We start from the raw sequence: 98,070 nt of genomic DNA on the forward strand, positions 1-98,070 counted from the left end.
GTATGGTCCATCGCCCAAAGCACTCAAAACTATTTCCGAAGCGGCTCCCGATGGGTACCTGTACGCCATGGAATATGCCAAGCAGTTCCGGAAGCTGGTTGCCGATACGGAAGGTGTTCCCGAAGAGTATGTGCTGTTGGGGGCGGGTTCCGGCGAGCTGTTGACCGCTGCGGCTCTCTGGGCCGCTTACCGTCCCAATGCAGGTCGCGCCATCGTAGCACCCGATCCAACCTTCGACGCGCTGCCTCGCTCGGTGATTAAACATGGCGTGACAATGGACCGCGTTCCGCTGGTCGCTGCCGATGGGTATGACATTAACCTGAACAAACTGAACGAGCGCGTGGGTAGCCAAACGGGTATGGTGTACCTCTGTAACCCCAATAACCCAACGGCCATCACGGTTGATCCGTCCAAACTGCGCGCTTTCTGTGAAGCGGTAGGAGCGAAGACGCCCATTCTGGTCGACGAAGCTTACATTGACTACACGCCCGATCCGAAAGCCTACACGATGGTGGATATGGTGAAGAAGGGCAGCAATGTGATCATCACCAAGACATTCTCGAAAGTACACGGATTCGCTGGACTTCGGGCTGGCTACATGATTGCCAAGCCGGAATTGCTGGAGCAAATTGCCAAGTTTGCCACGGGCGGCAGCTCCATGAGCATGACGACCTTGCGGGCCGCAATTGTAAGCTTGCAGGATAAGGATTTCGTTAAGTTCTCGCTTGGGAAAACCCAGGAGTCGAAAGATTTCCTGTACAAAGTACTGAAGCAGACCAACTATGAGCCGCTGCCCTCGGGTGCCAACTTCGTCATGTTCCCCATCCGGATGAAGGGCGAAGATTTCGTAACCCGGATGATGGATCAGGGTGTAAGCATCCGTCAATGGAAATTCGACGGTCAATATTGGTGCCGCGTTAGCCTGGGCACCATGCCGCAGATGCAGGCTTTTGCGGATGGGTTGAAACTGATTTCGTAGAGTCAATATAACTTCCCGAATTAGGTGGTGACAGCGTCTGTCACCACCTATTTTTTTATTACGTTTTTACTCATTTTGCTGACTGGGCGACAATAACAACCTCTTGTGAGCAGGATGGGCTGAAGGTACCTGTTGACCCATCAAAGGGTATTAATAGACCATCTTCCGCCCGCTCGTAGAAGAAGCCGGAGAATCGGCCAACACGTCCTTCATAGGTGGGTGAAGCATTAATTTTGAGTGGAAAAAATTGGTAATCTGAATTGGTGAGTTTCACGGCTACTTCCTTAGTGATCGTCGATCGTAAGCCGTTGCGCCAATAATCAGTTCGCATCGTTAACTGATCCGCGCCTAGTACCTCCATAGCTATGGTGAAGTTATTTACCCCAATCTTGTTAATCCCGGGCGTATACCCTGCCGAGCCTGGCCGTAATGAGAATAGGGTATCACATGATACGATGTAAGCTGTTACGATATACCGGCCTGCGGCCCCGGCAGCTACCCCCGTGAGTCGGTCACTGGACTGGCAGCCAAGTAAGACCGTGAGAGAAAAAAGGAGGAACAGTGTGCGGATTGGGTTGGCGTGTAGTGCTGTAAGCTTCATAAAAAATAGAGATAACTTGCAGTAGTACAGTATTTTAGAAACAAGTGCTTTTCTATAACTTAATGCAGCATGATAAAGAATCTGATGGATACTGCCAATATGAGTATCATCTCTCAGTTCTTTTTTATTCCTTTATAGCCACTGGCTTTGTCGGGTCAATACGCAGCCAGAGTAAGGCACTCACCAGCAAACACCCGGCAATCATGAACAGCGGGTAGCTGAAGTTGTGGGTCTGTTCAACGATGATGCCGAAAAGAATGGTGATGAAAAAACCGCCCAGTTGCCCGGCAAAATTCATGGCCCCCGTTACGGACCCCGCATTCCGCTGGCCGATATCCACACAAACCGCAAAGGCAACTGGTAGGGCCAGATCTTTCATCAACACACAAGTGGCCAGCAAATAACCGGCCAGCTCTTTGTCGGTCGTTAGACCCGCTAACAGGAAGAATAAGCTCGACAATCCCAGGCCACCCACGCCTACCGCCCGACGGCCAATTTTGAGCCCGTACCGCTTCGTGAGTGCATCGCTCAAAACACCGCCCACCAGACAGCCAACGGCTCCCAGAAAGTAGGAGAGCGAAATGAAGTTCTTCGTCTGGTCTTCGGTCATGCCGCGCCCTTCCTGAAAATACACCGACGACCAGTTGGTGAAAAAGTACGATCCGTAAAAAAACAAGTGACACATCAGCATCAGCGCCCATAAGTCGGGGTTGCTGATAATCGTTTTCCAGGGAATCAGGTGGTCAGAAGATTTTATGTTCCGGCCTCGTTCAATTTCCCGGGCTTCTTCCAGACTGATACCCGGTTGTGCAGCAGGCTCGTCTCGGAAGGAGAGGTACCAGCCTATTGCCCACAAAACGCCCAGCAAACCTAAAATGGCGAAGGCCCACCGCCAGCCAGCCCAGTGTACCAGCGGAATGACCAGCAATGGGGTTAACGCACCGCCCAATCGCCCGGCGGCCCAGATGACGGATTGCGCCCGGCCCACCTCAACAGCCGGGAACCAGCGGGCAATAACGATAGATGAGTTAGGGTAAGCACCAGCTTCGCCCGCGCCGAACAGAAAACGAACGACCAGCAGATACAGGAAATTGAAAGCGGTTCCCGTGAGCATGGTAAAGCCAGACCACCACAACACCACCCGTGTCAGCACGCGCCGTGGACCTATTTTATCGCCCAGGGAACCGGTTGGAATTTCGAACAGGGCGTAGGCAAGGGAGAAAGCACCCAGTATATAGCCGAATTGTTGATTGTCGAGGTTTAGATCAGCTTTAACATACTTGCTCACCACGTTCATACAAACGCGGTCGAGATAGGTGATGGTCGAGAGTAGGAATAAACCGGCCAGCACGCGGTAGCGAACCTTCATAAATTGTTGATGAGGAAATGAAGAAAAAGGAGTAAGGTAAAGATAGGCGAGATGATTGAAAAAACAACGTATGTCATTACTAGACAGATATAAGGTACTTCGCTCAGCGAGTCTACTCGCAACAGGCTGATTAGTCGCTTTCTATAATTATGTCAAAAATTATTGACATTCTTAAGCCATCTCAACCGTTGCCTGCCGTACTTTTACAGTATGTCGACCGTAACCATTGCCCCACTTGCCGAAAGCCTGCCTGCTTTCCTCGAATCCTACGATTTTTCGGCCATTGCCGTCATTGCCGATAACCATACATTTCGTTTCTGTTATCCCGAGTTAAAAACGTTACTGCCTAAACATACGCTCGTCCGCATCAAATCCGGGGAGGAGCAGAAACACATTGCCACCTGCGAGTTAATTTGGGATGCGCTCACCCGCGCCAACTTTGACCGTCATGCGCTGGTGATTAACCTTGGTGGGGGTGTTATTGGCGATATGGGTGGCTTTTGCGCGGCTACCTACAAACGGGGTATTGCCTTTGTTCAGGTGCCCACTACCTTACTTTCTCAGGTAGACGCCAGCGTGGGCGGGAAGCTCGGCATCGATTTTCGGGGCTTCAAAAACCACATCGGCGTCTTTCAGCAACCCAACACGGTGTTGATCGACCCAACTTTTTTGTCGACGCTACCCGAGCGCGAACTCCGGTCTGGTTTTGCGGAAGTGATCAAGCATTGCCTTATTGCTGATGCCAACATGTGGGACAACATTCGTCGGCGGGATTTGGAGGAGCAGGACTGGTCGGCGTTGGTGACTCATTCGGTAGGGGTAAAGCAGCATGTTGTGGCGCAGGACCCAACGGAAAAGGGACTGCGGAAGATTTTGAACTTCGGTCACACATTAGGCCACGCTGTTGAAACACACTTTCTGACCCAGCCCCGCAAACGTCTGTTGCACGGCGAAGCCATTGCCGTTGGTATGGTGGCCGAAGCCTACATCGCCTATCATAAAAAGATGATTGATGAATTGCTGCTCACGCAAATCGAAGAATACATCTTTGCCGTATATGGAAATGTGCGCCTGACCGATGAGGATACGGAGCCGATTCTGGCGTTGACCCTGCAGGACAAGAAAAACAGAGGCCGCGAAGTGCGGATGTCCCTGCTGGATGGGCCGGGCAGTTGCGCCTTCGATATTCTGGTGTCAAATGCCGACATGCGGAAGGGGCTGGAATTCTACCGGGGCCTAAATAAATAATGGATAATTTGGTCCTAGCCTATTGTTTGCCAAACATTTACGATTATATTTGAGTTCGACCCTTGTTATCACTACTTTCTTAACATCTAGTATCTATTGAAAACTCTTTACAAGCTTTAGTATGAAAAAGTGCATCGGATTTCTATTTGCATTGGCTGTCATGGCTGTGGCGGGTTGTTCGCCGAGTCGGTTGTTTGTGGAGCATGATTATAGCTACGAGGGCCATTTTAAAAATTACGAATCCTTCAATTTCCTGGAGTGCGAGTTTGTCGATTCAACCCTGTTGTGCTCCGACATTCAGGACGCTATCCGTCACCAGATGGAAGCTCGGGGCTACCGGGTCAGTAACCGGAATCCCAACCTGCTGATCTCGTACAATATCTTCCGGTCAGACCTGCGCTTCCGGGGCTATCAGCAGCCAGTCATCAAAGACTGGGTCGTTCGGGAAGACGACGATGCGACCTACAAACGGATCGACTATAACCTCGACGAAGGTACGCTGATGATTTCGCTCATCGACGCCGAGTCGTATCAGGTGATCTGGAAGGGATATGCCTCCAAAATGATGCGAAACCAGAACTTCAAGAATAACTATTTCAAAGGGATAGTCCGGTCAATTTTCGACCAGTACCCCCTCATGGCTACTGCCAGATAGACGTAGGTCAAAATAGTGAAAGCCGCTATGGGTACAGATTGAATCTGTACCCATAGCGGCTTTCACTATTTTGTTAGTTCCTTGAAAATGCCTTCCAGTGAGTTCTCCTGTTGCCGAAGGCCGACGAGTGTGAGGTTCTGGTCGGCGGCAAGGCGGAAGATGGCCCCGCGCAGATCAGCGTTAGGACCTGCTGTGATACGGTACTGGCCACTAGCCAGCGGCTCCACACGCTCTACACCGGGAACAGTAGCCAATATATCCATATCATCGAGTTCCCGTTCAAATTCAGCGACTACGACAATCCCTTCGCCCGCCGATGCCTGTCTGAGCTCACTAAGGGGCTGATCGATGACAATCTGGCCCCGATTAATAATAATCACCCGGTCGCAGATGGCTTCTACCTCCTGCATGATGTGCGTAGAGAACAAGACTGTTTTGTCGCGCCCGGCATCCCGAATGACCTGCCTGATTTCAGCTAGTTGATTCGGGTCGAGGCCCGTGGTGGGTTCGTCGAGAATTAACACCGGTGGATTGTGTAGTAAGGCCTGCGCCAGACCAACCCGTTGGCGGTAGCCTTTGGACAGCTGGCTAATGCGTTTGTGCTGCTCCCGGCCCAGACCTACAAGGTCGATCATACCGGCGATCCTGCGGCTTAAATCATTCCCGCCCATGCCATGCAGGGAGCCGGCAAAGCGCAGGTATTCCTTAACATACAAATCCAGATACAGCGGATTGTGCTCGGGTAGATACCCAACACTCCGCCGAACCTCCATGGGCTGTGTCCGTACATCGAATCCATTGACTTCAACCGTACCGCCCGTAGGAGGGAGGTAGCCCGTGGCAATCTTCATGGTCGTTGATTTACCCGCTCCATTAGGACCCAGAAAACCGACAATTTCACCCGGCTGTACCGAGAGTGATATTTGATTGACGGCCTTCTGCTGATTGTATTCTTTTGTGAGATTCAGGACCCGAATAGACATGGTAGACTTAGGATAACAAACAATAAACGACGAACTGCTCACAGTCGGCATAAACGCTATGTGCATGTAACGTACAAAAAACCGGAAAGAATTTCTATTTTTATCGGTTTAACAACAATAGACACCGTTTTTCTTCATCAGCCCATGTCGCTTTTTCGCAAAAAGACCGTAACCCAAATCCTGAGTGATGCCTCCGAAGGTGAGTCGAGTAAACTGGTAAAGACGCTGGGAGTCCGCGATTTAACGTCTTTTGGCATTGCGGCAATTATTGGGGCCGGTATTTTTAGCACCATAGGCCTGGCAAGTTATAATGGTGGGCCTGCGGTATCGCTGTTGTTTGTCTTTACGGCTATTGCCTGTGTGTTCACTGCTCTGAGTTACGCCCAGTTTGCCAGCACCGTGCCCGTAAGCGGCAGTGCGTACACGTACGCCTACGTTGCCTTCGGAGAAATTTTTGCCTGGGTGATCGGGTGGGCGCTGATTCTTGAATATGCCGTTAGCAACATGGTCGTAGCCATCTCCTGGTCGGAGTATTTTACATCCATGCTAAGCGGATTCGGAATCACGTTTCCAAAATATTTTGCGACAGATTATGGGTCTGCCTCCCGTGCGTTTGAGCTGGTGCAGCAAACCACACAGGCGGGCACAGCCCTGACGACCTTGCCCGAAAATACGCGGCTGCTGGCCGATGCCTACGCCAGTGCACCGATGCTGGGCGAACTGAAACTGATTGCCAATTTGCCCGCCGGAGCCATAACGGCGTTGATAACAGCCCTCGTCTATATTGGTATTAAGGAGTCCCGGACGGCGAGCAATATTTTAGTGGTACTCAAACTGGCTGTTATCGGGCTGGTTATTGGAGTGGGAGCTTTTTATGTCAAACCCGCGAACTGGTCGCCATTTGCGCCAAATGGCGTGTCGGGTGTGTTGAGTGGGGTAGCGTCGGTGTTCTTTGCCTTTATCGGTTTCGACTCCATTTCGACTACGGCCGAAGAATGTAAAAATCCCCAGCGCGACCTTCCGCGAGCCATGCTTTATTGCCTGGCGATTTGTACCGTGCTGTATGTATTGATCACGCTGGTTCTAACAGGCATGGTCAACTACAAAGAATTGGGGGTGAGTGATCCACTGGCCTATGTGTTTCAGAAAGTAAACCTTGATTTTGTTGCCGGCGTCATTTCGGTGAGTGCCGTAGTTGCCATCACAAGCGCGTTGCTGGTCTATCAACTGGGGCAGCCGCGCATCTGGATGACCATGAGCCGGGACGGCCTGCTCTGGAAACGCTTTTCCCGGATTCACCCGACCTATAAAACACCTTCCTTCGCTACAATTGTCACCGGTTTCCTGGTGGCTATTCCATCGCTGTTTATGGATCTTAAGTTCTTTGTAGACTTAACCAGCGTCGGCACTTTTTTCGCTTTTATCTTGGTGTGCGCGGGAATTTTGTACCTGGATGCTAAAGGGCTGACGGCCCAATCGAAGTTCAAAGTACCTTACATCAACGGAAAATACATTATCGGTGCCGTGCTGCTGGCCGTACTGGCGTTTGTGTTGACACGGGGAGATGTAAACGTGGTGGAAACACTCGAAAGCAAGCCCCTGTTGGTTGTTTTCTGGGGCGTGTGGGCCATACTCGCGGTACAGGGTTTTCGGTATAATTTCTCTCTGCTACCAGTCATCGGTGTACTGACCAACCTTTACCTCATGACCGAACTGGGTGCCAGCAACTGGCAGATATTCGGCATCTGGTTACTGATCGGGCTGGTTATCTATTTCTCGTACGGCTTCCGAAAGAGTAAGCTGGGACTGAAGGAGAACTCAGTGGGTGTGTAGAGGCACGGCATGAGCCAAGAGGGATCAGGCCGGAATCCATTAACACTACTTCCCAAAAAACATAATATGCTGTTGGGGAAGGCGATCATCGTTTTTTAATAACTTAAGCCCGGCGGCTTTCATTTCCTTAGTGGCCTGAGATACGCTTAGTTTGTGCAATGGTTTGATGGGTACATTGGGATCTTCGGCGCGGTATTCGACCAGAACGATGCGCCCGCCCGGTTTCAGAGCCGAAGCAATGAGGCCCATCATTTCGCGTGGGTAGGAAAACTCGTGATAAGCGTCAATTAAGATGGCCAGGTCAATGCTGTTGGCTGGAAGCTTTGGATCAGATTCAGTGCCGAGTACAGGTTGAACATTGGTCACTTTGCGTTTGACTTTTCCTTCGTTGAGGTATTCAATCATTTCGGGTTGAATGTCGACCGCCACTACCTTGCCCTTTGACACCTTAGGAGCCATCTGGAAAGTAAAAAATCCCGTTCCGGCCCCAATATCGGCGACGACGTCGGTTGGTTTCAGCGCGAGTGCTTTTAATAACAGGTCGGTGCGTTCTTCCTGCTCGCGTTCCGGCCGTTCGAGCCAGGAAGCACCGAGATGACCCATAACCTGGGCTATTTCTCGTCCCTGATATAACTTGCCCGTTCCGTCGCGGCTGGCATCCGTGAACTGGTAAATGGCGGTAGAATCAGTAGGGGAGGTGGTAGTCGGTGTCTGCTGAGAAGCTCCCCGGCAGCAGGCTAATAGTAGCACAAATAGTAAAACCGATACGTGGCGCATAATGAACGAGTTAATAGTACCTAAACCATCCTAACGTAAAACAGTTGTTTAAAAAACCAATTACACCCTGAATATGAATCTTATCTTACATTTACTACTCGATGCCGCCGTCATTTTCGGCTTGGCCTACCTGATGCCTCAGATTCACGTCAAAAGCTTTGGGACTGCCATTTTAATTGCTGTCCTGCTCGGATTGCTCAATTTTTTCCTCGGCTGGATCATCCGATTCCCGCTCAATTTAGTCACGTTTTTTCTGCTAACCGGTATTGTCCGGATCATTGTTACGGCCGTTATCCTTAAGCTCATCGACAGCTTTATGGACAGTTTTACCATTACTGGTTTCTGGCCTGCTCTGGTCATTGCGCTGGCTGTAGCTGTAGCGGGCACATTGATCGACCGCTCGGCTCCAACGCAGGAAATGGTCGACTCAGGTTATGTTGTGAGTGTAGTATCCAGTTTACGAATTGGATAGGGTTACAGAAACAATACGAATAAAAAAGCCGCTTCAGTTATGAAGCGGCTTTTTTGTTCCAAGAGAAGAGGGTCGGTCGGTTAGTTGTTCCGACGGCCCCCCATCAGTATGCTGCCGTAGTAGAGCAGGGTGGCCAATGAACCCAGAGCCGCTACCACGTAGGTCATGGCTGCCCACCAAAGCGCATCTTTAGCGAAACCATATTCGCGCTGATTTACCACACCACGCGTTTGAATCCAGGCCAGTGCCCGACGGCTGGCGTCGAACTCCACGGGCAGCGTCACAAAGCTAAAGAGTGTTGTCAGGGCAAAGAGCCCTACGCCAATAGCCAGCGGGATGGGCGTAGTACGGAGCAGTAAGATACCACCCAGTAATACCCATTGCATATACTGCGACGAAACGGTCAGTACCGGCACCATCGCCGAACGGAACTTCAGTGGGGCGTAGGCTTGCTGATGCTGCACCGCGTGACCACATTCGTGGGCGGCCACAGCAGCAGATGCCACACTACGGCCATAATACACGTCGGCACTCAGATTGACCGTTTTATCCTGTGGGTTGTAGTGGTCGGTGAGCATACCTTCTACCGATACGACCCGGACGTCATAAATGCCATTTTCACGCAGCATTTGCTGGGCCACTTCGGCACCACTCAGGCCATTGCTCAGGCCAACTTGTGCGTATTCATTAAACTTACTTCGTAACCGCCAGCTCACGAATGCGCTTGCGCCGAAGATGAGAATCATTATTAACCAGATCATCTCAATTAGTCAGGTTTTGGTTTTAATAAGACGGCCAATGTATGAGCCCGTCAATAGTAAAACAACGAATGAGGGTAAAAAGTATCCCCGTCTACTAACCTTTTATCAAGTTGGGGAGCCACTTAACCAGGTATAAGTGGGGAATTTTACGTTTCAACAAGGGTCAATGATGCCTGACCGCAACCATATGAGTTACGAATACCCCTCCTTTATGCGCTCGATAAGCTTCGTTGTGGAATAGCCCGGCACCAGCGCAACCGTTTCTACGCGTCCACCCCGAGCCAGCACAAAATCAGCACCCACAATGGTCGCTACTGTGTAGTCATCGCCTTTAACCAGTACGTCAGGTTTTACATCTTCGATGAGTTCAAGCGGAGTTGGCTCACCGAAGAGGGTAACCGCGTCGACAAACTCTAATGCCGCCATGAGCCGGGCGCGGGCGTATTCATTGACAACGGGGCGTAATGGGCCTTTGATACAGCTAACAGATGCATCCGTATTAAGACCCAGTATCAGTCGATGGCCAAGCTGGCGGGCTTTTTCGAGGTAGTCGATATGTCCCAGGTGAACAATGTCAAAGCAGCCATTCGTGAAAACAATCTGCTGCCCTTCGGCCCGCCACTTTTCTGCTTGCTGAACAGCCTGCTCGCGGGTAAGTATTTTGGATTCGGTCATAAGAATATTGCTGAACTACTGCTCTAGCTTTAACGCCTTTGGATCGTCCAACACATCAGCGGCATTGGTTGCTTTGTTCCGGCGCAATAGCACAACCAGTAAGGCAAAAATGCCCAGAATGATAATCATGATCGTCGACACGCCGTGGATGAATGTCGCCAGCACCTGTCCATCCTGACTGGTCAGGCCGTAGAGTAGGGCTACCTGGCCCACTAGCAGGTGGAAAGAACCAATGCCGCCCGGTGTCGGGGCCGCCATGCCAAGTGAGCCAACAACTAGTATGGTCAAACCCGCCAACGGACCCAGATTAGCTGTTGCGGGCATAGCATAAAACAAAGAGAAAGACATGAGGTAATACATCGCCCATATCAGCAGGGTATGGAAAACAAACGCCCCCGGCCGACGTATTTTTCGAACACTCAACAGCCCTTCCAGAAGGCCCTTTGCAAACGCACTTACTTTTTGGAATAGTGGATGGCGACCGAGTGCGTCGCGGTAGCGGTTGAATAAAAACCAGCTTAGTAGACCTATGCCCAGAAGCACGGCTACGGCCAGCAATAAAATGCCTGATCCACTAGAGCCTTTGGGTAATTTGCCGCCTAGGAATTCCATAAAGAACTGGCTAAGACGGTCAAATTCTAATATAAAAGTAGCTCCCAGCAGCAGAATCAGCATGAAAAGGTCGAACAGACGTTCGGCAACAACGGTACCAAAACTGACATTGACCGGCACCGCCGACAGGCGATACAGTGTACCGCAACGAGCTACTTCACCCGCGCGGGGTAACGCCAGGTTGGCCAGATAACCCGTCAATACGCTGGCGGTTGTGTCGAGGGAGGTCGTTCGTTGAGAAATTACCGGCTCCAGCAAAATACGCCAGCGTTCGGCCCGGCTCCAGTGCGCTACAATAGTAAACACCGCCGATAACAGCACCCAGCGGTAATCGGCCCCCTTAATCTTCTGCCACAGGTCGGCGGCATCAAGGTGGCTTTGCTGGAAGGTAAACCACAGTAGTCCACCGGCAATGGCCAATGAAACGAGGTATTTAATGACGTTTTTGATGTTCATAATAAACTCGGCCGGACAACCGTGCTGAAAAGGTAGTGATTGGGGCTGGTACGCTGTGGTACAAAAAACTCCGCCACAAAGTAACGGAGTTTCGTTGAAACCGATATGAAGGATTGATAAAAGGATTATCCGTTTACCAGCCTGTTGTTATTATCCGGAAAAACTACCGTGGGTTTATGCTGTTTAGCTTCTTCGGTTGTCATCATCGCATACGCGATAATAATGACAATGTCGCCAACCTGCGCTTTGCGGGCGGCTGCTCCGTTCAGGCAGATAATACCCGAGCCCCGCTCGCCTTTTATTACATACGTGATGAGTCGTTCGCCATTGTTATTATTAACAATATGAACCTGCTCATTCTCGACCAGATTGGCGGCATCCATCAGGTCTTCGTCAATTGTGATGCTACCAACGTAATTCAGTTCAGCCTGCGTGACTTTCACGCGGTGCAATTTTGATTTTAATAAGGTGACAAACATGTGAATCTGGGAATGCCATGCGGGTGCGGCAAAAGTGAATCCAGTGCCGACCGTCCCCAAAACAGTGGCATAACCGGGTTGGTTCCGGCAGTGTGAGGTCCTCAAACGCGAAACGAGCCAACGTTATGACCCTGAGGGTATAGCACTGGCTCGCTTGTCTGTAAACTTAATAGACTGGTATCTAATAGACCGCCATTTCGGGTTCGATGTCTCGCGCCCAGGCGTTAATGCCACCGTCGAGGTTGTACAGATTTGTCAGGCCGCCCTGGGCGTAGAGATACTGCACCACGTTGGCTGAGCGGATGCCGTGGTGGCAGTAGACAATAACCGGTCGGTCGGTGGGAATGCGCTTGCGATTGTTGGGAATCATGCCCACGGGAATCAGTACCGCCCCTTCGAGGTGGCAAAGGTCGTATTCCGGCCGTTCGCGTACATCGAGCAGGAACAGGTCTTCGCCCAGTGCCAGCCGGTCGGACAGTTCCTGAACGGATATTTTTTGTGGCCCCAGCGTTCCGGGAGCCGGACGGGAACCGGCCGACAAAAGCCCTTCCCGGGCCACTTCCAACGCATCGGCCCGGCGTTTGGTTTTGATTTTCTGCTGGTTCATCGAAAGCAGATCCAGCATGAGCAGGTGCTCATTCAGCGACTGGCCAATGCCCGTGATCAGCTTGATCACTTCGTTGGCCTGATACGTGCCAATAACGCCGGGCAGCACGCCCAATACGCCTGTGTCGTTGCAGTTCGGGATTTCGATCTCGTTCGGGTATTCAGGAAACAGGCATCGGTAAGTGGGTCCTCGTTTGCCGTCGCCGAGGTCGGCGTTTAGTACGGCAACCTGCCCCTCGAATCGATGAATAGCCCCGTAAACAAACGGTTTGTCAAGCGTTACACAAACGTCGTTGACTAAATAACGAACCTTAAAATTATCGGTGCAGTCGACGACAATGTCATACGCTTCAATGATGGAACGGGCATTGCTGATGTCCAATGCCATGGTATAGGTATCAAACGTCAACTCAGGATTAAGGCGATTGAGGTGACTTACGGCAACTTTGGCTTTGGGTTTGCCAACTTCATCAGTCGTGTAGAGAACCTGGCGCTGTAAGTTGCTGAGATCAACAACATCGGGGTCGATGACGCCAATAGTACCTACGCCAGCGGCTGTAAGGTATAGAAGGACCGGGCAGCCCAAGCCACCCGCGCCCACGACAAGGACCCGTGCGTTTTTGAGCTGTAACTGGCCTTTTGCACCAATTTCAGGTAGATTTAAGTGTTTCTGGTAACGTTGCTGTTCGGCCGGTACTAAGGTCGTTGCTTCCATAATCTTACAATAATAAGCAACCAGAGGCAGTGTTGCATTAATCCAACAGATTTAGACTCTCTAAAATTGCATGGAGATAAGTCAGTGCGTAAATATTTTCTAAACGTTAGGGATATGTGTTTTTTTAGTACTATTGCCCCGACAAAATCCAAATGTTTCTCAACTATGAACTATCTGCGTTCATCTGCACAAGTTCCTTCATTTCGGCCACAGCTAGCTGCTGGTCTTCTGGCAGTTACACTGACACTTACCCTTAGTCCGGTATCGGCCAGCCCTATGCCTGTGCCTGCCAAAACACTGGCTGTTCAACCCGACCATTCCGCCAAAAAGGGGAAATGGGTAAATCTGTTCGACGGTAAAACCTTAACGGGCTGGCATGTCTACCTGAAAGAGGGACAGCCTGTATCCGAAAAATGGACGGTAGACGATGGGGCTATTCACCTGACCGCCGGGGGGGTCGGTGACCTGGTGACGGATAAAGAATATGGTAATTTCGAGCTTGAAGTTGAATGGAAAATTGCCGAAGGCGGTAACAGCGGCATTATTTTCCACGTTCACGAAGATCCTAAATACAGGGCAACGTATCAGACGGGACCTGAGATGCAGGTATTGGACAACGAACGGCACCCCGATGCTAAACAGGGCCGAGATGGCAACCGCACTGCCGGTTCATTGTATGATCTGCAAAAGCCCGTTACGCCGGGTGCTGCCAAGCCAGCCGGTGAGTGGAACAAAGCCCGATTGGTGATCAACAACGGGAAAGCCGAGCAGTATCTGAACGGTAAGAAAACCGCTGAATATCCCACCAGTGGGCCTGAGTGGGATAAAATGGTTTCTGAGAGTAAATTTAAGGGGTGGGAGGGCTTTGGTAAATATATGACCGGCCATATTGCTCTGCAAGATCACGGCAATAAGGTTTGGTTCCGTAACATTCGGATACGCGAACTGTAATCAATGATAGAATGAGTGAATGGCAAATGGAAAGCTATTCGCTCATTCACCATTCACTCATTCTATCAATCACTCATTCACTTATTATGATACGCCGTACGGCCCTGAAAACCCTGACTGGTACCGCCCTAACGTTACCATCGCTGACTACTGCGTTAGCCAGCTCCATGACTCAATCTGAACAAGTAGCTCCTATGTTGAAGGGACACATCAATCACTCTGTTTGTAAGTGGTGTTACGGTAAAATACCCCTCGAAGATTTCTGTAAAGCCGCCAAAGAGATCGGTATCAAATCCATTGAACTACTGGGGCCCGATGAGTGGCCGGTTGTGCAAAAACATGGCTTAACGGTTGCTCTGCCACAGGGAGCCGGTAAAGGCATCAATGATGGCTTCAATAACCCTAAATTTCACGACGAACTGGTTGCCAGTTACGAAGCCATTTTTCCCAAGCTGAAAGCCGCTGGCTTAACAACCGTTATCTGTTTTTCGGGCAACCGCAAAGGCATGAGTAACGAAGAAGGACTGGAAAATTGCGCCGTTGGCCTGAAACGCCTGATGCCCAGTGCGCAAAAGTATGGCGTCACCATGATCATGGAATTGCTCAACAGCAAGGTGGATCATAAAGACTATATGTGCGATCATACAGCTTGGGGGGTAGAGCTATGCAAAAAAGTTGGCTCTGAAAACTTTAAGCTGCTGTATGATATCTATCACATGCAGATCATGGAGGGCGACATCATCCGGACCATCCGTGAGCATAACAAGTACATTGGTCATTACCATACCGGAGGCAATCCGGGCCGGAATGAAATCGACGAATCGCAGGAGTTGAACTACCCGGCAATCATGCGGGCCATTGTGGACACTGGATTTAAAGGTTTCGTGGCCCAGGAGTTCATTCCCAAGCGCGATCCGCTCACCAGCCTGAAGGAAGCAGTGTTGTTGTGCGACGTGTAATTATTGGAGTTAGAAGCGAGGAATTAGAAGTGAGGAGGGCTGACGCGAAAGAAATTGCTGGCGTCAGCCCTCCTCACTTCTAACTCCTCGCTTCTAACTCCTATAACTAATACTTATAATTCCTATACTCCCCAATGCGCCAGCCCGTGAGTTTCTCGATTAACGTCAGGAAGCGAACCCTTGGGGAGTAGCGTTTCTGGCTCACATCGAAGGTAAAAGGCCAGTTCAGGCGGTTGACGCGGGCCTGCATAACGGCCGGGTGTGTACCGGTGAAATGGGCCAGCGAGTCGATCTGGCTGTAGTCGAAGGCGTCAACACTGGCGTCGGCTTTGGCAATCGTTTCGCTGGTGTTCCAGAAATGATTAGCGTTGCGAAGGCGTTGTTTCTGCGTTTCAGGGGGCTTTACCCAGCCATAATGGTAAATAAAAGCGTCGATTAATTTCACTTTCAGTTTCTGATTGCTGCGTGTGCGGAACCCTTGTGCATCCTTATAGGAACGAACATTGCCGGAGTTTTTAATCACCCGTATTTCACGCCGATACCAGCGCCGGGAGTCACCTACGTAGCTGTACGAGCCATAGAAGTGCAGGTAATTGAAGAGTAACCCCTCCACGTTAGGATCAGCCAAATAGTGCTGCATAGCCGCTTTCACCACAGGGATATACTGCTCATGAAGCACTTCATCGCCCTGGATGTAAAAAGCCCAGTCCATATCGGGCGAAACGGCCGCCAATGCCTTATCCGTTTCCTGGGCCAGAACGCGTCCCCCCGCCAGTGCTGTCTGATCCCAGGTGGTATGAATAATTCGAATCTTATCAGACGCAATAGACTTGATCAAGCCGAGCGTGTCGTCATCCGAATCACCAACGGCAATCACGAATTCATCGCATAACGGCAGTACGGAGGTAATGGCTTCTACGATCGGGTAATCAAACTTAACGGCGTTTCGGATAAAACTAAATCCGGCTACTTTCATAGAAATGGAATGGGTTGGCTACAGATGCGCCAAAGATACGGCCGTTTGCCGATTCAGCGTTTTTAATCCAGTGCCCTAGTAGCGCAGCATTTTTCGGCTGAGCAGTTTCCCCGCTGTCTGAAGCTGTAAAAAGTAAACACCGGTTGCGGCCGGTAGGAGGTGAGCCGAAATGGTTTGCTGGTGATCGCCGGCTGCCTGATTGAGCCAGGTGGTTTCATGGACCAACTGTCCGGTCGCATCGGTAATAACGAGCTGTAAGTCGGAGCGGTGCTGCAAGGTATAACGCAGGATAACGTCTCCATTGGATGGGTTTGGCCCGACATTAAGGAAAGCCTCATCGGTAAGTTCGGTCGCCAGCACGTCGGTGCCAAAGGGTAAAATGGCGTTGTCCATCCATTCCAAACGGTTTTTAACCCAAGTTTTCAGGTAATCCACTTCCTGTTGGTAGGTCTGGCCAACAAATCCGTTAGGCCATACGTATACCCCAATGACGGGCCACCGTTGAAAGTTTCGTGTGCGGGCTTCCGTGAGTTGGTCTGCCACGGAGTCCACATACGCCTGGATACGCTCCGTTTTAAGTATATTTTTGCGAAGGGCCTGGTATTTAACGCGTACGTTGGTGGCAAACCGTTTATCGCTCAGCAGCCTATCCCACCAGAAAGGCATCTGATACGTGTCTGTCGGGCAGATGGTATTAAAGTTAAAGGACCATCCCTGATACGAATTGCCATCGCAATAATTTGCATTGCCATAAGTTAGGTTGTAGTCCCAGATGGGCCCCATCACTAACTTGCCGCCTTTACTATCCCGATCTTTATAGAAAAAACTGCTTAGTCGATATCCATCCACATTTTTGCATACCTCCGTCAGTAGCAGATAATCGATAAAGGAATTCTCATCACTATATTTTCGATAGCCTGTGGTCGAATCCTGATAGGTTGAGCCTTTCAGGGCATCCTCAAAGTTGGTAACAAACTGTCGGGCATATTGAAATTGTGCTTCGGGCAGGTCCTCAGGCTTGGGTCGCTCTATTTGAATGGGAATCGGCAAACCTCTGGAGCTTTTGTAGGGCGAGATCCACGTTCGTGAAGGTGACCCTTCCGTTTTGTCAATTTTAAAAATATACCCGCCTGTTAAAGCATCGCCCGACAGATCGGCTGGCTTTATACTCGTGATATTAATCCGATTTTTGTTACGTTTTATTTTTTCGAATAGAATATAAATTCCCTCATAATTACCATTTAAGATAACTTCGCAATAGCGGTAGCGAGGTGTATAATAAGTACTTAGCTGACGATTTAGATCGTAGGTTAACGTTTCGCGAATAAGGGTTTTGTCATTGTACGTTGCATTGAGGACCCAATCGGATTCAGAGGGCATACCCAAAACGGATGAATTGACGGAGTTTATGCCAGTGCTATCCCGTAATTCAAAACTATAGGGTTTTTTTGGGAACAATTGCTGGGAAGTCGCCCCTCTTTTTTCGATACCAATTTTACTTATGAAAGATGGTTTGTCAGTAACATTGTTACGTTTGCCGGTACCGTTATCAATAACACGAAGTTCGGCAATAATCTTTGGCTCATCAGGAATGGACTGCCCGTTCGTTTGTATAACAAGAAGCGGTAAGTTAGATGACGTGAGTGTCTGCGAAGAGGCACTGACAGCGACTATGCTGAACGTGAAAAAGGCAAGCCAACCAATGGCATTCATTATATGTTGTTTTTTTTATAAACATACATCTATTTTCTTTTGCTTTACACTCTTCAATCTATTTGTTGATACCTAGCTTGGAAAACTCCTTGTTTACTTATTAATAGAGTTCGTTTATTATAGATTGGTAAAATATACTTAGTTGGTTTTGAGTAGTAATTGTCGATTATTAGGTTTAATTAGCTGATATACATACTACAATGGCTCTTTTATTGCTTTCTTGCCGTATATAATATACTCAATATAGTGTTTCCTAATAAGTAAACTGTAGATGTAGTTTTTTTTGTTTTTCTATTTTACAGCTTGAAAACATCAGTGCTAATACCCATATTTGCGTTTGTAGTAAATATATCAACCATTTGATGGCATTTTTTCGATCAGAAAAATACATCCATTCCTCCTCTTAACAAAAAACACAACCAATCTATGAAAGTCGTCAAGCGTAGAAACCGCCAGATGACTATGGAACGTATACTACGGGCCATGGGCGAAGTAATGGCCGAACGAGGCACCGAAAAAGCGGGCATTAATGCCGTTGCAGACCGAGCAGGCGTTAATAAAGTTCTTATTTACCGTTATTTTGGTGGTTGGAATGGCTTATTGGAAGCTTACGTGCATCGTGGTTTCTTTCTCTCAATGTTCAATGAGAAATTTCTCGATTCGGTACCCGATAATGTTCCACCCGAAGCCAGAAGCAAGGCCTGGTCTGAATATACGATCCAGTTTATGCGTGAATTTCGGACGCGTAAATCATCGCAGGAACTGATTCGCTGGGAAATGTCGAACGGCGAAACCGAGTTAGCCCGTCGACTGGCTGATTTTCGGGATCAATCTTACAAAAATATGGTGGCTAAACTGGCTCCGTACGCTGATTTTGACCCACTGGCAATTACCAGCCTGATGGTAGCCGCTGTTACGAACATTGTACTAACCAGTACGCAGCGTGACCACATTGGCGATATCGACCTGCGTTCCGATGCGGGTTGGGAACGCCTTGAAATGGCTATCCGTCGTATCTACTCAAGCTTGAACATCGCTCTGGAACGCGAACAGGCCAAAACGAAATAGCTTATAAATAAGACGGTTCGCCGTTATGCAATGGACTTCGCTGGCATACTGCCAATTAATCGAAGTCCACTGCATAACGGCGAACCGTTTTTTTACTGGTTTACCGGTTCATCAACGCTTCAATTTCGTCCGCTTCTACCGGAATATTAGCCATCAGGTCAACGTTGCCCGACTCGGTGATCAGTATGTTGTTTTCAAGCCGTATGCCCAAATTTTCTTCCCGTATGTAAATACCCGGTTCAACGGTAAATACCATGCCGGGTTCCATTTTACGGTATTTGTTACCAACGTCGTGGACATCGAGGCCCAGAAAATGAGAAGTGCCGTGCATAAAGTATTTTTTGTACAACGGAGCGTCGGGGTCCTGATTCGCTACCTCCGCGCGGTCCAATAAACCAAGCCCGATCAGTTCTGACTCCATAACCTTGCCCACTTCACGGTGATATTCGTCCCATAGATTGCCGGTTCGCAACATCTGAGTGGCTTCTTTCATCACCCGCAGGACAGCTTCATAAACGGCCCGCTGACGAGCCGTGAAGCGACCATTGACGGGCACAGAGCGGGTCATGTCGGCGTTATAATTGGCGTATTCGGCACCAATGTCGAGCAGAATGACATCCCCATCCTGGCACTGCTGGCTGTTGTCGATGTAATGAAGCACGCAGGCATTCGCCCCCGATGCGATGATGGGCGTGTAAGCCGCTCCCCTCGACCGGTTTTTTAAAAATTCGTGCATCATCTCCGCTTCGATCTCGTACTCCCATACACCGGGTTTAATAAAGCCCAGCAGTCGGCGGAACATCTTATCCGTCGTGTCGATAGCAGTCTGGATGAGCGGAATCTCCTGCGGTTGTTTAATGGCCCGTAAGTAATGCATAAGCGGAGCGAGCCGCTCCAGCTGATGGAGGGGATACTTCTGCCGGAAGGAATCAATATAGCGGGCATCGCGCGTTTGAACCTCTACGCCAGCGCGGGTATGCTCGTTGGTATTGAGGTAGATGTGTTCCGCTTCGAAAACCATCTGGCCGAAAATCTGCTCGAACTGATGCGTCCAGTAAACTTGTTTCGACGAAAGGCCGGTAACCTGTTCCGCTTCGGCCTTCGTGAGCTTGTGGCCTTCCCAAATTTCAATCAGTTCGCTCGTTTCGCGCAGAAAAAGGACTTCCCGGAATTTCGGATCGGGATGGTCCGGAAACAGAACCAGACGGGTTTCTTCCTGATCGACTCCTGTCAGGTAAAACAGATCATTGTTCTGGCGAAAAACCATCGTGCCATCCGCATTGGTGGGCATGATGTCGTTGGCATTGACAACGACCAGCGATTTAGGCTTCAATAGGCTGACGAGCCGCTGACGATTTTGGACGAAAAGCTGGCTGTCAATGGGTAAATAACGCATAGCGTAGCTGTTGAGGGCACGTTTGTGATTAAGTTTGCAAAGAAACTCAAAAGCGGCAAGAGTTTCTGCGTGTTTTCGTGTTAAGCATTAATAAGGTTTTCGCTGCCTGTGTTATTGACCTCCTTGCCTAAACTAACCATGACATTCCGACTTACTGTGTTTTTATGCCTGGCAGCCCTGTTTGCGCAGGGGCAAGCCCGCCCAAGCGGTCCTGACACTGCCAAATACTGGCTTCTGCTGACTGATAAAGACGAAAACTCCGCCCCCGCGCTTTCGCCAACGGCTATGGCTCAGCGAAAAACACATAATCTGCCGCTCGATGAGACCGATCAGCCGGTGTCGGCAGCTTATCTTACACAACTCAAACAAGCTGGCATACAACCTATTTGTCAATCGCGCTGGCTCAATGCCGTATCGGTTCGTCTGACGTCTCAACAGTACGCATCTGTTGTTCGGTTGCCCTTCGTAAAAGCTGTTCAGGCTATTGATCCGGCCATCGTTATTACCTCAACGAACCTCCCGACGAATCCTCAACTGGCGCCGGTCATGTCGCAGATTCAGGCGCCGGATTTTGTAAAGGCCGGTCTGACGGGTCGGTTTGTGAACATCGGGGTGATCGACGCCGGGTTTTTCGGTGCCGATTCCGCCAACGCGTTGAAACATGTGTTTGCACGTGACGGCGTGAAACGAGTGCGCGATTATGTGAACGAGAAGAAGACGCACAATGAACTGCTCCGCACCCTCGAATCCAACGCCGATTTCCACGGGACCGAAGTGCTGGCGGCAATAGCGGGAAGTGACCCCATTGAAAACATTCAATTCGGACTGGCTACCGACGCCACGTTTTACCTGGCCCGCACTGATCAGGGAAACCGCGAATACCGGGGTGAAGAAGACAACTGGGTGGCCGCTATGGAATGGATGGACAGCCTCGGCGTTCGGCTCATCAACACCTCGCTTGGCTATGCCAAAGGGATGAGCAACCCAAAAGATAATTATGAGCCTGCCCAGATGGATGGCCACACCAGCCTGATCAGTAAAGCCGCTCAGATAGCCGCCGATAAGAAAGGGATATTAATTATTGTTTCGGCGGGTAACGAAGGTGAAGACCGTTCGTGGCGCATCATCAGCACCCCTGCCGATGCGCAGGGCGTACTGGCTATCGGAGCAACCAACTCCCGCCTTTGGAACCGCATCGGCTACAGCAGTATAGGACCGGAAAACCTGGCGTATCTAAAACCTAATGTGTCCTGTTTTTCGCTCTACGGCACGTCGTTATCGGCACCGGTCATTACCGGGTTTGCGGCTTGTATCATGCAGGCGAATCCAAAACTGACCAATAAAGAGGTGATGGCCATTATTGAAAAATCGGCTCATTTGTATCCGTACGGTAATAACTACGTTGGGTACGGGGTGCCGCAGGCGTCGCGGGCACTGGCCTTGCTGCGCAATCAGGAGTTGCCGGCTATGGCGCGGTCTGTAAAGGCCACCGGTAAAACGATCACGTTGCCTGTTACAGCCAGCGATGGGGCGGTGTCCGTTTTCCACAAGAAAGATGCTACGCACGTAGTCCAGCAGGAAGCCGCCAAAGTAAACGGCGGTAAACTGGTGTTGCGCCGTTCGGCGGATGAAAAACAAACGACGGTTGACCTGAAGACGGAAGTGATCGAAGTGATTTGGGAGTAAAGCTCCGTATGAAGAAAAATTAATGTCCAGTTCAGATGGGGCTTAAATGGCGACTATAGTTTTGCTTTCGTAATCAACAGTAAACAACATTTACTCATGGAAACCAAAGCAAAATTAATCGCCCTTGCTCTCGTCGTATCAACATTAGCATCGTCACTGGCAAACGCACAAAGATCGGTTGGACCAGATCCTGCACCGGGCGATCGGGATGTGTCGATGAGAGGGCCGGATGGCGATGGACCACGAATGGGCGGCCCCGGACGGAAACACCAACTACAAGGTCCCGGTCGGGATGGGCAGGGGCATCAGCGCGGACCCGGCAGAAATCACCGTCCTGGTGGTCTTACATCGCTTACCACGCTCTCCGGTACGGTTGGCCAACTGGTTGGTAATGACGACGCCATACTCGATGGCTTTACCCTTAATACTGGTACAGGGCCCGCAACAACGGTCAAATTCCCCCCTCATTTAGGTGAGCAGGTGCAGAAAGCCGTGAAAGCAGGGAGTACTGTCAGTGTTACCGGCTACGCCGATAAAAACCCAACCGGCGAAACAATTTTTCATCTTAATAGCCTGACCGCTGGAAAAACCACCGTCGACGATGCACCCCCGGTTCGGCCGGCCACACCGCCCACACCACCTGCCCTGACAACGGTAACGGGTAAGATCGTCGATTATCGGATTGGTCGGGGCGGTCGGGTCGATGCGCTGGTACTCGATAACAAAACCGTAGTCAGCATTCCGGCACATGTGGCTTACCAACTTACCGATCTGGCTAAAAAAGGAAGTACGATTACCGTGCAGGGCTATCCAAAGTCCGTTCGGGAAGGCCAGGTACAATTAGAAAAAGTGAACGTAATGCGGGCGTCTGTCCTAACCATAAACGGCCAGCAATATTTGGTACGATAACTAAAGAGCGAATGAGTGAAAGAGCGAAGTCTCTTGATACGCTTACCAACTCGATAGCGGCATACGCTCATTCACGCTTTCACTCATTCACTCTTTCGCTCTTTATAAAGTTGAAAATCCTGGTCATTGAAGATGAGCGCAAACTGGCCCGATTCATTAAACAGGGGCTGGAACAACATGGTCACGTAGCTGATCTGACGCATTCCGGCTCCGAAGGGCTCGATCACATTGCAGGTGGGCTGTATGATCTGGTCCTGCTCGATCTGATGCTGCCCGGCCAAACGGGGTTTGAAGTTCTCCAGAACCTTCGGGCATTTGGGCTAACGGTTCCCGTTATGATCCTCTCCGCGCTGAGCGATCCCGAGAAAGTGGTGCAGGGCCTCGATTTAGGGGCGGTGGATTACCTGCGTAAACCGTTCGATTTTAATGAACTACTGGCCCGTATTCGGGTTCTGCAACGCCGAAGCACAACGGGCGATAATGTCGTGTTGCGGGTGTCTGATATTGAAATGCGACTGGTATCGCATGACGTGGTCAAAAATGGAATAACCCTCGAACTGACCAATCGGGAGTTTTCCTTACTCGAACTGCTGATGCGGAAAGCGGGCCAATTAGTTACGAAAAATGAGATCGCTGAAAAGGTCTGGGCAATGGACTTCGACATGGGTAGTAATGTGATAGAAGTTCATATCTACCAACTGCGAAAAAAACTCGATTCAACCGGCATCACCGGGTTAATTGAGACACTTATTGGCCGGGGCTATCGGCTCAAAACGTCATGAGTCTGCGCAGCCGCATCGTTCTGGCAGTTACCGCCGTGTTTGCCGCAGTGAGCTTGTTTACGGGCTGGCTAATGCTTGACCATGCCGAAAAAAGCCTGCGTACCGCATTCGATCGGACAACCCAGACGAGAGCCGACTGGCTACTCTCGCAGGTCAGCGTTGATCCGGTTATATTACCCCTTCCCACCGAACGGGAACGTATGCAGGTGATGTACTACGGATATGGCCAAACCCGTGAACTCTTCCGAAGCCCTGGCTTCCCGGACAAGCCGGGGCCCGATCATCGTCGGCGTGTTCATGTGGATTCCGCGGCTTATTCGTATCGGGCCGTGACCAGCCAAATCACTACGGAACAGGCTACTGACGGGCGAGTTGTGCTGACGTTGTCTGTCCCGGACATGAGTCTGCGGCAGGATATAAACCAGCTCCGGCTCGTTTTCAGCATTGGATGGCTACTGAGTTTAGGGCTGGCGTTTATTGGCGGGTATGGCGTGGCAGGTTGGCTCTTGCGGCCCATTCAGACCATTGTCGATCAGGCCAACACCATCAGTAATGCTACGGATAGCAGCCGGATTGCCCTTCCCAAATCGAAGGATGAGCTTTACCAACTGACGGATACGCTGAACCGAATGCTGGGACGGATTCGGGAAAATGTTGATCTGCAGCGTAACTTTTTCGGAGCCGCAGCGCATGAGTTGCGAACACCGCTAACCATCATGAAAACCGGCCTCGAAGTAACTCTGGGTAATGATCAGGTTGGCGAAATGCTCAAGCCGTTTCTGTCCAGCCAACTGGACGAAGTGAGCCGGTTAGCCCGGCTGCTGGACGAATTTCTGACACTGAGCCGCCCGGAGGATTCCACGCAGCCGCTTAAGCTTAGTGAAGTCTATGTACCCGATCTCGTTAAAAAGTGCTTAAATCAATTAGCTGGTTTAGCCGATGAGTATGATGTGGAAACACAGCTTGAATGGCGCGAGTCGATTACGGAGCGGCTATTGACTGACGCTGTAAAACTGGAGCACATTCTACTTAATCTGACTGAAAATGCCATTAAATACGCCGTATCAGGCAGTTGTGTTCGGATACAGGTCGTCTGCTCGTCGAGCTGGACAATTCAGATTCAGAACCAGACAGTTCGGGAGGGGGGGGCAACGCTTGATCTGTTACAACCGTATTTTCAGGCTGATCCGCTGAAAGAAGGGCATGGTCTGGGGCTTTGGATCAGCCATCGGCTAACAATGTTGCTGGGCGGAAAGTTACACCTTAACTGGCATTCGTTTACATTCACCAGCGAACTGAACCTGACGGAAGCCAGCGATCAGGTCGTTTAATACAAATCATTTATTGACTACATGAAAGGGCTTTACTGCGTACTGCTGCTGGCATTATCAAATGTCTTTATGACTCTGGCCTGGTATGGCCATCTCCAGATCAAACAATACCCGATGCTGGCAAAACTATCTCTGTTCGGTATCATCATGCTGAGTTGGGGGCTGGCCTTCTTCGAATATATTTTTCAGGTACCTGCCAACCGGATCGGGTCGGATGAAACGGGCGGACCTTTCTCACTTTTTCAATTAAAGACCATACAGGAAGCTGTATCGCTTACGGTCTTTACCCTTATCACGGTTTACGTATTCAAAACAGATAAGCTGGCCTGGAATCACCTGGTGGGCTTTGTCTTCATCGTCATTGCGGTTTTCTTCATCTTTAAGAAATGGTGACTGAAGCGGATACGCATCAGCCAACGAAAACCAGTTTGAAGGCACTTGACTGGGCTAATTTTTTCCTGGCTGATGTTCGAGATGGCCTTGGTCCTTATCTGGCCATTTACCTGCTCACGTCACGCCACTGGAATGCCCAGAATATCGGGTTAGCTATGTCCGTCATGGGCGTAGCTACCGTTGTGGCTCAGACACCGGCCGGGGTACTCGTTGACCGTACTCAAAAAAAGCGATTGTTCTCAGTCATAGCTTCCTTATTGATCGCTGTGGCAGCTCTGGCCACGGTGGCGGCTCCTACATTTGGGGTTGTTATAGGTGGACAAGTCCTAATGGGCGTAGCTGCGGCCTGGTTTACTCCGGCTGTTGCGGCTATTACCCTTGGGTTGGTGGGCCATAATGCGCTCGACAGTCGGATAGGGCGTAATGAGACGTTCAACCATGCCGGCAATGTGTTTGCAGCTTTGTTGGCCGGAGCCATCGGGTACTATATCCGTAGTGAAGGCATCTTCGTGCTGCTGGCGGTCATGTCGCTCATCAGCAGTGCAGCTGTCTGGCGAATTCGCGAACAGGATATTGATCATGATCGGGCCAGAGGAGACGAAGGAGAGATGTCGGCCCACAAAACAGCATCGGGCTGGCAGGTGCTGCTAAGCAATCGCTCCATTCTTTTCTTCGCTCTGGCCTGTGTATTATTTCATTTTGCCAACGCAGCCATGCTGCCTTTGTTAGGACAACGGCTTGCGAAAGGGATCAATGCCGGCACCTCGTCGGCTTATATGTCGGCCTGCATAATTGTCGCTCAACTGATTATGATTCCCGTCAGCAACTTAACCGGTCGGTTAGCACCTAAGGGCCGCAAACGCCTGCTGTTGATTGGGTTCGCCGTTCTACCCGTACGGGGGCTGTTATACACATTAACTGGCGATCCCGTACTGCTGGTGGCTATTCAACTTCTGGATGGCGTTGGCGCGGGAATTTTTGGGGTATTGAGCATTCTGATTGTTTCTGACCTGACAAAAGGCAGCGGCTTATTCAATACGACGCAGGGAGCTATTGCAACAGCCGTTGGCCTGGGAGCCTCGTTGAGTAATGCCTTTGCCGGAGCCATTGTTCAACGCACCGGCTATAACACGGCTTTTCTAGCTTTGTCGGGTATTGCCCTTGTCGCGCTGGCTGTTTTGTGGCTGTTTGTTCCTGAAACGAAAGCCGAATAACGGGCCTGCTACATGTAATCGCTTTTGCTGAGGTAGTTTTTTACATAATCGGAAATGCCGTCTTCGAGCGTCGCAAAGGGCCGGTCGTAGCCGATGGAGCGAAGCTTAGCCATATTGGCCTGGGTAAAATACTGGTACTTGTCCCGGATATCGGCGGGGGTATCAACAAAGCTGATCTTGGGTTCGAGATCGAGGGCATAGAATGTATTCTTGGCTAAGTCGAGGAAAGTACGGGCTTTGCCGCTGCCCAGGTTGTAGATACCCGAATTGCGCCGGTGGTGCATCAGAAACGAACACACTTCCACGACATCTTTCACATAAACGAAGTCGCGCATTTGCTCGCCGTCGGCAAAGTCGGGATTGTGCGAGCGGAACAACTTCATTTCGCCTGATGCTTTTATCTGTTTGAACGTATGGAAAATTACTGAGGCCATCCGCCCTTTATGGTATTCGTTGGGACCGTATACATTGAAGAACTTTAGCCCTGCCCAGAAAAATGGCTTACGTTCCTGCTCCAGGGCCCAGATGTCGAATTCATTTTTCGAGTCGCCATACGGGTTAAGGGGTTTAAGTTGCGGAATCAGGGATTCGTTGTCATCGTAACCCAGTTCGCCCAAACCATAGGTTGCAGCTGAAGAAGCATATACTAACGGGATCTGATACTGAATGCAGCGATTCCAGATTTGCTTGGAATACTCAACGTTCAGATGTTCAAAGATTTGACGATCAAACTCGGTCGTATCGGTGCGGGCGCCTATGTGGAAAATGAACTCTACCTCGTGGTAGTTCTGGTCGAGCCAGCCAAAGAAATCTTCCCGATCCACCCGTTCCTGAATCCGTTTACCGGCTAGGTTGGCCTCTTTTTCAGGATTTGAGAAGTCATCAACGGCAATGATGAAATTGAAATTTTCCTGATTCAGTTTGCTGATTAAACAGCTTCCTATAAAACCGGCGGCTCCCGTAACAATAATCATAAAGTGGTAGGCGTAAACGTGTTCGTATTGATAATAAGGTAGGTATCAGTGTACTTGAAGCAAAAGTGGCTGTAAAGATACGTGATTTTAGATGGACAAATGAATAGGGGATTTCCTGATTAAATTGTGTTTTTCTTATACAGGACGAAGGGCTTCCTTCCTTTACAATTGGTAAGTATACTGCTTTTATAGAGTCGGAACTGTTCGTACCTTTGTGCCCAATTTATCAACCCGGCGTTTCTGGCAACCGCCCCATCTAAACCAGAAAAATGGTATATATTAACAGAATTGAACATTTCAACGCGGCTCACCGGCTCTACAATCCAGCCTGGTCAGAAGAGCGTAACAAAGAAGTCTTTGGTCCCTGTGCCAACATAAACTGGCATGGACACAATTTCGAACTGATCGTGACCGTAAAGGGAGAACCCGATCCGGACACAGGTTTCGTCATCGATTTAAAAGTGCTGGGTGATATTATCCGGCGGGAAGTGATCGAGAAAGTGGATCACAAAAATCTGAACCTCGACGTCGATTTTATGCAGGGTAAAATGGCCAGCTGCGAGATTTTTATCATGGAAATCTGGAAGATACTGGAACGGTCGCTCGAACCCGTCACCGATGCGCACCTGCATCAGCTCCGGCTTTACGAAACCCCGAAAAACTTTGTCGATTATTTTGGGGAATAAGGGCTTATGTATGATGTAGGATATAAGATGTATGCTGTATCCCGGAAATTCATACATCTTATATCCTACATCATACATAAAATATGAACTACTACCTCATCGCGGGCGAGCGCTCGGGCGATTTGCACGGTGCCAATCTGATCAAAGCCATTCACCAGCGGGATGCTGAGGCTACTTTTCGCGGCTATGGCGGTGAGCAGATGGAAGCGGCCGGTGCTGTGCTGGTGCGGCATTACCGCGAGATGGCCTTCATGGGATTTCTGGAAGTCGTAAAAAACCTGGGTACCATTCGCCGGATTATGCGCGAGTGCCAGGCCGATCTACTGGCTAACCGGCCCGATGTGCTCATCCTGATCGACTATGCCGGATTTAATTTACGGATGGCCCGTTTTGCCAAAAAACATGGTATCCCGGTATTTTACTACATCTCCCCTAAAGTGTGGGCCTGGAATCAGCGGAGGGCCCTCAACATAAAGGCTTCCGTCGATAAGCTTTTTACCATTCTACCCTTCGAAACGGAATTCTTTGCTAAATACGACTATAAAGTTGAGTACGTAGGCAATCCGCTCCTCGACGCTCTTGCCGACTTTACCCCTGACCCGGCATTCCGAACGGAAAAGGGGATAGGGGAACAACCCGTTATTGCCCTGCTCCCCGGCAGCCGTCATCAGGAAATTACGTCTATTCTGCCCGCTATGCTGGAAGCGACGCGGCCGTTTCCAGATTATCAGTTTGTCATTGGTACGGTTAGTAATTTGCCGGAGAGCCTATATGATAAGTTGCTGGCGAATTATCCTTCCATTATTTGGGTGAATGATGCGGCCTACGATCTGCTGCATATATCGACAGCCGCCCTGGTCACGTCGGGTACCGCCACCCTCGAAACGGCGTTACTGAACATCCCACAGGTCGTTTGCTATAAAACCACGGGTATCAGCTACGCGATCGCCAAACATTTAATTGCGGTCCCGTTCATCTCCCTCGTCAATCTTATTGCCAATCGCGAAGTGGTCCGGGAACTGATACAGAACGACCTTACTCCTCAGAAAATCACTTCTGAACTGCTGCGTATTCTGCCCGGTGAGCCCGGTCGGGGAATCCAGTTGGCAGGTTATGCCGAGGTTCAGCAAAAAATGGGAAGCCCCGGAGCCTCCGAGCGCGCTGGCCAACTCATGGTGGAGGAGTTAAGGAAGCGTTCAGCCATGAATCCCGTTGGATAGTAATACTACGTTTATAAGATGCTGTAATCGTCTGGTTGTTCGTTTGACAGTAGGTTTGACTATTATTCTAGTCTATCTATGTCATTTGTATACTTTACTCAACGTGGTTATTTCAGTCTGCTTTTTATACTTGTACTAGCACTCTTTGTAACGTTTATCTATAGAGCGGAATATTTTGATGAGGCCTGGTTTGCCGAACAATCTTTTTGGTTGATTCGGGATGGACAGGTTCGTTCTGAGTTGTTCAGGGGGTACAACGGGTGGGAAAACGGTCTTTACGTTTTTCATAAGCTATTTATTTATGCCGGGGCGCTGGTGATGGCCATAACCGGCTTTTCTGTTGGTGCCAGCAAAGTCGTCAGCATATTCTTTGGGTTGGTGGGGGCTTTTTTAGTGTGGCGTTATAACCAGCGAACGTCTCGCGAGCAACAGTATCTGGCGCTGTTACTGTACATCGGCTGCGGGTCGCTGATTCGGCATGTATCCATCAACCGACCGGAAACCATGTGCATGGCGCTCGGCTTTGCTTCTTACATGGCCCTTGACCCGCCCGGCTCTTCGCGCCCCAAAGCACTACTTGGCGGACTGTTGGCTGGTCTGGCAGCACTAACTCACCTCAACGGCCTGATTTACCTAGTTGCCGGTAGCCTATGGTTGTTGATTCGGGCTGACTGGCGATCAGTCGGCTGGTTTGTCGTTGTCGGTTCGCTGACGCTGAGCTTGTATGCAGTCGATGCGTTGCTTGATGGACATATGGCGATTCTGGTCGCTCAGTTTTGTGGTGATCCGGCCACCCAGCAAAACTTCCATGTGGGCGATAAGCTGTCTGTCATGGCAGATTTTCACCACATATTTTTTCATAGTGAAAAAGAAGCAGCCTTAACGGCACTGGTGCTACTGGCTGGAATAGTCGCCCGGCGGCATATTCGACTGTCGCAGCCTGTTTTTTTGTATTCGCTACTACTGATCGGCTCTTTCTGGGTTCTGACAAAAAGTGCTACTGATATCTATTTCCTTCTGTTCCTCCCCTGGTTATCGATTCTGGCTGCAAGCTGGTTGCTGCAATGCGTAGCTGAGCAACCCCGCTGGCAACGGAAAGCCGCAAGGATGGTATTGATCATCTACGGGCTTATTGCCGGCGTGCAACTGGTTAATGTGTTCAATGAAAATAGAACGACACCGGATATTGAGTCGCATAATGCGCTGCTTGCCAGGCAGATGCCGAAGAAAGGTGCCCATGTTATTGCGCCACTTGAGTTCTTTTTCGGGCAGATGGACAACTACCGGATACAGGGATTAACGTATTATCACTTGCTGGAACGGGAAAAAGGGGCGATACCCCTTGACACATTCTTTACCCAGGCCAATGAGGCTGACATTGAATACATTCTCAGCGACCATCGCTTAAATGCCAGTTACGATATTCCTGTTGATGCACCGGCGCGAATAGGGGAGTATCACCGCGTTTTTCAGGATAAATGGAATACCATCTATGCCCGAAATCAGGATAATGGTGCCCTCAGCCGGAACAGCGTTGTACGAAAGCAGGTAAAAAGTGCCAAAACGGAATCTGATGAAGCCATCAGCTTATAATCGAATTCGGGTTGGCTGAATCATCATTCGGCTGTAACCAAACGACCTTTTGGTCGGGCGTGTGTTCCTGACTGATAATGTCCCGGTACAGGTCAGGCCGACGGGCTTTCCGGTACCGATAGCCACCCGATTTTTCCAGTTTATCGGGCGTGCAGGTGGCAATGGCAATGTCGTTGTCGAGGGCACGGCATTCGGCAAGTATATCGCCAAAGGGGTCGAGAATCATTGAGCAGCCATTTTTCAGCTGGTCATCGTCCATCCCGATCGGGTTGGCAAACACCACATAAATGCCATTGTCATAGGCTCGGGCCGGAAGCCACTTCATCAGCCAGGCGCGGCCTTTCATGCCATCAAATTCCAGCCGTACCGACGTCGGATCGTTGTATCGGTTGTGCCATAGGGCAGGATCCGCGAAACCCGCTCCCGGCCGTGTTGACGGCGTTAGCATGGTAACGTGCGGCATAAAAATAATGTCGGCTCCCAGCAAAGCCGTTGCCCGTACATTTTCAATGACGTTGTTATCGTAACAAATCAGGATGCCGCATTTCCAGCCGTACAAGTCAAAAACAACATATTCATTGCCGGGTAGCAAATGCGGGTTAATAAAGGGGTGCAGCTTTCTGTATTTGGCGACAAGCCCGTTTTTATCGACGCATACATACGCTTTAAACAGCTGATCCTGATCGTCTTTTTCAAACAGACCCGCCAGAATCACGATGTCATTTTTCCGGGCTATCTGAATGAGTTTCTGAACGCTGTCGCCATCGGGTATCGGTTCGGCCACCTCCAGCAATTGCTCTCTGGTCAAATGCCGGGCAAAGGTATAACCGGTAATGGAGCATTCGTGAAACGTAATGACCTGGGCTCCCTGCCGGGCCGCCTGGGCCGACAGGTTGTCTATAATGCCAAGATTGTAGGCTTTGTCCCCACTGGCGTTTTCAAACTGGGCCGTAGCTACTTTAAGATGTTGCATAACGCACGTCGTGACGGGTTGATTAACCGAAATTTACTCGATCACTCCCGTTTCTTCCCAACGCTTGAGCCAGTCTTTTTTGATACCGTGAACCTGAGAAAAAAACTGGTAGAAGGGGAGCATGTCTTTTTGATAGTCGCCGGTAACATAGAGGGGTTCGCTCAGAATAGCCTGCCGGCGAGGCCAATCGAAGCCAACCAGAATCAGCGGAACGTTGGCTTTGAGGGCGATGTAGTAAAAACCTGTCTTCAGTTTATCGACATTGCCGCGTGTACCTTCGGGAGCGATGCAGATATGCAGGCTTTCGTTCTGGGCGAACACAGTAGCAGTTGCATCGACAAGGTTGTGGGATTTATCGCGGTAAACGGGTTTACCACCCAGTGCCCGAAACAGCCAGCCCGAATACCAGGTGAATAACGAGCTTTTGGCCAGGTACTGAATCCAGATATGAATCGTGGGCCGAATGCCAAGTCCAATGAGGAAATCCCAGTTGGTGGTATGAGGAGCTACCACCCAGATAGCTTTCGGTACTGTCGGAACAGGGCCTGCTACCCGCCAACCCCACATTTTAAATAACCAACGGGTAAGGGCACCAAGCATGTTTTTTGTCGTTAGTGGTTAGCACGTAATAGGTAGTAACAGGTATTATAGCACGATGCATTACCAGTCACTACCTACTACTAAGCACTACCCACTGAATTAATACTTCCGGTCGTTGCGCTCTAACCAACGGCCCGTTACAAACGAAGCGGCCAGCAATACGGCGTAGAACAGAAGTGTCAAAGGTGTTGATAAATCCATATTGATGTTCAGTTGAATTCCGGTGCAAAAATAACAGAGCCTTTGGATTTTAAACCTATACAGTCTTAAAGACCTTGTAGGTTTTTTGCTTACAGAACGCCCTTTGTGCTCGGCATGTTATCCAATTCGTTGATGTCGCGTCGAACAGCCATCTTTATCGATTTGGCAAACGCCTTGAAAATGGCTTCAATTTTATGGTGCTCGTTATCGCCTTCAACTTTGATGTTCAGGTTGCAAAGGGCCGTGTCGGAGAACGATTTGAAGAAATGAAAGAACATTTCGGTAGGCATATCGCCAATTTTCTCCCGCTTAAAGTCGGCCTGCCAGACCAGCCAGGGGCGACCGGAAAAGTCGATGCCCACCTGAGCCAGTGCTTCATCCATCGGTAACAGAAACCCATAGCGGCTAATGCCCCGTTTGTCGCCGAGGGCGCGCCGGTAGGCCTCACCCAGTGCCAGAGCGGTATCCTCAATGGTATGGTGCTCGTCGATATGCAGATCACCATTGACACGAATGGTCAGATCGGCACCGGAATGCTTGGCAACCTGATCGAGCATATGGTCGAAAAAGCCAAGACCCGTGTGAATATCGGCCCGGCCTCGGCCGTCGAGGTTTAATTCGACCTGAATCTGGGTTTCTTTTGTCGTTCGCTCCACCGTAGCGGTGCGGGCGGGTAACCGCAGGAAGGCGTAAATTTCATCCCAATCGCCGGTTTGCAGTACAATTGCCTGCTGCATAGCTTCGGTGAGCCCGTCAACATCGGCACTCTGCACCGCCGAAAGTCCATTGGGGGGTAAAAACAGAATGGCTTTTGCGCCCAGATTGATCGCCAGCTGCACATCTGTTAAGCGGTCGCCAATAACGTAGCTATTGGCCAGATCATAAGCGGGTTCGACATATTGAGTTAACATACCGATGCCGGGTTTCCGGGTCGTCGAATTATCGCGGGGAAAGTGGCGATCGATGTGAACGGCTGCAAAATGGACGTTTTCACCGGCAAACGTGTCCATCATCTTGTTGTGGGCGGGCCAGAACGTGTCTTCGGGGAAAGAACTGGTACCAAGGCCATCCTGGTTGGTAACCATAACCAGCTCATAGTCTGTTTCCTCGGCAATTTTACGCATGGCCGAAATCGCTTTTGGTATGTAATCCAGTTTGGCGAGTGAGTCAACCTGCTGATCGGGCTGTGGTTCGGCAATGAGCGTTCCGTCGCGGTCGACAAATACAATTTTTTGCATAATTTGGATAATAGAACTCCCACAAAGATACGTTTACAGCATATTACAAACGAAAATATGCTACTTTTGCAAAAGAGTTCTTGCACAACAGTTTTTACCGTTTTCAGTTATATCCATATCATCAAGAGTAAATCGTTTCGGCTACCATTTTATCGTACTGTTACATTAAGTGACCAATAAAATAAAGCTGTTTGCAATAAGCTACCGTTCATACCGACTCAATAAACAGTAAAAAGAAGAACTATCTTAAATAAAAACCATACACTTAATAACCTTTAGTTAATAACATGTCAGCAGGATCTAGATTAACCCGTATTGGGGTTTTTTATGACGGAAATTATTTTCTACACGTAAGTAATTATTATAATTATTCTCACGAACGTCGCAGCCGCATAAGTATTTCGGGTTTACACGCATTTATCCGTCGGCAGGTAGCCGAAGAGGAGGGGGTTAATGAACGCCTGTGCCAGATTGTCGATGCTCATTATTTCAGAGGCCGGCTTAATGCACATGAAGCAAACCAGCGGGGAAATCAATTATTTTATGATCGCCTTTTCGACGACATATTAATGTCTGAAGGGGTTGTAACCCACTATTTGCCAGTTAAAACGTATCAGGGTTACCGTCAGGAAAAAGGGATTGATGTGTGGTTGGCACTGGAAGCCTTTGAACTGGCTCAGTACAAAAAGTTTGATGTTGTTGTGTTGATTACATCGGATGGGGATTATGTTCCGCTCATCCGTAAGTTAAACACGCTCGGCTCCCGGATTATGGTGCTGAGCTGGGATTTTGAGTTTCTCAACGAGCAGGGCGAAAAGCAGGTTACCCGCACGTCGCAGGATTTGCTGGAGGAGGTTTCCTATCCGGTGGGTATGCACGGCCTGATCGATGACCGCAGTCGCCGGAACGATATGGTTATCCAGAACCTGTTTGTGAAGCAGCAAACCCGGCCAACATTTACGGCGGTGCCCAGCAATGGCAGCTCCTATAGCAACGGCCATAGCTTTGGCAGTGGTCTGAGTGCCGGTGATGCTTACGATGAAGCTTACCTGCCGTCTGATGAACCGAATTACAATCTGGCCGATACGGCAGATGACGATCCGGAAGGCCGTAAGATAAGTACGATCCGCAGCTTGAAAACGGGGTATGGGTTCGTGAATTATCCACCAAACAATTTATTCTTTCATTATACCAGCCTGATCGATACCGACTTCAATGAGTTGCAGGTTGATGATGAGGTCGAGTTTACTTTGGGCCGGAATGCCGAAGGAAAAGACATCGCTATCGATGTTCGTTTGTTGCATTCATAGGCATGAGTACGTACCATAATGAATAGTGTTCGTGTGTCCGTCGAAGACCTCCAGGGCTGGCGTTTACAGACGCTGGCTTGGGCAGTCGCTCAGGAGACACACACAACTGGCTTTGTAGCATTTCTCAACAATAACGGAATCACATACCCGAATGACCCCTTTCCTAACCGGCTATTTGTTGGCACGAAACGGGTCATTTCATTTGCTGATGGGCGAACACCCGGTTTAAATGCGTTTCAGATACTTCAAAAAGCGCATCGCGAGAACCCCTGTTTTTTAGTTGGTTATTTTGGGTATGATCTTAAAAACCAGCTTGAGAACCTGAGTAGCCAAAACCCGGATCAGCTTCACCTTCCGGATGTTTATTTTGTCGAGCCTGAGTGGATCATTGATTTCGATCAATCCGAAAAGTTGGGCGATGCGCTGATTATACGGGGCGAGGGTGATGCCGGGTCTTTACTCAATCAACTACGTTCGTTTGATCCCACGGCTGCTCATGTTGTTTCTGGCAGTGGGCCAATAGTAACGAAATGCCGCGTTTCTCCTGATGAATACCAGGCAACCGTTGGCCGCATACAGGAACACATTCGGGCGGGCGATGTGTATGAACTCAACTACTGTATTGAGTTTTTTGCCGAAAATACTCAACTCGATCCGCTGGCAACCTATCATGCCCTGAACGAACGGTCGCCTATGCCATTCTCCTCTTTTCTGAAGATTGGTGATCACTACGTTATAGGTGCTTCGCCCGAGCGATTTCTGAAAAAGTCAGATCGTCGTGTACTTTCACAACCCATTAAAGGTACGGTTCGGCGGGGGCAAACGTCCGAAGAAGACGATGCCCTGCGCGCCTACCTGTTTCATTCGGAAAAAGAACGGGCCGAAAATCTGATGATCGTTGATCTGGTGCGAAATGACCTCGCCCGGAGTGCTGAGACGGGTTCGGTTCAGGTGGATGAGCTGTTTGGCATTTATGGATTTCAGCACGTTTTTCAGATGATCTCGACCGTTTCAATGACGTTGCGCCCATCTGTTTCCTGGGCCGAAGCAATCCAGAATGCGTTTCCCATGGGCAGTATGACGGGAGCGCCTAAAGTGCGGGCCATGGAATTAATTGACGAACTGGAAGTGAGTCGGCGGGGGGTGTACTCCGGTGCTATTGGATATATAACGCCCGAGGGCGATTTTGATTTCAGTGTCGTTATCCGAACGCTTCTCTATGACGCCCAACGTCGGTATGCGTCTTTTTCCGTCGGAAGTGCCATCACCTACGATGCCGACCCGGCTCAGGAATGGGACGAATGCCTGCTGAAGGCAAAGGCAATTCGTGACGTTCTGGAGTCTTAAGAACTGTCTTTTGTTAAGTCACAGCCTAAAAAGTTGCACGGGGCTTGTGGAATTTCCTGATTTTTTAATCATATGAGATAAAGCTTGCAACGCTTGGGTGCAAAAGTGACTCATTATGAGCGTACTTAACCTTTTGCTAAATTAACTACTATAAATTTAGTTAAAAATCGTTAAGAGTATGATCATTTGCTCGTATTGCCCTTAGCTTTGCTTCTGTTCATCCTTTGCCCTATCTCTTTATGAAAAACCTCTTCCTGTTGGCCGTATTGTGTCTGCTCTCGGCTACGTTGTATGCGCAAAGCCCAACTGCGCCCGCCCGCTTTACGTTGCAGGGCAGAGCCGTCGATACGTCAGCCGCTCCGTTAGCTTCATCGACCGTCATGCTGTTGAGCGCCAAAGATTCGTCGCTCGTCAATTTTACCCGCACCGGCGACAACGGTGCTTTTTCATTTAAAAATCTGAAAGCAGGGAATTACGTCCTGAAAATCTCTTTCGTTGGCTTAATTCCCTATAATCAGGTGATACAGCCAACCGGCGAAGCTGTCATTGATCTTGGGGCATTGAAATTAAAACCCATCACACGGGAGTTAATGGAGGTTGTTGTCCGAACGGCTAAAGCTCCTCTGACCATAAAAGGGGATACGATCGAATACAACGCCAGTTCCTTCAAGGTACCACCCGGTTCTACGGTTGAAGACTTGCTGCGTAAACTACCCGGTGTCCAGATCGATCAGGACGGCAATATCCGGGCGCAGGGGCAGGATGTGAAAAAGCTGACAGTCGATGGAAAGAACTTTTTCGGAAATGACCCAAAGCAGGCCACCAAAAACTTACAGGCCGAAGCCATTACCAAAGTGCAGGTCTTTAATGACAAAACGGAGCAGGCAAAGCTGACAGGTGTGGATGATGGTAAAAAAGAAAAAACCATTAACCTGGAGCTGAAAGAAGAATTTAAGAAAGGCGGATTTGGTAAAGTAACGGTGGCCGCCGGACCAGCCTCCAACAACGTTTCCGCACGGGCCGAAGCGAAAGGCATTTACAATAAATTCAATGCCAAGCACCAGTTTTCGCTGGTTGGGTTAGGGAACAATACGAACCAGCAGGGACTATCTCGTGATGATTATCAGGATTTTAGAGGTAGCAATGCCTACAACTCCAACCAGAATGCGGACTTTGGCTTTAGTGGCGGCAATTTCTTTTACTTCTCGGATAGTGGCGATGAGGGCCTGGGTATCCCCGTGAGCGGTCGACAGGGTGTGGGCTTCTCCAATAATGCAGCGGGTGGTGCCAACTATAACTTCGATACGAAGGAGAAAAAATGGAGTGGCAGTTATTATTACAACCAGACCCGTCTGGAACTCGATGCCCAACGCCTGCGCGATGTTACGTTGCCGCAAAGCGTGTACTCAACGGCCGAAACGAGCAATCAGGTTAACTTTAATGGCAATCATCGCGTAAGCCTGCGCTATGAGAAACAGATCGACACCCTCAATTCTCTGATATTTATCAATAACAGCCGTTACGGTATGGGTAATGCCCGTCTTTTCCGGATTCAGGATCTGGTTCGAAGTAATGGGGCCGCCACGCATAACGAAAGTACGAATGCCAGTGATCAACGCCAGTTTGCTAGTTCCAACTCGTTAATCTTCAGGCATAAGATGCACAAAAAAGGACGTAGCATAGCGGCCAGTGCTACGTATGAAGTCAATACGAATAACGCCAATCTGATACTGGATTCTGAAAATACGTACTCCGGTCCCATCACAGCAGCGGATAAATCGGCTGATATTCATCAGGACCAACGGAACGACATTGTCCGCAGCGAATACAAAGCCAGTTTGCAGTATGTAGAACCCATTGGCAAGCGATTTACCTCGGAGACGTTCTACAACTTTAGTTTGCGCTATGACGAAGTAGACCGCGACGTATTTAACCGGGGTGATAATACCTTTATCCGAAATGATACCCTAAGCCTGTACTACAAAAATAATTACGTTTATAACCGACTGGGGAGCAGCGTCCGTTATTCCTACAAGGGCCTGAACGTATCGGCAGGGTTGGCCGCTCAGCGATTCACACTTAATGGCCGGTTTGCTTCCGATCAGTCGGCTGCCGTATTTACGCCTATCAGCCGGGTATTTACGACAATGATCCCGAATGTGAACCTGAATTATGACCTGAAAAACAACCGGTATCTTTACGGAGGTTATAACGTAAGTGTTCAGATACCAACATCGCGTGATTTACAGCCTGTCAGGAATAACAGTAACCCGCTGTATATCAATCAGGGGAATCCTGATCTGTTACCTCAGCTGGGGCATAATCTTAACCTCAGTTTCAACTATTTCAATCCGGGCAGTTTTGTAAATGCCTACATTGGTTTGTATGGTACCAAATACGTCAATCAGATTGTGTATAGTCAGGACACGAATCCGCAGACGCTGGTTACAGTTATAAAGCCTGAGAATCTATCAGGTGGACAAAACCTCGGTACGTATATTGGGTTCGGCTTTCCCCTGAAAAAAACCAAGGCAACGCTCGATCTTAACACAAGCATCAGTTCCGGTAATAATCCGTCCAGAATAAATGGAGTTATCAATGACACGCGTTTTCAGAACTATAATGTAGGGACCCGACTAAGCCTTACCCCTGTAGAATGGCTTACTTTCTACGCGAATGCCAATGTTGGTATAACTGACAACCAGTTTTCGATTAGTTCGAACCGCAACCAGACATTCACCAATAACAACTTTAGTGGTGAACTGACCCTGAAACTTCCGCACGATTTGTACATCAATACAAACTTGAATTACCGGGTTAATAAAAACGCACAACTAAATTTCGACCAGCGGATTCCTATCTGGAATGCATCGATGTACCATATTCTTGGTAAAGCCAAACGGGCTGAAATTCGCTTTACGGCAACCGACATGCTCAACCGAAATGTGGCTGTTACCTTAAATCGTGGTGTCAATTACACGCAGTCGGAAACGATCCAGACGTTGGCGCGGTATTTTACCATTGGCGTTACATACAACATGCGGGGTGTTCAGGCTAAAATGCGTCGGGATGGATTTTATTGATCAAACAGGTTTACTTTTTGGGAAAAAGGCGCCAGGAAGCTTACCAGAAAAAATGCTTTATTGTATCTGAAATTTTTTGAGTTCTTTACTATGAAAAAAGTACTTGTGTTCTTGTGCCTGTTGACCAGTTCGGTAACCATTGCTCAGAAGTCGGAAGGGGTGGTTACGTATGTTCGGAAAGAACACTGGCTAAAGATTACTAACCGCCTGACGTTCCTAAGCCAGGAACAGAAAGACCGCGAAACACAAACGTGGAAAAACTGGGAAGAGAATAACAAGGGCATCAAGATGAAACTGGCCTTTAGCCCCAACGAGAGTTTGTATACCTACAACAGCGATGAACCGGAAGAGGGTGGGTACTCGTGGCGCAAATCGGAGTTTTATCTGTACCGGAATTTCGAGAAAGACAAAAAGGTCGATATTATCGAGATGCTGGGTAAAACGTACATCGTTGATGATTCATTGCACGCGCCGGTTTGGAAAATTGGTAATCAGATCAAGGAGGTCGCAGGCTATATCTGCATGAAAGCCGAAACCGAAGATCCCATCAAGAAGCAGAAAATAACAGCCTGGTTTGCGCAGGACATCCCGGTTTCGGCGGGCCCTGAGCGCATGAACGGCCTACCGGGGCTAATCCTGGAACTGGACGTCAATGACGGTGATGTGACTATCGAAGCGGTTAGTGTGGCTTTTCGCCCACTGACACCCGACGATCTGAAACTGCCTAAACAAAAAGGGAAAAAGATGACCGATGCTGCTTACGACGCGCTGATTAAACAACACATCGCCGATCGGATGACCGCCCACCAGACGCCTTATGGTTGGGCTGGTATTCGGTATTGAGGTTAATTGGGAGTGCAAACTGCTCTTATCGAAAGTGCCATACATAAAAATCCCCGGCCAGTACTGGCCGGGGATTTTTATGTATGGCAGGAAATTAAGCCTACATGCCCTGTGTCGAGAACTGAACCTGATCGACGGCAAACAGTGGTTTCTGTTTTGCTTCTGGATTCACGAAAACAAGGTAGAGCTTATGGACACCTGAAACTGGCTGGCGGAAAGGCAGGTTAACGGCTCCCTGTGTGCCTTGTTTTACCTCGGCCTCTCCCAGAAGCGTACCCGTAGGCGAATCGAGCCTGGCTTCGAGCTTGCCACCCGCAACTTGATCGTTTGACGCAAAGACAGATGGCGCAATGCTCTGAATACCCGTCAAATCGATGTCATTAAACACCAGGTAGCTGCCTGATTTTGTACCGATAGCCGCTGGGCCCAATTTGGGTATGTCATATTGGAAAATATCCTGCTTCCCATCAGCCGAAACCGCTTTCACCATCGGTGAGCGTAAGGCCATGGAGCTTGAGCTTGTCAGGGGTCCAATAACACCGTTGCCCCGGTCGGTATAGCTGGCGGTCAGGATGTACGAGCCCTCTTTCTTCTGCTGCGCCGGTACGTAATCACCTGCCAGTGGCTGACGGTTAACTTTCTTTTCATCGGCCAGCGAAAGGATATACTTAACCATGTCGGTCGCTTCGCTCTCTTTTAGTTGTGGGTGAGCGCTCATGGCCTGTTCGCCCCAAACACCACCGCCCCCGTTAATCACTTTGCGAGCCAGTTTTCCTTCGATCTGGAAAGCACCTTTGTACTTTTTGGCCACGTCGATATAAGCAGGTCCGATCGACTTTTTATCGATGGCATGGCAAGCTTTACAGTCGCTCAGTTCGATCAGGCGTTTGCCGGTCGAGAAGCCCAGGTTGGCCTGATGACCTTGTGCCAGCATGGTTTTGTCGAAGCCTTCCAGGTAGTCGATGGTCATCGTCACATCGTCGGGGCTGATGCCTTTTTTCAACGTGCCATCTTCTTTGTCGACAACGTTCACGGCGTACTTCACCGGCTTGTTAGGGAAATAGAACGTTTTGTTGCCGGTTACAGCTACTTCTACTTTGGGCTCGTCGTTACCAACTTTAATTTCCATCGCTTTTGTCGCCACATTACCGGCCGCGTCGGTCACGGTTAGCGTGGCTGGATAAGTACCCGGCTTGCTGAAGGTAACCGTTGGACTGGCCGTTGTCTGTTTAGGCATCCCGCTGCCGAATGACCACGAATACTTCAGCGCGTCGCCGTCGTAATCCATCGATCCTTTGCTGTCAAACTTCACCGTTAAAGGTGCCGAACCAACCGTTTTGCTGGCACTCGCTATAGCCACCGGCTTGCGGTTGCCAGCGTTGTAGGTAATGCGTGACAGACGTGCATCGGCGTTGGCGGCAAACCACTGCTGGCCGTACTCCAGGGTATAGAGCGAACCGTCGTTGGCAAACTGCATGTCGATCACGTGGGAAAATTTCGTGCTGGGCATAAAGGTCTCCATCTTCACGAAATCGCCGTTCTCTTTCATCGTAACCGGGTGAATCCAGTCGCGCATCCAGTCATAAGCGAAAAATTTGCCATCGTAATGACGGGGAAATTTGACGGACGATTCAGCATAGTCGTCGTAGTAATAAACGGGACCACCCATGGCATTCCGGCCACCTTTACTCACGATAGGACCAAATTCCGGCGAGTCGGCATAGGGGTAGTAAATGAACGCTTTCTGAGCAGGGGGCAATTCGGTCAGGCCCGTGTTGTGCGGTGAGTTGTTGATTGGCTTTTGCGGATCAAACAAAGCACCGGTGGTGCTATCCGCAAACGAACGGGCGTTATACGGGCGGTTGTCCGCTACGAAAAGCGGCCAGCCAAAATAACCTGCCTTGCGGGCCTGGTTCATTTCGTCATGCCCGCGCGGACCGTATTTAGGGCTGTTTTCACCGGCATCGGGGCCAACTTCACCCCAGTACAGGAAACCCGTGCGCTGATCGACCGAAATACGATATGGATTTCGGTTACCCATCACATAAATTTCAGGACGGGTCTTTGCCATGCCTTTTGGGAACAGGTTGCCTTCCGGAATGGTATAGGTGCCATCCGCTTCGGGATGGATACGCATGATCTTACCGCGCAGGTCGTTGGTGTTACTGGATGTTAAACGGGCATCCCAGCCGCTGCGACCCGGCCGCTCGTCAATGGGGGCAAACCCCTGAGAGTTGAATGGGTTCGTGTCGTCACCCGCCGAGAGATACAGATTTCCTTTGCGATCCCAGGCAATAGAGCCGCCTGTGTGGCAGCAGCCGTCGCGCTTAACGGGAATCGTCAGCAAAACCTTTTCAGTGTTCATCAACAAGGTGTCGCGAACATCGTCATACACAAAGCGGGACAGGTGCTGAGCCGTATCGGCTACCGTTTTACCCGTTATGGGCGAGTAATAGGCATATACCCATTTGTTCTCTTTGAAGTTTGGGTCGATGTTCAAGCCCATCAAGCCATATTCAAATTTGGTGAATACCGGAAAGTTGGCCACTACCTTCACCGATTTCTTCTTCGGGTCGTAGAGCTTCAGAGCACCCTTCCGTTCGGCAAACAGGACTTTGCCATTGTTGAGAACGACTAATTCCGTTGGCTCATCCAGATTGGCGGTCAGAACCTCCCGGTCGAACCGGTTTTCTTCCGGGAAAGCCTGGGTTTTCGCCTGACCGAATTTCAGGTTTGTTGCCATAACGGATTTGATACCGCCCAGGATATGCTGTAAAAACAGCGGATCGGCATACGACTCGTCGGTATGGCCGCCACCGGTATAGAAGGCTTTGCCGCCATCGAAATCATGATGCCAGATAAACGGGTGATTGTCGCCGTTTTTACCCCCTTCATAGGTTTTCTCATCCAGCTTGCCCAGGACTTTGAGATCAGGCTGAATGCTCTTATAACTATACCACTCGTCCCAGCGCTTCCAGCGATCGGGAAGCATTTTGGTCGACGGGTGATTTTTGTCGATAATCTCGATTTCAGCATTCTGCTGCTTAGGGTGCTGCAAAAAATAAGCACCGGCCAGTTGGTTATACCACGGCCAGTCATACTCGGTATCGGCAGCCGCGTGGATACCGACATAACCGCCACCCGCCTGAATATAACGCTCGAAGGCTGCCTGCTGCGCATCGTCGAGGACATCGCCCGTGGTGCTGAGCCAGATAACGGCGCTGTACTGCTTGAGGTTCGCTTCGGTAAACTTGCTGGCATCTTCGGTCGTGTCAACGGCGAAACCATTTTCTTTACCTAGTTTCATGATCGCCACTTTGCCAACGGGAATAGACGCATGGCGGTAACCTTTGGTTTTGGAAAAGACCAGCACCCGGTTCAGGGCAACGGAATTATCGGCCGATTTCATGGCCGGTTTGGCAACTGCCGTACGTTTGGCTGCTGTTTGCGCCCAGGCAGGGGTGCCCGATACAGTTGTTGCCAGCAAACCCGCCAGCAACAGGGCGCGGGAGGGAAGCCGTAAGTTTTTCATAGAGTTTTGGATTTATACAGGTTGGTTTGACGAGCTGATAAGTGCCAGATCGGTTGTTAACTTATTTGGTGATTCGATTGACTTTTATTGAGAAACAAAAGTAACGAAAAAGCGAACGCTATGGTGTAGTCGTTCGCTCAATTTATCCGTTAAAAGACCATTAATCCACTTTTTTAAAGGTCATTATTGGCCTATTATTTCGAAGAAGTGTCAATTTGCCACTTCCAATCTGGTAAGTAAGCGGGTGGCTCAATTCATTCAGGAACTTACCTTCAAGTTGGTTAGCGTCATCCAGACACGCCATTTTCGTCGTTACCAACGGGCCAAACAGAATTTGACGGGTGTCAGCTTTAACGGAGCCGCTAAGTCGATTGCAGCCGGTTGTACCTGTTACACGTCCTTCCGTAAGCATTATTTCAAGACGGGGTGCTTCTTTCCCCGAAGCAGAAGCGGCTATTGGTTTGCTCTGAAAATCGGTGAGTACCCAAATGTCGTTGAGGAGGGTAAGCTGGCGAAGCGAGGCCCCACAGCCTGTATAGCTTTTTCCCTTATAATCAACTTCAACCCGATAGTCGAACCGTTGGCCTGATAACTTATCGACACAGCTGTCGGGCCGGAAAACGACATTTATCCGGTTGGGTTGAGTACCGACGCTATACCGAAAAACACCATCGGAATCCTGCTGTCGTTCCGGTAAGGTTACGTTTACACTATCGCCTTCTAAAGCCTTGAAACGAAAATAGTTTTTAGACGGGTTTACGGTCAGTAACCAGGCCGGGTTATTTCCCATGGCCACCACATCAATGCCCGCTTTCAGCTGCTGGCTATAATCGGTTATAACGGTCTGACTGGCGGGCGTGAGCATGGCGGCAAATTGGGTAGAGGGACGGCGACAGGCAGCCGACAGAAGCAACACGCCAAGCAGAATAGTACGCATGATCTTGTTTATAAAGTGTTCTGTTGGTAAGACCAGCTGTAGGCTGAAAAGTTTAACCGGAGCACGCTAATGGAACAATCAGAACCTACTTTAAACAGTCATCTCCTTACCGAAGTTACCCCTTCTTTACAGAAAAAGATACGTTATGAAAAAGGGATGGTTGATTGTGCTTTTGCTGTTACTGATTGGCTTCGCTGGCGCCTATATCTGGTATCGGAATGTGAAAGAGGAACGCACGGCGGAGGGGAAGCCTTACGACGATACGCTGAAGCCCCGGCTGGAGATGACCCGTATGGCCATTACCGATATTGGAGAGGATGTTATTTCTATGAATCTATACATGCTCATCGATAACCCACTACCCGTCGGCTTCAAATCACCCAGCCTGGACTATACGTTCTATATTGCCAACACGCCCGTAATGGTCGATGCCTATAAAAAGCCAATCGAGGTGAAGTCGGGCGATAGTACGCTGATCGTGCTGCCCGCCAAACTGGCCTATAAAAAGCTGACCCGCGTGTTGAAGACCCTCGACCGAAAAGATATTGACAGTACGAACTATAAGATGCGGGCAAAATTCGCGCTCGATATTCCCATTCTGGGACAGAAGACTTTCGAGACAACCGTTGATAAGCGAATGCCGACCTTTTATCTGCCCGAGGTGAAAATCAATGATATTGATTTTGGCAAGCTGGGCCTGAAACGCACCGATGTGGCCGCCAACGTGAGTATCACCAATAAAAACAAGATGCCATTTAACATTACGGACGCTCACTATACGGTTTTCATCGACGGTAAAGAAATTGCCGACGGTGAGCAAAAAGAGCCGATCCTGATAAAAGCACAGGCAACTACGCCCGTTGTGTTTCCGGTAACGGCCCGGCCCGGCAAAACGCTGAGTGTACTACCCAAAATGCTGTTCGACAAAAAAGATACACCTTACCGGGTCAACTTCCGGTGTAAACTCATCGATAAGGAAAACAACTCGTCTTTTGCCAATAGTAAATTTGTTTCGACCATAACCGGAACGCTGGACGACTTTAAGAAGCTGAAAAAGTAATCCAAATTACTCCGACGTTGAGTCATGTTTGCGAAAGAGGCTATTGAGCTGATTTATCGATTGTGTATATCTTCTTACATTAGCCCACACCATTTGACAAATCAGGGACTTATGAATATCGTTGACACTGAACAATTTATTGTAAATCTGTTAGCGTCAGAACTCTCGCCGACTCTCTACTACCATGGTTTACACCATGTTATGGATGTAGTCAACGCGGCTGAATGGATTGCTCGGGCGGAAGGAATTACCGATATAGAATCCTTGACTTTGCTCAAAACGGCCGCTCTGTTTCATGATGCCGGTTTCATGTCCGTGTACAAAGGCCATGAGGAAGCCGGTTGTCTATATGTTCAGAAAGTATTGCCAGACTTTGGCTATAATGAGGCCCAAATAAATGCCATTTGTGGAATGATCATGGCTACCCGCATTCCACAGACACCGAAAACTAAACTGGAAGAAATCTTGTGCGATGCCGACCTCGATTATTTAGGTCGGGATGACTTCGAGCCAATTGCTCATTCGCTTTACGAAGAACTGAAGGCTCGTGATATGATTACTGATGAAGTGGCCTGGAACCGCATTCAGGTTAGCTTTCTCCGTAGCCATCATTATTGGACAAAAACGGCTATCTCAGCCCGGCAGGGCGCTAAAGAGCAGCAAATTAATTTTTTACAAGCGCTGATTTAAATTTCGTCGGGCTACTCACGAAGCTAAAAAAGCCTGAAACCGCATGGTTTCAGGCTTTTTTAGTACTGGTTTCCTGATTTGTTAGCTTACAGCTGGGGTTGCTCCAGTACAACACTTTCATCCACATGGCCTGCTTTGCGGTTGCGCATCCAGAACCATAGCAGCGTGAAGGCAACAATCAGAATGATCGGGAAAGTCGTCATTCGGAGCAGCGTTGCCTGACCAGCCGCTAATTCGAGTGCATCGCCGGAAAGACCTGCGGCCGCTTTTTCAACACGAGCACTGTCGATCCAGCCGCCGATGATGGGCTGCCAGATAGAGGTAGAAAACATACCTACACCCCCCACGACCGACATACCCAGGGCACCGCTTAAGGGAATGCGCTCGGCCACAAAACCAATCATGGTTGGCCAGAAGTAACACACGCCAACGGCAAAGAATATAGCCGCTACGTAGGCCATAGCACCCGTTTGTGTGCTAAAGAGGTATATACCGATGGTTGCAAAAACGGCACCACCCAGTAATACGCCCGTTTGGTCGAGCCGGTGAATGATTGGCCCACCGAAATACCGGCCAACTGCCATAAGTCCCGTTACGAGTGCCAAAATCAGCAGGGGCTCCGCTCCGCTTTTGCTCAGAATAAGGGTAGTCCACTGCTGGGGACCGAATTCAGAGATGGCCGTTATCGCCATGCAGCAGAAAATGAAAATGTAGAGCGGGTTGATCATGGCTCTGAAATTCTCGGAGAGCGACATGGCACCTTCCACTTTTGCTTTCGGGAAAGCCTGACCCCAGAACAGGAAGGCATAGGCCAAAGTTGGAATCATGATAATACCAACTTGCGTCTGCCAGCTCATACCCATTTTGGTCATAGCGAGCGAAATCAGGCTACCAACCACGATACCACCCGGGAACCACATATGGAACCGATTCAGCATCTTGTTCATAGTAATGCCCGTATACATGTCGGCAATCATCGGATTACAGGCGGCTTCTGTACAGCCATTGCCAATACCAATGAACAGGGTTGAAATGAGGAGGGTGGAGTAGCCACCTGCGAAAATAGTCAGCAGAATACCCAGGGTGTGGCAAACAAATGCGACGCTCATGATAACTCTTGGGCCAACCGTATTGTAGACCAAACCGCCAACGATCATGGAAATGGGAAAGCCCAAAAACCACATGGAGTTGATAAAGCCTAACTGCTCGGCAGTCAGCCCGAACTCAGTGCCTAACTGAGGCAAAATGCCTGCCCGAATACTGAACGAGAAAGCGGTCGTAATAAGGGCAAGGCAACTGGCAAGAAACAGCCGCGATGGGTTAACGGTTTGGTTCATTTTCGACGAGAGGGGATTTAGTGGTTTAGTAATAGGTTCGATTAAAAATTAAAAGACGAGAGGTGACATAAACTCCCTACTTATGGCCTGTTTTATTCAAATTTTCCGAAAAATAAGAGAAAACAGCTAATTTTCGGCCGTAAAAAAAAGGAAAAGGTTTATTGTGTCCATTTTACGCTTTAATGGTTAACGTTAGTAACTGAAGAAATGCTTTAGACTTAACTAACCATATCTTTAAAAATTGTAATCCTTAAAAAAGTGTACAGTAAACCTACCCTCGTACTTTACTTTCCTAACCTGTTTACACTCAACTCAAATACCAATGCATAGAAAATTGCGAATGGGTATGGTTGGCGGAGGCCTCGATGCCTTCATTGGTGCCGTTCACCGCCGTGCTGCCGGTTTCGATGGCGAAATCGAATTGGTCTGTGGCTGCTTTAGTGCATCGGCCGATAAATCAAAAGCAACCGGCCACGCCCTTTATTTGCCCGAAGATCGGGTGTACTCTTCATTTCAGGAGATGATTGAAAAGGAAAAAGCATTGCCTGAAGGTGAGCGGATGGATTTTTTATCCATCGTAACACCCAACCACATGCACTTTCCCCCCGCTAAAATGGCGCTCGAAAATGGATTTCATGTGATGTGCGATAAGCCCATGACGCTGAATCTGGCCGAAGCCAAAGAACTGGCGGCTATCGTTGAAAAGTCAGGACTGGTGTTTGGCCTGACGCATAACTATACGGGTTATCCGATGGTGAAAGAAGCCCGCGATATGGTGCGCAGTGGCAAACTGGGAGCTATCCGTAAAGTTGTTGTTGAGTACCCGCAAGGCTGGCTCTCTAAAGACGAAGAGCATAACGATTACAAGCAGGCAATCTGGCGCACAGACCCGGCCCGGTCGGGAGCCGCTGGTTGTATGGGTGACATTGGCACTCATGCCGAAAACCTGGCTGAGTATGTAACAGGCCTGCAGATTTCCGAACTCTGTGCCGACCTGACCGCTTTTGTGCCGGGTCGTCAGCTGGACGATGATGGCAACGTACTGCTCCGGTTCGATAATGGAGCAAAAGGTGTTCTGCACGCCAGTCAGGTTGCCAATGGCGAAGAAAACTCGCTGAAAATTTACGTCTGGGGCGAACTGGGTGGTCTGGAATGGCACCAGATGGAGCCTAATACCTTAAAATACAAAACGCAGGAAGGTCAGCGGATCATCCGGCCCAATGTGGGAACACTGTCGGCGTCGGCTTCGGCGCACTGGCGTTTGCCGGCCGGTCATCCCGAAGGATTCTTCGAAGCGTTTGCCAACCTGTACCGAAACTTTGCCTATGCCGTAAAAGCACATATGGAAGGTCGGGAAGCAGATCCACTTTACGATTTCCCCAAAGCATCGGACGGTGTTCGCGGATTAGCCTTTATCGACACGGTTATCGCGTCGAGTCAGGATGATTCCACAAAGTGGACTAAGTTTGTAGAATAAAACTATTCCGCAGCGATTCGCAGAGTAAAAAAGAGATTCACTGAGCCTTTCTCTGCGAATCTCTTTTTTACTCTGTGAATCGCTGCGGAATAATAATAACCCCTAATCATGCAAAAGATTAACATTGGTGTCGTTGGCACTGGATTCATCGGGCCTGCGCACATCGAAGCTCTGCGTCGCCTGCCAAATACAAACGTCCTCGCGCTGTGCGAAGTAACGCCTGAACTGGCCCGTCAGAAAGCCGATCAGCTCGGTATCGAGCGGTCCTGCACATTCGACGAACTGCTGGCCATGGAAGATATTAAGGTGGTACACATCTGTACACCTAACTTTCTTCACTTCTCGCAGTCGAAAGCGGCTCTGCTGGCCGGTAAGCATGTCGTTTGTGAGAAACCATTAGCCAAAGATTTACACGAAGCCAAAGAACTCGTTGAACTGGCCGCGCAAACCGGACTGGTCAATGCCGTGCATTTTAACCTTCGCTATTACCCGCTGGTTCGCCAGATGAAGGTGATGCGTGAGCAGGACGCGCTGGGCGATGTGTATTCCATTATTGGCTCCTACCTGCAGGATTGGCTTTTCTACGACACCGATTACAACTGGCGTCTGGAACCCGATAAGTCCGGCGACTCGCGCGCCATTGCCGATATTGGCTCTCACCTGATGGACAGTCTGGAGTATATCACCGGTCTGAAAACGGTAGCCGTCATGGCCGATTTCAATACAGTGCATAAAGTGCGGAAAAAGCCGCTTAAGCCCGTTGAGACGTATTCAGGGAAGATGCTCCAGCCTGAGGATTATGCCGACGTCCCCATCAATACCGAAGATCACGCCAATGTCCTGCTCCGTTTTGACAATGGCAACCGGGGGGTGATTACGGTATCGCAGGTGTCGGCGGGTCGCAAAAACCAGATGAAACTGGAGATTGCCGGTTCGAAGAAAACGTTTGCCTGGAATTCCGAAGCGCCTAACGAAATGTGGATCGGTAACCGCGACGGTGCCAACGAGTCGTTCATGCGCGACCCTTCGCTGGTTCACCCCGAAGCCCGGTCGGTGATCAGTTTCCCCGGCGGCCACAATGAAGGTTTCCCCGATACATCGAAGCAGTTGTTCAAGGAGGTGTACGACGCCATTGCCGCCGGAAAACAACCCGAAAATCCAACCTACCCAACCTTCGCCGACGGCTACCGCGAGTTGCTCATCTGCGAAAAAATCCTGGAATCTAACCGGAAGCAGGCCTGGGTGGAGATTTAATGAGCGAAAGAATGAAAGAGTGAAAGAGTGAATGATGGGACATGAGCAGTTTAATTGAGATGGAGCACGAAGAAGACTTAGCGAATGAAGCTTGGGTAGATTATTCTACGCATTCGAAAGGTCAATTCCTGGATGATCTTGAAAAACGACTTAAGGTGTTTATGCTTCGATGTGTCAAAGTATGTCGTGCTCTGCCAAAAGATTATGACGCACAACATTTTGGTCATCAACTTATTCGCTCTTCTTCATCGGCTGCAGCCAATTTTAGAGCCGTTCGCCGGGGTCGAAGCCAGAAGGAGTACTTTTCTAAACTAAGTATAACACTTGAAGAATTAGATGAATCGCTTTTCTGGCTTGAAACCCTTGTATTCACCGAAATTGTAGCAGAGCATCGACTACAAGATTTAATGGATGAAGGGTATCAAATAGTAAAAATTTTGGCCAAATCACGAAAAACAGCGAGCGACTGAAATAAAGAATGAAAGAGCTAGAGAGTGCTAATCCGCAGTGGTTTCACTTTTACGCTCTTTCACTCTTTCGCTCTTTAATGATATGAAAACAATGAAAGGTCCGGGCATATTTTTAGCCCAGTTTCTAGGGGACGCAGAACCCTTCAATAGTTTAGAGTCAATTGCCAGATACATGGCTGATTTGGGCTACAAAGGTATCCAGATTCCAACCTGGGACCCGCGCATGATCGACCTCAAGCAAGCGTCTGAAAGCCTTACCTATTGCGATGAACTGAAAGGTAAGCTGAAGGATATTGGCGTTGAAATCACCGAACTCGCTACCCACCTGCAAGGTCAGTTAGTCGCCGTACACCCGGCCTATGGCCCCATGTTCGATGGCTTTGGTCCGGCCGAACTGGCAGGAAAACCCAAAGAACAGCAGGCCTGGGCGGTCGATCAACTGCTGATGACCGCTAAAGCCAGTAAGAATCTGGGTCTGGTTGCCAGCCCTACTTTTTCGGGCGCGTTGCTGTGGCCATTCGTGTACCCCTGGCCGCAGCGTCCGGCAGGTCTGGTCGAAACCGGTTTCAAAGAACTTGCCGACCGCTGGTTGCCCATCCTGAATGCGTATGATGAAGCTGGTGTCGATGTGGCTTATGAACTGCACCCCGGTGAGGATCTACACGATGGCGTTACCTTCGAGATGTTCCTGGAGAAAGTGGGTAACCATCCCCGCGCCGGTATCAACTACGACCCAAGCCACTTTGTCCTGCAACAACTGGACTACCTCCAGTTCATCGACTTCTACCACGACCGTATTTATGCGTACCACGTGAAAGACGCTGAGTTCAATCCAACGGGTAAGCAGGGCGTGTATGGCGGCTATCAGGGCTGGGTAGAGCGTGCCGGACGGTTCCGTTCCCTGGGCGATGGTCAGGTGGATTTTGCAGGTATATTTTCCAAGCTGGCTCAGTACGACTACGACCGCTGGGCGGTACTGGAGTGGGAGTGCGCCATCAAACACCCCGAACAAGGGGCAGCCGAGGGGGCTCCATTCATTTCGGATCACATTATCCGCGTGACCGAACGTGCTTTCGACGACTTCGCCGGAACCGGTGCCGACGATGCCTTCAATAAGAAAGTATTGGGGCTGTAAAGTAATCTTCTTGTGTACATTGTGGTGTCGGGTTTTCGAACCCGACACTTTTTTTTGTTGGTAGACTTCCTACATTTACAAAAAAAACAATCAACAAAATGGCAGGTCAGGGGTCGGGTGGCAATGTACTTGCTGCTCTTTGCAGCTTCTTCATTCCGGGGTTAGGTCAACTGTTGCAGGGGCGGCTGCTCATGGCAATTTTACAGTTTGTGCTGGCCGCTGCCCTTTGGTTCATCCTGATGGGGTGGGTCATTCATCTCTGGTCAATCATCGATGCTGCCCGGTATAATCCGTCTAACTAAGTGTTGATTCGATTAAGGAGCGACACTTGCCATTTTTTACATGACTATGTCTTAGCCATTTTCTCGAAACGCGGCTAACAGAAGAGACTGTTGATCAATCTTATCCACTCTGTATGCCCACTTTTCCCGTTACCTCCTCTATTCTATCGAAAACGCACCTGGCTCAATTGCTACAACAGGTTTATAACCTATCGCCAGCAACAACCTGTCAGCTTCTGAAGGCCGGTGTTAATCATTCTTATCTGGTAACCGACGGTCTGGCCAAGTCTATTTTTAGAATATACAGTCTCCATTGGCGAACGCAGGACGAAATTAATGAAGAGCTTAAGCTGCTGACTCTGCTTAATCAAAACGGCATTCCTGTATCCTATCCACTGCCCGATGCCCATGGCAAGTATATTCAGGAATTGGAAGCACCGGAAGGCAAACGATTCGGTGTCCTATTCTCCTTTGCCGAAGGGGAGAAACTGCTCACTTTTTCGCCTGATCTACATTACAAAATGGGGCAGATTATGGCCCGCTTTCATCAGCTTACCCACCAGTTGACCTTGAGTCGGGCGACTTATACTCCCCAACGCTTACTTGTTGATTCACTCTCCCAACTGCCGCTGTTTCTACCTGCCGAATCAGATGAAATGAAGTTTATGCTGGAAACGCAGCGGTATCTTCTGCACGAGTTTGACGGTATTGACACGACTCAAACCCGGTTGGGGACGGTCCACCTGGACATCTGGTTCGATAATCTGAATATTGACAAAGACGGCCAGATTACCCTGTTCGACTTCGACTTTTGTGGAAACGGACTGCTTTGCCTCGACATAGCCTATTACATTCTCCAAATCCACAGTACAGAAGCGGATGTCAATGAGTTTCAGAATAAAAAGGCCCGCTTCCTGGCGGGGTACGAGTCGGTCACGGCATTAAGTGACGAAGAGAAACGGCTCCTGCCCATGCTTGGCCTGAGTGTCTATTTCTTTTATGTGGGCGTTCAGACGCAGCGCTTCGACGACTGGTCAAATACATTTCTGAACGAGTTGTATTTAAAACGATTAATCAACCTGCGCATCAAACGGTGGGCTGATTTTAATAAATTGATGGATAAATAATCCATTATGGCGAGTAACAGGATAATCTTTAACATTGCCTCTACGCTAAACATCCCCTCAGGAATACAGCAGTTAACCCCATGTAAGCATTACAGGTAATGTTTAATCTGTCGGGAAGGTATTCATCTGGCACTCATCTAATTCCCCAGCATCTGTCCGATTTTTCAAGATTATTATTCATTAAAGTAGTCTAATTTGATAATGGTGCTCTAACGTCTATAAGGGAGAAAGGTACAGTCACTCCTGTCAGAAGTAAATTTCTTATTCTTAAGGCTACTGTAATTCAGGTAGTTAGATTTGGTGTATGCGTTTTTTTTGTGACGTTACTCTAATCGTTAGCAATTAATCATACGGAAGAGCAGGCATTCTACTTTCATTGTCTTTTCGTAAACGTTAATCCTTCTTCCTTTGACTTAACTTTTATTGTATATTTCCTAGAACTTACATCCATCTACAGAAAAAAACTTCCCTTTTCGACCATTGATGTTCTATTTTATCATGAAAAGTCATCTCCGGACTTCGTTTTACCTTTTGATTTTGCTGGTGGTGATTGGTAGATCGGCTCTGGCTCAGGATCGGCTTATCGATAGTTTGAAAACACAGCTCAGGCACAAACTACCTGATACTACCCGGGCAAATACGTATTACCAAATCGCCAATACATTTTATAAACAAAGTAAACTCGACTCGTCCATCCATTATCTGCAGCCAATGCTTTTGCTGAGTAATCGGGTGCATTACCTCAAGGGCATGGGCGATTACAACTTGCTGTCGGCTCAGGTACGTTTACACCAGGGATTGTTTGATGAGTCGATACTCTGTGCACAGGCCGCCATAACCTATTATACGCAAGCCCATAGGCCGGGTTATGTGGCGAGGGTTTACCATAATCTGGGGCTACTGTACAAGACAATGGGCGAAGATCAACGCGTAAAGGCTCACCTGGAAAAAGGCATTTTTTATATGCAAAAGGCCATCAGTATTAATCAATCCCTAAAGGCTGATTTGCTGCTGGCTGAAAATTATATCAATCTGGGGATTATTTACGAAGACCTGAATGAGTTGGAGCGGGGGCGGGAATGCTTCATGAAGGCGATTGCCATCAATGACGCTATTCATGCGAAACCGGAAGCCTACCGGGTCATTTACAACAACCTTGGTAAAAATTCCAACGTACAGGGCCGATATGAAGAGGCCATTGGGTTTCTCAACAAAGCGCTGAAAATAAATCTGGAGCTGAACAGAACCACCAGCCTGGTTCATAACTATCGGAATTTGTCTACCGCTTACCAGGCGCTCAGAAAAGCTGATAAGGCCATGTATTACGGAGAAAAAGCCATACAACTGGTTGAAATTAGCAAAGACGCCCCCCTGACCTGGTCAGTCTATAAAATGATGTCGATGATGTACGCAAGTTTCGGCAAATATGAAAAAGCGTATCATTATTCCGTGCAGCATAAACGGATAGAGGATTCGTTAATGACGCTTGAAAAGAGTCGATCCGTTGCCAGGCTGGAGGGACAGTATGAGGTAAAAAAATCGAATGAATTAGCCACCATTCAGGCAAATTTAGCGTTGGCCAAGGCTCGGGAGATTGCTCGTATCGAATCCATTAAGGAAAAGGAGATTGCTACAATTCAGGCCGAAAAAAGCCGCCGTATCGCGGAGCTAAGTGCGGAGGCTGAAATTGAAAAAACTCGTGCCGTTGCCGAAGTGCAGGCCAAATACGAAACACAGCGACGTATTAGTCAGATTGCCGTGCTGGATGAACAAAATCAGCAGCAAACGCGCCAGGTGCAGTTTATGGGCGGGAGTATGGGGTTACTGATCCTGCTGCTGAGTATTTTGGTAGGGCAGTATTGGGCGCTCCGGCGGGCAAACATGCGTTTATCCGCTCAAAACGAAATTATTACCAGCAACAGTGAGCAGTTGGTCAGCCAGTCGGATCAGCTCCGGACGTTGATGAAAGAACTGCACCACCGCGTTAAAAACAACCTGGCCATTGTATCGAGCCTCCTCACCTTACAGGCAAATGGGCTGACAGATGAAAAAGCGATACAGGCGTTGCGAAAAGGACAGCAGCGGGTGCAGGCAATGTCATTAATCCATCAGCGGCTGTATCAGACAGATCGCGTAACGATTGTGAATATCCGTGAATATCTGACCGACCTGGCCGAAAGCCTGATGCAGGCTTATGGATACGAGTCGGATAATTTTGATCTTCAGGTTGATGTAGCACTCGACGAGTTAGATGTCGATGTGGCTATGCCGCTGGGATTAATTGTGAATGAGCTCATAACAAATTCCTTCAAGTACGCTTTTGCCAACCAGGAGCGACCATTGCTGCGAATAAAGCTCGATTATGCAGAAGGTGCCCTGGAGCCCGGTATAACCCTTGAAGTGCAGGATAATGGACCGGGTATAAAAGCCGCCGACTGGCAGAGAACCGGCTCCCGAACGTCTTTTGGTAAACGACTGGTGACGTCCCTTACGGAGCAGTTAGAAGGTAATTTTGAGTTAGATACCCATAACGGGACCTTGTTCAGACTTCATATTCCCCAGACCCGTCTGGCTGCCTGATCGACTGTTGTGTATTCGCGGCATAACAGTTTATCCTAATGCTCGAATAGTTGGGGCAGTGACCGCTTAAACAATATTGCCTTTTTACGTCAACAATACTTGTGAATGTATGTTGATAAATCGTTTTGTCTGATTGTGGCTCTATTCTTACTTTTGGTGCCGGTGAGTAAACATACCTATGCATGTTTACTGACATTAGGTACGTTTTTGAATTATCGAGTAAGTATATACCACACGCTTATAAACAAGAAGAATCTTTTGTGGGATCATGCAATCCGGTAGGCCGTCAAGCACTCCCAAAGCTGTAAAACGACAATCTTGAATGACCAGTGACGAACGTATACATATTTTGATTGTTGAAGACGAAGGTATCCTGGCAATGGAGTTAAGTGATAGCCTGGAAAGCGATGGGTATTTCGTTGTTGGTATTGCGAATAATGGCCGGAAAGCACTGGATTTGTTTCAGCGTCAGCGCGTTGATTTATTGTTGTGCGACATTACCATAAAAGGGGATTGGGACGGTATTGAAACTGTTCGGCGCTTAACGCTTGAGCGCCCTATACCAGTCATTTACCTGACGGCTCTAACCGACCGCGAAACCCTGGAGCGGGCTAAACAGACCTATCCTGCGGCTTATGTGAATAAACCCTACCAGTTGGGCAGTCTGCGAACGGCCATTGAATTGGCTATTCATAATTTTACTCAACGCAGCAAACCAACTCCCGCTACAGTAAACCCAACAGAACGGGGAACCCGTGACCGAGAGACGATCCTTCAGATCAATGATCACCTGTTTGTCAAGCAGAATTACCAGTTCGTTAAAATAAATGTGGGCGATCTTCTCTATTTGGAAGCTGATAACGTCTACACTACCCTGGTGACGACCAATAGGAAATACGTGATCCGGCTAACGCTGAGTGGTATTTTGGAACGAATGAATTTGCCATCGTTAGTTCGTATTCATCGATCTTATGCCGTCAATATTCACAAGGTAGACTCGTTTAACGATGCCGAACTGAATGTTGGAACACAGGCATTGCCGCTGAGCCGAAGCTATAAGGAAGACTTTTTACAGCGGTTTAACCATTATTGACCGACATAGTCGCGTTAGACCCGGTTGTTGGAAAAGCTGACCTGATTTCTCTCATACGTTAAAAACGGTTTACATCTTTATTCCGTCGGTTCGCCTACCAAATCCGGTTATTCACTGCTCTTCATGTGAAATGAAGTAACCGGTATACTATTTTTAACTAGACATTCGATACCCTCCTCGAGCTGAACCAGACTTGCTAAACGGCAGGCTGGTTCAGCGTTAACCAACCACACGTACTCAAAGACATATTCTGTCTACACCAGCAACGAGCCACTCACGAATCATGAGTGGCTCGTCGTTGTATAAACCATCTGGTAGTCAACCGGCAACCTTTTTGTTACATCGTTCGTATTGAGAAAAAAAATGTATCTTAGTCACCCCTTAATTGGTGGTCTGGCAATAAACGTCTCCCCCAGGTTAATGACACCAGGGCTATGCAAAAAGGATATAGTTGGCTGTTCATATGGTTGTTGACTTGGCTACCGGAACTGGTTGCCGGTCAAAATTTAATTCCGAATGGAAGCTTTGAAACCTACCGCAACTGCCCCCGTCAGAACAATCAACTGATTGAAGCCACCCCCTGGTACAATCCCAATCGAGCCACCCCCGATTTTTATCATCAATGTTTTCAAACAGGTCAGGTGTTGCTGCCTCCTCATTCAGGCCAGGGAGTGGGGCACTTATTTTTCGATCAGGGATGGGCTGAGTATTTTGCCGTACAGTTGAAAAAGCCCCTGACTGCAGGTGAGTGCTATTATTTTGAAATGTTTATTGCCACCGATACGCCTAATAAACTCCTGACAGAGACGTTTGGCGCTTATTTCTCGGCTGATGCCATGAATAACCAGACAACAACCGACATATTCCCCGTGCGGCCACAAGTACTGGATCGACAGCCTAAGAACACTATTCCCCGTTTGGAATGGCAACGGGTTTCCGGTTTTGTAACTGCCACTGGGGGAGAACAGTACGTGACAATAGGTAATTTCTACAGGTCACCCGCCTTCCTGGCTTATTATGAACTGTTTGTCGATGATATTTCGCTGCTGCCTATCACGCTTGACTTAGGCAAAGACACCACGCTATGCGGGCGAAAAAGTACCCTTTTGCTCGATGCCACAACACCGGGGGCATCGGACTATCGCTGGAGTAACGGCAGCACAAAACCTACATTGCTGGTAACCAGGCCGGGAAAATACTCTGTAACGGCTCTCACGTCCTGCAAAACGGTCATCGATACCATTACCGTCGATTATGCCCTCGACTTCGATCTGGGCACTGATACAACCCTTTGTAATGGGCAAACGCTCATGCTGAAAGTGCCGCCAAGTGCCGTATCGACCTATCGATGGCAGGACGGCTCACAACAGAACACATTTACAGCTCAGCGGGAGGGCAGATATAGTATTCAGGTCACTCAGGCGAGTTGTGTAGCTGCCGATAGTATTACCATTCGCTATGTTCGGCCCCCTCAACTGGAGCTAGGTCCGGAGCAGAAACTTTGCGGAGCGGAGTTGTTCACGATAAAACCTGCCGTTGCCGATGGGAAATTCAAATGGATGGACCAGACGTCGGGCATCGAGCGAACGGTAAGTTCATCCGGCGTATATATCGCCAGTGTTCAAAATGATTGTGCAACGATCACCGACTCGATCAACATCGATTACACGGCATGCGACTGTATTTTATATGCACCCAACAGTTTTACGCCTAATGACGACGGGCTAAACGACGTCTTTCTGGCGTATGGTTGCGGAGATATTACCATTACATCGCTGGCCATTTTCAATCGGTGGGGCGAAATCGTTTTTCAGACAGCTACCGAACCGTTTCAATGGAATGGCTACTACCGGGGTGAGGCCTGTAAAACCGGCGTATACGCCTGGAGAATAAACTATAACCTCAATCAACGGGGAACGATAAAGTCCAGCCAGCAACAAGGATCACTCAACTTGATTCGGTAATTGCTCAAGGATGCCGATATATTTTTAGCCTACAGTTGCGCTCAATCGTGTATGAAAAATCACCTGCTGCCCCAGGCCTGGACTAGCCTGTTCATCTTTTTGTTTATCCTTATTCGGGCGGTTCCAACGTTCGGACAGGTGGGGGAGCCGAGATTCAGGGTGGTCGCTATGACCGAATCGGGTGGCATTCATGCGCCCTTTGTGGCGGCCGCCAAAGCGTGGCTCGCCAAAGAAGCTGCCCAAAATAATTTTACGGTCGATTATATTGAAAACGCCGAGCCTATAACCGATCAGTTTCTATCGCACTACCAGCTCTTCATTCAGTTGAATTATCCTCCTTATATGTGGAGTGACAGGGCTAAAGCAGCGTTTCAAAAATACATTACAGAAGGGAAAGGCGGCTGGATTGGCTTTCATCACGCTACTTTATTGGGGGAATTTGATGGATACGCCCTATGGCCCTGGTTCTCCGACTTTATGGGCGGTATTCGGTACAAGAACTATATTCCGGGCTTCGCTAAAGCAACCGTTCATATAGAAGGGAAGCAGCACCCTGTCATGAAGAATTTACCGGCTACGTTCGAGGTGCAGAAAGAAGAATGGTATACCTACAACAAAAGCCCGCGACCGAATGTGACTGTGCTTGCCTCCGTCGACGAGACAACGTATGTACCTGATTCAGAAATTAAGATGGGCACCGACCACCCGGTTGTTTGGTCGAACGAGCACATGAAAGCCCGTAACGTTTATATTTTCATGGGCCATCACCCCGATTTACTCCTGAACGAAGCGTTCGTAACGCTCTTCCGGAATGCTATTTATTGGGGTGCGGCCAAATTCTAGCACTCGATTGCATCTTCGGTCAACAAATGGGTATGAGTCAGGACAACGGCCCTTACAACGAACGACTCCCCATAAGTTCGACAGGTATTTTCTTCCCGGCGGCTACGTTAACGTAGCCAGGTTTATACAGGGCAATCAAGCTTTTGTTCCCTTCTAGGCGGGGTGGCAACGGCTACAGTTGTCAGTTGAATCGGCTGCGTGCCAGTTAACGGTATTACCCAGAAAGACAATAGGACAACAATGAGGTTATAGATGAAAGACTGTTCTCTATTCTAAAATGGCGTGGCTTATTCTTATTCTGGCTGGTTTGTTTGAAGTAGGTTTTACAACCTGCCTCAAGTTATCGGATAATTTCCGTCACCTGGGTTGGGCAGCCGGGTTTCTGGTCTGTGCAATACTTAGTTTCTACTGCCTTAACAAAGCTGCACAGGACATACCGTTAGGTACGGCTTATGCTGTCTGGACAGGAATTGGAGCGGTTGGTACCGTTATGATGGGTATACTTTTCTTCCGGGAGCCGAGTGATTTCTGGCGGTTATTTTTCATTGTACTCCTGGTCGGTTCGGTGATTGGGTTGAAAGCGGTATCGGCCCATTAAGTAGGAACGGGTCCTGCCTGGTGTTAAAATAACTTCACCAATTTGGCCAAACCTGCCGAAATGAGCAACATGACGGCAACAAAGCCCAGCCCATACACCAGCCCAAATGCTTCGGCAACGAAGCCAATAACGGGCGGTCCGGCCAGAAAACCAATGAAACTGAACGTAGCAAAGGTAGCCAGCCCGGCTGCGGGCGGGATGCCTTCAACGCGCATGGATGCCGCGTACAGCACCGGTGCACCCAGAGAGCAGCCTGCTCCCAGCACAGCAAAGCCGATCAATGCCGTGGCTGGGTAGGGGAGCACAATGGCAAATAGTAGCCCCGCTGCCCCAATGACTCCCCCAATCTGTAACCAGCGTTTGGCACCAATTCTGGGAATAATGGCGTCGCCCAGAAAGCGAAAACTAGTCATGGTGAGCGAAAAGGCACCAAATCCCAGGGCCGCAATCTGGCTGGAAGCGCCCAGCGTTTCGCGCAAATAAACGGCGCTCCAGTCGAAAGCGGCACCTTCGCCCATCGCCAGAGAAAGGCCTATCAAAATCATCAGTAACAAATCCAGATTGGGCCGTACAAACGATGAGCCGGTTTTTTCGCCCGTTGCGGTTCGGCTGCTCGATGGTATTTGTGCCAGAATGGGTTGAAGAACAAAGGTCATTAGTAAGATCAGACCGGCCATAACAGCAAGGTGGACGGGAGGGGAAACGTGCAGCGCAATAACGGCACCGGCAATGCCCGACCCCAACAGTCCGCCCAGGCTCCACATACCGTGGCACGACGACATAATCACGATGTTCTGAGCCCGTTCCAGATTAGTCGCGGTTGTGTTCATGGCCACATTAATAAGGGCCGCATTTAACCCGACCAGAAACAGACCGATACAAAGCACAAATGGATTCGGGGCATTGAGCGGGATACAGATGGCCACTGTCAACCCTACCGCCGACCAGAAACAGGCGCGCGCTTCGCCCAGACGGGCAATGATCCAGCCGGTTAATGGATTCATGACGAGTAAGCCAATCGGCATGGCGAAAAGGGTCAGGCCAAGTTCGGCATCAGAGAGGTGTAGCTTGGCCTTTACAAACGGAATGTGCGCTACCCAGCTGCCAAAGAGAATGCTATCGGAAGCGAAGACCAGACCAACGGCCAACGCCTGCCGGTTCAGAAAGAACGTCAGCAGGTTTTGAATGAATAGATTTCGTTTGGGTTTATTGAAAGAGGCCGTTGTATCCATAACGCAAAAATAGCCGGTTATAACCGGCTATTTTTATTATCTATTATCCGTTAGTAATGCTGTAATGCTGTTTTTGATAAACAAATCAGTCCAACATTGTCAACGACGTATTATTTTTAAGATGGCCTGCCATTGCTTTACGGAGTTTCTCAACTTTTGGTAACGATACCCGCTGGATATAAGGCTGGTCGGGATGAAGTGCGAAATAGTTCTGGTGGTAGTTTTCGGCCGGGTAGAATACCGTGAGGGGTGTTACCTCCGTAACCACCGGATTAGCATAGTGCTTTGACTCATTGGTGCGTTTGATAGCCGCCAGAATTTCGGCCTTTTCGGTGGGTGTCCGGTAGAAAGCGACAGACCGGTAGTCACGACCAACATCAGGGCCTTGCCGGTTCAGGGTGGTTGGATCATGACCGGCAAAAAAAGCGTCGAGCAGTTGGGTATAGCTGATCACCTTTGGGTCGTAGTAAACCTGTACGGATTCGGCATGGCCGGTCATGTCAGTACCTACCTGTTCGTAGGTGGGGTTTTTAACCGTACCCCCAGCATAACCGGAAATGACCTCGCGAACCCCCTTGAGCTGGTTCATGCCTTCTTCAAGGGCCCAGAAGCAGCCACCCGCAAAGGTTGCTACCGCTTCGCCATCTTTCAGGGCGGGAAGTTTGGCAGGCGCGTAATCTTTCGACTGGCCTTGTGCGCAACCTGCCAGCAACAGCAGACTGAGTGCCAATAAGTGAATTCCTTTCATGTTATTTCGTGAAGTAGTAAGTTGCTGTATAAACGTTTGAAACTGAATTCCGGTTTCTTTTTGCCACAGAGATGCACGGAGAAGACACGGTGATGCACAAAGAATAAATTATAAAAACTCTGCGTATCTGTGTAATAATAATACAAACTAAAAAAGCCGATAAGGTCATAACGACCCTATCGGCTTTTTTGCATATATCACTCGTCCGTTAAACGCCTGGGTAACCTGGGTTCTGAGTTTTCAGGTTAGGGTTGTTCAACAGTTCCTGTTTTGGAATAGGCAGCAGCAGGTGCTTCTCCTGCAAGGCCTGATTCGAGCTCTTGTTCACGTGACCCACAAAGTTGTCGAAACCATTGGTGGTCTCATTGTAGACTTTCCGTAACCGGACCATGTCGAACCAGGTGATCTGCTCGTAGCAGAGCTCATGCCAGCGCTCCCGCCAAACGGCTTCCCGGAAAGTAGCCTGGGTGTAGCTGCCCAGGGCAGGAGTGGTCAGCGTAGCCCGGTCCCGAATGCGTTTGAAGGCATCGTAAGCCGCCTGAGTAGGACCACCCACTTCATTCTGCGCTTCGGCGTAGATCAGCAGCGTTTCGGCATAGCGGATCTGGGGCACGTTGAGGTTGTTCTGACGTGAGCCGGCCACACCCGCTGTGCCATTGGCCGTGCGGTTGAAGTGCTTGAACACGTAGGGTGCACCTAACGAGAAAGGAGCGCCGTTGCCGTTGGTATAATAGGTGGTGTAGAAATACCCCACTTGGTCTTTGGCCCGCAGATCGCCCGGCTCATACGAGTTGTAGAACGCTGTTGTCGGTACCGAGCTACCCGTTCCCCCGGGTCCGTTGTAAGTAACGGGCTTGAAGTTGGGGTAAAAGTTGTCCATGGGGTTACCCGCTACCAGGGTGTTGTACTGGAGCATGAACAGATGCTCGACGCGGTTCTTGGTACTTTCCCGGTGCACGTCTTCGTAGGTGGTGAAGAGGTTGATCACCGAGGGGTTGGCGTTGGCATAGGTAATGACCTCGAAGGCTTTATCAGCCGCCAGTTTGTAGTGCGACGCGCCTTTATTAAGGGGGAAACCGGCCATGGTGAGGTACACTTTAGCGAGCTGGGTTTTGACCGCAGCCAGATTAACCCGGCCACTGGCATCCATCCACGCCAGCCCCGAGGCTTCAGCCGCTATCAAATCATCGACGATCAGTTTGTACACATCTTCCTTCGAGGCACGTGCGGGTAAGAAATCCGCCGATGCCGCCGATTGAGGGGTTGTAATTAACGGAATGTCGCCCCACAATTGAACGGCCGTGAAGTAAGCTGTAGCCCGCAGGAATCGGGTTTCACCCAGAATCTTGGCTTTCTGAGCCGCATCCATTGGCGTGATGGCCGGAACCCGGTCCAGCACCTGATTGGCATTGGCGATAACCCGGTAGAGGCCGTTCCAGTAGTTGACCACGTGAGCTGTATTCCCATCGTGCACCAGACTATACAGGTTGTTGAGGTCGGAGTTCTGAGCCGTTTCCGTAGTGGAGGTTCCCGTCAGGGCTTCCAGCAACTGCCAGTTGCTGGAGAAGATGCCCGCTCCGTCGCCCATGAACCGAAGGCTGGCGTAGACCGAAGCCAAACCCGCTTCCGCGTGGTCAGGAATCGTATAGAAGTTGTTCGTCGTTAAGTTGGACGGGGCCTGTTCCTTGAGGAATTCAGTACAGCCTATGGGGCCGGTCAGGGCTACACCCACCAGTAAAGCCCGGCTGATGTGTTTTGCGATTGTATGTCTCATACTATAGAATGTCAGTTAATTAAATTACAAACCAATCTGAAGGCCCAGAAGGTAAGTGGTTGGTTTAGGGTAATTGTGCCAGATCATACCTTGCGAGAAGGCGCTGTTTCCGGTACCCTGGTTGGTTGGCGTAACCTCAGGATCGCCAACGATAGGATCTTCCAGCAGCAGGAAGAAATTTTGTGCTGATGCGTATACGCGTAACCGGTTTAGTTTCAGCTTATTGGTGATATTGGCAGGAAGCGTATAGCCAAACAGCAGGTTACGGCCCCGCAGGAATGAGCCATTCTTGATCCAGTGGCTATCCACGTTGGTTACATAACCAGCCCGTGTGTCGCGCACTTCGGCAATCTGGCTACTCTGGTTGGTAGGTGTCCAGGCATCGAGTACGGATGAATAGCTGTTGGCCAGGGCCTGACGGTCTTCGCTGGCGTGCAGATTCATCATCATTACTTTGTTGCCGAACATGTACTGAAGTTCCAGGGTAGCATCGAAGTTACCCACCCGGATGTTGTTGGTCATAGCACCCCAGCCTTTGGGGCTACCGTTGCCAATGATGCTGCGGTCAGCATCGGTAATGGCTTTGTCGCCGTTAACATCGAGGTACTTGATGTCGCCGGGCAGAATAGTCAGACCGTTACGGTAGCTGGTGAACTTGGCGGCTTCTTCCCGCTCGGCCTCACTCCAGATACCTACACGTGTCAGCCCCCAGAATGAACCTACTGGTTCCCCAATACGGATCACGTTGGTTGGGTTGGTAAAGTTCGGACCACCTACGTTGAAGATGTCAGAAGGCGTCGCCAGCGAGAGGACTTTGTTCTGGTTAAGCGAGATGTTGAAGGAGGTATTCCAACTGAAGGTGCCGCGGTTGACGTTGACTGTGTTCAGGCCAAACTCGAAACCTTTGTTCTCCATCGAGCCGATGTTGCGTCGGATAGTGGCGTAACCGCTCGACTGAGGAACGGGAGCGTCCAGCAGCATGTCGGTCGTCAGGCGGTAGTAGTAGTCAGCTTCCAGCGAGATGCGTCCTTTGAGGAAACCGATCTCCAAACCTACATCCGTTTGAGCGGTCTTCTCCCAGCGCAGGTCAGGGTTAGCCAGACGGTTAATGCCTGTGCCACTCACTCTTGTATCGTTGTAAATAGTCGAATAGTTCGAACTCAACAGGGAGAGCGAAGAGTAAGGTGGAATTTCGGAGTTACCCGTCAGACCATAACTGGCGCGGACTTTCAGGTTGGAGATGACCTGGTTGCCTTTGAGGAAATCCTCTTCCGATACCCGCCAGGCCAGAGCCGCCGAGGGGAAGAACGCAAACTTGTGGTTTTCCCCGAACTTCGAGGATCCGTCGGCCCGGCCCGTTGCCGTGAAGAGATACTTGTTCTTGTAGCCGTAGTTGATCCGGCCGAAATACGAGTTAAAGGCAAAGCGCGACGCGCCTGAGCTCACCCCGGGGTTAATCGCCCCGGCTCCCAGGTTGTTAAAACCGAAGTAGTCGGTGGCAAAACCGCTCACACTGGCGCCGATGCCAAAGGTGTTGGTTTCCTGCCACGACAGACCCAGCAACCCCGTGAAGGAGTGGTCCTGACCGAACTGCTTGTTATAGGTCAGGTAGTTCTCCAGCGACCAGAAATTCTGACGGTTATTATTCGCCGATGCGTTACCGTTGTTGCCGATGTTGAGCGTACGAGTCTGCGACTGGTTGATCTCCTGGGTCTGGATATTGGTGCCCAGGACGGTGCGCATCTCCAGGCCTTTACCGAAGGTAATGTTGGTAAACAAGCTGCCCAGAATCGTTTGTGTGTTTTGGATATACTTGCGGTCCATCAGTCGGTGCACCGAACTCATGGTTCCTTCGGCATACGGGTAGTCGCGGTTCTCGGCGAATACACCCGTGTCGGGGTAACGAACAGGTAGGAAGGGGAAGTCTTCCACGATCTGTCGGGCTACGGCATCGTTAATGTCCACCAGGTTTTCCGTCTGGTAGTTGTAGCTCATGGTTCCACCAATCTTGAGCCAGCTTTTGACCTGATCATCAATCGAGAAACGGCCCGAGTAACGCTTCATGTAGGAGGTTTTGATCAGCCCCTGATCGTCGCGGTAGTTGAGCGAGAGCGAGTACTGGGTCCGCTCGTTACCCCCACTGAAACCCAACTGGTGGTTCTGGGATAAGGTGTTCTGCGACGATTCTTTGAACCAGTCGGTGTCGTAAAGCGGATTCAGGTTAGCATCGAACACACCAGGGCGGGCGGCACTGAACGCGGCCCGGCGTACTTTGGGGTCCAGATACGACCACTTGCCGGCAGCCCAGCCCACGGGGTCATATTTAGCCATGTTGGCGTAAGCCAGATCTTCGGTAGCCAGATACTCTTTGGCATTCAGCACCTTGGGTTTGTTGGGTCCGATGGTGTTAACGCTGAACTGACTGTCGTACGTAACGCGGCTTTCACCGGCTTTCCCTTTACGGGTTTGTACCAGGATAACGCCGTTGGCACCCCGAGCTCCGTAGATGGCCGTCGAAGAGGCATCCTTAAGGACCTCGACGTTCACGATATCGTTGGGGTTGATGTAGTCGATGGGGTTGCTGAATTGGTCACCGGTACCCTGGGGCAGCATGACGCCATCCACCACATAGAGGGGGTTGTTGGAAGAGTTGATGGAGCTGAAACCGCGGATCCGGACGGTGGTTCGTCCGCCGGGTCGTCCCGAGTTGGTGTTGACCTGCACCCCCGGCATGCGGCCTGAAAGTGCCTGGTTCAGCGAAGGGGCGGGGCGTTCCTGCAACTGCGCTTCTTTCACACCTGTAACAGCCCCGGTAAGGTCAGACTTCCGAGTTGTACCGTAACCGATCACGACAATCTCGTCCAATACTTTGCTGTCCGTTTTAAGGCTGACGCTTATTGACGTCTGATTGCCAACATTCACTTCCTGCGGCAGATACCCGACAAACGAGAACACCAGGGTAGAGGAGCCATCGGGTACGTCGATTTTATATTGTCCGTCGGCATCGGTAACGGTTCCGCGCTGGGTTCCTTTCAGGATTACACTTACACCCGGAAGTCCTTCTGACTTTTCGTCGGTAACACGACCTGTGAGTGTACGGTCAGCCACCTTTACGGATTGATGGACAGATAACTTCGGATTAACAGGCTTTCCTGCATAAGTAAAACTAACACACAAAGCTGCCAATAGTAATTGAGTGCTTGAAACTCTAATTAACCTATCGGACAGGAGTTTAGGTGGTAAGAGTTTTGCCATAAAAAAGTTACCTGAGGGTAACGGTTTGAAGTTAAAATGGAAAGAAAAATAGATGATATGGTAAATATCTAGGGGAAAAATAACTTATGGATATTAACTACTCATTTAGATTAGAAAAAAATTAATTAATAGTTTAAATCTTATTAAAAAAATGGCATTAGTATTTATACTTATTAAATAAATTTAATAGTAATTATTGCTCTAATACATATGAGTATTATTTGTTAAGTAATGGTAAGTTAGTTTAGGCTTGTTCAGATAAGAAGAAACTGGGCTTACTTTTAGATAAAATAGCCTAACAAGCCCAATTGAATAGGTATTCCTATCAGAAAAGTAGAGAGTCTATGCAATTAAATGCCTGATAGGCAGCATAAAAAAGGCCTCGATCATGTGTACATGATCGAGGCCTTCAGCAATGGTAAAAAGAACTACTCCAGTAAACCTACACGCCTGGGTAACCTGGGTTCTGAGTTTTCAGGTTAGGGTTGTTCAACAACTCCTGTCTTGGAAGAGGCAGCAACAGGTGCTTCTCCTGCAAAGCCTGATTCGAGCTCAAGTTAATGTGACCCACAAAGTTGTCGAAGCCGTTAGTCTTCTCGTTGTAAACTTTCCGTAACCGGACCATATCGAACCAGGTGATCTGCTCATAGCACAGTTCGCGCCAGCGCTCCCGCCATACCGCTTCCCGCATGGTAGCCTGAGTGTAGGTACCCGGCGCCGGAGTGGTCAGCGTAGCCCGGTCCCGAATCCGCTTGAAGGCATCGTAGGCCGCCTGAGTAGGGCCACCCACTTCGTTCTGCGCTTCGGCGTAGATCAGCAGCGTTTCGGCGTAACGGATCTGGGGCACGTTGAGGTTGTTCTGACGAGTTCCGGCTACGCCGGCCGTTCCGCTGGAGGTACGGTTGAAGTGCTTGAACACATAAGGTGCGCCTAAGGAGAAAGGCGCTCCGTTGCCGTTGGTAAAGTAGGTGGTGTAGAAATACCCCGCCTGATCTTTAGTCCGCAGATCGCCCGGCTCATACGAGTTGTAGAAAGCCGCTGTCGGCACGGAGCTACCGGTACCTCCCGGCCCGTTGAAGGTAACAGGCTTGAAGTTCGGAAAGAAGTTATCCATAGGGTTACCGGCCACAGTCGTGTTGTACTGGAGCATGAACAAGTGCTCAACTCGGTTCTCGGTGCTTTCGCGATGGACATCTTCATAATTTGTGAAGAGGTTGATCACCGAAGGGTTGGCGTTGGCATAGGTAATGACCTCGAAGGCTTTATCAGCCGCCAGTTTGTAGTGCGACGCGCCTTTGTTAAGGGGGAATCCCGCCATGGTCAGGTACACTTTAGCTAACTGGGTTTTGACCGCTGCCAGATTAACCCGACCACTCACATCCATCCACGCCAATCCAGCCGATTCAGCGGCCAGCAGGTCTTCGACAATTACTTTGTATACATCTTCCTGGGCTGCCCGTGTGGGTTGGAAATCGTCCGACGAGGCCGTCTGTGGCTTGGTGATTAAAGGAATATTACCCCATAGTCGCACCGCTGTAAAGTAAGCCGAAGCGCGTAGGAAGCGAGCTTCCCCCAGAATCTTGGTTTTCTGAGCCGCATCCATCGGTGTGATGCCTGGCACCTTATCCAGCACCAGGTTCGCGTTGGCGATAACCCGGTAGAGGCCGTTCCAGTAGTTGACTACATGGGCCGTGTTACCATCATGTACTAACCCGTACAGGTTATTCAGGTCGGAGTTCTGGGCCGTCTCCGTAGTAGAGGTTCCCGTCAGGGCTTCCAGCAACTGCCAGTTGCTGGAGAAGATCCCGGCTCCGTCGCCCATGAACCGTAACGTGGCGTAGGTAGAGGCCAGAGCCGCTTCTGCATGGTCGGGAATGGTGTAAAAGCTGGTAGGCGTCAGATTGGAAGGAGCCTGTTCTTTAAGGAATTCGGTGCAGCCGATGGGCCCGGTCAGGGCTACGCCAACCAGTAAAGCACGGCTGATGTGTTTTGCGAATGTATGTCTCATACTATGAAATGTCAGTTAAGTAAATTACAGGCCAATCTGAAGACCCAGCATGTAGGTGGTTGGTTTGGGGTAGTTATGCCAGATCATACCCTGAGAAAAGGCACTGTTGCCGGCTCCCTGGTTGGTTGGCGTAACTTCCGGATCGCCTACAATGGGGTCTTCGACGGACAGGAAGAAGTTCTGTGCCGATACATATAGGCGCAGGCGGTTCATTTTGAGCTTGTTGGTTACTGCAGCCGGGAAGGTGTAACCAAACAGCAGGTTACGACCCCGCAGGAACGAACCGCTCTTAATCCAGTGGCTGTCCACGTTGGTCACGTAACCAGCCCGCGTATCCCGAACCTCGGCAACCATGGTGTTCTGGTTGGTGGGCGTCCAGGCGTTTAGCACCGAAGAATAGCTGTTGGCCAGGGCCTGACGGTCTTCGCTGGGGTGCAGGTTCATCAGCATTACGTCGTTACCGAACATGTACTGAAGCTCCAGGGTAGCATCGAAGTTGCCAACGCGGATGTTGTTGGTCATCGCCCCCCAGCCCTTCGGACTGCCGTTGCCAATGATGCTGCGGTCAGCATCGGTGATGGCTTTGTCGCCATTGACATCGAGGTACTTGATATCGCCGGGCAGAATGGTCAGACCGTTGCGGTAGCTGGTAAACTTAGCGGCTTCTTCGCGCTCGGCTTCACTCCAGATACCCAAACGGGTCAGACCCCAGAAGGAACCAACCGATTCGCCCACCCGGATCACGTTCGTGGGGTTGGTAAAGTTCGGACCACCTACGTTGAAGATATCCGAAGGCGTGGCCAGCGACAGCACTTTGTTGCGGTTGAGCGAGATGTTGAAGGAGGTGTTCCAGCTGAAGGTGCCGCGGTTGACGTTCACCGTGTTTAAGCCGAATTCAAATCCTTTGTTCTCCATCGAACCCACGTTACGCCGGATGGTGGCATAGCCGCTCGACTGAGGAACGGGAGCGTCCAGGAGCATGTCGGTCGTCAGACGATAGTAGTAGTCCGCTTCCAGCGAGATGCGTCCTTTGAGAAATGCAATCTCAAGACCCACATCGGTCTGAGCAGTTTTTTCCCAGCGCAGGTCGGGGTTAGCCAGACGGCTGATACCCGTACCACCAACGCGGCCGTCGTTGTAGATCGTCGAATAGTTCGAGCTGAGCAATGACAGTGACTGATACGGCGGAATCTCGGAGTTACCCGTCAGACCATAGCTGGCGCGGATTTTCAGGTTGGAGATAACCTGGTTGCCTTTGAGGAAATCCTCTTCCGATACCCGCCAGGCCAGAGCCGCCGAGGGGAAGAAGGCAAACTTGTAATTTTCCCCGAACTTGGAAGACCCATCGGCCCGGCCCGTTGCCGTGAAGAGATACTTGTTCTTGTAGCCGTAGTTGATCCGGCCGAAGTACGAGTTAAAGGCAAAACGCGACGCGCCCGAGCTAACCGATGGGTTTGTTGCACCCGCCCCTAAGTTGTTAAAACCGAAGTAGTCGGTAGCAAAGCCGCTCACGCTGGCGCCGATGCCAAAGGTGTTGGTTTCCTGCCACGACAGACCCAACAGACCCGTGAAGGAGTGGTCCTGACCGAACTGCTTGTTGTAGGTCAGGTAGTGTTCCAGCGACCAGAAAGAGGTCTTATTGTTGTTAGTCGATGCGTTGCCGTTACCACCAATGTTGAGCGTACGGGTCTGCGACTGGTTGATCTCCTGGGTCTGGATATTGGCACCCAATACCGTGCGCATCTCCAGCCCTTTGCCTAAGGTGATGTTGGTGAATAAGCTACCCAGCGTGGTCTGCGTATTCTGAATGTACCGACGGTCCATCAGTCGGTGCACCGAGCTCATGGTTCCTTCGGCAAAGGGGTAGTCCCGGTTTTCAGCATAGATCCCGGTAGTCGGGTAAGTAACGGGCAGGAACGGGAAATCTTCCACGATCTGACGGGCCACGGCATCGTTGACGTCTACCAGGTTTTCGGACTGATTGTTGTAGCTCAGCGTACCGCCGATCTTGAGCCAGCTCTTGACCTGATCATCAATCGAGAAACGGCCCGAGTAACGCTTCATGTAGGAGGTTTTGATCAGCCCCTGATCGTCGCGGTAGTTGAGCGAGAGCGAGTACTGGGTCCGCTCGTTACCCCCACTGAAACCCAACTGGTGGTTCTGGGATAAGGTGTTCTGCGACGATTCTTTGAACCAGTCGGTGTCGTAAAGCGGATTCAGGTTAGCATCGAACACACCAGGGCGGGCGGCACTGAACGCGGCCCGGCGTACTTTGGGGTCCAGATAGGACCACTTGCCAGCGGCCCAGCCCACGGGGTCATATTTGGCCATGTTGGCGTAAGCCAGATCTTCGGTAGCCAGATACTCTTTGGCATTGAGGACTTTTGGCTTGTTGGGTCCGATGGTGTTGACGCTGAACTGACCATCGTAGGTGACCCGGCTTTCGCCAGCCTTTCCTTTACGGGTCGAGACCAGGATAACGCCGTTGGCACCCCGAGCTCCGTAGATGGCCGTCGAAGAGGCATCTTTGAGGACCTCGACGTTGACGATGTCGTTGGGGTTGATGTAGTCGATGGGGTTGCTGAACTGATCGCCGGTACCCTGGGGCAGCATGACGCCATCCACCACATAGAGGGGGTTGTTGGAGGAGTTGATAGAGCTGAAACCGCGGATCCGGACGGTGGTTCGTCCGCCGGGTCGTCCCGAGTTGGTGTTGACCTGCACCCCCGGCATGCGGCCCGATAGTGCCTGGTTGAGGGAGGACGTGGGGCGTTCCTGAAGTTGTGCTTCCTTGACGCTGGTGACAGCACCGGTAAGGTCAGACTTTTTGGCGGTACCGTAACCGATAACCACGATCTCGTCCAGCACTTTGCTATCCGCTTTGAGGCTTATGTTGAGCGATGTCTGGTTGCCAATGCGTACTTCCTGTGGCACATATCCAACAAACGAGAAAACGAGTGTGGCACCACCCGTGGGAATTTCCACCCTATACCGGCCATCGGCATCGGTAACGGTTCCACGCTGGGTTCCTTTCAGGATTACACTTACACCCGGTAAGGCTTCATCTTTCTCATCGGTAACCCGACCGGTTAACGTTCGGTCGGCAGATGCAGTTGGTTGAATGAGAAGCGGTTTAACACTAAGCGGGTCTTTTGCGTAAGTAAATGTTGCACACAGAGCCGCAAGCAACAGTTGAGTAGTTACTGTCCTGAACGGTCTGGTCAACCTGACTTGTGGAGGTAAGTGTTTCTTCATACAAAAATGAATAAAAGTTATAGGTAGAGAATTAAGCGGATGTAAAAATTGTACTTAATTGCAATATTTATAGAAAAAACATCTACCTGTGCTTAACTACTCATATCACATTAGAAAATAATTAAAAAATAATAGTAAGGAAAACATCTGTTAAGCATCAGAATCTTCAGAAATGAAACCTTGCCGCTAAAAACTTATTGCCAAACTTAAAATGAGTAATTTAACCTATGTTCTTTATAGGTTAGTTTATGAGTAGTATCTGATTCTTTAAAGCGTCTTCACACCCCTAAGTAAAGTCTGGGGATGCGTGTTGAAAGTAGGGATTTATAGCCTTTGACTTTAATCAGCTAAAACACACCTGTGTATGCTACGTACGCTTTGCAGTCTGGTTGCCCTGTTCGTTCTGGCAGCTGCTGTTGCTCCCGAACCCGGTCTTCGGTTTAGCCGCCATTTTGTGGCTGCCGAGAGTTATGAATCAGTTGGCGTGTTCGATGTCGACAATGATGACACGCTCGACCTGGTATCCGGAGATTTCTGGTATGAAGGCCCTACGTTCTGGAACCGGCACCTGATTGGCAATGAACCCCGAAAAGATCAGTATTACGATGATTTTTCTACCATTCCGCTGGATGTCAATGGCGATGGGCGACTTGATTTTATAACCGGTGGCTGGTTTGATCAAACACTGCGCTGGGTTGAAAATCCGGGTAAGAAAGGGGCTACGTGGCCATCGCACGAGATTGGTAAGGTTGGTAATGTTGAAACGACCCGTGCCTGGGATGTTGATGGCGATGGTACCGTTGATATTGTACCCAACAACCCGAACCACCCGCTCAAGTACATAAAACTTGTAAGTCCGGGCGTCTTTAAAACCATTACGGTAGCTCCTACGCAGGGGCATGGCCTTGGCTTTGGCGATATCAATGGCGACGGTCGGGCCGATCTGATCGTTAGCGATGGCTGGCTCGAAGCCCCCGCTAACCGCGAGGCCGGTCCGTGGACGTTGCATAAGGAATTCTCATTCGGTACAGCCAGCGTGCCTATCATCGTAGCTGATGTGAACGGCGACAAGCGTAATGACCTGATTGTCGGGCAGGGGCACAGTTATGGTTTACACTGGTATGAGCAGACTCGGGATGCAGCTGGCCAGCGCGTCTGGACGAAGCACCTGATTGATGATAAAAACTCCCAATACCACTGTCTGGAATGGATCGATATTACCGGCGATAGTCGTCCGGAGTTACTGACCGGTAAGCGCTTTCGGGCTCATAATGGTAAAGACCCCGGTGAACTGGACCCCGTTGGTCTGTACTATTTCACCTGGGATCCTTCAAAAAAACAGTTTGTGAAGCATGACATTGCCTATGGTCCGGCGGGAGTTGGCAAAGGAACGGGAATTTATTTTGCTGTGGCTGACTTGCACAAAAACGGCCGAAAAGACATTATTGTGGCTGGTAAAGACGGATTATTTGTATTTTTTAATGAGGGCCGAGCAAAAAAATAACGATTGTTAGTCTATATGGATAGAGGATTTTACGTATTTTTATCTTTCGTACTTTATCTCTTCCCGTAACAATCTGATTTATGCAGCGTGCTCAATTAAAAGAATTTTACGGCTATGGACTTATCCTGGCCGTATTGACAACCGTTCAGGTGTATTCTGTTTACGTCGCAACGACAACTGATTTGTCGCTCACCTGGAAGCATTATGTTGGCTTTGGCGCTACTGCCCTGGCCGGTATTTTATGGGCGTTCCGAAAGCCCGGTTACCTGTTCTACGCTCTTGGGCTAACGCTCGTGCTGGGTTATGAAAACCTCATTGGGTTTACCCCTACACTCGACTTTACCGCTACCCGGTATTACTTCAACAACATGGCTTTCCCGGTATCTTATCAGGATTTCTCGATGTACATGCTGCTGATCTGGGCCTATGTAGCCCACGGGCGCCTGCGGACGATGGCGCAGTCGTTGTTAGTGAAGTCAGTGAAGTAATGAAGTAAGTAAGGTGCGTCTATCTATCAGGCAGAAATTTTTTAGGAAATTCTGCCTGATAGATAGACGCACTTTTTTATGGTTTGATAAACCTGAATAATCTTGTGCGCCTAAAAAAATCTGGAAATTGCCCAGTTGGCAAAGTAAGCCGTAATGGTTGCCAACCCGATCGAGTACACATAGTATCTGATTGAAAAATTTTTGGTGCAGTACGTAAAATGGGTGGAGTGAGTGGAGGAGGTAAACAACAGCTTTACCTCCTCCACTCACTCCACCCATTTTATTAATTACGAGAATCTACGCCGTTAACGACCAGCCCTGGCGGTATTCGCGCTTAACAAACTGGTTGGCTTCGTCCATGTTCGTGATCTTCATGTTTTTGCCATCCCACAGCAGTCGCTTGCGTCCTGGGTAGTCAAAACCCTTGCCATCGGCTTTGGGTGTCCGGAGGGTATAGCTGCGAATGGCCAGGTTGCCCATCAGAACAGACTCTGTCAGTGGACCAGCAAAGTCGAACGAAGACGTGAGAGCCTTGTGTTCTTTGCTGTTGAAGCCCGCTTTGCAAGCCTCTGTCCACAACACCTGGTGGCCGTTTTCGGGTAAGCCGCCCGTTGGTTTGGGAGCCGCCACCAATTTTTCTCCGCTCTTGGTATACAGCCGTGGGTTGTCGCCATACATACCGCAAACGATAATGCCTTTGTCACCCTGCATGATGACACCATTTTCGCCGTTTTCGGGCATGGCTTCCCCTTCGGGCAGCATGTCCGGACGGAATGGCCGCAGACCGCCATCCTCCCAAATCAGCGTTACCGCCGACTTGTTCTTGCTCGAAGCCGGGAATTTCAGTTCAACGTGTGAGGACGGTGGGCATCCTTCGGGAATGTATTCGGGCGTCCAGTCTTTCAGGAACACCTGACCGATACTGGTTTCGACCTGGGTTGGATAGCCAAGTCCCAGCACGCGGAAGGGTACGTCCATGATGTGGCAACCAATATCGCCCAGTGCACCAGCACCGAAATTCCACCAGCCGCGCCATTTGAAGGGGTGATAGGCCGGCGTATAGCCAACCTTTTGAGCGGGTCCGAGCCACAGATCCCAATCCAGATCGACGGGTGTTTCGGAAGCGGGTTGTGGTACCGGAATACCCTGCGGCCATACGGGCCGGTTGGTCCAGAGGTTGATGGTATGTACGTTGCCGATGAGTCCTTTGTCGAACCACTCCACCATTTGCTTCTGCTGTGGATTGGAGGAACCCTGGTTGCCCATCTGCGTCACCACTTTGTATTTACGGGCTGCTTCGGTGAGCATGCGCGCTTCATAGATATTGTGCGTCAGGGGCTTCTGTACATACACGTGCTTGCCCCGCTGCATAGCGGCCATGGCAATAACGGCGTGGGTATGGTCGGCAGTTGATACGGTTACCGCGTCAATGTTTTTGCCTTCCTTATCCAGCATCTCCCGGAAGTCCTTGTAGCGTTTAGCATTGGGGTGCTTAGTGAAATTTTCTTTCACGCGGGCCAGTCCCCAGTCTACGTCGCACAGGGCCACCATGTTATTGGCTCCGTTGTTATACGAATTATTGGTATCACTAAACCCTTTACCACCAAAGCCGACCCCGGCAATATTGAGTTTATCGCTGGGTGCTATAAAACCTTTGCCGCCCAGCACATGGCGGGGCACAATAAAAAAGCCTGCCGCAGCCAGGGCACCCGACTGCATAAACTGCCGTCGTGTGGTGCCTGAATTCGTCTGGCCCGGAGTTGAGTTATCTGACTGATTCATAAGAAAACAGATATTGTACGGATTGAAAAAGGAAAAGCAGGGTGGCGTATTTTTTTACTTTTAGGGGAGTAGGTTTTTAAATTCTCTTCCCAAACAGCTCCCCCAACATCCGCTCAAACTCCGCCTGAAACGGGGCCGTAATCGTAAGGGTTTCTTCTGAAACTGGGTGCGTAAACTGAAGCTGCTGCGCGTGGAGCAGCATGGTGTTCATCTCGAAATGCTCCTTGAATAACTTGTTCTGCTTGTTGCAGCCGTGGGGCCGGTCGCCGATGATGGGGTGGAGGATGTGGGCCATGTGTTTGCGTAACTGGTGCATTCGGCCGGTCGTCGGTGTTAACTCCACCAGTGAGTAACGGGAGGTAGCATGTTTGCCAGAGGGTAGGGGAACCTCCGTTCGCTGGATGGTTTTCAGGTGTGTAACAGCCTCCTGAAGTATGCCTAGATTACCGTTGCCATCGTCCTTGCGGAGAGGGTAATCAATCGTCAGCTCATCCGGGGTGTAGCCGCGTACAATGGCCAGGTAGGTCTTGTGGACGGCCCCATCCATAAACTGTTGCTGCATGATGGCGTTCATGGAGTCGGAGAGGGCGAAAAGGAGGGCGCCCGCCGTTTTTCGGTCGAGACGGTGAACAGGATAAACCCGCTGGCCCAACTGGTCGCGGAGGAGCTGAACGGCGAATTCGCTGGCGTCGCTGGCAATCATCGACCGGTGAACCAGCAAGCCGTGCGGTTTATTAATGGCAACCAGTTCTGTATCCTGATACAGTATAGAAAGCGGTTGGGTTGTATTTATCACTTGAGTCATCACCCGCAAATAGCACAAAAATACACACGGTCTTCGGTATGCTCCGTATAGGGTTCGCTTATTTACATGGTTGCTGTACACTGGAATGGTATTCCGGTGGGCCGTCAGGCCAAAAAGGACGCCAAATAGGCCTGACGGCCTATCGGAATACAATTCGTTTTGCCAATATATACATTGGTTTACTGTGTGGCATTTTATGCCTGTTTCCGCTGAATGACTCCCGTGCACAGGGAAAACCGTCCGGCTCACTTCGTATTGACGTACGTGATGCACAAACCGGTGAAGCCACGCCCGTTCGTGTCCGACTAACGCAGGCGGGCAGGATTGTCAAGGCACTGCCCATTCAGGTGGCTGCGGTGTCGTATGGCTTGTGGGATCATGCCGACGGATATGCCTACCAGCCCGATAGTTCGTTTTATGTGCCGGGGCAGTTTACTCTTGACCTGCCAGCGGGAACTTATGAGTTGTCCTTAATGAAAGGCAATGAATACATTAACCAGAAACATACGCTGGTTGTAAAGCCGGGGCAGGTGCTTCGAAAAACGTATACCCTGACGCGCTGGATCAATATGGCGGCACGGGGCTGGTACTCGGCCGACGATCATATTCATATCCGACGGTCGCCGGGCGAGAATCAGGCGTTGATGCGCTGGATTCAGGCTGAAGATCTCAATGTGGGCGTTCTTCTGAAAATGGGTGATTTCTGGGAGACGTATTACCCGCAATATGCTTTCGGCCCAGCCGGAAATTACCAACAGGGCAACTACCTGCTCACGCCCGGTCAGGAAGATCCCCGAACCCCCGAATTGGGCCATGCACTGGGGTTCGGCGCCACCGGTTCGGTACGCTACAAACAGGAGTATTATTACTACGACAAGGTCTTTGATGAACTCCACAAGCGGGGTGGCCTGACTGGCTACGCGCATCAGGCCGAATCCTTTCATGGGTACCGGGGCCTAACGCTCGACGGGCTTCGGAGTAAAGTAGACATGCTCGAACTACTGCAATACTGCGTATCGGATGAGCCCTTACATACCGAAAACTATTACCGGATGCTCGATCTGGGCTTCCCGCTGACGGCCACGGCGGGGTCAGACTTTCCCTGGTGCGGGCACGACCACGACCACGGTCCGCCCGAGCAATCGGCCCGCATTGGCAACGCCAGGTTTTATACCTACCTGCATGAGCCGTTCAGTTATTCGGCCTGGAAAGCAGCTGTGCAGGCGGGTCATACCTTTGTGACAAGCGGTCCAATTCTTGATCTGAGAGCCAATAAGGCAATTCCCGGCGACCGACTGGCTCTCACGAAAGGAGAGACGCTGACGCTAAACGCCGAAGCATTCGGACAGGCGAAACAAACGCCACTCGACGCCCTGGAACTGGTGGTTCATGGTAAGGTTGTCGGGCGGGTTACGAAAAATGATCCAGGGCAGTCGGTAGACCATCTGACCATTACGCTCGACTTTCCTGCTTTAACGCACGGCGTATGGGTGGCCGCCCGCTGCTATGGTGCGGGTAAGCAGGCCGCCCATACGACACCCGTTTATGTCAGTGTCGATGGGGGCGGTTTCCAAAATCCCGAAACCGTTGGGAGTTACCTGCTGCAAAGTGAACAGTACCTGCTCGAACTGGAAAAGGAACTAGACACGCACAGCGACAACCCGGAGTTCCGAGCCTGGTATTACAAGAAAGGCCTCAAAACCCGAATGGACGAGACACGGGAAGTGATTCGGGTTTTGAGGGGGAAGTGAATGTAAGTTGTACCTACGGACTGAAGTCCGTGTTTTTACAAAAAAAATTGCTTTATGCTCTATAGAAACACGGACTAAAACCGAACGCAGTCCAGCCCACGGGGATAGCTACGGTTTTAATCTTTTTGGGAAAAGGTTTCTTGTGTAGCAAACACGGACTGAAGTCCGTGGGTACATTAACGGCCCATCCAGCCGCCGTCGACGGTGAGGATGGTGCCGTGGACGTAGTTGGCGGCAGCGGAGGCCAGAAAAACGGTGGGCCCTTTAAAATCGTCGGGTTCGCCCCAGCGAGCGGCCGGTATCCGATCCAGGATGGATTTGCTGCGGATGGGGTCGTTGCGCAACGCTTCGGTATTGTCCGTTGAAATATAGCCGGGGGCAATGGCATTGACATTAACGCCTTTGGATGCCCACTCGTTAGCGAAGGCTTTCACCAGACTGCCCACTGCGCCTTTGCTGGCTGCATAGCCCGGCACCGTAACCCCGCCCTGAAATGTCAGCAGGGAAGCCGTGAAAATGACCTTTCCACTCCCTCGCTCGACCATGTCTTTCCCGATTTCGCGGGTGAGGATGAACTGAGCCGTCTGGTTAACCGCAATCACTTCGTCCCAGTATTCGTCCGGGTGTTCAGCAGCGGGTTTGCGCAGGATAGTGCCCGCATTATTGACCAGAATGTCGATAACGGGGTGGTCTTTCTTTACCTGTTCGATAAAGGCATAGACAGATTCACGCTTACTGAAATCAGCCTGATAAGCGTAGAATTTCCGGCCAAGCGCCTGAACAGAACCGGCTACGGCGCTGCCTTCCCGCTCCAGGTTGGCCGAAACACCAATAATGTCGGCTCCGGCTTCGGCCAGCGCTTCGGCCATGGCTTTGCCAATACCGCGTTTGCAGCCCGTTACCAGTGCCAGTTTACCGGTTAATGAGAATGTATTGAGGACTGAGCTCATGTATGCTTTTAAATTAGGAATTGCCCTTGTGCCAACGAGTGCTTACTTCAGATCGGTTATCGCGCAGAAGTCCATGTCGCCATAATCGAGGTTTTCTCCGGCCATCCCCCAGATAAAGGTGTAGTTGGATGTACCGGCTCCCGAGTGAATCGACCAGTTGGGCGAAATAACCGCCTGTTCGTTCTGTATCCAGATGTGGCGTGTTTCCTGTGGCTGACCCATAAAATGACAAACGCTCTGGCCCTGCGGCACTTCGAAGTAGAAATAGACTTCCATCCGCCGGTCGTGGGTGTGCGCGGGCATGGTGTTCCAGACACTTCCGGCCTTCAGCTCGGTCATACCCATCTGCAACTGGCAGGTTGGCAATACACTGTTGACCAGCAGCTTGTTGATGACCCGGTGGTTGGCCGTTTCCATGCTGCCTAAGGTAACTACTTCGGCATCGGTCCGGGATACTTTACGGGTCGGATAATTCTTGTGAGCCGGAGTCGAGTTAAGGTAAAATTTAGCGGGAGCATTGGCATCTGTTGAGATGAATTGAATCTCCTGCGTTCCCTGGCCGATGTACAGGGCTTCTTTATAGTCCAGATCGTACGATGTACCATCGGCAATGACCTGACCAGCACCCCCTACGTTGATGATACCCAGTTCCCGCCGTTCCAGAAAGTATTTCGCTTTGAGTTGATCGGGTGTGTCGAGGGTAACGGGGCCGTCAACGGGCATAATGCCACCCGTCAGATATCGATCGAAGAAAGATAAAACCCACTGGAACTGATTGGGAACGAACAGGGGATCAATCAGGAAATTTTGCCGGAGTTGCGTTGTATCCATGCCTTTCACTTCGCCTGGCGAAGATGCATAACGGCTTTCGAAAATAGTCTGGGATGCGGTTTGGCTAGCTGTCTGCGTTGACATTTCGGTTTGCATGGGGGTAAAATTACCAGATGGTAACAGTGATTTAGTCGTTGTCTGATCGTTGAGGGGGAATTTCATTGACTTCGAAAAATACAAAATGACAAGTTGAGCCTTAGTTAATCCAAAAGCTTACACCTATCATTTTCATTTTTCTTGTATAGGTATCTCACACGAATGTAAAGGGCTAATACAATTTTATGCCCTTTTTTAATAAGAAAAAGTACGATTTGCTGATAAGCGTCACCGCAAACGTTTGCGGTAACGCTTGCGACGTAAAAAGGGAATCTTAAAAACGTTTTATTTTCTATACGATCTGAACGTCTTATGAGTTGAGCTATAAAAGGGAGGTTAGCCGGATTTTATGGTCCGTCTTTTTAAAATTATATTCGTTCGGTAGAGAATGGCCGACAAGGGAAGAAAGAGGATTGGCGTAGCAGTCGTAACATTTCGGTAAGTGATGGGTATTGGCAAATTCATGGAATTATTTATTTCTTAATCCAGCAAAAGCACACCGTAACAAAAGTTTCTGTTGATTTGCTTACTTTTCCCTCTCATTCTCTGAACTATGCAACCAATTGAACTAGTGGTATTTGATATGGCGGGCACCACCGTAACCGACCATCATGAGGTAGAGCGATGTTTCGCGGAGGCTGCCGTCGAAACCGGTTTGTCGGTTACTGATGAGCGCATTCTGGCCATGCAGGGGCTTTCTAAACGCTATGTGTTTGAAACGCTCTGGAAAGAGCAATTGGGCGAAGACAGTCCTGACGTTCAGCCAAAAGTTGATGTTTCGTACGATGCCTTCCGTCGGATTCTGGAAAATCATTACCTCACGCAGGGCGCAATACCCACCGAGGGGTGTCTCGAGACCTTCGCCTACCTGCACGAACGGGGTATTGCCATTGCGCTCACAACAGGCTTTTATCGTGTGGTGACTGATATTATTTTGGGAAAACTCGGCTGGCTCGACGGCCTCAACGACCAACGAGTTGGCTCAGCGGACAGCCTGCTACAGGCGTCCATTGCCAGCGATGAAGTAGAGCGCGGGCGGCCGTACCCTCAAATGATCGAGCGTGCCATGAAACTGCTTGGGGTTACGAACCCAAAAGCCGTTGTGAATATTGGGGATACGCCGTCTGATTTGCTCTCGGGACGAGCAGCCGGGGTCGCGTTGAATCTGGGCCTTGTAAACGGTACCCATACCCGCGAGCAGCTGGAATCACATCCGCATGATCTGTTGCTGGGATCGCTCCGGGAATTACCGGCTCTGCTGGAAGCCCGGGAAGTATCAATGACTAATGTTTAATGTAAAATACCATTACTAAAATCGCCCGCGAGTGAGCCGGGTAGTTATAGAATTATATTCTTCATTCTATACGCTACATTATACATTATCGAATATGCTTTCTTACGATCTGATTGTAATTGGTGCCGGAGCTCTCGGCACCTTCCACGCCTACCATGCCGCTAAAGCCGGAAAACGGGTGTTACTGCTCGAAAAAGACCAGTATCCCATCGGTGCCACCGTTCGCAATTTCGGGCAGGCAGTACCCTCGGGACTGGCTGGACGATGGTTCGACTACGGTCGGCGGAGTCTGGACATATACCGGGATATTCAGCAGGAAACCGACATCTCCGTACGCCGGAATGGTACGGTCTATATTGCTTCTGATACCGACGAGTGGACGTTAGCCAACGAGCTTCACGACCGGTATCAGCAAATTGGCTACACGAGCGAGTTGTGGACCAAAGCCCAGTGTCTGGCTAAATACCCGACCCTGCAGCCGGGTTATGTGGTAGGTGGTATTTATTTCCCGCAGGAGATGAGTGTGGAGCCGGAGCAGATGATCCATCGGCTGATTACTTTCGTTCAGCACAAGTTCGGGGTCGATTACCGTCCCGGTTCGGTGGTGATCGATGCCCAGTCGAACGCCAGCGGAGCCACTGTGACCCTCAGCAATCGGCAGCAGTTTCAGGCGGAGCGGGTTATTATATGCAGTGGGCATGAAGTTCGGCTGCTGTTCCCCGATGTGCTGGCTCAGGCTGGTCTGGTGGTTAGTAAACTGCAGATGCTGCTGGTTGAGCCGGTGGTTGGTCTTGATTTGCCGGGGAATATACTGACGGGCCTTACGATTCGCCGGTATGAATCGTTTCAGGAGTGTCCATCTTACGAACGAATATCGGCCAACACCCCCGAGCACCTCGCTGAACTCAAAAAGTGGGGTATCCATATTCTCTTCAAGCAGGCAACAGATGGCTCCATCATTGTGGGCGACTCGCACGAATACGCCCAAGCAACGCAGGCAGAAGACCTCGGTTACCATACGCAGGATTTTATCAATGACCTGATGCTGGCCGAAGCCCGGCGCATTGTTACCTTCCCGTTAACCGTTCGTAAAACCTGGGCCGGGTTTTACAGCCAGACAAAAGATGAAATTTTTGAGTATACCATAGACGATAACATTCGGATAGTGACCGGAATAGGGGGTAAAGGCATGAGTTCGGGTGCCGGTTTTGCCGAAAGCAATATTCAGCAATGGTTAGGATGAACTTTTGAACATTTTTGCAAATGAAAATATTTGGCATTTAAATATTAAGGCAGAATATATATTCTGCCTTTTTGTTCATATACTGGTAATATATACTTAATATTAAGCCAATAACCAAATGATACTTTTGCCGAAATTTACTTAAGCAAACTAACCAGTCACACGTATGAAGCTCTGTTTACAATCTTCAGCGCCATGGCAACGGACAATCGCTTCCCGCGATGTATGCCGTTTGTACGTGGCGTTTTTATTTTGCCTGTTATCCGGTATGTCGGCTCTGGCGCAGACGATCACCGGGCGCATCACATCGGGCGATGATAACCAGCCACTGCCGGGGGTATCTATCGTTGTTAAAGGAACCAATGCCGGTACAACGTCGCGCGCTGATGGTACTTATTCGATCAATGTACAGCCGTCCAGCACCCTGACATTCTCGTTTATTGGCTATGCCACTCAGGAAATAGCCGTAGCGAATCGTACTAAACTAGACGTGATGATGGTGGCTGGTGACCGGACGCTCACCGAAGTGGTTGTGACGGCTCTTGGTATCAAAAAAGACATTCGGCAAACGGGGGTTTCCATTCAGTCAGTAGACGGTGCTCAACTGCTGAAAGCCCGTGAACCGAACGCCGTGAATGGTTTGGTTGGTAAAGTAGCTGGTCTGACCATCGGTGCCTCCGCCGAACTGTTGCGCCGGCCCAATATCGTGCTGCGGGGTAATACCGATGTGCTGTTTGTCGTGGATGGGGTACCCATCAACTCCGATACCTGGAATATCAACCCGGACGATATTGAAACGTACTCCGTGCTGAAAGGAGCGTCAGCGTCGGCATTGTATGGTTTCCGGGGTAAGAACGGAGCGATCCTGATCACGACCAAACGTGGCACAAAAGATAAGCGTGGCTTTGCCGTTGATGTCAACACAAGCCAGATGGTCGACAACGGCTTCCTGGCCATTCCAAAAGTACAAGACGAATACGGCCCCGGCGACCATGGCGTGTATGAATTTGTGGACGGGAAAGGGGGTGGTAAAAACGATGGTGATTACGACATCTGGGGCCCTCGCTTCGAAGGTCAGCTGATTCCCCAGTACGACAGCCCTATCGATCCGGCTACCGGCAAACGGATAGGTACGCCCTGGGTGGCTCGCGGTAAAGACAACCTTAAGCGGTTTTTGCAGGCTGGTATTCTATCGACCAACAACATCTCGGTATCGTCGTCGGGTGAGAAATATGACCTGCGTTTCTCGGTATCGCATAACTACCAGCGTGGTCTGGTGCCTAATACCAAGCTGAACAGCACGACGTTCAAAGTGTCGACGGGCTATAATTTCTCCAATCGCCTGCGGTTTGAGGGTGATGTCCAGGTAAACCGCCAGTTTACGCCCAATATTCCCGACGTGAATTACGGACCCAACTCCATGATTTATAACATCGTAATCTGGGGTGGTGCCGACTGGGATGTTGATCAGCTGAAGAATTACTGGCAGCCGGGTAAAGAGGGGACGCAACAGATTTATGCTGAGTATCAGCGGTATAATAACCCCTGGTTCACGGCGAAAGAGTGGCTGCGCGGACATTACAAAACGGATATTGTCGGTCAGACCTCCCTCAAATATAACATTGCCGATGGTCTTGACCTCACGCTGCGTACTCAGGTGTCAACCTGGAACCTGCTGCGTAATGAGAAGTTTCCCTATTCCGCGACCAGCTACGGCCGTGAAGAAACGAAAGGTGACTACCGTGAAGACCGCCGGAATTTGCTGGATAACAACACCGACTTACTGCTTAAATACAACAAGCGGGTTAGTCCGCTGCTGAACGTCAACGCCATTGCGGGGGGTAACCTGCGGGTGTATAACTACAACTCGAACTACACCTCGACCAACTACCTGAACGTGCCGGGCGTGTATAACTTTGCCAACTCGCTCAATCCGGTTGTTGCGTCGAACTTCCAGTCCGATATGCGGGTACTGTCGGCTTATTACTCCGCTGACTTTACCCTGAAGGATTTCGTAACCCTCTCGACGACTGGCCGGATGGATAAATTATCGACCCTGCCCAAAGGCAACAACACTTTCTTCTATCCATCGGTGGCGTTGAGTACGGTATTGTCTGATTATCTGCGGTTGCCCCAGGCCATTTCATTCCTGAAGTTCCGGGCTTCGTATGCCAATGTAAAAGACGGACTGACCCAATCGACCATTGGTGTGCCAAACTGGTCGCTGGGTTATGGAGAGCAGTATCAGTCGTCGTATGACGGGCCAACCTATCAGAATGCCGCCGTATACGGAACACCGTTAACGGTTAACAATACATCAACGGCCTACTTTACCAATGCGCTGAACAACCCCAACATCAAGCCTAACAGTACATCGCAGACGGAGGTAGGTTTGGACGTTCGGTTCCTGAACAACCGCCTGGCCTTCGATGCCGCTTATTATATCAGCGACGACGGCCCACGTATTTTCAATCTGCCTATTTCCGAAACAACCGGCTATTCATCCGCGCTGGTGAACGGTATCAAAACCCAGAAAAAAGGCATAGAACTGTCGCTGACAGGTAAAGTATTGACAAATCCCAGTGGCCTGAACTGGGATGTACTAGCCAACTGGTCGACGTATAAAGAGGTGTATAAAGACTTCTATCCTGGGGTAACGGCGCTGAACACCTTCTTTAAAGTTGGCGACCGAACGGATAAATACTACACCTCAACCTTCGTGCGCACGCCCGATGGACAAATTATCAACGATGCCGGTGGACGGCCTATTCGGACCACAGTGGCGCAATATGTTGGCAACATCAACCCGGATTGGGTATTTGGTCTGAACAACCGATTCAGCTACAAAAACCTGACCTTCAGCTTCCAGGTCGATGGGCGTGTGGGGGGTGTGATTTCTGACTACGTTGAGCAAAAAACATGGGCTGGCGGTCGCATTATCAACACCGTGCAGGGCGATATGGGTGTGGCTCGACTGAACGATACAAAAGGAATCAAGTCGTATCTGGGAGAGGGCGTTCAGGTGAGCAACGGAGCCGTCATAAACTACAATTCAGATGGCTTCGTAACCAACTACGCTGAGCTGCAGTATAAACCAAACGAAACCAAAGCGTTTTTGCAGGATTATATTGCCCGGCGCTACGGCTTCGACGGTGGGAATATTATCAGCCGCACGTACGTAAAACTTCGTGAGGTAGTGGTTGGCTATTCACTGCCGCAGGTGTTCACCAGCCGACTGGGTATCAAGCAGGCATCTGTTTCGCTGGTGGCCCGTAACCTCCTCTACTTCGCCGAACGGACAGACATCGACATCGATCAGTTTACGAGCGGTGGCCGTTCGGATCTGCAAACGCCAACGACTCGTCGCTACGGTATCAACCTGAACCTGACCTTTTAATTAGGGAAGAATGTAGAATGATGAGTGACGAATAATCTTGCTTATCAGGTTGCGTTCTTTCCTTCTTCTCTCTTTAAAAATCATGAAACTGAACAAACTTATTTTTCCCATATTGGCCATTGCGTTAGGGCTAACCAGTTGCGAAAAGTCGTTCGACGAACTTGAAAAAGACCCCAACCGGGCCGTAAATGCACCGGCTTCCCTCGTGTTGAAGGGGATTTTGAACGATATGTACAACAGTGGCAACAGCCCGTCCGGTTTTTCGGGGGTGACAAACCAGCCCTGGGGTTCTGAACAACGTTATAACCAGTTCTACGCCAGTAATTACGATTACTACGCGACCAATGAGTATAACTGGACAACGACGAGCCTGAATTTTTTCACGCTGAAAGACGTGATCAAAATGGAAGCCGAAGCCAAACGGGCCGGTGCCGCCGATGTGAACCCTTATGCTGCCCTGGGTAAGTTCTTTCGGGCGTATTTCTACGAAAATATGACCCGGCGCGTGGGCGATATTCCGCTGACGGAAGCCCTGAAAGATTTGGGTAATCTGACACCCAAGTACGATTCGCAGAAGGCCGTTTATGTCCAGATTCTGAAATGGCTCGATGATGCTAACACCGATATGGCGGCCATCATTAGCAAAGGCGATAACACGCTGGCGGGCGATTTTTATTTAAACAATGACCTGCGCAAGTGGCAGAAGGTCATTAACGCCTACCGGATACGCGTTCTCATTAGCCTGAGCAAGAAAGAAGGCGATACGGAACTCGCCGTTAAGCAAAAGTTCGCGGATATGGTTGGTAACGCCACCAGGTATCCACTGCCAACGGGTCTGAGCGATAATCTGCAATATATTCACAACAGCACCCAGAGCAAATACCCCCGCAATCAGGATAACTTTGGTCAGAACGCCACCCGCGAAAACATGGCTAAAACCTACATCGATTTGTTGGTAGAGCGTAAAGATCCGCGCCTGTTCGTCGTCGCTGAACCGGCATCTGCCAAGCTGAAATCGGGTTTGCAACCAACCGATTTTGCGGCTTTTGTGGGTGCTTCGTCGGGCGAGGATTTGCAGGATATGGCCACTAAAGTGCTGAAAGGGGAGTACTCGTTCCAGAACCGGAAGCATTATTACACGTCCTATCTGGGCGAACCCGTGTTCATTATCGGCTATCCTGAACTGATGTTTAACATTGCCGAAGGCATCAACCGGGGCTGGGCTACGGGCGATGCCGCCAGCTATTACCAGAAAGGCATTGCCGCGTCGATGGAATTTTACGGATTGAAAGATGGCGATAACACCGTGACCTTCTCGCGGGATGGGGGTATTTTCAACTTCGACAACTACACGGTCAAAGTGAGTCTCGCTGATTACCTGGCGCAGGCATCCGTAAAATATGCCGGCAATAACGTCACGGGCCTGAACCAGATTCTGACGCAGAAATACATTGCGTTTTTCCAGAATTCGGGTCTGGAAGCGTTTTACAACCAGCGCCGGACGGGCGTGCCGACCTTCCTGACGGGTGTAGGTACCAGCAACAGCGGACGGATTCCGAAACGGTGGCTCTATCCGCAAAGCGAGCGGACCACCAACGGCGATAATCTGAATTCGGCTTTGACTAACCAGTATGGCGGTAAAGATGATATCAACGCCACTATGTGGTTGTTGCAATAATCTCGCCCTGCCTGAACAGTAAACAAGTAGCTAGCAGACCTATAAGGTTTTAAAAACCTTATAGGTCTTTTTCCTGAACTGATGAACCGTAGAACCCTCCTCAAATCAGCGGCTTTATTGCCAACAATAGGCGCCCAAACAGTTGTAAAACCACAACTGGCCCGTAAGCGCTCCGTTCGCTTCGCTTACCTCGGCGATACGCACATTACACCGGACGTTAAGCCGATCGAAAGTGTCGCCAGGTGCTTCCATCATGCCCAAAGCCAATCCGATAAGCCGTCGTTTATCCTGCATGGGGGCGATGTGATCATGGATGCGCTGGCCGAAGACCGGCAGAAGGTACAGCAGCAGTGGGATGCCTGGAACAAACTCGTCAAGTCCGATAATTCACTGCCTATCGAGTATTGCATCGGTAATCACGATATCTGGGGTTTCGAGAATGCTAAGAGTGATTTGCTGTATGGGAAGAAGTGGGCTATCGACCAGATGAAAATCAGTGGTCGCTACCGGAGTTTCGACCGGAACGGCTGGCATTTTATTGTTCTGGACAGTGTGCAGCCCAAACCCGACGGTAAATGGTATACCGGCAACATTGATCCTGAACAAATGGACTGGCTGAAAGCTGACCTGGCCAAAACAAATCCGAAAACGCCCATTCTGGTTCTGTCACACATTCCAATTTTTAGCCCGACCGGCTTTTTCAGCGAGACGAACGTGAAAGAAGGCATTTGGAACATCTCGGCAGGTCTTGTTCTGGCCAACACCCCCGAGTTGCTTAAGCTATTTTATCAGTATCCAAATGTAAAAGCGGCCCTGAGTGGGCACATGCATTTACTGGACCGGGTTGAGTACAACGGCGTGACTTACCTTTGCAACGGGGCCGTTAGCGGTAACTGGTGGAAAAGCGACGTTTATCAGCAAACGAAAGCCGGATACGCCCTCTTTGATTTGTACGACGACGGCAGTATAGAACGAACGTATTTGTCCTATACGTAGAACCGGGCGTCCCTGCCGGCCTTCGGGCCTGTTCGTTTCTTTCCTGCTGACTCTATAATTACCACATACCCTCCCGGGCGAGATGCCCGGCATTACCTATGCAAACCATTGCCAACCTCTTTGCTCAGGGCGGTGACGACGCCTACTTCGGCGAGCCGATCACCCAACTCGAACATGCACTTCAGTGCGCTCAATTAGCCGAAGAAGCCGGTGCCGATGACGACACCATCGTGGCCGCTTTTCTGCACGACATTGGTCATCTGCTGCCACCCGATCTGGTGGGCGTCGAATCCACGATGGGCTATATGGATGGATACGGCACCGTCGACCACGAGCGGCTTGGTGCCGACTACCTGCGGGAGCAGGGTTTCTCGGAGAAAGTAGCGCAACTGATCGAGAATCACGTTAACGCCAAGCGGTACCTGGTCTATAAAAATCCGGACTACTTTGCCCGCCTGTCAGAAGCGAGTCTGAAAACGCTGGAGTTTCAGGGTGGACCAATGACGGCCATTGAAGCTGCGGCTTTCGAAACGAATCCTTATTTCAAAGGTATTCTGCTTATGCGGACCTGGGATGAACAGGCCAAAATTCCCGGTTTGCCAACCCCCGGTATTGACTATTATATGTCGATTGTAGAGCGCAATGCCAACCGGGTTGACTAGGTTGTGTGACTCTGTACAACGGAGTGGTACTCCGTTGGGCCGTCAGGCCTAAAAGGATGCCAAATAGGCCTGACGGCCTGAGGGGTGATACTCCGTTGTACTGAATTACACAACCTAATCAACCCCCTTCACCCACCTTTTCATTAGCCCTGCTATGAAGTACTTTTTCCTTTTGGGTTTACTTTTTACTGCGCTTCATTCCATTGCACAGCCCCGTCCTGCCCGAACCGCTGCGGTATCCGCTGGTGTCAAAACCTACACAACCTTACAGGTGCCCGGTAGGACTGAGTTTTGTAAAATAGACGTTAATGGAAAATCTGTTTTGCCGAGTGGTCGCTATGTGACACCGGCGGGTCAAACCATCCGCATTGCCAATGACCCGTTTGGACTCGCCATTTCACCCAATGGACAGAAGGCGGTTTCGCTGCACGATGGCATCCTGACCGTCTTCAATCTGGCTTCGCTGCAGGCTACCCGAGTTCCCGATTATGCCGGAACCATACCGCCCGCCCTCAAAGCGGGGTCGTTTCTGGGCGTGGCCTTTGCCCCCGACAACCGCACGGCTTACCTGAGCAATGGCGACAAAGGGCGAGTGCTGGTCTTCGATACGGAGCAGTTCCGAACCATCGACAGCATCAGCCTCGATGGCAATGGTTATGCTGATAGCTTCACGTCTGACTTACTCCTGAATGGCAACGAACTGCTGGTGCTTGACCGGGCGAATTTTCGGATGGTACGCATCGATATTGCCACAAAAAAAATCACAGCGTCTATTCCAACGGGTCGTCAACCCTTCGGCCTTGCCATTAGCCCTGATCGTAAACTGGCTTTTGTCGCGAACGTGGGCTTATATGCCTATCCCAAAGTGCCGGGCGTGACCAAAACTAATAAAGACACGATGGCGCTTAAATTCCCGCCCTACGCGGCTCATACCAAAGAGTCGGCGGAAGGGGTTGAGGTAGAAGGCCGCCGGATTCCGGGATTGGGCAGCCCTCTGGTCGACGAAGCCATGAGCGTCTGGACCGTTAATCTGAGTACGAACAAGGTGGTGAATAAAGCCAAAACGGGCGTGCAGATTGGTGAAATGATCGAGGAAGCCGAAGTCGTTGGCGGGTCGTCGCCCAACTCGGTGGTGGTGGGTAGCCGGTACGCGTACGTGTCCAATGCCACGAACGACAATATTTCCATTCTTGACTACAAACAGCCCGGCAAATCGGGCAAAAAACCAGTGGGTACGATCGCCCTTAAAGTCGACCCGAAGCTGGACCGTTACCGGGGGTTGATGCCCTTTGGGATGGCCCTGACCAACGACCAGAAGACGCTGTATGTCGCCTTGCTGGCGCTCAATGCCGTGGCCGTTGTGGATGTGCCCACGCGTAAGGTTCGGGGGTTAATTCCAACTGGCTGGGGGCCAACGCGGGTAGCTCTGTCGCCGGATGAGAAAACCGCTTATGTGATTTCGGCAAGGGGGCACGGGGCTGGCCCGAACGGGGGCGCTGCCTTCGTGAAGCCACCGCAGGGTACGTATATCGGCGATATTCAACTAGGTACCTTCCAGGCCGTTTCGGTGCCGGATGCCACTCAGCTGGCAACCTACACAAAGCAGGTGCTGGCGAATACGTACGAGATCGTTACCCTCACCGACGATGGCCGGAATCCGTTGCCGGTATTACCCAAAACGCGCCAGTCGCCCATCAAACACATTGTGTACATCACGAAAGAAAATCGGACGTATGATGAGGTACTGGGGCAGCTGAAGTCAGCTAATGGCGATTCGACACTGGCCCGCTTTGGCGAAGGCGTCACCATTAAGACCCGCGTGTCAACCAGTCGGGGAACCAGCGGTCGAACCACCGATAATGCTGTAGACAGCGTTCGCGTAACGGGTGCCGACATCATGCCGAATCACCTGCGGGTAGCCCGACAGTTTGCGTTCTCCGATAATTTCTACTGCGATTCGGATGCGAGTATTCATGGGCATCACTGGATGCTGGGTACCATTCCCAACGAATGGGTGGAGGCTAATGCCGCTTCGGAAGGGCGGTTCGACATGGATTCCAAAGCGCCCGGTCGGCGGTTTCCCAAAGCGTCCGGCGCGATAGATCCGGAAGATTACAACGAGATCGGCGGTCTTTGGGAGGCTTTTGAACGCCACAAAGTTTCGCTCTACAACTTCGGTCAGGTCAATGAATTTGCCGGCAATGTAGAAGAGTGGACAACGACGCAGTTTGGCGCGGCCCAGTCGGTGGTGTTCCCTATGCCAAAAGCCGTGTACCCGCACACCTCGCGCGACTTTGCGGGATACAACACCAACGTACCCGACCAGTACCGCATGGAGCAGTTTGAGCGGGAGTTTACGGCGAAGTGGATCAAGGGGAAAGAGAAAATGCCCCAGTTCGTGACGATGCAGATACCGAACGACCACGGTGCCGGGCCTCGTCCGGACTTCGCCTATCCGTATCTGCATTCGTACATGGCCGATAACGATCTGGCGGTTGGTCGGGTGCTGCATTTTCTCTCGCGTACCAAATACTGGAAGAATATGCTCGTCATCATTACGGAAGATGACCCGCAGGGGGGCGTCGACCACGTCGACGCGCACCGGTCAGTATTGCTGATGGCCGGACCCTATGTTAAACGGGGCTATGTATCGCACACGCACGCCAACTTCGGGTCGGTGCTTAAAACGATGTACAACATCCTCGGTGTACCGTACGTGAACCAGTATGACCAGACGGCTTCTTTGTTACAGGATTTCTTCACGGACAAGCCCGACTTTCGCCCTTATGAAGTCGTACTGCCCGATGGCCGGGTATTTGATCCGCAAGCAGCCATGAAGCCTTACAAAAAGGTATTCGACTGGCGCAAAATCCAGAAAGGCCCCGAAATGGACGACCGTGCCGACCAGCGCGCCGAACATTACCGCCAGCAGAACGGGGAATATTAACGTAGTACTGACCGGGACGGTCGGGTGTGACCTTCGTAAAGTCATGTCTACCTAGACCGTCCCGGTTGGCAGTATTAAATCTTTTTATTTATAAATGAATCGCTTACCCATTCTTCTTTTCTGTCTGCTGAGTAGCTTCCTGGCTCATGCCCAAACCCTGACCGGCATTGTCCGGGATGCACGAACCGACCTGCCGCTTGCTGGTGTGGCCGTGCGCGTTCTGCAAACGAGTCAGGGAACCATTACCAATTCGCTCGGTGAGTTTAAGCTGTACAATGTTCCGGCTGGTAACAGTACGCTCCGTATTAGTTCAGTTGGGTATCGGGCGCAGGAGGAAGCTGTTTCGCCAGGCCGGTCAGACGTGAAACTGTCGATTCGGCTGTCACCCGTAATCCTACAGCTTAACCAACAAACCGTCACCACGGCGCAGCGCGTCGAATCGTCCGACTTCATTCGGCCCGAAGTGACCAGCGTGGTATCGGCGCGCGATTTACGTCAGCGGGCTCCCCGCACAGTTCCCGAAGCGTTATTTGGTACAACGGGCGTCTGGTTGCAGAAAACGAATCATGGGGGCGGGTCGCCGTTTGTGCGGGGATTAACGGGCCAGCAGACCCTATTGCTGGTCGATGGTATCCGGCTCAACAACGCCACGTTTCGCTCTGGCCCCAATCAATACCTAACTACCATCGACCCACAGAGCGTTCGCCAGATCGAAGTGGTTCGGAGCACAGGCTCGGTGGCCTACGGGTCCGATGCCATTGGGGGTGTTATCAATGTGCTGACTAAAACCCCGCAATTTTCGGATAAGCCGGGTGTAACGGGAAGCTTTTTCGGTAAAGCCATGACGCAGAATATGGAGTACAGCGGCCGGGCCGAATTAGGGTTTTCGTCGCCCAATGTGGCCGTTCTGGGTGGTTTAGCTTACCGAAAATTCGGTGATCTGGTAGCGGGGGAGGGGCTCGGTAAAGAATCGCCAACGGGTTATAATCAGCTTTCCGGCGATATTAAAGCCCGCTTTCGGCTCTCGAACCGCCTGGTGGCAACGGCTGCGTATCAGCACTTGAATCAGGATAGTGTGCCGGTATACCACCGCGTTAAGCTGGAGAATTATGCCTACTATCAATTTAATCCGCAACGGCGGAAGCTGGCCTATGCCCGGCTCGAAGGATTTTATAATCGCCCCTGGCTTGAGTCGGTGCAGCTAACGGCCTCCTGGCAGCAGCAAACGGAAGGACGTCAAAGCCAGCGAAACGGTAACCCGACCGCCATCTATGAGCGCGATGAAACGACGTCTACCGGACTGACGCTTCTTGTTCGTTCCAATCCGGCGCGTTTCTGGCAGATGCAGAACGGCGTTGAATGGTATCATGACGGAGTTGGTAGCAAACGCGAAGACATCAATACCCAAACCCAAACTGTAACGCCCAAAAGAGGTCTTTATCCCGATGATGCTTCGATGAACAGTCTGGCTGTTTTTTCGCTCCATACCCTGACATTTGACCGCCTTACCCTCACTGGCGGAGCACGTTACAATACGTTCTCGATCCAAATACCAGAGCAAAGACTGGGTTCGGCAGGAACGGGTAATGCACAGGTACAGCCGTCGGCGGTGGTTGGTCATGTAGGTGCTTCGTATGCGATTGTGCCTGCGGTGCGGGTGGTAGGGTCGGTGCAGTCTGCCTTTCGTGCGCCCAATGTCGATGACCTCGGTACGCTGGGTATTGTCGATTTTCGGTACGAAGTGCCCAATGCCAACCTAAAGCCGGAGCAGTCATTTAATAAAGAACTTGGGGTGAAAATCCGTACAAAACGACTGTCGGCTACGGTACTGGCCTACCATAACAGCTTGAGCAATTTCATTAGCCGGGTTCGGGCGGGGGCGGACTCTCTTCAGGGGTATCCGGTCTATCTCAAACAAAACAGCGCCGAGTCATTCATTCGCGGCCTCGAAGCCGACGTCGAATATGAGTTTACTGATAACTGGCTGGCCTATGCCGGAGTTACTTACACCTACGGGCAGAACAAAACGGCCAACGAACCTTTTCGCCGGATTCCCCCCGTCAACGGTCGGCTGAGTCTGACCTATCAACCCGTTGCCGGCTGGTGGGCGCGGGCTGAGTTACTCGTGGCCGGGGCTCAAACCCGGCTGGCCCAGGGCGATAAAGACGACAATCGAATAACGAAAGGCGGCACACCTGCCTGGCAGATTATTAACCTGAACGGTGGCTACCGCTGGCGTTCCCTGACCCTCAGTGCCGAGCTGCAAAATCTGACCAACGAGGCATATCGAACCCACGGTTCCGGTGTTGATGGCATTGGGCGAAGCGCCTGGCTGTCGGTACTGGTGAACTGGTAAGCCGCCGGACTTTTTATGGAACGAAGTTGCAGCGGTCGATTTTGTTTTATCTTGCGTTCTTGCACTCCTGAGTTAAGTGCGGACATACGTATCGTTCACCAAGCATTCTCAACTCTCAGAACATCAACTAACGTAAGCTATTCGTGAAATCCCCTGCTTTTTTACGTAATCCAACGGCGTTCATGCTCTTTGGCGCTACTGCTGCCTTCTGCACGTATGCCTGTATGTATGCTTTCCGAAAAGGAATCACCGCCGTTACGTTCGAGGGGATGGCCTTTGCAGGTATCAGTTACAAAATATGGCTCGTTACGGCTCAGGTGTTTGGCTATGCTGTGTCGAAAGGCATTGGGGTGAAGGTCGTGGCGGAAATGTCGCCGGGACGCCGGGCCATTAGTTTATTGTTTTTTGTAGGTTTTGCGTTGCTGGCCCTGCTTGGCTTCGCGCTGGTTCCGGCCCCGTATAATATTATATTTCTTTTCCTGAACGGTTTGCCGCTGGGGATGGTCTACGGCACCATGATCGGCTTTTTGGAAGGCCGTCGGCAAACGGACGGTCTGGTCGCCGGGCTGACCGCTTCGTTTATCTTCGCATCGGGCTTCGTGAAAACGGTGGCCCTTACCATTCGGGCCGATTGGGGCGTGTCGGAGTTCTGGCTGCCGTTTGTAACGGGTATGTTGTTTGTGCTGCCCATGCTGATCTCGGTGTACGCCCTGACTTTACTGCCACCTCCCACCGATGAAGATCGCGCCCTGCGTACCGAACGCAAGCCCATGGACGGGGCCGAACGGCGGGCTTTTGTCCGTAATTTTCGACTGGGTTTGGTCTTATTGATTGCTTCCTATGTGCTGCTTTCGGCCTTCCGCGATTTTCGCGATAATTTCGGCCCTGAAATCTTGAAAGATGCGGGTGTCGAGAACCCCGGCATTTTTGCCAAGACGGAAACGCTGGTGGCCCTTGGTATCCTGATTGTCATGGCGTTGCTTCAGCGGGTAACGCAGAATTTTCGGGCGTTTGCCTTTCTTAACGGCCTCATGCTGGCCGGTGGGGCCTTAGTTGGACTGAGCACTTATGCGTACTCCACCGGTGCACTCTCGGCTGGTAACTGGTTTCTGCTGACAGGTCTGGGTCTATACATGGCCTACGTACCCTGCAATGGCCTATATTTTGAGCGATTGATTGCCTCCTTCCGGTATGTAAGCACAGTCGGCTTTATGGTCACGCTGGCTGACTGGTACGGCTATCTGGGCAGTGTCGGCGTGTTACTCTACAAAAATTTCGGCCATGCCAACATCAGCTACCGCGAGTTTTTCATGGACGGTGCTTATATTCTGTCGGTGGTATACGGTGTGCTGGTGATTGGATCGTTTATTTATTTCCAGCGGAGGTATAATGCTGAACTGGCGGTACGTGCAGTGGAAGGTGTAGCTTGAAAGTAGCGAACCAGTGCTCGCGCTAGATCAAATAGTAGTATTACGTAAGCCCTCGTTTTTTAAAATAGCTATTTTTTTGTCATCCCGACCGGCCGCCGGTGCAGCAGGAGGGATCTTCGGTAAGTTAACGTGAATAATGGCTGAATGCTGGTTAGCATTCGTTTAACTGAAGATCAGAATCCAGGCTATATCAAAAAGCTTTCACCACAGAGGCACAAAGAACACAGAGGTTGATTAGGGAATAAAGTTTCCTGATCAACCTCTGTGTTCTTTGTGCCTCTGTGGTGAAAGCTTTTTGATCTAATTGCTGCAAAACATAACGTGGGTGATAACTGCGTATAAGCTAGATTTTAAGCTAATCAACCCATTATTCACGTTAAGTTAGAGTAACTGCGTCTCTCTCGAAGATCCCTCCTGCCGCACCGGCGGACCGGTCGGGATGACAAAAACGTATAGCCCAGTTACTCATACTTCACGGTATGTACTAACTAACGTGAATAATGGGTTAGCTCGATCAAAATTTAGCTTATACGTACAGCTAGT

At 50.2% G+C, this 98,070-nt stretch carries 75 protein-coding genes (1 of these 75 only partly in view); 46 read left to right on the plus strand and 29 right to left on the minus strand.

Features of this window, described 5'->3' with window-relative positions; translation table 11 throughout:
- A protein-coding gene (locus ACYVK4_RS29340; RefSeq protein ID WP_461131146.1) for a pyridoxal phosphate-dependent aminotransferase crosses the window boundary here: on the plus strand, positions 1-979 show its 3' portion. Its footprint begins 161 nt before the window's first position; only the last 979 of its 1,140 coding nucleotides appear in the window; its start codon lies off the left edge, out of view; its stop codon occupies positions 977-979.
- Between the two features lie 70 nt (positions 980-1,049).
- On the opposite strand, the gene ACYVK4_RS29345 is transcribed toward ACYVK4_RS29340, so the two are convergent.
- Positions 1,050-1,580 carry a hypothetical protein gene (locus tag ACYVK4_RS29345; protein WP_461131147.1) on the minus strand — a complete coding sequence of 177 codons (531 nt, stop codon included), beginning with the start codon at positions 1,578-1,580 and terminating at the stop codon, positions 1,050-1,052.
- Between the two features lie 124 nt (positions 1,581-1,704).
- A complete protein-coding gene (locus tag ACYVK4_RS29350; RefSeq protein ID WP_461131148.1) occupies positions 1,705-2,949 on the minus strand; it encodes an MFS transporter in 1,245 nt (414 codons plus the stop codon).
- A gap of 210 nt (positions 2,950-3,159) precedes the next feature.
- On the opposite strand from ACYVK4_RS29350, the gene aroB reads away from it, so the two are divergent.
- Positions 3,160-4,197 carry a 3-dehydroquinate synthase gene (gene aroB / locus ACYVK4_RS29355; protein ID WP_461131149.1) on the plus strand — a complete coding sequence of 346 codons (1,038 nt, stop codon included), beginning with the start codon at positions 3,160-3,162 and terminating at the stop codon, positions 4,195-4,197.
- Positions 4,198-4,318: 121 nt separating this feature from the next.
- Positions 4,319-4,852 carry a DUF4136 domain-containing protein gene (locus tag ACYVK4_RS29360; RefSeq protein ID WP_461131150.1) on the plus strand — a complete coding sequence of 178 codons (534 nt, stop codon included), beginning with the start codon at positions 4,319-4,321 and terminating at the stop codon, positions 4,850-4,852.
- A gap of 65 nt (positions 4,853-4,917) precedes the next feature.
- On the opposite strand, the gene gldA is transcribed toward ACYVK4_RS29360, so the two are convergent.
- Positions 4,918-5,835: a gliding motility-associated ABC transporter ATP-binding subunit GldA gene (gene gldA / locus ACYVK4_RS29365; protein WP_461131151.1), complete on the minus strand. Its 918-nt coding sequence runs from the start codon at positions 5,833-5,835 to the stop codon at positions 4,918-4,920.
- A 144-nt stretch (positions 5,836-5,979) separates the two neighbouring features.
- Between gldA and ACYVK4_RS29370 the strand changes: the two genes are divergently transcribed.
- Entirely contained in the window at positions 5,980-7,668 is a 1,689-nt protein-coding gene (locus ACYVK4_RS29370; RefSeq protein WP_461131152.1) for an amino acid permease, read from the plus strand.
- A gap of 45 nt (positions 7,669-7,713) precedes the next feature.
- Here the strand turns inward: ACYVK4_RS29370 and ACYVK4_RS29375 are convergent, their stop codons facing one another.
- Positions 7,714-8,445 (minus strand): class I SAM-dependent methyltransferase, encoded by a 732-nt coding sequence (locus ACYVK4_RS29375; RefSeq protein WP_461131153.1) that lies wholly within the window; start codon positions 8,443-8,445, stop codon positions 7,714-7,716.
- Between the two features lie 73 nt (positions 8,446-8,518).
- On the opposite strand from ACYVK4_RS29375, the gene ACYVK4_RS29380 reads away from it, so the two are divergent.
- A complete protein-coding gene (locus ACYVK4_RS29380; protein ID WP_461131154.1) occupies positions 8,519-8,917 on the plus strand; it encodes a phage holin family protein in 399 nt (132 codons plus the stop codon).
- Positions 8,918-8,997: 80 nt separating this feature from the next.
- Here ACYVK4_RS29380 and ACYVK4_RS29385 read toward each other — a convergent pair whose 3' ends face one another.
- The 5 genes from ACYVK4_RS29385 to moeB form a co-directional block, all read right to left on the minus strand.
- Entirely contained in the window at positions 8,998-9,663 is a 666-nt protein-coding gene (locus ACYVK4_RS29385) for a zinc metallopeptidase (protein WP_461131220.1), read from the minus strand.
- Between the two features lie 207 nt (positions 9,664-9,870).
- A complete protein-coding gene (gene rfaE2, locus ACYVK4_RS29390; RefSeq protein WP_461131155.1) occupies positions 9,871-10,353 on the minus strand; it encodes a D-glycero-beta-D-manno-heptose 1-phosphate adenylyltransferase in 483 nt (160 codons plus the stop codon).
- Between the two features lie 15 nt (positions 10,354-10,368).
- Positions 10,369-11,421 carry a lysylphosphatidylglycerol synthase transmembrane domain-containing protein gene (locus tag ACYVK4_RS29395; protein WP_461131156.1) on the minus strand — a complete coding sequence of 351 codons (1,053 nt, stop codon included), beginning with the start codon at positions 11,419-11,421 and terminating at the stop codon, positions 10,369-10,371.
- 125 nt (positions 11,422-11,546) lie between these two features.
- Positions 11,547-11,900: an aspartate 1-decarboxylase gene (gene panD / locus ACYVK4_RS29400; protein WP_461131157.1), complete on the minus strand. Its 354-nt coding sequence runs from the start codon at positions 11,898-11,900 to the stop codon at positions 11,547-11,549.
- Between the two features lie 181 nt (positions 11,901-12,081).
- Positions 12,082-13,221: a molybdopterin-synthase adenylyltransferase MoeB gene (gene moeB, locus ACYVK4_RS29405; protein WP_461131158.1), complete on the minus strand. Its 1,140-nt coding sequence runs from the start codon at positions 13,219-13,221 to the stop codon at positions 12,082-12,084.
- A 276-nt stretch (positions 13,222-13,497) separates the two neighbouring features.
- On the opposite strand from moeB, the gene ACYVK4_RS29410 reads away from it, so the two are divergent.
- Together ACYVK4_RS29410 and ACYVK4_RS29415 are read left to right on the plus strand one after the other, a co-directional pair.
- Positions 13,498-14,172, plus strand: a complete 675-nt coding sequence (locus tag ACYVK4_RS29410) for a 3-keto-disaccharide hydrolase (protein WP_461131221.1) — start codon at positions 13,498-13,500, stop codon at positions 14,170-14,172.
- A gap of 86 nt (positions 14,173-14,258) precedes the next feature.
- Positions 14,259-15,131 (plus strand): hydroxypyruvate isomerase family protein, encoded by an 873-nt coding sequence (locus ACYVK4_RS29415; protein ID WP_461131159.1) that lies wholly within the window; start codon positions 14,259-14,261, stop codon positions 15,129-15,131.
- Positions 15,132-15,237: 106 nt separating this feature from the next.
- On the opposite strand, the gene ACYVK4_RS29420 is transcribed toward ACYVK4_RS29415, so the two are convergent.
- Together ACYVK4_RS29420 and ACYVK4_RS29425 are read right to left on the minus strand one after the other, a co-directional pair.
- The gene (locus ACYVK4_RS29420) at positions 15,238-16,107 is read right to left on the minus strand and encodes a glycosyltransferase family protein (RefSeq protein WP_461131160.1); all 870 of its coding nucleotides are present in this window, start codon (positions 16,105-16,107) and stop codon (positions 15,238-15,240) included.
- Between the two features lie 75 nt (positions 16,108-16,182).
- Positions 16,183-17,820 carry a CotH kinase family protein gene (locus ACYVK4_RS29425; RefSeq protein WP_461131161.1) on the minus strand — a complete coding sequence of 546 codons (1,638 nt, stop codon included), beginning with the start codon at positions 17,818-17,820 and terminating at the stop codon, positions 16,183-16,185.
- Between the two features lie 456 nt (positions 17,821-18,276).
- Between ACYVK4_RS29425 and ACYVK4_RS29430 the strand changes: the two genes are divergently transcribed.
- Complete coding sequence (locus ACYVK4_RS29430; RefSeq protein ID WP_461131222.1) at positions 18,277-18,888, plus strand: TetR/AcrR family transcriptional regulator; 612 nt, start codon at positions 18,277-18,279, stop codon at positions 18,886-18,888.
- A gap of 100 nt (positions 18,889-18,988) precedes the next feature.
- On the opposite strand, the gene ACYVK4_RS29435 is transcribed toward ACYVK4_RS29430, so the two are convergent.
- Entirely contained in the window at positions 18,989-20,284 is a 1,296-nt protein-coding gene (locus ACYVK4_RS29435; RefSeq protein ID WP_461131162.1) for an aminopeptidase P N-terminal domain-containing protein, read from the minus strand.
- A gap of 138 nt (positions 20,285-20,422) precedes the next feature.
- Between ACYVK4_RS29435 and ACYVK4_RS29440 the strand changes: the two genes are divergently transcribed.
- From ACYVK4_RS29440 to ACYVK4_RS29465, 6 genes are all read left to right on the plus strand, one after another.
- Positions 20,423-21,970 carry a S8 family serine peptidase gene (locus ACYVK4_RS29440; RefSeq protein WP_461131163.1) on the plus strand — a complete coding sequence of 516 codons (1,548 nt, stop codon included), beginning with the start codon at positions 20,423-20,425 and terminating at the stop codon, positions 21,968-21,970.
- A 96-nt stretch (positions 21,971-22,066) separates the two neighbouring features.
- The gene (locus tag ACYVK4_RS29445) at positions 22,067-22,879 is read left to right on the plus strand and encodes a hypothetical protein (protein WP_461131164.1); all 813 of its coding nucleotides are present in this window, start codon (positions 22,067-22,069) and stop codon (positions 22,877-22,879) included.
- Between the two features lie 11 nt (positions 22,880-22,890).
- The gene (locus ACYVK4_RS29450) at positions 22,891-23,661 is read left to right on the plus strand and encodes a response regulator transcription factor (RefSeq protein WP_461131165.1); all 771 of its coding nucleotides are present in this window, start codon (positions 22,891-22,893) and stop codon (positions 23,659-23,661) included.
- Complete coding sequence (locus tag ACYVK4_RS29455) at positions 23,658-24,992, plus strand: sensor histidine kinase (protein ID WP_461131166.1); 1,335 nt, start codon at positions 23,658-23,660, stop codon at positions 24,990-24,992. The genes ACYVK4_RS29450 and ACYVK4_RS29455 overlap by 4 nt, the downstream gene beginning before the upstream one ends.
- Before the next feature lie 21 nt (positions 24,993-25,013).
- On the plus strand, positions 25,014-25,385 hold the full coding sequence (locus ACYVK4_RS29460) for a DMT family protein (protein ID WP_461131167.1): 372 nt from the start codon (positions 25,014-25,016) through the stop codon (positions 25,383-25,385).
- Positions 25,379-26,599, plus strand: coding sequence for an MFS transporter (locus tag ACYVK4_RS29465; RefSeq protein WP_461131168.1), 1,221 nt, complete (start codon positions 25,379-25,381; stop codon positions 26,597-26,599). Before ACYVK4_RS29460 ends, ACYVK4_RS29465 begins: the two co-directional genes overlap by 7 nt.
- An 8-nt stretch (positions 26,600-26,607) precedes the next feature.
- Here ACYVK4_RS29465 and rfaD read toward each other — a convergent pair whose 3' ends face one another.
- A complete protein-coding gene (gene rfaD, locus ACYVK4_RS29470) occupies positions 26,608-27,573 on the minus strand; it encodes an ADP-glyceromanno-heptose 6-epimerase (protein ID WP_461131169.1) in 966 nt (321 codons plus the stop codon).
- A gap of 269 nt (positions 27,574-27,842) precedes the next feature.
- Here rfaD and ACYVK4_RS29475 point away from each other — a divergent pair, with 269 nt between their 5' ends.
- From ACYVK4_RS29475 to ACYVK4_RS29485, 3 genes are all read left to right on the plus strand, one after another.
- Positions 27,843-28,259, plus strand: coding sequence for a 6-pyruvoyl trahydropterin synthase family protein (locus ACYVK4_RS29475; RefSeq protein WP_461131170.1), 417 nt, complete (start codon positions 27,843-27,845; stop codon positions 28,257-28,259).
- Between the two features lie 83 nt (positions 28,260-28,342).
- Entirely contained in the window at positions 28,343-29,479 is a 1,137-nt protein-coding gene (gene lpxB, locus ACYVK4_RS29480) for a lipid-A-disaccharide synthase (RefSeq protein WP_461131171.1), read from the plus strand.
- A 78-nt stretch (positions 29,480-29,557) separates the two neighbouring features.
- Complete coding sequence (locus tag ACYVK4_RS29485; RefSeq protein ID WP_461131172.1) at positions 29,558-31,072, plus strand: hypothetical protein; 1,515 nt, start codon at positions 29,558-29,560, stop codon at positions 31,070-31,072.
- On the opposite strand, the gene ACYVK4_RS29490 is transcribed toward ACYVK4_RS29485, so the two are convergent.
- The 3 genes from ACYVK4_RS29490 to hisB all read right to left on the minus strand — a co-directional run bounded on the left by ACYVK4_RS29490 (position 31,062) and on the right by hisB (position 34,084).
- Positions 31,062-32,045 (minus strand): nitrilase family protein, encoded by a 984-nt coding sequence (locus ACYVK4_RS29490; protein ID WP_461131173.1) that lies wholly within the window; start codon positions 32,043-32,045, stop codon positions 31,062-31,064. The two genes, ACYVK4_RS29485 and ACYVK4_RS29490, sit on opposite strands and share 11 nt — an antisense overlap.
- A 33-nt stretch (positions 32,046-32,078) precedes the next feature.
- Positions 32,079-32,645 carry a 1-acyl-sn-glycerol-3-phosphate acyltransferase gene (locus ACYVK4_RS29495; protein ID WP_461131174.1) on the minus strand — a complete coding sequence of 189 codons (567 nt, stop codon included), beginning with the start codon at positions 32,643-32,645 and terminating at the stop codon, positions 32,079-32,081.
- 290 nt (positions 32,646-32,935) lie between these two features.
- Positions 32,936-34,084: a bifunctional histidinol-phosphatase/imidazoleglycerol-phosphate dehydratase HisB gene (gene hisB, locus ACYVK4_RS29500; protein WP_461131175.1), complete on the minus strand. Its 1,149-nt coding sequence runs from the start codon at positions 34,082-34,084 to the stop codon at positions 32,936-32,938.
- A 287-nt stretch (positions 34,085-34,371) separates the two neighbouring features.
- Between hisB and ACYVK4_RS29505 the strand changes: the two genes are divergently transcribed.
- The 4 genes from ACYVK4_RS29505 (at position 34,372) to ACYVK4_RS29520 (ending at position 40,667) form a co-directional block, all read left to right on the plus strand.
- Complete coding sequence (locus ACYVK4_RS29505; protein ID WP_461131176.1) at positions 34,372-35,394, plus strand: NYN domain-containing protein; 1,023 nt, start codon at positions 34,372-34,374, stop codon at positions 35,392-35,394.
- A gap of 18 nt (positions 35,395-35,412) precedes the next feature.
- On the plus strand, positions 35,413-36,741 hold the full coding sequence (pabB, locus tag ACYVK4_RS29510; protein WP_461131177.1) for an aminodeoxychorismate synthase component I: 1,329 nt from the start codon (positions 35,413-35,415) through the stop codon (positions 36,739-36,741).
- Positions 36,742-36,980: 239 nt separating this feature from the next.
- Entirely contained in the window at positions 36,981-39,824 is a 2,844-nt protein-coding gene (locus ACYVK4_RS29515; RefSeq protein ID WP_461131178.1) for a TonB-dependent receptor domain-containing protein, read from the plus strand.
- A 90-nt stretch (positions 39,825-39,914) separates the two neighbouring features.
- Positions 39,915-40,667, plus strand: a complete 753-nt coding sequence (locus tag ACYVK4_RS29520) for a GLPGLI family protein (protein ID WP_461131179.1) — start codon at positions 39,915-39,917, stop codon at positions 40,665-40,667.
- 100 nt (positions 40,668-40,767) lie between these two features.
- Here ACYVK4_RS29520 and ACYVK4_RS29525 read toward each other — a convergent pair whose 3' ends face one another.
- Positions 40,768-44,199: a ThuA domain-containing protein gene (locus ACYVK4_RS29525; RefSeq protein ID WP_461131180.1), complete on the minus strand. Its 3,432-nt coding sequence runs from the start codon at positions 44,197-44,199 to the stop codon at positions 40,768-40,770.
- Between the two features lie 160 nt (positions 44,200-44,359).
- Entirely contained in the window at positions 44,360-45,136 is a 777-nt protein-coding gene (locus ACYVK4_RS29530; protein WP_461131181.1) for an META domain-containing protein, read from the minus strand.
- A 145-nt stretch (positions 45,137-45,281) separates the two neighbouring features.
- Between ACYVK4_RS29530 and ACYVK4_RS29535 the strand changes: the two genes are divergently transcribed.
- Complete coding sequence (locus tag ACYVK4_RS29535) at positions 45,282-46,196, plus strand: LEA/WHy family protein (RefSeq protein WP_461131182.1); 915 nt, start codon at positions 45,282-45,284, stop codon at positions 46,194-46,196.
- A 111-nt stretch (positions 46,197-46,307) separates the two neighbouring features.
- Complete coding sequence (locus ACYVK4_RS29540) at positions 46,308-46,886, plus strand: HD domain-containing protein (protein WP_461131183.1); 579 nt, start codon at positions 46,308-46,310, stop codon at positions 46,884-46,886.
- Positions 46,887-46,972: 86 nt separating this feature from the next.
- On the opposite strand, the gene ACYVK4_RS29545 is transcribed toward ACYVK4_RS29540, so the two are convergent.
- A complete protein-coding gene (locus tag ACYVK4_RS29545; RefSeq protein WP_461131184.1) occupies positions 46,973-48,223 on the minus strand; it encodes an MFS transporter in 1,251 nt (416 codons plus the stop codon).
- A gap of 340 nt (positions 48,224-48,563) precedes the next feature.
- Between ACYVK4_RS29545 and ACYVK4_RS29550 the strand changes: the two genes are divergently transcribed.
- The 11 genes from ACYVK4_RS29550 (at position 48,564) to ACYVK4_RS29600 (ending at position 61,045) form a co-directional block, all read left to right on the plus strand.
- Positions 48,564-49,700, plus strand: a complete 1,137-nt coding sequence (locus tag ACYVK4_RS29550; RefSeq protein ID WP_461131223.1) for a Gfo/Idh/MocA family protein — start codon at positions 48,564-48,566, stop codon at positions 49,698-49,700.
- Positions 49,701-49,808: 108 nt separating this feature from the next.
- On the plus strand, positions 49,809-50,954 hold the full coding sequence (locus ACYVK4_RS29555) for a Gfo/Idh/MocA family protein (RefSeq protein ID WP_461131185.1): 1,146 nt from the start codon (positions 49,809-49,811) through the stop codon (positions 50,952-50,954).
- A 59-nt stretch (positions 50,955-51,013) separates the two neighbouring features.
- The gene (locus tag ACYVK4_RS29560; protein WP_461131186.1) at positions 51,014-51,424 is read left to right on the plus strand and encodes a four helix bundle protein; all 411 of its coding nucleotides are present in this window, start codon (positions 51,014-51,016) and stop codon (positions 51,422-51,424) included.
- Between the two features lie 82 nt (positions 51,425-51,506).
- Positions 51,507-52,559, plus strand: a complete 1,053-nt coding sequence (locus tag ACYVK4_RS29565) for a sugar phosphate isomerase/epimerase family protein (protein WP_461131187.1) — start codon at positions 51,507-51,509, stop codon at positions 52,557-52,559.
- Positions 52,560-52,657: 98 nt separating this feature from the next.
- Positions 52,658-52,861 carry a hypothetical protein gene (locus tag ACYVK4_RS29570; protein WP_461131188.1) on the plus strand — a complete coding sequence of 68 codons (204 nt, stop codon included), beginning with the start codon at positions 52,658-52,660 and terminating at the stop codon, positions 52,859-52,861.
- Between the two features lie 113 nt (positions 52,862-52,974).
- A complete protein-coding gene (locus ACYVK4_RS29575) occupies positions 52,975-53,967 on the plus strand; it encodes a phosphotransferase enzyme family protein (RefSeq protein ID WP_461131189.1) in 993 nt (330 codons plus the stop codon).
- 498 nt (positions 53,968-54,465) lie between these two features.
- Complete coding sequence (locus tag ACYVK4_RS29580; protein WP_461131190.1) at positions 54,466-56,547, plus strand: sensor histidine kinase; 2,082 nt, start codon at positions 54,466-54,468, stop codon at positions 56,545-56,547.
- A 322-nt stretch (positions 56,548-56,869) separates the two neighbouring features.
- Positions 56,870-57,640 (plus strand): LytR/AlgR family response regulator transcription factor, encoded by a 771-nt coding sequence (locus ACYVK4_RS29585; RefSeq protein ID WP_461131191.1) that lies wholly within the window; start codon positions 56,870-56,872, stop codon positions 57,638-57,640.
- A gap of 434 nt (positions 57,641-58,074) precedes the next feature.
- Positions 58,075-59,604, plus strand: coding sequence for a T9SS type B sorting domain-containing protein (locus ACYVK4_RS29590; protein ID WP_461131192.1), 1,530 nt, complete (start codon positions 58,075-58,077; stop codon positions 59,602-59,604).
- Between the two features lie 51 nt (positions 59,605-59,655).
- Positions 59,656-60,447, plus strand: a complete 792-nt coding sequence (locus tag ACYVK4_RS29595; RefSeq protein WP_461131193.1) for a ThuA domain-containing protein — start codon at positions 59,656-59,658, stop codon at positions 60,445-60,447.
- Positions 60,448-60,724: 277 nt separating this feature from the next.
- On the plus strand, positions 60,725-61,045 hold the full coding sequence (locus ACYVK4_RS29600) for a DMT family transporter (protein ID WP_461131194.1): 321 nt from the start codon (positions 60,725-60,727) through the stop codon (positions 61,043-61,045).
- A gap of 23 nt (positions 61,046-61,068) precedes the next feature.
- Here the strand turns inward: ACYVK4_RS29600 and ACYVK4_RS29605 are convergent, their stop codons facing one another.
- The 6 genes from ACYVK4_RS29605 to ACYVK4_RS29630 form a co-directional block, all read right to left on the minus strand.
- The gene (locus ACYVK4_RS29605; protein WP_461131195.1) at positions 61,069-62,277 is read right to left on the minus strand and encodes an MFS transporter; all 1,209 of its coding nucleotides are present in this window, start codon (positions 62,275-62,277) and stop codon (positions 61,069-61,071) included.
- 85 nt (positions 62,278-62,362) lie between these two features.
- Complete coding sequence (gene msrA / locus ACYVK4_RS29610; protein WP_461131196.1) at positions 62,363-63,025, minus strand: peptide-methionine (S)-S-oxide reductase MsrA; 663 nt, start codon at positions 63,023-63,025, stop codon at positions 62,363-62,365.
- Positions 63,026-63,233: 208 nt separating this feature from the next.
- Positions 63,234-64,799 (minus strand): RagB/SusD family nutrient uptake outer membrane protein, encoded by a 1,566-nt coding sequence (locus tag ACYVK4_RS29615; protein WP_461131197.1) that lies wholly within the window; start codon positions 64,797-64,799, stop codon positions 63,234-63,236.
- Between the two features lie 24 nt (positions 64,800-64,823).
- On the minus strand, positions 64,824-68,054 hold the full coding sequence (locus ACYVK4_RS29620; RefSeq protein WP_461131198.1) for a SusC/RagA family TonB-linked outer membrane protein: 3,231 nt from the start codon (positions 68,052-68,054) through the stop codon (positions 64,824-64,826).
- Between the two features lie 442 nt (positions 68,055-68,496).
- On the minus strand, positions 68,497-70,062 hold the full coding sequence (locus tag ACYVK4_RS29625; RefSeq protein ID WP_461131199.1) for a RagB/SusD family nutrient uptake outer membrane protein: 1,566 nt from the start codon (positions 70,060-70,062) through the stop codon (positions 68,497-68,499).
- A 24-nt stretch (positions 70,063-70,086) separates the two neighbouring features.
- On the minus strand, positions 70,087-73,317 hold the full coding sequence (locus ACYVK4_RS29630) for a SusC/RagA family TonB-linked outer membrane protein (protein WP_461131200.1): 3,231 nt from the start codon (positions 73,315-73,317) through the stop codon (positions 70,087-70,089).
- A gap of 364 nt (positions 73,318-73,681) precedes the next feature.
- Here ACYVK4_RS29630 and ACYVK4_RS29635 point away from each other — a divergent pair, with 364 nt between their 5' ends.
- Positions 73,682-74,821 carry an FG-GAP repeat domain-containing protein gene (locus ACYVK4_RS29635; protein WP_461131201.1) on the plus strand — a complete coding sequence of 380 codons (1,140 nt, stop codon included), beginning with the start codon at positions 73,682-73,684 and terminating at the stop codon, positions 74,819-74,821.
- 80 nt (positions 74,822-74,901) lie between these two features.
- Positions 74,902-75,309 carry a hypothetical protein gene (locus ACYVK4_RS29640; protein ID WP_461131202.1) on the plus strand — a complete coding sequence of 136 codons (408 nt, stop codon included), beginning with the start codon at positions 74,902-74,904 and terminating at the stop codon, positions 75,307-75,309.
- Between the two features lie 297 nt (positions 75,310-75,606).
- Here the strand turns inward: ACYVK4_RS29640 and ACYVK4_RS29645 are convergent, their stop codons facing one another.
- The gene (locus tag ACYVK4_RS29645) at positions 75,607-77,091 is read right to left on the minus strand and encodes a Gfo/Idh/MocA family protein (RefSeq protein WP_461131203.1); all 1,485 of its coding nucleotides are present in this window, start codon (positions 77,089-77,091) and stop codon (positions 75,607-75,609) included.
- Between the two features lie 76 nt (positions 77,092-77,167).
- Complete coding sequence (locus ACYVK4_RS29650) at positions 77,168-77,896, minus strand: pseudouridine synthase (protein WP_461131204.1); 729 nt, start codon at positions 77,894-77,896, stop codon at positions 77,168-77,170.
- A 38-nt stretch (positions 77,897-77,934) separates the two neighbouring features.
- Here ACYVK4_RS29650 and ACYVK4_RS29655 point away from each other — a divergent pair, with 38 nt between their 5' ends.
- Positions 77,935-79,647 carry a CehA/McbA family metallohydrolase gene (locus ACYVK4_RS29655; RefSeq protein ID WP_461131205.1) on the plus strand — a complete coding sequence of 571 codons (1,713 nt, stop codon included), beginning with the start codon at positions 77,935-77,937 and terminating at the stop codon, positions 79,645-79,647.
- A gap of 176 nt (positions 79,648-79,823) precedes the next feature.
- On the opposite strand, the gene ACYVK4_RS29660 is transcribed toward ACYVK4_RS29655, so the two are convergent.
- Positions 79,824-80,597 (minus strand): SDR family NAD(P)-dependent oxidoreductase, encoded by a 774-nt coding sequence (locus ACYVK4_RS29660; protein WP_461131206.1) that lies wholly within the window; start codon positions 80,595-80,597, stop codon positions 79,824-79,826.
- Between the two features lie 42 nt (positions 80,598-80,639).
- The gene (gene kduI, locus ACYVK4_RS29665) at positions 80,640-81,524 is read right to left on the minus strand and encodes a 5-dehydro-4-deoxy-D-glucuronate isomerase (RefSeq protein ID WP_461131224.1); all 885 of its coding nucleotides are present in this window, start codon (positions 81,522-81,524) and stop codon (positions 80,640-80,642) included.
- A 553-nt stretch (positions 81,525-82,077) separates the two neighbouring features.
- Between kduI and ACYVK4_RS29670 the strand changes: the two genes are divergently transcribed.
- From ACYVK4_RS29670 to ACYVK4_RS29710, 9 genes are all read left to right on the plus strand, one after another.
- On the plus strand, positions 82,078-82,818 hold the full coding sequence (locus tag ACYVK4_RS29670; RefSeq protein WP_461131207.1) for an HAD family hydrolase: 741 nt from the start codon (positions 82,078-82,080) through the stop codon (positions 82,816-82,818).
- 94 nt (positions 82,819-82,912) lie between these two features.
- Entirely contained in the window at positions 82,913-84,061 is a 1,149-nt protein-coding gene (locus ACYVK4_RS29675; RefSeq protein WP_461131208.1) for a TIGR03364 family FAD-dependent oxidoreductase, read from the plus strand.
- 268 nt (positions 84,062-84,329) lie between these two features.
- Positions 84,330-87,458, plus strand: a complete 3,129-nt coding sequence (locus tag ACYVK4_RS29680) for a SusC/RagA family TonB-linked outer membrane protein (RefSeq protein WP_461131225.1) — start codon at positions 84,330-84,332, stop codon at positions 87,456-87,458.
- A gap of 82 nt (positions 87,459-87,540) precedes the next feature.
- On the plus strand, positions 87,541-89,136 hold the full coding sequence (locus ACYVK4_RS29685) for a SusD/RagB family nutrient-binding outer membrane lipoprotein (protein WP_461131209.1): 1,596 nt from the start codon (positions 87,541-87,543) through the stop codon (positions 89,134-89,136).
- Positions 89,137-89,217: 81 nt separating this feature from the next.
- Positions 89,218-90,132, plus strand: a complete 915-nt coding sequence (locus tag ACYVK4_RS29690) for a metallophosphoesterase family protein (protein ID WP_461131210.1) — start codon at positions 89,218-89,220, stop codon at positions 90,130-90,132.
- Between the two features lie 98 nt (positions 90,133-90,230).
- Complete coding sequence (locus tag ACYVK4_RS29695) at positions 90,231-90,794, plus strand: HD domain-containing protein (protein WP_461131211.1); 564 nt, start codon at positions 90,231-90,233, stop codon at positions 90,792-90,794.
- Between the two features lie 154 nt (positions 90,795-90,948).
- Positions 90,949-93,741 (plus strand): phosphoesterase, encoded by a 2,793-nt coding sequence (locus ACYVK4_RS29700; RefSeq protein WP_461131212.1) that lies wholly within the window; start codon positions 90,949-90,951, stop codon positions 93,739-93,741.
- 94 nt (positions 93,742-93,835) lie between these two features.
- Positions 93,836-96,097 carry a TonB-dependent receptor gene (locus ACYVK4_RS29705; protein ID WP_461131213.1) on the plus strand — a complete coding sequence of 754 codons (2,262 nt, stop codon included), beginning with the start codon at positions 93,836-93,838 and terminating at the stop codon, positions 96,095-96,097.
- A 143-nt stretch (positions 96,098-96,240) separates the two neighbouring features.
- Entirely contained in the window at positions 96,241-97,527 is a 1,287-nt protein-coding gene (locus ACYVK4_RS29710) for a DUF5690 family protein (protein WP_461131214.1), read from the plus strand.
- Positions 97,528-98,070: the final 543 nt, after the last annotated feature.

This window comes from Spirosoma aerophilum, from assembly GCF_054782495.1.

What these genes read in the sequence shown, in the direction of transcription:
- msrA (WP_461131196.1), bottom strand. Translation starts at nt 63,025, where the DNA reads ATGAAAGGAATTCACTTATTGGCACTCAGTCTGCTGTTGCTGGCAGGT.
- ACYVK4_RS29600 (WP_461131194.1), top strand. Translation starts at nt 60,725, where the DNA reads ATGGCGTGGCTTATTCTTATTCTGGCTGGTTTGTTTGAAGTAGGTTTT.
- ACYVK4_RS29460 (WP_461131167.1), top strand. Translation starts at nt 25,014, where the DNA reads ATGAAAGGGCTTTACTGCGTACTGCTGCTGGCATTATCAAATGTCTTT.
- ACYVK4_RS29680 (WP_461131225.1), top strand. Translation starts at nt 84,330, where the DNA reads ATGTCGGCTCTGGCGCAGACGATCACCGGGCGCATCACATCGGGCGAT.
- ACYVK4_RS29465 (WP_461131168.1), top strand. Translation starts at nt 25,379, where the DNA reads ATGGTGACTGAAGCGGATACGCATCAGCCAACGAAAACCAGTTTGAAG.
- ACYVK4_RS29395 (WP_461131156.1), bottom strand. Translation starts at nt 11,421, where the DNA reads ATGAACATCAAAAACGTCATTAAATACCTCGTTTCATTGGCCATTGCC.
- ACYVK4_RS29375 (WP_461131153.1), bottom strand. Translation starts at nt 8,445, where the DNA reads ATGCGCCACGTATCGGTTTTACTATTTGTGCTACTATTAGCCTGCTGC.
- ACYVK4_RS29385 (WP_461131220.1), bottom strand. Translation starts at nt 9,663, where the DNA reads ATGATTCTCATCTTCGGCGCAAGCGCATTCGTGAGCTGGCGGTTACGA.
- ACYVK4_RS29540 (WP_461131183.1), top strand. Translation starts at nt 46,308, where the DNA reads ATGAATATCGTTGACACTGAACAATTTATTGTAAATCTGTTAGCGTCA.
- ACYVK4_RS29570 (WP_461131188.1), top strand. Translation starts at nt 52,658, where the DNA reads ATGGCAGGTCAGGGGTCGGGTGGCAATGTACTTGCTGCTCTTTGCAGC.
- ACYVK4_RS29620 (WP_461131198.1), bottom strand. Translation starts at nt 68,054, where the DNA reads ATGGCAAAACTCTTACCACCTAAACTCCTGTCCGATAGGTTAATTAGA.
- kduI (WP_461131224.1), bottom strand. Translation starts at nt 81,524, where the DNA reads ATGCAAACCGAAATGTCAACGCAGACAGCTAGCCAAACCGCATCCCAG.
- ACYVK4_RS29545 (WP_461131184.1), bottom strand. Translation starts at nt 48,223, where the DNA reads ATGAACCAAACCGTTAACCCATCGCGGCTGTTTCTTGCCAGTTGCCTT.
- ACYVK4_RS29595 (WP_461131193.1), top strand. Translation starts at nt 59,656, where the DNA reads ATGAAAAATCACCTGCTGCCCCAGGCCTGGACTAGCCTGTTCATCTTT.
- ACYVK4_RS29630 (WP_461131200.1), bottom strand. Translation starts at nt 73,317, where the DNA reads ATGAAGAAACACTTACCTCCACAAGTCAGGTTGACCAGACCGTTCAGG.
- ACYVK4_RS29525 (WP_461131180.1), bottom strand. Translation starts at nt 44,199, where the DNA reads ATGAAAAACTTACGGCTTCCCTCCCGCGCCCTGTTGCTGGCGGGTTTG.
- ACYVK4_RS29425 (WP_461131161.1), bottom strand. Translation starts at nt 17,820, where the DNA reads ATGAATGCCATTGGTTGGCTTGCCTTTTTCACGTTCAGCATAGTCGCT.
- moeB (WP_461131158.1), bottom strand. Translation starts at nt 13,221, where the DNA reads ATGGAAGCAACGACCTTAGTACCGGCCGAACAGCAACGTTACCAGAAA.
- ACYVK4_RS29520 (WP_461131179.1), top strand. Translation starts at nt 39,915, where the DNA reads ATGAAAAAAGTACTTGTGTTCTTGTGCCTGTTGACCAGTTCGGTAACC.
- ACYVK4_RS29455 (WP_461131166.1), top strand. Translation starts at nt 23,658, where the DNA reads ATGAGTCTGCGCAGCCGCATCGTTCTGGCAGTTACCGCCGTGTTTGCC.
- ACYVK4_RS29505 (WP_461131176.1), top strand. Translation starts at nt 34,372, where the DNA reads ATGTCAGCAGGATCTAGATTAACCCGTATTGGGGTTTTTTATGACGGA.
- ACYVK4_RS29430 (WP_461131222.1), top strand. Translation starts at nt 18,277, where the DNA reads ATGACTATGGAACGTATACTACGGGCCATGGGCGAAGTAATGGCCGAA.
- ACYVK4_RS29415 (WP_461131159.1), top strand. Translation starts at nt 14,259, where the DNA reads ATGATACGCCGTACGGCCCTGAAAACCCTGACTGGTACCGCCCTAACG.
- ACYVK4_RS29685 (WP_461131209.1), top strand. Translation starts at nt 87,541, where the DNA reads ATGAAACTGAACAAACTTATTTTTCCCATATTGGCCATTGCGTTAGGG.
- ACYVK4_RS29635 (WP_461131201.1), top strand. Translation starts at nt 73,682, where the DNA reads ATGCTACGTACGCTTTGCAGTCTGGTTGCCCTGTTCGTTCTGGCAGCT.
- ACYVK4_RS29530 (WP_461131181.1), bottom strand. Translation starts at nt 45,136, where the DNA reads ATGCGTACTATTCTGCTTGGCGTGTTGCTTCTGTCGGCTGCCTGTCGC.
- ACYVK4_RS29660 (WP_461131206.1), bottom strand. Translation starts at nt 80,597, where the DNA reads ATGAGCTCAGTCCTCAATACATTCTCATTAACCGGTAAACTGGCACTG.
- ACYVK4_RS29535 (WP_461131182.1), top strand. Translation starts at nt 45,282, where the DNA reads ATGAAAAAGGGATGGTTGATTGTGCTTTTGCTGTTACTGATTGGCTTC.
- ACYVK4_RS29590 (WP_461131192.1), top strand. Translation starts at nt 58,075, where the DNA reads ATGCAAAAAGGATATAGTTGGCTGTTCATATGGTTGTTGACTTGGCTA.
- ACYVK4_RS29380 (WP_461131154.1), top strand. Translation starts at nt 8,519, where the DNA reads ATGAATCTTATCTTACATTTACTACTCGATGCCGCCGTCATTTTCGGC.
- hisB (WP_461131175.1), bottom strand. Translation starts at nt 34,084, where the DNA reads ATGCAAAAAATTGTATTTGTCGACCGCGACGGAACGCTCATTGCCGAA.
- ACYVK4_RS29585 (WP_461131191.1), top strand. Translation starts at nt 56,870, where the DNA reads ATGACCAGTGACGAACGTATACATATTTTGATTGTTGAAGACGAAGGT.
- ACYVK4_RS29575 (WP_461131189.1), top strand. Translation starts at nt 52,975, where the DNA reads ATGCCCACTTTTCCCGTTACCTCCTCTATTCTATCGAAAACGCACCTG.
- ACYVK4_RS29445 (WP_461131164.1), top strand. Translation starts at nt 22,067, where the DNA reads ATGGAAACCAAAGCAAAATTAATCGCCCTTGCTCTCGTCGTATCAACA.
- ACYVK4_RS29615 (WP_461131197.1), bottom strand. Translation starts at nt 64,799, where the DNA reads ATGAGACATACAATCGCAAAACACATCAGCCGGGCTTTACTGGTGGGT.
- ACYVK4_RS29580 (WP_461131190.1), top strand. Translation starts at nt 54,466, where the DNA reads ATGAAAAGTCATCTCCGGACTTCGTTTTACCTTTTGATTTTGCTGGTG.
- pabB (WP_461131177.1), top strand. Translation starts at nt 35,413, where the DNA reads ATGAATAGTGTTCGTGTGTCCGTCGAAGACCTCCAGGGCTGGCGTTTA.
- ACYVK4_RS29560 (WP_461131186.1), top strand. Translation starts at nt 51,014, where the DNA reads ATGGAGCACGAAGAAGACTTAGCGAATGAAGCTTGGGTAGATTATTCT.
- ACYVK4_RS29605 (WP_461131195.1), bottom strand. Translation starts at nt 62,277, where the DNA reads ATGGATACAACGGCCTCTTTCAATAAACCCAAACGAAATCTATTCATT.
- ACYVK4_RS29420 (WP_461131160.1), bottom strand. Translation starts at nt 16,107, where the DNA reads ATGAAAGTAGCCGGATTTAGTTTTATCCGAAACGCCGTTAAGTTTGAT.
- ACYVK4_RS29410 (WP_461131221.1), top strand. Translation starts at nt 13,498, where the DNA reads ATGCCTGTGCCTGCCAAAACACTGGCTGTTCAACCCGACCATTCCGCC.
- lpxB (WP_461131171.1), top strand. Translation starts at nt 28,343, where the DNA reads ATGAACTACTACCTCATCGCGGGCGAGCGCTCGGGCGATTTGCACGGT.
- ACYVK4_RS29555 (WP_461131185.1), top strand. Translation starts at nt 49,809, where the DNA reads ATGCAAAAGATTAACATTGGTGTCGTTGGCACTGGATTCATCGGGCCT.
- panD (WP_461131157.1), bottom strand. Translation starts at nt 11,900, where the DNA reads ATGTTTGTCACCTTATTAAAATCAAAATTGCACCGCGTGAAAGTCACG.
- ACYVK4_RS29450 (WP_461131165.1), top strand. Translation starts at nt 22,891, where the DNA reads ATGAGTGAAAGAGCGAAGTCTCTTGATACGCTTACCAACTCGATAGCG.
- ACYVK4_RS29370 (WP_461131152.1), top strand. Translation starts at nt 5,980, where the DNA reads ATGTCGCTTTTTCGCAAAAAGACCGTAACCCAAATCCTGAGTGATGCC.
- ACYVK4_RS29695 (WP_461131211.1), top strand. Translation starts at nt 90,231, where the DNA reads ATGCAAACCATTGCCAACCTCTTTGCTCAGGGCGGTGACGACGCCTAC.
- ACYVK4_RS29690 (WP_461131210.1), top strand. Translation starts at nt 89,218, where the DNA reads ATGAACCGTAGAACCCTCCTCAAATCAGCGGCTTTATTGCCAACAATA.
- ACYVK4_RS29495 (WP_461131174.1), bottom strand. Translation starts at nt 32,645, where the DNA reads ATGCTTGGTGCCCTTACCCGTTGGTTATTTAAAATGTGGGGTTGGCGG.
- ACYVK4_RS29475 (WP_461131170.1), top strand. Translation starts at nt 27,843, where the DNA reads ATGGTATATATTAACAGAATTGAACATTTCAACGCGGCTCACCGGCTC.
- ACYVK4_RS29360 (WP_461131150.1), top strand. Translation starts at nt 4,319, where the DNA reads ATGAAAAAGTGCATCGGATTTCTATTTGCATTGGCTGTCATGGCTGTG.
- rfaE2 (WP_461131155.1), bottom strand. Translation starts at nt 10,353, where the DNA reads ATGACCGAATCCAAAATACTTACCCGCGAGCAGGCTGTTCAGCAAGCA.
- ACYVK4_RS29435 (WP_461131162.1), bottom strand. Translation starts at nt 20,284, where the DNA reads ATGCGTTATTTACCCATTGACAGCCAGCTTTTCGTCCAAAATCGTCAG.
- ACYVK4_RS29490 (WP_461131173.1), bottom strand. Translation starts at nt 32,045, where the DNA reads ATGCAACATCTTAAAGTAGCTACGGCCCAGTTTGAAAACGCCAGTGGG.
- rfaD (WP_461131169.1), bottom strand. Translation starts at nt 27,573, where the DNA reads ATGATTATTGTTACGGGAGCCGCCGGTTTTATAGGAAGCTGTTTAATC.
- ACYVK4_RS29675 (WP_461131208.1), top strand. Translation starts at nt 82,913, where the DNA reads ATGCTTTCTTACGATCTGATTGTAATTGGTGCCGGAGCTCTCGGCACC.
- ACYVK4_RS29670 (WP_461131207.1), top strand. Translation starts at nt 82,078, where the DNA reads ATGCAACCAATTGAACTAGTGGTATTTGATATGGCGGGCACCACCGTA.
- ACYVK4_RS29345 (WP_461131147.1), bottom strand. Translation starts at nt 1,580, where the DNA reads ATGAAGCTTACAGCACTACACGCCAACCCAATCCGCACACTGTTCCTC.
- ACYVK4_RS29515 (WP_461131178.1), top strand. Translation starts at nt 36,981, where the DNA reads ATGAAAAACCTCTTCCTGTTGGCCGTATTGTGTCTGCTCTCGGCTACG.
- ACYVK4_RS29565 (WP_461131187.1), top strand. Translation starts at nt 51,507, where the DNA reads ATGAAAACAATGAAAGGTCCGGGCATATTTTTAGCCCAGTTTCTAGGG.
- aroB (WP_461131149.1), top strand. Translation starts at nt 3,160, where the DNA reads ATGTCGACCGTAACCATTGCCCCACTTGCCGAAAGCCTGCCTGCTTTC.
- ACYVK4_RS29550 (WP_461131223.1), top strand. Translation starts at nt 48,564, where the DNA reads ATGGGTATGGTTGGCGGAGGCCTCGATGCCTTCATTGGTGCCGTTCAC.
- ACYVK4_RS29350 (WP_461131148.1), bottom strand. Translation starts at nt 2,949, where the DNA reads ATGAAGGTTCGCTACCGCGTGCTGGCCGGTTTATTCCTACTCTCGACC.
- ACYVK4_RS29645 (WP_461131203.1), bottom strand. Translation starts at nt 77,091, where the DNA reads ATGAATCAGTCAGATAACTCAACTCCGGGCCAGACGAATTCAGGCACC.
- ACYVK4_RS29700 (WP_461131212.1), top strand. Translation starts at nt 90,949, where the DNA reads ATGAAGTACTTTTTCCTTTTGGGTTTACTTTTTACTGCGCTTCATTCC.
- ACYVK4_RS29485 (WP_461131172.1), top strand. Translation starts at nt 29,558, where the DNA reads ATGTCATTTGTATACTTTACTCAACGTGGTTATTTCAGTCTGCTTTTT.
- ACYVK4_RS29655 (WP_461131205.1), top strand. Translation starts at nt 77,935, where the DNA reads ATGCTCCGTATAGGGTTCGCTTATTTACATGGTTGCTGTACACTGGAA.
- ACYVK4_RS29705 (WP_461131213.1), top strand. Translation starts at nt 93,836, where the DNA reads ATGAATCGCTTACCCATTCTTCTTTTCTGTCTGCTGAGTAGCTTCCTG.
- gldA (WP_461131151.1), bottom strand. Translation starts at nt 5,835, where the DNA reads ATGTCTATTCGGGTCCTGAATCTCACAAAAGAATACAATCAGCAGAAG.
- ACYVK4_RS29640 (WP_461131202.1), top strand. Translation starts at nt 74,902, where the DNA reads ATGCAGCGTGCTCAATTAAAAGAATTTTACGGCTATGGACTTATCCTG.
- ACYVK4_RS29650 (WP_461131204.1), bottom strand. Translation starts at nt 77,896, where the DNA reads ATGACTCAAGTGATAAATACAACCCAACCGCTTTCTATACTGTATCAG.
- ACYVK4_RS29625 (WP_461131199.1), bottom strand. Translation starts at nt 70,062, where the DNA reads ATGAGACATACATTCGCAAAACACATCAGCCGTGCTTTACTGGTTGGC.
- ACYVK4_RS29440 (WP_461131163.1), top strand. Translation starts at nt 20,423, where the DNA reads ATGACATTCCGACTTACTGTGTTTTTATGCCTGGCAGCCCTGTTTGCG.